Source organism: Colwellia sp. RSH04 (assembly GCF_003545765.1).
Taxonomy (GTDB): Bacteria; Pseudomonadota; Gammaproteobacteria; order Enterobacterales; family Alteromonadaceae; genus Colwellia.
This window is the reverse complement of record NZ_QXIO01000007.1, coordinates 57,672-173,014: the sequence shown is the minus strand read 5'-3', so window position 1 is coordinate 173,014 and position 115,343 is coordinate 57,672. Positions and strand designations below refer to the sequence as shown.

General features: G+C 37.0%; 106 protein-coding genes, 4 tRNA genes, 2 other RNA genes and 2 pseudogenes (2 of these 114 cut by a window edge). 34 read left to right on the top strand and 80 right to left on the bottom strand.

What is annotated here, in order from left to right; translation table 11 throughout:
* Window positions 1–3,143: the 3' portion of a phosphoribosylformylglycinamidine synthase gene (purL, locus tag D1094_RS13140; protein ID WP_404851483.1), read on the top strand. The gene continues 799 nt to the left of window position 1, outside the view; only the last 3,143 of its 3,942 coding nucleotides appear in the window; its start codon lies off the left edge, out of view; its stop codon occupies window positions 3,141–3,143.
* Here the strand turns inward: purL and D1094_RS18950 are convergent.
* Window positions 3,144–3,386, bottom strand: a pseudogene (locus tag D1094_RS18950) (hypothetical protein). It lies immediately after the preceding gene.
* A 154-nt stretch (window positions 3,387–3,540) separates the two neighbouring features.
* Here D1094_RS18950 and D1094_RS13130 point away from each other — a divergent pair.
* The gene (locus D1094_RS13130) at window positions 3,541–4,215 is read left to right on the top strand and encodes a nitroreductase family protein (protein WP_118960572.1); all 675 of its coding nucleotides are present in this window, start codon (window positions 3,541–3,543) and stop codon (window positions 4,213–4,215) included.
* A gap of 41 nt (window positions 4,216–4,256) precedes the next feature.
* Here the strand turns inward: D1094_RS13130 and D1094_RS13125 are convergent, their stop codons facing one another.
* Entirely contained in the window at window positions 4,257–4,472 is a 216-nt protein-coding gene (locus D1094_RS13125; RefSeq protein WP_118960571.1) for a hypothetical protein, read from the bottom strand.
* An 18-nt stretch (window positions 4,473–4,490) separates the two neighbouring features.
* A complete protein-coding gene (locus D1094_RS13120) occupies window positions 4,491–4,832 on the bottom strand; it encodes a ribonuclease E inhibitor RraB (RefSeq protein ID WP_118960570.1) in 342 nt (113 codons plus the stop codon).
* Window positions 4,833–4,931: 99 nt separating this feature from the next.
* Here D1094_RS13120 and D1094_RS13115 point away from each other — a divergent pair, with 99 nt between their 5' ends.
* Window positions 4,932–5,861, top strand: coding sequence for an RluA family pseudouridine synthase (locus D1094_RS13115; RefSeq protein ID WP_259337957.1), 930 nt, complete (start codon window positions 4,932–4,934; stop codon window positions 5,859–5,861).
* Between the two features lie 50 nt (window positions 5,862–5,911).
* On the opposite strand, the gene dapA is transcribed toward D1094_RS13115, so the two are convergent.
* The 3 genes from dapA to D1094_RS13100 form a co-directional block, all read right to left on the bottom strand.
* Window positions 5,912–6,820, bottom strand: a complete 909-nt coding sequence (gene dapA, locus D1094_RS13110; protein ID WP_118960569.1) for a 4-hydroxy-tetrahydrodipicolinate synthase — start codon at window positions 6,818–6,820, stop codon at window positions 5,912–5,914.
* A 59-nt stretch (window positions 6,821–6,879) separates the two neighbouring features.
* Window positions 6,880–7,263, bottom strand: a complete 384-nt coding sequence (locus D1094_RS13105) for a hypothetical protein (protein WP_118960568.1) — start codon at window positions 7,261–7,263, stop codon at window positions 6,880–6,882.
* A 144-nt stretch (window positions 7,264–7,407) separates the two neighbouring features.
* Complete coding sequence (locus D1094_RS13100) at window positions 7,408–8,172, bottom strand: DUF4097 family beta strand repeat-containing protein (protein ID WP_118960567.1); 765 nt, start codon at window positions 8,170–8,172, stop codon at window positions 7,408–7,410.
* Between the two features lie 120 nt (window positions 8,173–8,292).
* Here D1094_RS13100 and D1094_RS13095 point away from each other — a divergent pair, with 120 nt between their 5' ends.
* The 4 genes from D1094_RS13095 (at window position 8,293) to D1094_RS13080 (ending at window position 12,703) form a co-directional block, all read left to right on the top strand.
* Window positions 8,293–9,585, top strand: a complete 1,293-nt coding sequence (locus D1094_RS13095) for a CinA family nicotinamide mononucleotide deamidase-related protein (protein ID WP_118960566.1) — start codon at window positions 8,293–8,295, stop codon at window positions 9,583–9,585.
* A 182-nt stretch (window positions 9,586–9,767) separates the two neighbouring features.
* Window positions 9,768–10,094, top strand: coding sequence for a hypothetical protein (locus D1094_RS13090; RefSeq protein WP_118960565.1), 327 nt, complete (start codon window positions 9,768–9,770; stop codon window positions 10,092–10,094).
* Window positions 10,095–10,193: 99 nt separating this feature from the next.
* Window positions 10,194–11,885, top strand: a complete 1,692-nt coding sequence (locus D1094_RS13085; RefSeq protein ID WP_118960564.1) for a DUF342 domain-containing protein — start codon at window positions 10,194–10,196, stop codon at window positions 11,883–11,885.
* A gap of 62 nt (window positions 11,886–11,947) precedes the next feature.
* Window positions 11,948–12,703, top strand: a complete 756-nt coding sequence (locus D1094_RS13080; RefSeq protein ID WP_259337956.1) for a YggN family protein — start codon at window positions 11,948–11,950, stop codon at window positions 12,701–12,703.
* Window positions 12,704–12,839: 136 nt separating this feature from the next.
* Here D1094_RS13080 and D1094_RS13075 read toward each other — a convergent pair whose 3' ends face one another.
* A complete protein-coding gene (locus D1094_RS13075) occupies window positions 12,840–14,495 on the bottom strand; it encodes an electron transfer flavoprotein-ubiquinone oxidoreductase (RefSeq protein WP_118960562.1) in 1,656 nt (551 codons plus the stop codon).
* A gap of 271 nt (window positions 14,496–14,766) precedes the next feature.
* Here D1094_RS13075 and D1094_RS13070 point away from each other — a divergent pair, with 271 nt between their 5' ends.
* From D1094_RS13070 to D1094_RS13060, 3 genes are all read left to right on the top strand, one after another.
* Complete coding sequence (locus tag D1094_RS13070) at window positions 14,767–15,519, top strand: electron transfer flavoprotein subunit beta/FixA family protein (protein WP_118960561.1); 753 nt, start codon at window positions 14,767–14,769, stop codon at window positions 15,517–15,519.
* Complete coding sequence (locus D1094_RS13065; protein ID WP_118960560.1) at window positions 15,516–16,442, top strand: electron transfer flavoprotein subunit alpha/FixB family protein; 927 nt, start codon at window positions 15,516–15,518, stop codon at window positions 16,440–16,442. The genes D1094_RS13070 and D1094_RS13065 overlap by 4 nt, the downstream gene beginning before the upstream one ends.
* Window positions 16,443–16,603: 161 nt before the next feature.
* Window positions 16,604–16,954, top strand: a complete 351-nt coding sequence (locus D1094_RS13060; RefSeq protein WP_259337961.1) for a stress response translation initiation inhibitor YciH — start codon at window positions 16,604–16,606, stop codon at window positions 16,952–16,954.
* Between the two features lie 88 nt (window positions 16,955–17,042).
* Here the strand turns inward: D1094_RS13060 and recR are convergent, their stop codons facing one another.
* From recR to D1094_RS13035, 5 genes are all read right to left on the bottom strand, one after another.
* Entirely contained in the window at window positions 17,043–17,648 is a 606-nt protein-coding gene (gene recR / locus D1094_RS13055; RefSeq protein WP_118960558.1) for a recombination mediator RecR, read from the bottom strand.
* 109 nt (window positions 17,649–17,757) lie between these two features.
* Window positions 17,758–18,084 carry a YbaB/EbfC family nucleoid-associated protein gene (locus D1094_RS13050; protein ID WP_118960557.1) on the bottom strand — a complete coding sequence of 109 codons (327 nt, stop codon included), beginning with the start codon at window positions 18,082–18,084 and terminating at the stop codon, window positions 17,758–17,760.
* 115 nt (window positions 18,085–18,199) lie between these two features.
* Window positions 18,200–20,383, bottom strand: a complete 2,184-nt coding sequence (gene dnaX, locus D1094_RS13045; protein ID WP_118960556.1) for a DNA polymerase III subunit gamma/tau — start codon at window positions 20,381–20,383, stop codon at window positions 18,200–18,202.
* Window positions 20,384–20,621: 238 nt separating this feature from the next.
* On the bottom strand, window positions 20,622–21,020 hold the full coding sequence (locus tag D1094_RS13040; protein WP_118960555.1) for a response regulator: 399 nt from the start codon (window positions 21,018–21,020) through the stop codon (window positions 20,622–20,624).
* 309 nt (window positions 21,021–21,329) lie between these two features.
* Window positions 21,330–21,983, bottom strand: a complete 654-nt coding sequence (locus D1094_RS13035) for a DUF1456 family protein (RefSeq protein WP_118960554.1) — start codon at window positions 21,981–21,983, stop codon at window positions 21,330–21,332.
* 252 nt (window positions 21,984–22,235) lie between these two features.
* On the opposite strand from D1094_RS13035, the gene D1094_RS13030 reads away from it, so the two are divergent.
* Window positions 22,236–22,757 (top strand): hypothetical protein, encoded by a 522-nt coding sequence (locus D1094_RS13030; protein ID WP_118960553.1) that lies wholly within the window; start codon window positions 22,236–22,238, stop codon window positions 22,755–22,757.
* A 65-nt stretch (window positions 22,758–22,822) separates the two neighbouring features.
* Here D1094_RS13030 and D1094_RS13025 read toward each other — a convergent pair whose 3' ends face one another.
* From D1094_RS13025 to D1094_RS12980, 10 genes are all read right to left on the bottom strand, one after another.
* Complete coding sequence (locus D1094_RS13025) at window positions 22,823–23,431, bottom strand: hypothetical protein (protein WP_118960552.1); 609 nt, start codon at window positions 23,429–23,431, stop codon at window positions 22,823–22,825.
* 188 nt (window positions 23,432–23,619) lie between these two features.
* Window positions 23,620–24,882, bottom strand: coding sequence for a tetratricopeptide repeat protein (locus D1094_RS13020; protein WP_118960551.1), 1,263 nt, complete (start codon window positions 24,880–24,882; stop codon window positions 23,620–23,622).
* Window positions 24,882–25,496 (bottom strand): energy transducer TonB, encoded by a 615-nt coding sequence (locus D1094_RS13015; RefSeq protein ID WP_118960550.1) that lies wholly within the window; start codon window positions 25,494–25,496, stop codon window positions 24,882–24,884. The genes D1094_RS13020 and D1094_RS13015 overlap by 1 nt, the downstream gene beginning before the upstream one ends.
* 3 nt (window positions 25,497–25,499) lie before the next feature.
* Window positions 25,500–25,901 (bottom strand): biopolymer transporter ExbD, encoded by a 402-nt coding sequence (locus D1094_RS13010; protein WP_118960549.1) that lies wholly within the window; start codon window positions 25,899–25,901, stop codon window positions 25,500–25,502.
* A gap of 12 nt (window positions 25,902–25,913) precedes the next feature.
* Window positions 25,914–26,438: a MotA/TolQ/ExbB proton channel family protein gene (locus D1094_RS13005; RefSeq protein ID WP_118960548.1), complete on the bottom strand. Its 525-nt coding sequence runs from the start codon at window positions 26,436–26,438 to the stop codon at window positions 25,914–25,916.
* The gene (locus D1094_RS13000; protein WP_118960547.1) at window positions 26,438–27,787 is read right to left on the bottom strand and encodes a MotA/TolQ/ExbB proton channel family protein; all 1,350 of its coding nucleotides are present in this window, start codon (window positions 27,785–27,787) and stop codon (window positions 26,438–26,440) included. The genes D1094_RS13005 and D1094_RS13000 overlap by 1 nt, the downstream gene beginning before the upstream one ends.
* Window positions 27,787–28,566, bottom strand: a complete 780-nt coding sequence (locus tag D1094_RS12995) for a DUF3450 domain-containing protein (RefSeq protein WP_118960546.1) — start codon at window positions 28,564–28,566, stop codon at window positions 27,787–27,789. Before D1094_RS12995 ends, D1094_RS13000 begins: the two co-directional genes overlap by 1 nt.
* Before the next feature lie 469 nt (window positions 28,567–29,035).
* Window positions 29,036–29,500, bottom strand: coding sequence for a hypothetical protein (locus D1094_RS12990; protein ID WP_118960545.1), 465 nt, complete (start codon window positions 29,498–29,500; stop codon window positions 29,036–29,038).
* Between the two features lie 97 nt (window positions 29,501–29,597).
* Window positions 29,598–30,539: a class I SAM-dependent methyltransferase gene (locus D1094_RS12985; protein ID WP_118960544.1), complete on the bottom strand. Its 942-nt coding sequence runs from the start codon at window positions 30,537–30,539 to the stop codon at window positions 29,598–29,600.
* 105 nt (window positions 30,540–30,644) lie between these two features.
* Window positions 30,645–33,254, bottom strand: a complete 2,610-nt coding sequence (locus D1094_RS12980; RefSeq protein WP_118960543.1) for a TonB-dependent receptor — start codon at window positions 33,252–33,254, stop codon at window positions 30,645–30,647.
* A 652-nt stretch (window positions 33,255–33,906) separates the two neighbouring features.
* Between D1094_RS12980 and priC the strand changes: the two genes are divergently transcribed.
* Entirely contained in the window at window positions 33,907–34,575 is a 669-nt protein-coding gene (gene priC / locus D1094_RS12975; protein WP_118960542.1) for a primosomal replication protein PriC, read from the top strand.
* 100 nt (window positions 34,576–34,675) lie between these two features.
* Window positions 34,676–34,942: a late competence development ComFB family protein gene (locus D1094_RS12970; protein ID WP_118960541.1), complete on the top strand. Its 267-nt coding sequence runs from the start codon at window positions 34,676–34,678 to the stop codon at window positions 34,940–34,942.
* Window positions 34,943–34,998: 56 nt separating this feature from the next.
* On the opposite strand, the gene D1094_RS12965 is transcribed toward D1094_RS12970, so the two are convergent.
* From D1094_RS12965 to pspA, 13 genes are all read right to left on the bottom strand, one after another.
* Window positions 34,999–35,766 (bottom strand): hypothetical protein, encoded by a 768-nt coding sequence (locus D1094_RS12965; RefSeq protein WP_118960540.1) that lies wholly within the window; start codon window positions 35,764–35,766, stop codon window positions 34,999–35,001.
* A 127-nt stretch (window positions 35,767–35,893) separates the two neighbouring features.
* Window positions 35,894–35,990, bottom strand: an RNA gene (gene ffs, locus D1094_RS12960) — signal recognition particle sRNA small type.
* Between the two features lie 162 nt (window positions 35,991–36,152).
* Window positions 36,153–37,112, bottom strand: coding sequence for a DUF3014 domain-containing protein (locus tag D1094_RS12955; protein ID WP_118960539.1), 960 nt, complete (start codon window positions 37,110–37,112; stop codon window positions 36,153–36,155).
* 231 nt (window positions 37,113–37,343) lie between these two features.
* Window positions 37,344–37,982, bottom strand: a complete 639-nt coding sequence (gene maiA / locus D1094_RS12950) for a maleylacetoacetate isomerase (RefSeq protein ID WP_118960538.1) — start codon at window positions 37,980–37,982, stop codon at window positions 37,344–37,346.
* Between the two features lie 68 nt (window positions 37,983–38,050).
* The gene (locus tag D1094_RS12945) at window positions 38,051–39,037 is read right to left on the bottom strand and encodes a fumarylacetoacetate hydrolase family protein (RefSeq protein ID WP_118960537.1); all 987 of its coding nucleotides are present in this window, start codon (window positions 39,035–39,037) and stop codon (window positions 38,051–38,053) included.
* 309 nt (window positions 39,038–39,346) lie between these two features.
* Window positions 39,347–40,897: a transcriptional regulator TyrR gene (gene tyrR / locus D1094_RS12940; protein WP_118960536.1), complete on the bottom strand. Its 1,551-nt coding sequence runs from the start codon at window positions 40,895–40,897 to the stop codon at window positions 39,347–39,349.
* Between the two features lie 139 nt (window positions 40,898–41,036).
* The gene (locus D1094_RS12935; RefSeq protein WP_118960535.1) at window positions 41,037–41,390 is read right to left on the bottom strand and encodes a 4a-hydroxytetrahydrobiopterin dehydratase; all 354 of its coding nucleotides are present in this window, start codon (window positions 41,388–41,390) and stop codon (window positions 41,037–41,039) included.
* A 45-nt stretch (window positions 41,391–41,435) separates the two neighbouring features.
* Window positions 41,436–42,239 carry a phenylalanine 4-monooxygenase gene (gene phhA, locus D1094_RS12930; protein ID WP_118960534.1) on the bottom strand — a complete coding sequence of 268 codons (804 nt, stop codon included), beginning with the start codon at window positions 42,237–42,239 and terminating at the stop codon, window positions 41,436–41,438.
* Between the two features lie 532 nt (window positions 42,240–42,771).
* Complete coding sequence (locus D1094_RS12925) at window positions 42,772–43,839, bottom strand: YcjF family protein (protein ID WP_118960533.1); 1,068 nt, start codon at window positions 43,837–43,839, stop codon at window positions 42,772–42,774.
* A gap of 2 nt (window positions 43,840–43,841) precedes the next feature.
* Entirely contained in the window at window positions 43,842–45,299 is a 1,458-nt protein-coding gene (locus D1094_RS12920; RefSeq protein WP_118960532.1) for a YcjX family protein, read from the bottom strand.
* A 200-nt stretch (window positions 45,300–45,499) separates the two neighbouring features.
* A complete protein-coding gene (gene pspC, locus D1094_RS12915; protein WP_118960531.1) occupies window positions 45,500–45,943 on the bottom strand; it encodes an envelope stress response membrane protein PspC in 444 nt (147 codons plus the stop codon).
* Window positions 45,940–46,167, bottom strand: coding sequence for an envelope stress response membrane protein PspB (gene pspB, locus D1094_RS12910; protein WP_118960530.1), 228 nt, complete (start codon window positions 46,165–46,167; stop codon window positions 45,940–45,942). Before pspB ends, pspC begins: the two co-directional genes overlap by 4 nt.
* 88 nt (window positions 46,168–46,255) lie before the next feature.
* Entirely contained in the window at window positions 46,256–46,918 is a 663-nt protein-coding gene (gene pspA / locus D1094_RS12905; protein WP_118960529.1) for a phage shock protein PspA, read from the bottom strand.
* A 241-nt stretch (window positions 46,919–47,159) separates the two neighbouring features.
* Between pspA and pspF the strand changes: the two genes are divergently transcribed.
* Genes pspF through D1094_RS12875 form a run of 6 tightly spaced genes read left to right on the top strand, consistent with a single transcriptional unit; the run spans window position 47,160 to window position 53,682 of the window.
* A complete protein-coding gene (pspF, locus tag D1094_RS12900; RefSeq protein ID WP_118960528.1) occupies window positions 47,160–48,296 on the top strand; it encodes a phage shock protein operon transcriptional activator in 1,137 nt (378 codons plus the stop codon).
* Window positions 48,286–49,995: an ABC transporter substrate-binding protein gene (locus D1094_RS12895; RefSeq protein ID WP_118960527.1), complete on the top strand. Its 1,710-nt coding sequence runs from the start codon at window positions 48,286–48,288 to the stop codon at window positions 49,993–49,995. Before pspF ends, D1094_RS12895 begins: the two co-directional genes overlap by 11 nt.
* Before the next feature lies 1 nt (window position 49,996).
* Entirely contained in the window at window positions 49,997–51,025 is a 1,029-nt protein-coding gene (locus tag D1094_RS12890; RefSeq protein WP_118960526.1) for an ABC transporter permease subunit, read from the top strand.
* Window positions 51,015–51,908, top strand: coding sequence for an ABC transporter permease subunit (locus D1094_RS12885; protein ID WP_118960525.1), 894 nt, complete (start codon window positions 51,015–51,017; stop codon window positions 51,906–51,908). Before D1094_RS12890 ends, D1094_RS12885 begins: the two co-directional genes overlap by 11 nt.
* Window positions 51,908–52,897, top strand: coding sequence for an oligopeptide/dipeptide ABC transporter ATP-binding protein (locus D1094_RS12880; protein ID WP_118960524.1), 990 nt, complete (start codon window positions 51,908–51,910; stop codon window positions 52,895–52,897). Before D1094_RS12885 ends, D1094_RS12880 begins: the two co-directional genes overlap by 1 nt.
* Complete coding sequence (locus D1094_RS12875) at window positions 52,897–53,682, top strand: ATP-binding cassette domain-containing protein (protein WP_118960523.1); 786 nt, start codon at window positions 52,897–52,899, stop codon at window positions 53,680–53,682. The genes D1094_RS12880 and D1094_RS12875 overlap by 1 nt, the downstream gene beginning before the upstream one ends.
* Before the next feature lie 64 nt (window positions 53,683–53,746).
* Here D1094_RS12875 and D1094_RS12870 read toward each other — a convergent pair whose 3' ends face one another.
* The 10 genes from D1094_RS12870 to D1094_RS12825 form a co-directional block, all read right to left on the bottom strand.
* Window positions 53,747–55,654: a SurA N-terminal domain-containing protein gene (locus tag D1094_RS12870; protein WP_118960522.1), complete on the bottom strand. Its 1,908-nt coding sequence runs from the start codon at window positions 55,652–55,654 to the stop codon at window positions 53,747–53,749.
* A gap of 208 nt (window positions 55,655–55,862) precedes the next feature.
* A complete protein-coding gene (hupB, locus tag D1094_RS12865; protein WP_118960521.1) occupies window positions 55,863–56,135 on the bottom strand; it encodes a nucleoid-associated protein HU-beta in 273 nt (90 codons plus the stop codon).
* 297 nt (window positions 56,136–56,432) lie between these two features.
* Entirely contained in the window at window positions 56,433–58,784 is a 2,352-nt protein-coding gene (lon, locus tag D1094_RS12860; RefSeq protein WP_118960520.1) for an endopeptidase La, read from the bottom strand.
* 168 nt (window positions 58,785–58,952) lie between these two features.
* Window positions 58,953–60,227 carry an ATP-dependent protease ATP-binding subunit ClpX gene (gene clpX / locus D1094_RS12855; protein WP_118960519.1) on the bottom strand — a complete coding sequence of 425 codons (1,275 nt, stop codon included), beginning with the start codon at window positions 60,225–60,227 and terminating at the stop codon, window positions 58,953–58,955.
* Window positions 60,228–60,290: 63 nt separating this feature from the next.
* Window positions 60,291–60,962, bottom strand: a complete 672-nt coding sequence (gene clpP, locus D1094_RS12850; RefSeq protein ID WP_118960518.1) for an ATP-dependent Clp endopeptidase proteolytic subunit ClpP — start codon at window positions 60,960–60,962, stop codon at window positions 60,291–60,293.
* A 172-nt stretch (window positions 60,963–61,134) separates the two neighbouring features.
* Window positions 61,135–62,445 carry a trigger factor gene (tig, locus tag D1094_RS12845; protein WP_118960517.1) on the bottom strand — a complete coding sequence of 437 codons (1,311 nt, stop codon included), beginning with the start codon at window positions 62,443–62,445 and terminating at the stop codon, window positions 61,135–61,137.
* 367 nt (window positions 62,446–62,812) lie between these two features.
* Window positions 62,813–62,889, bottom strand: a tRNA-Pro gene (locus D1094_RS12840).
* Window positions 62,890–62,943: 54 nt separating this feature from the next.
* Window positions 62,944–63,019, bottom strand: a tRNA-His gene (locus tag D1094_RS12835).
* 20 nt (window positions 63,020–63,039) lie between these two features.
* Window positions 63,040–63,116, bottom strand: a tRNA-Arg gene (locus D1094_RS12830).
* 45 nt (window positions 63,117–63,161) lie between these two features.
* Window positions 63,162–63,238, bottom strand: a tRNA-Pro gene (locus D1094_RS12825).
* A 300-nt stretch (window positions 63,239–63,538) separates the two neighbouring features.
* Between D1094_RS12825 and folD the strand changes: the two genes are divergently transcribed.
* On the top strand, window positions 63,539–64,393 hold the full coding sequence (gene folD, locus D1094_RS12820; protein WP_118960516.1) for a bifunctional methylenetetrahydrofolate dehydrogenase/methenyltetrahydrofolate cyclohydrolase FolD: 855 nt from the start codon (window positions 63,539–63,541) through the stop codon (window positions 64,391–64,393).
* Between the two features lie 97 nt (window positions 64,394–64,490).
* On the opposite strand, the gene cysS is transcribed toward folD, so the two are convergent.
* Window positions 64,491–65,876: a cysteine--tRNA ligase gene (gene cysS, locus D1094_RS12815; RefSeq protein ID WP_118960515.1), complete on the bottom strand. Its 1,386-nt coding sequence runs from the start codon at window positions 65,874–65,876 to the stop codon at window positions 64,491–64,493.
* A gap of 157 nt (window positions 65,877–66,033) precedes the next feature.
* On the opposite strand from cysS, the gene D1094_RS12810 reads away from it, so the two are divergent.
* Both D1094_RS12810 and lpxH read left to right on the top strand, forming a co-directional pair.
* The gene (locus tag D1094_RS12810; RefSeq protein ID WP_118960514.1) at window positions 66,034–66,525 is read left to right on the top strand and encodes a peptidylprolyl isomerase; all 492 of its coding nucleotides are present in this window, start codon (window positions 66,034–66,036) and stop codon (window positions 66,523–66,525) included.
* Between the two features lie 9 nt (window positions 66,526–66,534).
* Entirely contained in the window at window positions 66,535–67,275 is a 741-nt protein-coding gene (gene lpxH, locus D1094_RS12805) for a UDP-2,3-diacylglucosamine diphosphatase (RefSeq protein WP_118960513.1), read from the top strand.
* A 42-nt stretch (window positions 67,276–67,317) separates the two neighbouring features.
* Here the strand turns inward: lpxH and miaE are convergent, their stop codons facing one another.
* The gene (gene miaE / locus D1094_RS12800; protein ID WP_118960512.1) at window positions 67,318–68,094 is read right to left on the bottom strand and encodes a tRNA isopentenyl-2-thiomethyl-A-37 hydroxylase MiaE; all 777 of its coding nucleotides are present in this window, start codon (window positions 68,092–68,094) and stop codon (window positions 67,318–67,320) included.
* 188 nt (window positions 68,095–68,282) lie between these two features.
* Here miaE and D1094_RS12795 point away from each other — a divergent pair, with 188 nt between their 5' ends.
* Entirely contained in the window at window positions 68,283–68,585 is a 303-nt protein-coding gene (locus D1094_RS12795) for a hypothetical protein (RefSeq protein ID WP_118960511.1), read from the top strand.
* Between the two features lie 237 nt (window positions 68,586–68,822).
* Window positions 68,823–69,422 carry a Yip1 family protein gene (locus D1094_RS12790; RefSeq protein ID WP_118960510.1) on the top strand — a complete coding sequence of 200 codons (600 nt, stop codon included), beginning with the start codon at window positions 68,823–68,825 and terminating at the stop codon, window positions 69,420–69,422.
* Between the two features lie 103 nt (window positions 69,423–69,525).
* Here D1094_RS12790 and purF read toward each other — a convergent pair whose 3' ends face one another.
* The 10 genes from purF to fabB form a co-directional block, all read right to left on the bottom strand.
* A complete protein-coding gene (gene purF, locus D1094_RS12785; protein WP_118960509.1) occupies window positions 69,526–71,043 on the bottom strand; it encodes an amidophosphoribosyltransferase in 1,518 nt (505 codons plus the stop codon).
* A gap of 148 nt (window positions 71,044–71,191) precedes the next feature.
* Window positions 71,192–71,680, bottom strand: a complete 489-nt coding sequence (locus D1094_RS12780) for a CvpA family protein (protein ID WP_118960508.1) — start codon at window positions 71,678–71,680, stop codon at window positions 71,192–71,194.
* 79 nt (window positions 71,681–71,759) lie between these two features.
* Window positions 71,760–72,431, bottom strand: a complete 672-nt coding sequence (locus D1094_RS12775; protein WP_118960507.1) for an SPOR domain-containing protein — start codon at window positions 72,429–72,431, stop codon at window positions 71,760–71,762.
* 47 nt (window positions 72,432–72,478) lie between these two features.
* Window positions 72,479–73,846: a bifunctional tetrahydrofolate synthase/dihydrofolate synthase gene (folC, locus tag D1094_RS12770; RefSeq protein ID WP_118960506.1), complete on the bottom strand. Its 1,368-nt coding sequence runs from the start codon at window positions 73,844–73,846 to the stop codon at window positions 72,479–72,481.
* A 21-nt stretch (window positions 73,847–73,867) separates the two neighbouring features.
* Complete coding sequence (gene accD / locus D1094_RS12765; RefSeq protein ID WP_118960505.1) at window positions 73,868–74,725, bottom strand: acetyl-CoA carboxylase, carboxyltransferase subunit beta; 858 nt, start codon at window positions 74,723–74,725, stop codon at window positions 73,868–73,870.
* Window positions 74,726–74,918: 193 nt separating this feature from the next.
* Complete coding sequence (gene truA, locus D1094_RS12760; RefSeq protein WP_118960504.1) at window positions 74,919–75,698, bottom strand: tRNA pseudouridine(38-40) synthase TruA; 780 nt, start codon at window positions 75,696–75,698, stop codon at window positions 74,919–74,921.
* Window positions 75,699–75,797: 99 nt separating this feature from the next.
* Complete coding sequence (locus D1094_RS12755) at window positions 75,798–79,031, bottom strand: FimV/HubP family polar landmark protein (protein ID WP_118960503.1); 3,234 nt, start codon at window positions 79,029–79,031, stop codon at window positions 75,798–75,800.
* Between the two features lie 354 nt (window positions 79,032–79,385).
* On the bottom strand, window positions 79,386–80,405 hold the full coding sequence (locus D1094_RS12750) for an aspartate-semialdehyde dehydrogenase (protein ID WP_118960502.1): 1,020 nt from the start codon (window positions 80,403–80,405) through the stop codon (window positions 79,386–79,388).
* A 14-nt stretch (window positions 80,406–80,419) separates the two neighbouring features.
* On the bottom strand, window positions 80,420–81,559 hold the full coding sequence (locus D1094_RS12745) for a 4-phosphoerythronate dehydrogenase (RefSeq protein ID WP_118960501.1): 1,140 nt from the start codon (window positions 81,557–81,559) through the stop codon (window positions 80,420–80,422).
* A 130-nt stretch (window positions 81,560–81,689) separates the two neighbouring features.
* Complete coding sequence (gene fabB, locus D1094_RS12740) at window positions 81,690–82,901, bottom strand: beta-ketoacyl-ACP synthase I (RefSeq protein ID WP_118960500.1); 1,212 nt, start codon at window positions 82,899–82,901, stop codon at window positions 81,690–81,692.
* 242 nt (window positions 82,902–83,143) lie between these two features.
* Here fabB and mnmC point away from each other — a divergent pair, with 242 nt between their 5' ends.
* The 3 genes and pseudogenes from mnmC to D1094_RS18945 all read left to right on the top strand — a co-directional run bounded on the left by mnmC (window position 83,144) and on the right by D1094_RS18945 (window position 86,612).
* A complete protein-coding gene (gene mnmC / locus D1094_RS12735; RefSeq protein WP_259337955.1) occupies window positions 83,144–85,225 on the top strand; it encodes a bifunctional tRNA (5-methylaminomethyl-2-thiouridine)(34)-methyltransferase MnmD/FAD-dependent 5-carboxymethylaminomethyl-2-thiouridine(34) oxidoreductase MnmC in 2,082 nt (693 codons plus the stop codon).
* 141 nt (window positions 85,226–85,366) lie between these two features.
* Window positions 85,367–86,185, top strand: coding sequence for a type IV pili methyl-accepting chemotaxis transducer N-terminal domain-containing protein (locus D1094_RS12730; RefSeq protein WP_182440184.1), 819 nt, complete (start codon window positions 85,367–85,369; stop codon window positions 86,183–86,185).
* Window positions 86,186–86,393: 208 nt separating this feature from the next.
* Window positions 86,394–86,612, top strand: a pseudogene (locus tag D1094_RS18945) (hypothetical protein).
* Here D1094_RS18945 and D1094_RS12720 read toward each other — a convergent pair.
* The 9 genes from D1094_RS12720 to D1094_RS12680 form a co-directional block, all read right to left on the bottom strand.
* Window positions 86,609–86,893: a YfcL family protein gene (locus D1094_RS12720; RefSeq protein WP_118960498.1), complete on the bottom strand. Its 285-nt coding sequence runs from the start codon at window positions 86,891–86,893 to the stop codon at window positions 86,609–86,611. The pseudogene D1094_RS18945 and the gene D1094_RS12720 overlap by 4 nt on opposite strands.
* Before the next feature lie 37 nt (window positions 86,894–86,930).
* Complete coding sequence (locus tag D1094_RS12715; protein WP_118960497.1) at window positions 86,931–88,097, bottom strand: ATP-NAD kinase family protein; 1,167 nt, start codon at window positions 88,095–88,097, stop codon at window positions 86,931–86,933.
* Window positions 88,084–88,644, bottom strand: a complete 561-nt coding sequence (locus D1094_RS12710) for an elongation factor P hydroxylase (RefSeq protein ID WP_118960496.1) — start codon at window positions 88,642–88,644, stop codon at window positions 88,084–88,086. Before D1094_RS12710 ends, D1094_RS12715 begins: the two co-directional genes overlap by 14 nt.
* A gap of 216 nt (window positions 88,645–88,860) precedes the next feature.
* Window positions 88,861–89,193 (bottom strand): Na+/H+ antiporter subunit G, encoded by a 333-nt coding sequence (locus D1094_RS12705; RefSeq protein WP_118960495.1) that lies wholly within the window; start codon window positions 89,191–89,193, stop codon window positions 88,861–88,863.
* Window positions 89,194–89,204: 11 nt separating this feature from the next.
* Window positions 89,205–89,474 carry a K+/H+ antiporter subunit F gene (locus tag D1094_RS12700; RefSeq protein ID WP_118960494.1) on the bottom strand — a complete coding sequence of 90 codons (270 nt, stop codon included), beginning with the start codon at window positions 89,472–89,474 and terminating at the stop codon, window positions 89,205–89,207.
* Window positions 89,468–90,004 (bottom strand): Na+/H+ antiporter subunit E, encoded by a 537-nt coding sequence (locus D1094_RS12695; RefSeq protein ID WP_118960493.1) that lies wholly within the window; start codon window positions 90,002–90,004, stop codon window positions 89,468–89,470. The genes D1094_RS12700 and D1094_RS12695 overlap by 7 nt, the downstream gene beginning before the upstream one ends.
* Complete coding sequence (locus tag D1094_RS12690) at window positions 90,004–91,533, bottom strand: monovalent cation/H+ antiporter subunit D (RefSeq protein ID WP_118960492.1); 1,530 nt, start codon at window positions 91,531–91,533, stop codon at window positions 90,004–90,006. The genes D1094_RS12695 and D1094_RS12690 overlap by 1 nt, the downstream gene beginning before the upstream one ends.
* The gene (locus tag D1094_RS12685) at window positions 91,530–91,898 is read right to left on the bottom strand and encodes a Na+/H+ antiporter subunit C (protein WP_118960491.1); all 369 of its coding nucleotides are present in this window, start codon (window positions 91,896–91,898) and stop codon (window positions 91,530–91,532) included. The genes D1094_RS12690 and D1094_RS12685 overlap by 4 nt, the downstream gene beginning before the upstream one ends.
* The gene (locus D1094_RS12680; protein WP_118960490.1) at window positions 91,898–94,690 is read right to left on the bottom strand and encodes a monovalent cation/H+ antiporter subunit A; all 2,793 of its coding nucleotides are present in this window, start codon (window positions 94,688–94,690) and stop codon (window positions 91,898–91,900) included. Before D1094_RS12680 ends, D1094_RS12685 begins: the two co-directional genes overlap by 1 nt.
* Window positions 94,691–94,956: 266 nt before the next feature.
* Between D1094_RS12680 and D1094_RS12675 the strand changes: the two genes are divergently transcribed.
* Entirely contained in the window at window positions 94,957–95,427 is a 471-nt protein-coding gene (locus D1094_RS12675; protein WP_118960489.1) for an Lrp/AsnC family transcriptional regulator, read from the top strand.
* A 23-nt stretch (window positions 95,428–95,450) separates the two neighbouring features.
* Here the strand turns inward: D1094_RS12675 and D1094_RS12670 are convergent, their stop codons facing one another.
* The 4 genes from D1094_RS12670 to grpE form a co-directional block, all read right to left on the bottom strand.
* A complete protein-coding gene (locus D1094_RS12670) occupies window positions 95,451–96,116 on the bottom strand; it encodes a hypothetical protein (protein ID WP_118960488.1) in 666 nt (221 codons plus the stop codon).
* Window positions 96,117–96,245: 129 nt separating this feature from the next.
* Window positions 96,246–97,376, bottom strand: a complete 1,131-nt coding sequence (dnaJ, locus tag D1094_RS12665) for a molecular chaperone DnaJ (RefSeq protein ID WP_118960487.1) — start codon at window positions 97,374–97,376, stop codon at window positions 96,246–96,248.
* A gap of 307 nt (window positions 97,377–97,683) precedes the next feature.
* Window positions 97,684–99,609: a molecular chaperone DnaK gene (gene dnaK, locus D1094_RS12660; protein ID WP_118960486.1), complete on the bottom strand. Its 1,926-nt coding sequence runs from the start codon at window positions 99,607–99,609 to the stop codon at window positions 97,684–97,686.
* Window positions 99,610–99,912: 303 nt separating this feature from the next.
* Window positions 99,913–100,551, bottom strand: a complete 639-nt coding sequence (grpE, locus tag D1094_RS12655) for a nucleotide exchange factor GrpE (RefSeq protein ID WP_118960485.1) — start codon at window positions 100,549–100,551, stop codon at window positions 99,913–99,915.
* Window positions 100,552–100,716: 165 nt separating this feature from the next.
* On the opposite strand from grpE, the gene nadK reads away from it, so the two are divergent.
* The 3 genes from nadK (at window position 100,717) to D1094_RS12640 (ending at window position 103,969) form a co-directional block, all read left to right on the top strand.
* Window positions 100,717–101,598 (top strand): NAD(+) kinase, encoded by an 882-nt coding sequence (gene nadK / locus D1094_RS12650; protein WP_118960484.1) that lies wholly within the window; start codon window positions 100,717–100,719, stop codon window positions 101,596–101,598.
* Between the two features lie 146 nt (window positions 101,599–101,744).
* Window positions 101,745–103,430 carry a DNA repair protein RecN gene (gene recN / locus D1094_RS12645; RefSeq protein WP_118960483.1) on the top strand — a complete coding sequence of 562 codons (1,686 nt, stop codon included), beginning with the start codon at window positions 101,745–101,747 and terminating at the stop codon, window positions 103,428–103,430.
* 152 nt (window positions 103,431–103,582) lie between these two features.
* Window positions 103,583–103,969 (top strand): outer membrane protein assembly factor BamE, encoded by a 387-nt coding sequence (locus D1094_RS12640; protein ID WP_118960482.1) that lies wholly within the window; start codon window positions 103,583–103,585, stop codon window positions 103,967–103,969.
* Window positions 103,970–104,036: 67 nt separating this feature from the next.
* Here the strand turns inward: D1094_RS12640 and D1094_RS12635 are convergent, their stop codons facing one another.
* On the bottom strand, window positions 104,037–104,417 hold the full coding sequence (locus tag D1094_RS12635) for an RnfH family protein (protein ID WP_118960481.1): 381 nt from the start codon (window positions 104,415–104,417) through the stop codon (window positions 104,037–104,039).
* Window positions 104,418–104,419: 2 nt separating this feature from the next.
* Window positions 104,420–104,860 (bottom strand): type II toxin-antitoxin system RatA family toxin, encoded by a 441-nt coding sequence (locus D1094_RS12630; RefSeq protein WP_118960480.1) that lies wholly within the window; start codon window positions 104,858–104,860, stop codon window positions 104,420–104,422.
* A gap of 148 nt (window positions 104,861–105,008) precedes the next feature.
* Here D1094_RS12630 and smpB point away from each other — a divergent pair, with 148 nt between their 5' ends.
* From smpB to ssrA, 3 genes are all read left to right on the top strand, one after another.
* Window positions 105,009–105,488: an SsrA-binding protein SmpB gene (gene smpB, locus D1094_RS12625; RefSeq protein WP_118960479.1), complete on the top strand. Its 480-nt coding sequence runs from the start codon at window positions 105,009–105,011 to the stop codon at window positions 105,486–105,488.
* A 175-nt stretch (window positions 105,489–105,663) separates the two neighbouring features.
* Window positions 105,664–106,137 carry a phosphate-starvation-inducible PsiE family protein gene (locus D1094_RS12620; RefSeq protein WP_118960478.1) on the top strand — a complete coding sequence of 158 codons (474 nt, stop codon included), beginning with the start codon at window positions 105,664–105,666 and terminating at the stop codon, window positions 106,135–106,137.
* Between the two features lie 198 nt (window positions 106,138–106,335).
* Window positions 106,336–106,686: a transfer-messenger RNA gene (gene ssrA / locus D1094_RS12615) on the top strand.
* 234 nt (window positions 106,687–106,920) lie between these two features.
* On the opposite strand, the gene D1094_RS12610 is transcribed toward ssrA, so the two are convergent.
* The 8 genes from D1094_RS12610 to fkpB all read right to left on the bottom strand — a co-directional run.
* On the bottom strand, window positions 106,921–107,265 hold the full coding sequence (locus D1094_RS12610; protein ID WP_118960477.1) for a TapY2 family type IVa secretion system protein: 345 nt from the start codon (window positions 107,263–107,265) through the stop codon (window positions 106,921–106,923).
* A gap of 1 nt (window position 107,266) precedes the next feature.
* The gene (locus D1094_RS12605; protein WP_118960476.1) at window positions 107,267–107,674 is read right to left on the bottom strand and encodes a type IV pilin protein; all 408 of its coding nucleotides are present in this window, start codon (window positions 107,672–107,674) and stop codon (window positions 107,267–107,269) included.
* Complete coding sequence (locus tag D1094_RS12600; RefSeq protein ID WP_118960475.1) at window positions 107,674–111,357, bottom strand: pilus assembly protein; 3,684 nt, start codon at window positions 111,355–111,357, stop codon at window positions 107,674–107,676. The genes D1094_RS12605 and D1094_RS12600 overlap by 1 nt, the downstream gene beginning before the upstream one ends.
* 39 nt (window positions 111,358–111,396) lie before the next feature.
* On the bottom strand, window positions 111,397–111,897 hold the full coding sequence (locus D1094_RS12595; RefSeq protein ID WP_118960474.1) for a hypothetical protein: 501 nt from the start codon (window positions 111,895–111,897) through the stop codon (window positions 111,397–111,399).
* Window positions 111,898–111,950: 53 nt separating this feature from the next.
* Window positions 111,951–112,925 carry a PilW family protein gene (locus D1094_RS12590; protein WP_118960473.1) on the bottom strand — a complete coding sequence of 325 codons (975 nt, stop codon included), beginning with the start codon at window positions 112,923–112,925 and terminating at the stop codon, window positions 111,951–111,953.
* Between the two features lie 33 nt (window positions 112,926–112,958).
* On the bottom strand, window positions 112,959–113,519 hold the full coding sequence (gene pilV, locus D1094_RS12585) for a type IV pilus modification protein PilV (RefSeq protein ID WP_118960472.1): 561 nt from the start codon (window positions 113,517–113,519) through the stop codon (window positions 112,959–112,961).
* A 449-nt stretch (window positions 113,520–113,968) separates the two neighbouring features.
* Window positions 113,969–114,898 carry a 4-hydroxy-3-methylbut-2-enyl diphosphate reductase gene (ispH, locus tag D1094_RS12575; protein WP_118960470.1) on the bottom strand — a complete coding sequence of 310 codons (930 nt, stop codon included), beginning with the start codon at window positions 114,896–114,898 and terminating at the stop codon, window positions 113,969–113,971.
* 69 nt (window positions 114,899–114,967) lie between these two features.
* A protein-coding gene (fkpB, locus tag D1094_RS12570; protein WP_118960469.1) for an FKBP-type peptidyl-prolyl cis-trans isomerase crosses the window boundary here: on the bottom strand, window positions 114,968–115,343 show its 3' portion. 53 nt of this gene lie beyond the right edge of the window; 376 of the gene's 429 nt are visible here — the last part of the coding sequence; its start codon lies beyond the right edge, outside the window; its stop codon occupies window positions 114,968–114,970.

The following is a 115,343-nucleotide window of genomic DNA, read 5'->3' as shown; positions in this document are numbered from 1 at the left end:
TGGTGGGTAATAAAGGCGGTCGTTTCTTTCCAAACCCTGAAACCAATGTTTATGATTACCATCATGAAGACATTCAAGTGTTAATGAAAGTTGAAACACACAACCACCCTACTGCCATTTCACCATACCCAGGCGCAGCAACAGGTAGCGGTGGTGAAATTCGCGATGAAGGCGCAACAGGTATTGGCTCAAAGCCTAAAGCAGGCCTTGTTGGTTTTAGTGTCTCTAACTTACGTATTCCAGACTATGTTCAGCCTTGGGAAAGTGACTTTGGCAAACCAGGTCGTATCGTTTCTGCCTTTGATATTATGATGGAAGGCCCATTAGGCGGCGCAGCCTTTAACAACGAATTTGGTCGTCCTGCTATTTTAGGTTATTTCAGAACATACGAAGAAGAAGTTAACTCATTCAATGGCAAAGAAGTCCGTGGTTACCATAAACCAATAATGATTGCCGGTGGTTTAGGTAACATTCGTGATGAACATGTTCAAAAAGGTGACATTGTTGTTGGTGCTAACCTCATTGCTTTAGGTGGACCAGCAATGAACATTGGCTTAGGTGGCGGCGCAGCTTCTTCTATGGCTTCTGGTCAATCAGCCGAAAATTTAGATTTTGCTTCTGTACAGCGTGAAAACCCTGAAATGGAACGTCGTTGTCAGGAAGTTATCGACAAATGTTGGCAATTGGGTGACAAAAATCCAATCTTATTTATTCATGATGTTGGCGCAGGTGGCTTATCAAACGCTTTCCCTGAGCTTGTTTCTGACGGCGGTCGTGGTGGCGTTTTTGAATTACGTAATGTACCAAATGACGAACGTAGTATGACACCTCATGAAATCTGGTGTAATGAATCACAAGAGCGTTATGTGCTTGCCGTGTCAGATGAGCAACTAGATCTTTTCACCGAAATTTGTCAACGTGAAAGAGCACCATTTGCTGTAGTAGGTAAAGCAATAGAAGAAGAACACTTAACGGTAACTGATTCACACTTTGCTGATAACGAAGAACTAAATACGCCAATTGATTTACCACTTGACGTATTGTTAGGTAAAACACCAAAAATCATCAAAAATGTTGAATCAACAACAGCTTCAGGTGATTCATTAGATTTAAGCCAAGCGTCGTTAAGTGATGCGGCTGATAGAATTTTAAGCTTACCTACCGTAGCAGAAAAAACTTTCTTGATTACTATTGGCGATCGCTCAGTAACGGGCATGGTTAATCGTGACCAAATGGTTGGTCCATGGCAGGTGCCTGTAGCTGATTGTGGTGTTACCGCGAATGCTCTTGATAGCTACCACGGTGAAGCAATGGCAATGGGTGAACGAACGCCAGTTGCGTTATTAAACTATGGCGCATCAGCACGATTAGCCGTGGCCGAGTCAATATTGAACATTGCAGGTGCCGATATTGGTACCCTAAATCGTATTAAACTCTCTGCTAACTGGATGTCTCCAGCGGGTCACCCAGGTGAAGATGCAGGTTTATATGAAGCCGTTAAAGCCATTGGTGAAGAGTTATGTCCTGAATTAGGCTTAACCATTCCAGTAGGTAAAGATTCAATGTCAATGAAAACGCAATGGCAAGAAAACGGGGAAGATAAGTGTGTTACTTCACCTATGTCATTAGTTATTACAGCGTTTGGTGCCGTTGACGATATTCGAAAAACAGTAACCCCAGAACTAAGAACTGATAAAGGTAATACTCGTCTTGTCGCTATCGATTTATCACAAGGTAAATACCGTTTAGGTGGCTCTTGTTTAGCACAAGTATATAAGCAGTTAGGTAGTGAAACACCTGACGTTGATGATGCACAAGCATTAAAAGGCTTCTTTAAAGCCATTCAAGAATTAGTTGATAAGAAAAAACTTATTGCTTATCACGATATTTCTGATGGTGGCCTATTTACAACGGTTGCTGAAATGGCCTTTGCCGGTCACACTGGCGTAGATATTGATCTTAGCAAGTTCACTTCTCATTTAGGCAATGACTTAGATGTGTTATTTAGCGAAGAGTTAGGTGCCGTTATTCAAATTCATGAAGATGATGTTGATAGCATTCATGAAGTTTTCACTGAACACGGTATTTTAGGCCTCTGTACTGACATTGGTCGTATTAATGATGAAGATGTTATTCGTTTTAGTCGAGATGGCAACGAAGTACTGGCTAATTCTCGTACTTATTTCCGTACCTTATGGGCACAAACAACATTCAAGATGCAATCACTTCGTGATAACCCTGAATGTGCGCAGCAAGAACATGATGTGAAATTTGATACTGAAGACCCTGGTTTAAACACTGAACTAACTTACGACATCAGCGAAGACATTGTAGCCGACCTTATTGCAAAAGATGCAAAAGAGAGCACCCACCCTAAAATCGCAATTCTTCGTGAGCAAGGTGTTAACTCGCATGTTGAAATGGCAGCTGCTTTTGACCGTGCAGGCTTTGTGGCAATGGATGTTCATATGTCAGATATCTTATCTGGTCGAACTGATCTTGCTGACTTCAATGGATTAGTTGCTTGTGGTGGCTTCTCTTACGGTGATGTTTTAGGTGCAGGTGAAGGTTGGGCAAAATCAATCTTGTTTAATGCCAATGCAAGAGCAATGTTTAAAGCTTTCTTTGAACGTGAAGACACATTTAGCTTAGGTGTTTGTAATGGTTGTCAAATGCTGTCTAATTTGAAAGAAATTATTCCTGGTTCTGACGCATGGCCTCGCTTTGTACAAAACAAATCTGAGCGCTTTGAAGCACGTTTCTCGCTAGTTGAAATACAAGAAAGCCCATCGGTATTATTTACTGACATGGCTGGTTCTCGTATGCCTATTGCTGTTTCTCACGGTGAAGGTCGCACAGAGTTTAGCTCGGAAGAGGCTATAGGTGCTGCCAACGATTCAGGTACCGTTTCAATGCGTTATGTTGACAACTACGGTCAAGTAACAGAGACCTACCCTGCTAATCCAAATGGTTCACCCGATGGTATTACGGCGTTAACTACAACAGATGGTCGTGTTACTATCATGATGCCTCACCCTGAACGTGTATTTAGAACAGTGGCAAACTCATGGCACCCAGATAACTGGGGTGAAGATTCTCCATGGGTACGCATGTTCCGTAATGCGCGTAAATTTATTGGTTAATCATTTATTTTTTATTAAAAAGTAAACACCTGTAAATACATTAGGGGCTGTTGATCTTTCAGGGTTATTTTTGCAGCTTTTTGTTGGATATTTGTACAAGGCAGAGCCTTTGTCATGTGGTTATTCCACATAAAAAGGCGATAACGCCGTAAAAATGACCAACAAACGCTGTCCGAAGGATTCGGCTAAAAGCATTTTACGCTTTGTTGAGTAGTATTTGCTTAGAATGACTAAGCTACACACTACTCGCCGCGAATAAAACGCTTTTAGCTCGAACAAAATTTAATCGCGAAAGATCAACAGACCCTAGAAACCGACATTCATATGTCGGTTTTTTTATTGTTAAAAAATTGTTAAGCTATTTTCTTTTCAGCACGAAATAATCAATAGGCTTACTATGCAAGAACACGACAGCTCACCATTAACTGACTATATAGAATACCCTGAAACAGAAATGCTTGAACGTTCAGAAAGTTTTTATAATGACATAAAACGCCGCCATTCAGTTCGTAAGTTTAGTAATCGTCCTGTTGATAAAACAATTATTGAAAACTGCTTAAAAGCGGCTGGTACTGCCCCAAGTGGTGCTAATCATCAACCATGGCATTTTGTTGCCGTAAGTAGTGCAGAAGTAAAGAAACAAATCCGAGAGCAAGCTGAGCATCATGAACGTGGGTTTTATGAAGGAAGAGCTGGTGAAGAGTGGTTAAATGCTTTAAAGGATTTAGGCACAGATGCCAATAAACCCTATTTAGAACATGCGCCTTGGTTAATTGCTATTTTTAGCCAAAAGAAAGGCGGAGTAAAAGAAGAAGATAAACAGACCAATTACTATGTTCATGAATCGGTAGGAATAGCGACGGGAATATTAATTACTGCACTGCATAATGCTGGTTTAGTAACCCTTACCCACACACCAAAACCTATGTCGTTTCTCAGTAAAGTCTGTAATCGAGGAGAAAACGAAAGGGCTTATATGTTACTTATTGCAGGTTACCCTGCAAATGACGCAACAGTGCCTAGCCATGCTCAAGTTAAAAAATCGTTAGACGACATTGCTACTTTTTTATAAGTCAACTATTCATGAAATCGCATAGTGTTTTTTGAAAAAATTTAACAAAAGTCTAACGCAACATCCGTACAACCTTTATCACAACGTATACCAGAATGTTCACTTTTTTCCGGTGTATATAGTGTTAAGGGTTGTCCACATAGTTCACAACGAACCACTTTCCCTACCATCATTTGTTTAACCATTTTTTTATGGTTATTAAACGACGCTTTGCTGTGCTTTTGTAGTTCAGAAAACTGACTTAGATCAATAGCCATTAATTAACCGCCTCCATTTTACGGTTTAACAAAATAAACACCATCAAATTTTCCATGTAAAGGAGCGGAACTCGTTTCTAGCAATTCTTGATAACCACTTATACTAAAATAGTTTGCTGGCATTTGAGGGTAAGCAGTTATCTCCCAAGGAAAATCTGGGTTTGCTTCAAAAGGACAAAACGATAACTTTTGATTATTTTCTAGCAAAAGCTGGCCAAACTTTAGCGCTAGCTCTTGTGAAGGGAAAATCACAGAGAATTCAATTTCACGTTCATGTGATAAGTCTTCACCTGCTTGTTGCATCTCCCACAGTACATTGCCTATTTCATCTTCTGGGAAAAGGTTAAGGTCACGAGACATAGTCTATTTACTCTTTTTTTAATCTATTGTTTATTTTAGCTTTGCTATCAAAATAAACCTAGTAAAATAGTAGAATCAAATTAATTAAGTGCGTCAGTTATGCAAAAAGTAGAACAATTAAATACTGAAAATGAAATCATGAACCCATTTGAATGCCACATAGACATCATTGACCTTGAGGCAATTAGTATTGTCGATTTACTCGTAAATCAATGTAACGAACAAGGCGTTAAGCTATCTAAAGCCCAAATTAAACAAGCTATTGCTAAAGGGGCATTGTGGTTAAGCCGAGGTAAGCATACCCAACGTCTTAGGCGGTTAAAGAAAAAGTTATTAGCACAAGATAAACTGCACTTCTACTTTAACCCTAAGGTACTTTCAACCGAGGTAGCGCCTGCAAAGCTTATCGCAGATTTAAAAGATTACAGTGTCTGGTTTAAGCCATATGGCATGCTTAGTCAGGGCTCAAAATGGAGCGATCACTGCACCATCACCCGATTCGCGCAGCAATACTTCCCTGATGAAAGAGCCGTTTTTATAGTACACCGTTTAGACAGAGCTGCGACAGGGTTAATTTTAGTCGCGCATAGTAAAAAAGCGGCTAAGCTATTTAGTGCATTATTTGAAAAGCATCAGCTAGAAAAACAATATCAAATCATTGTTCATGGCGACTTTAGTTCACAGACTACACCAAAGGTTATTGAGCTCCCTATTGATGAAAAGCCAGCAAGAAGCACTTTCACCTTTGCCCAATACCATCAAGCACTAAATCAATCGTTAGTGAATGTATTAATAGATACAGGTAGAAAACATCAAATAAGAAAACATGCTGCCAGTATTGGTTTTCCAGTAGTGGGTGATAGATTGCATGGCGATAAAAGTTTAGCTGAGGGTTCAGTTGAAAGTTACGCTGCAGACTTACAACTTTGCGCAGTAAGTTTATCTTTTACTTGCCCATTCACTGAGCAAGTAAAAGCATTTAAGGTGCTTGATGAAGATAAGCCCCATTTTGCCATTGTTGAAGCTTAGGCTCTTGTCACTTTAATTTTTTTGTTAATACCTTAAGTGCAATTAAGCTCCTAAGCGCAGTAATTAAAGTCACTATCAGATAACACTTCAACTGTATCACCAACTAAGTCTTGTTGAGCGGTTGCTCTTAAAAGAGTCGCCCCTTCTTCTCGTTGTGTTTGTGTTAACGCTTTATAAGGTAAACGAAAGTTTGGTTTTACAGCCCCTGTCATCATTAACGCAGTATTAATAGCAATAGGGTTAGGCTCACAAAACAACCATTTCATTAACGATTGTAGGCGTTCATTTACTTGTGGAACATCACTATCCATTAATTGACGCATCAAGCCTGGCACAATGTTTGAAGCCACGGAAATAACACCGTGTGAGCCAAACTTATGTTTACCAACAAAACATTCATCATCATTGCCAGACCAACAAGGAATACCTTGCTGTTCGTAGTGAGCGATTCGCTCATTACCAGCACACTCTTTTACACCAATAAAGTTTTTATGTTTAGCTAATGGTTCGATAATTTCAGGGGTTAAATCTTGACCTGTTCTACCTGGTACATTGTAGATAAAAGCAGGGCCAATCGCTAAAACACGTTGAAAATGCTCGGCAACACCCGCTAATGAGGTTCGCCCATAATAAGGATTAATTTGTAAAGAAGCATCCATACCAACAGCAAAACCATTCTCAGTAGCTTTAATGGCTTCTCTGGTGTTATTACTGCCAGTATTACCGACAATAATTAACTTGTCTGAGAATCGATGAACACAATGAGCAATCAGTATTATATGCTCTTCCCAGCTTAACAGCTGACCTTCTCCTGTTGTACCACCAACAATAATGCCATCAACACCCGCAGCAATTTGCTGTTCAATTAAGGCATCATAAGTGGTTAAACAAATATCACCGTTACTATCATAAGGTGTTTTAATTGCGGTGATTAAACTTGCGGCTTGTAATCTTTTCATTACGTTCTCTAACTTTTAAATAATTCAGACCTAAAGGTCAAACAGCTATAAATCAACTATTAACAATGACCAACATTATCAGTCACTCGGTGCATAGTAAAAATATCATTCGTCACTATGTGTTGATATTGGAAAGTTTGATGTGATAATTGCAACACTTTATACGCATGATAGTTATCAGCATTGTTTAAGTCGGTTGCATACACTTCTTGATCAATCACTTCATTTTTCGTGGTGGTAAAATGAATATCTCCAACGAGTCCCCAGTCACCTAGCTCAATAACTTGGCTGGTTATATCGCCTTGTTCGTTATAGAACACAAAGGTAAACTCAAAACTGCCATCAGCAGTCAACTCAGCATATTCAACCAATTGATGACCTTGTTCGTCTCTGTCTTTTCTATACCAACGACCAATAAGCAACTCTCTTGAATAATTCATCATAATATTCCAATAAAAAGTTGTACAACAAGTAGTCGCTTTCCTAAAAAAAATGCGACTTCGTTATACAAAGTCGCATCATTTTATAGGCTATTGACAACAAAGCCAATGTATAACCTTAAACTATCTTGGAAAAGACCATGAAAATTAATTTGATAATACTTTAATACTACCATTAACACTTTCAAGATTTATTTTTGCACCACCTTGGCCTATATTTCCTGTTAAACTCTTCCCGACAAAAGATTTTTTTTCTGCTTGTAAACCAAAATCTGTTTTAATGCTGCCATGCAATGTATCGATATCTAGTTTAGCATTAACATTTTCTGGTAAATACAGTTTTATACTGCCATTAACCGTTTCAATTTCAACATCATTAATATCACCATCAAACGATTGATAATAAGCTTTAATGCTGCCGTTTACAGAGCTTAATTCACTATCGCTTTTTAAACCTGTTGCCTTAATTGAACCATTCACTAATTCAGCCTCTACTTCACCATGAATATCTGCAATGGTTAAACTACCATTTACTAACTCAATATCTTCAAGGTTGGTGTTAGCAGGCATCCACACTTTATAACTCACCTCGCCTGAATTATTTCGGTTAAACGATGAGTTTTTTTCATATTCAGTAACGACAGTAACTTTCTGACCACTTTGATTCATTTTAACTTTAATGCGATCTCTATCTTCCTGATTATCGGCCTCAATAGTCGCGATGACTTTAATATTATTTTCATTCCAACTGACAATATCAACAGAGCCGTTAATATTAGAAAGACTAAAAGTACTGTTACTTGCTACGGTAAATGAGTTTTCTACCGTTTCATTAATATCTGCAAATACAGATAAACTAATTGAGCTAACCAAAACGCCAGCAGCAATACTTTTTTTAATTGAATAGTTCATGTTATTTCCTTTTGTTGTTATTGAGACAGCAAAGAGTCTTTTGCTTTATTTAAATTATTAGATGTAAGCGCGATTAAAAAGGTTTAAATTGACGTAATAAATTTTTAAAAGATAAGCGTTATGAACAAAACACTGAATATTCAATTACTCTTAACTGGTGATGAACTAATGTCAGGAGATATACTTGATAGTAATTCTGCCATGATAGCTCAAGAGCTAAAAAACTTAGGTTTAGATTTAGCCAAAAAAACAACGGTAGGTGATAACCTAGATACGCTAATCACTGAAATTAACAACATAACTCTAGATGCTGACATTCTTGTTATCAATGGCGGTCTTGGCCCTACCATCGATGATTTAACCGCGCTAGCATTAAGCAAAGCAACATCAACAGAGCTTGAGGAGCATCCGCAAGCTTTAGCGCAAATAAAAGCTTGGTGTGAAAGACGTAATAGCCCTCTTAATGCGCCAAATTTAAAGCAAGCACTGTTACCAAAGAGCTGCACTATCATACCTAATAAAAACGGTAGTGCGCCTGGGTTTATCGTTTCACACCAACAATGTGATATTTATTGTACACCAGGGGTGCCCCATGAATTACAAACCATGCTGCAAGAACAAATAATTCCATCTATTACTAATTTAGTACCGAAAAATGCTATATCAGAAACCACACGATTACAGGTGTTTGGCCTAGGTGAATCTTCTTTACAAAAGGAAATAGATAAGCAGTTACCCGATTGGCCAAGCGATATAGAAATAGGGTTTAGAGCAGGTAAGCCATTACTGGAAGTAAAAATAACTTGTCGAAATGAATCGGCCCTAGAACAAAAAGAAGTGTGGTTAGATAAACTCAAAACCGTTTTAGCGGGGCATTATTTAGGCACGGTAAAAAACTCACCTAAAACCTTAGCAGAGCATACACTCAACCTTTTACAACAGCATAATTATAAATTAACTTGTGCGGAATCATGTACTGGTGGCTTAATTTCGAGTTTATTGACTAACATTAGTGGCTCATCAGCAAGCTTTGAGGCTGGCTACGTTACCTATAGTAATAAGATGAAAACCGATATGCTTGCAGTTAACCCTGTATTATTCGAGCAACATGGTGCCGTAAGTAAAGAAGTCGTCCTTGAAATGGCAACAGGCGCGTTAAAAAAATCTAAAGCAGATCTAGCTATTGCTGTATCAGGTATAGCAGGACCAAATGGTGGAACGAAAGAAAAGCCTGTAGGCACAGTATGGGTTGCCTGGGGAAGTATTGATAATTTACAGAGTCAATGCTTTTTAATCCCTTTAGCTAGAAGATATTTTCAGCAATATGTTGCCAATATTAGTCTAGACTTAATAAGGCGAAAATTAATTCATTCAATAGAAACACCTAATTATGTTATTGAACGAGGTATTTAATAACCTTTATAACTTGATATCCAAGAAGCATAATTATTAAAAATTAAGGCGACTAAGAGCGACTACCTAAAAATTTTTTCTAATCGCGACACATAAGACTATGATAGTTATTGCGTAGTGCTTAAAAAATTTATATATTGAATTTAAATAAACAAAGATGTTCATCAAGTTAGGAGCATATTTTGATAGAGAAAAACTTTATCACCAGTGGGCGTAATACAATTATCCATAAGATTAAAAAGTTTGATTTAATCATTGTTAATGGCGACAAACCTGCGGTAATTATTAGTCACAGAGGCATTGGTATTTTTAAAGGTGAAATCCCAAGCAAGCGCTCTATTGCTAAAAAGGCCTATCAAGACATTGTCGATGTTACTGCTGTTGATGTTTTTGGCGAAGAGAAAACCTTGTTATTTGTTCAAGCCCTAGACGGTGTTGAATACAAGGTTGATTACAGTAAAGAAGGCACAGGCAACTTTATTAAAATTCATCAAACACATTACATTTAATGAGTACATGTAGTTAAAATCTATAACGATTTTATATTATTTATTAATACCTGACCGTTTTTCTTCGACTTATATACAGTTAGGTGGAGCACCCCCTTCATGACTAAAGCTAGTTTAATTACCAACGATAAAAATAATGTAGACTTGCTATTAGAGCCTATAAAAGGTGGAGAGTCTATCTCTGCTTTAACAATTAAAGAGCTGATTAGCGCATCAGAATTTAAAAGCTTGTATCTCAATGAGAACAATATAAAAAATGCAGTAGCTGAACTCAATGATGTTTTAAAGCCTCTACAAGAAAAGCAAGTGGGTAGAGACATACGTTATCAAGTGCTTGAAAGGATTGATGCTACAATCAAGATAACCATTGAAAGTGATGAAATGGAAGCCTCTGCTGAAATCACAACAGCACAAGGTGGGCAACACCTCACCGCGAAAGCAATTTTAACAGCAGCACAAGAAGCAGGCGTTAAAAAAGGTTTTAGTAAAGAACATTTAGTTAAGCTTGCTCAACTAGCTGCTAAAGAAGAACCAAACAGCCAAGTAGTAATGCAAATTGCTTCAGGTAAAGTCGCTATCAATGGTAAAGATGCGGTCATTAAACCATTAGTTGAAAGTGCACAAACACGTATTCTCAAACCTAAAAAAAGAGAAGATGGCAGTGTCGACATGCGAGATTTGGGCGACATTATTTGCGTAAAAGTAGGCGACCCACTCGCTAAAAAAATCCCCCTCACTCAAGGAAAAGAGGGATACACCGTTACCGCAACACCACTTACACCGGAGCCAGGCAATGATATCCAACTCATTTCTGGTGAAGGCACATGTATTAGTGCAAAAAATGAAAACGTCCTAGTATCAGAAAAAGTAGGCTTACCTAAATTAATTGATAACGGTATGGAAGTTGACGAAATTTATAAAATCAAAGATGTCACTGTTGCAACAGGTAATATAAATTTTACGGGTAGCGTCATTATTGAAGGTGATGTTACAGAAGGTATGAAAGTAATAGCCAGTGGGGATATTACTATAGGCGGTTTTGTTGAATCTGCCACTCTTGAAGCTGGTGGGGATATAACGATTTCAGGCGGTATAATTGGTCGTAAATATGATGTTGAGAAAACAGAAGTGACCGATGTTGTTATGAGCGTAAACGTCAGCGCAAAAGGCAGTATTTTTGCTAAATATGCACAGTATGCTCAAATTAATTCAGGTCAAGATGTAAGAATTGAAAATCAACTTTTACATAGTATTTTAAACATCAATGGTCGCCTTTGGGTAGGTAAAGAAGATAAGGCCGACGGTAAACTAATTGGCGGATACATCAAAGCAGGAACTTCTGTTCAAGCGGGAATGGTTGGTGCGACAGCTGGTAGCAATACCATTATTAATTATGAACATAAGATTATAAAATTCAAAGAACAGATTCACGATATTGATGAAAAATTAAAAGCGGCTTCAGAGAGTATGACTGAATTAAAAAATGCAGTTAACAAACTCAAGAACCTACCAAAAGATAAAGCAAAACCAGAATTATTAGCCAAAGTGATTTCAAGTTACCAAGCACAAGCAAAAGAAATGGGTATAATCCAAGAAGAAAAAGACTCTCTAGAAACCAACCTACAAGAGTATATGTGCAGCGTATTTATTCTCGCCAATGAAAAGTTATATCATGGTGTAGAGATGATTGTCGGAGACTTCCACGATAGAACACGTCGCGAATATGGTCCCAGTAAAATGCGTTATTTTGAACGAAAAGTTCATATTGAAGCTCTTGTCCATAGCGAATAATTTTAAGATTTATGAATTTATTATCCCACCTTGTCTCGAGCATTTGTTTTATCGCAATACTAATGACCCCTTCTGTTTCGATGGCATCTAGCCAACAATGTTCTATCAACCTCAATTATGGGGTAATTATTAATCCCACACATATTAGAATTGTTGATCGTGGTCAGACACAAGTTCAAATAAACAATGATGATCAGTTATTTATTCAAGGAAGAGAACAACAGCTTAATGAAGAGCAAAGGCTATTGTTCAAACAGTTTTCAACGGGTATTCGAGAGCAATTTCCTGAAATAGTATCAATAGCAATTGAAGGTGTAGACATTGGTTTAAAAGCTGTTAATGAAGTTATTGGTGGTTTAACTGGAGAGAACAGTGCTTCTCAGCAAAATGTTCAAGCCAAGTTTGAAGAATTAAAGTGGCGCATTCGAACTCGTTTTAATCAAAGTGCAAATAATTACTATATAGCTCCTCAAGATTTAAATGACTTTGAAGAGTTATTTGCAGGTGAATTCGAACAAGAAATAGAAGAAGTTATTCAAGAGTCTATTGGCACAATTTTAAAAGCGGTAGGACAATCACTTATTAAAGATGACAACCGCTATGAAGGCGGCAATGGTGAAGAGCGCATTGCCACCTACGACGATCGTATCGCTGGTATGAGTAAAGGGCTAGAATTAGCTGTCAGCGACCGTGCCAAAGCATTAGAGCACAAAGCAAAGGAATACTGTGAACAACTAGCGGAACTAGACAGCATTGAATCACAATTGCACCAAACAATTCCTGCATTACAGTCTTTTAACCTTATTGAAACTAATTAAGCTCTACTCAAGGTAAACAAGATTACACAGTAAGCTTTTTTCGTACAAATAAAAACGCTACATAAAAATGTAGCGTTTTTATATTAGCCTGAGGTTAACTTAAATAATTGACTGAAATATAATGACTAAGCATATACTACATGTTTGGATAATTTGGGCCACCCGTACCTTCAGGTGCAACCCAGGTAATATTTTGTGTTGGGTCTTTAATATCACAAGTTTTACAATGGATACAGTTTTGAGCATTAATGACTAATTCATCGCCCGACTCTGCTATTTCATAAACCCCAGCAGGACAATATCGCTGAGCTGGTTCATCATATTTTGCTAAGTTAACCGTAATAGGAATTTGAGTATCTTTCAATTTCAAATGACATGGCTGTTCTTCTTCGTGGTTCGTGTTTGATAAAAACACCGAAGAAAGCTTATCAAACGAAAGCGTGTTGTCAGGTTTAGGATAATTAATTGTTGGCGCTTCGCTTGCTAACTTTAATTGCTCATGATCTAAGCTGTCATCTTTAAAGTTGAAAGGAAGTTTTCCACCAAAAAAGTTTTGATCAATGGTGTTATAAGCCCCACCTAAAAAGGTACCAAACTTATGCATCGCAGGACCAAAATTACGGGTATTATATAACTCTTCATATAGCCAAGAGTTCTTATACTTATCAGTAAATACCGTTAAATCTTGTTTTCCTTCTTCAGCAATACCCTCTGAGGTCATTAATGTTTCTGCAATAGCTTCTGCTGCCAACATACCTGACTTCATTGCGGTATGGTTACCTTTAATCTTAGCAAAATTGATTGTTCCAGCATCGCAACCTACTAATAGCGCACCAGGCATCGTCATTTTAGGAAGTGAATTAAAACCACCTTTTGCCATTGCTCTTGCACCATATGAAACACGTTTTCCGCCTTTTAGGTACTGACTGATTTTTGGGTGATGTTTATAGCGTTGAAACTCATCAAATGGGCTCAAGTGCGGGTTACTGTAATTTAAATCAACAATTAAACCGACAAAAACTTGGTTGTTTTCTGCATGATATAGGTAACCACCGCCATTAGTGTCGTTTTCCAATGGCCAGCCGGCAGTATGGACAACTAAACCTTCTTGATGATTTTCAGGGTCTATATCCCAAATTTCTTTAAAGCCTATACCATAGTGTTGTGGTGAAGAGTTCGCATCTAAGTTAAATTTTTCTATTAATTCTTTACCCAAATGTCCGCGGCAACCTTCAGCAAAAACAGTATATTTTGCTCTTAATTCCATACCTGGCATAAAAGAATCTTTTTGATTACCGTCGGTATCTAAGCCCATATCGCCAGTAATAATACCGCCAACACTGCCGTCTTCATTATAAATAATTTCTTGAGCAGGAAATCCTGGGAAAATCTCAACACCAAGTTGCTCTGCTTGTTCAGCTAACCAACGACAAACATTCCCCATACTAACGATATAGTTACCATCATTATGCATCGTTTTTGGTACAGAAAAGTTTGGTAATTTTGTTCCTTTGCTTTCATTATTAAGCAAATAAATATCATCCCCTGTCACTTTCGTTGTAAGTGGGGCATTTTTTTCTTGCCAGTCAGGAAATAATTCATTTAAAGATTTAGGTTCAAACACCGCACCTGAAAGAATATGAGCACCGACTTCAGAGCCTTTCTCAACAACACAAACCATTAACTCTTGCTCTTTTTCTTGGGCTAATTGCATTAGGCGGCAAGCTGTAGATAGACCAGCAGGACCTGCACCAACAATTACTACGTCAAAATCCATCGATTCGCGTTCCATAAAATCTCCCACTATTATTCTATTTATCAAGTTTAATTCTTTAAAATTCAAACAGGCGTTTGATATTCAAACAGGTGTTTGATAGTATCTTATTACAGATAGCCAAGCAAGCAGTTAATAAGCTGCCTTAATAAGCTTTTCTCTTGATTGTATCTTAGTTTAAAAGTTTTCACCAAGATTACGTTGACGTTGACGTAAACCAAGAGTATCTTTTATCTATAATTTTTAGCAAAACGTATTTACTTATTTACAAACCTGATCAGAGGCAATAATGAAAGTATTAGTTCCGATAAAACGTGTGATTGACTATAACGTCAAAGTACGTGTGAAGCCCGACCATTCAAATGTCGATCTTGCCAATGTAAAAATGGCAATCAACCCTTTTTGTGAGATTGCAGTAGAAGAAGCTGTTCGTTTAAAAGAAGCAGGTAACGCCACAGAAGTTATTGCTGTTTCAATTGGTGATAAATCATGCCAAGAGCAACTACGCACAGCTCTCGCTTTAGGTGCAGATCGTGCAATCCAAATCGAAGCTGATGGTGACTTAGATTCACTTAACATTGCAAAGTTATTGCAAAAAGTTGTTGAAGAAGAGCAACCGCAATTGGTTATTTTAGGTAAACAATCAATTGATAGCGACAATAACCAAACAGGACAAATGCTTGCTGCGTTAACAGGTCTAGCTCAGGGCACGTTTGCTTCTGAAGTTAAGATTGATGGTGACAAAGTAAATGTTACTCGTGAAGTAGATGGCGGCCTACAAACGGTAGCACTTAATCTACCCGCGATTGTGACTACTGACTTACGTTTAAATGAACCACGCTATGCTTCATTACCAAATATTATGAAAGCTAAGCGTAAGCCATTAGATGTAAAATCAGCGGCTGATTTTGGCATTGATTTGTCTCTTCGTACAAAAGTATTAAAGGTAACTCCACCTGCTGAACGTGAAGCTGGCATAGTGGTAGAAACCATCGATGAATTAGTAGAAAAATTAAAGAACGAAGCTAAGGTGATCTCATGAGTATTTTAGTTATTGCTGAACATGATAACAGCACATTAAAAGCTGAAACATTAAAAACAGTTGCAGCAGCACAAGCAATGGGTAGTAATATCACAGTACTTGTTGCTGGTTTAAATTGTCAGGCAGTTGCCGATGCAGCAAGCAAGGTTAATGGCGTATCTAAAGTACTTCTTTGTGACAATGCTGTTTATGAACATCAACTTGCTGAAAATATGAGTTTATTGGTAACAGAACTTGCCGAAAATTATGAACACATTGTCGCAACAGCATTAACCACAGGTAAGAATTTCATGCCTCGCGTTGCTGCACTATTAGATGTTGCACAAATTTCAGATATCATTGGTGTAGAAAGTGCTGACACCTTCGTAAGACCAATATACGCAGGTAATGCAATAGCGACAGTACAAAGTTTAGATGCTAAGAAAGTTATTACAGTACGTGCTACAGGTTTTGACGCTGTTGCAACTGACGGTAACGCTAATGTAGAAACACTGGATACTGTTTGTGATGCAGGAACTTCAAGCCATGTAAGTGATGAACTTACTGAATCAGAGCGCCCAGATCTTGGCGCTGCAACTACCGTTATTTCTGGTGGTCGCGGTATGCAAAATGGTGACAACTTTAGTTTACTTGAAGGTATTGCTGACAAACTAGGTGCAGCAATTGGTGCTTCACGTGCTGCTGTTGATGCGGGTTTTGTACCCAATGATATGCAAGTAGGTCAAACAGGTAAAATTGTAGCCCCTGACTTATATATTGCTGTAGGTATCAGTGGTGCTATTCAACATCTTGCGGGTATGAAAGATTCGAAAGTTATTGTCGCTATTAATAAAGACCCAGAAGCTCCTATCTTCCAAGTAGCTGATTACGGTATTGTTGCTGACTTATTTGATGCATTACCAGAGCTAGAAAGTAAATTGTAATTTAAACTGCGTTAAGCATTTAAGTTTTGATATAATAAAACCACTCTTGTAGTGGTTTTATTTTGTCTTTAATAAAGTGATAACCAGATAACAGCGACAATAAAATGAAAGAAAAATTAACAAGTTTAAGTGATTTAGCCTCAGTATTTGGTAAAAACACGATCACAACGCCAACAAATGAAACAAGTTCTTCACATGATGAAAACTTAGTTTATTCAACTGACAGTGGCCGAATTAAGCCTAATAAGTCCAATGAAAACGTAACAAGTAGCGATGGTTACGCGAAAGTAAGAAGAGAAACAAAAGGTCGTAAAGGTAAAGGTGTTGTTACCATCACCGGTTTAGGCTTAGATAACAATGCACTTAAAACGTTAGCTAAAAAACTAAAGAAAACTTGTGGTACAGGCGGCACGGTTATAGAGGAAGTTATTGAGATTCAAGGCGATAAACGAGACGAGATTAAAGCGGTATTAGAAAAAGAAGGCTTTAAGGTAAAGTTTATTGGCGGCTAGCTAAAACCGCTAGCGCAAAGCTCCCCCCTTTAACATCGACTCATAAAGAGCTAAAAAGCCTAAACGCACATTTTCCCGATTTAAAAACTTATAATAAATACTTTTTGCGACCCGACAATGCGTGAGACAATGTATTGCCATCGACATACTCTAACTCACCACCGACAGGAACACCATGTGCAATACGTGACATGCTAATACCATATTCGTTTGCAAGTTCTGCAATATAATGCGCTGTAGCCTCTCCTTCAACGGTCGGGTTTGTCGCCAAAATAACTTCTTCAAAATGGCCACTAGCAAATTGTTTTGCAAGAATATCTAAGCCTAAATCATTTGGCCCAATACCATCTATGGGAGATAAGTGCCCCATCAAAACAAAATACTTTCCGGTAAATTCACCTGTTTGTTCAATAGCTATAACATCACCTGGGCTTTCAACAATACATAAATTTGTTGCAAGTTTACGCTTAGGGCTTTGGCAAATTTCACAGAGATCAAATTCAGTAAAATTACGGCACTCTTGACAATGGCCTATATCAGTCATCGCTTTTTCTAACGAGTGAGCGAGCTTGGTTCCCCCTCGCCTATTTCGTTCTAAAAGCTGAAAAGCCATACGTTGAGCAGATTTAGCACCAACGCCTGGCAGGCATTTTAAAGCGTCAATTAACTCTTGTACTACTGGGCTAAATTTCATCACTTTCCTTAAATGTTATTGAATAACGATATAAGTTTAACAATTCAATTAAAAAAACAGGTAGATGAAAATTTCAAATACCTGTTTTTGGCAAAGATAAGTTGTTTTACTAGAATGGCATTTTCATGCCAGGAGGTAATTGCATACCACCTGTTAATGCACCCATTTTTTCTTTATTTTGCTCTTCTACACGACGTACAGCGTCATTTACTGCTGCCGCTAGTAAGTCTTCAATCATATCTTTATCATCTTCCATTAAGCTTTCATCAAGCTCAACTCGACGAACACTATGGCTACCTGTCATGGTTACTTTAACCATGCCTGCGCCAGCTTCACCGACAACTTCCATATTAGCTAATTCTTCTTGTGCTTTAGCCATTTTTGCTTGCATTTGTTGGGCTTGCTTCATCAAGTTGCCCATACCGCCTTTCATCATCTATCTCTCCAAGATCTTAAAACTAAAAACTATGTGCTTATTATACCTTGATGCAGAATTAACAGCATCATTTAATCTTTGAACTTTATATTAAACTGTATCATATATTTTACCGTTAATGAGCCTGAATAGTCTCTTCATCCAGCTCAGCTTGAAATATTTGCTGTAGTGACTTCACCGTCGTATCCTCAAATAGCAAGGCTTTTGCATAATCATACCGTTTATCATTAATTTGCGATTGTATCTGGTAAGGATCTGCAACGGTTTTATCAACTAACTCTACCGTTACTGTGATTGGCTTTGCTAAAAACTGACAAATATAATCTTGTAACTGCTGTTGGGCTACTTCGGTATTTAAATGCTTTGTCGCTTGATCTAACTGTAGAATTAAATGATCGTCTGTGGAGTTTTCGCCAATGGTTGCGTGAATAGCTAATTGTCTAATTCTAGCAGTAAGCTCCATCGCATCAATCATATGAGCCCATTTATCAACCTGATTAGCTTTCTTAATAACAGCAGGATCTATCTGCTCTTCACTAAAAGGGACTGTTGGCTCTGGAGGTGTATGCTTAACAACATGTTCATTTGTTGCCTGTTCTTCTGTAGCTTGCGTCTGTAATTCAGTTGAACTTTTATTATGACGCTGATTAGCGCCATCAGACTTTTTTGTTTGCTGCTCCAGTTGCTTTTTTCGACTACGAAGCATATTTCTGGTTGCTAGAACGGCACTTACAGGGCTTTCAATAACTGGCGCTGTTGGCTCAGCTATTTGTTCAGTGTTCCTGTTAGCATCAATAATAGTCTGCTTACTTACAATTAAAGGAGCTTCCATGGCGCTACTTTGTTCATGCTGAACATCAGTTGGCATAGATGACAGCGCTTGAGCCTCTTGCTCAATTGCAACCATTTGTTCATCTAATGAGACGGGTGCTTGGTCAATTAGTTCGTTATTATTAATTTCTTCAGTGTTTTCTTCTGCTAACGAGTTTTCTTGTGATAGCTGCTGATCTTCTGTAGGGACTTCATTTATTGAAGTTATTGGCAATTCGCTGCTGATCTGTTCAGAGTTGCCTAAGCTTACTGTTTCACTATCATTGTCACTTGCATAAAGTATGGGCTTTGCCATGTTGGTATCAGGCAAAGAGTCACTAGTAAAATCGACAGGTGTAACTTGAGGATTCGTATTATCTATTACCTGCTGAGTTACACCAGTTTGCATTGGTTTGAAAGCATGTAAACGTAATAACGTCATATCAAACGCTGCTTGCTCATCAATAGCATAAGGTAAATCTTTACGTCCATTTAATGCTATTTGATAATAAAGTTGAATATCTTCAGCAGACATTGATTCAGCAAACTTTTTCAGTAAAGTAACTTGCTCTGCTGGTAAATCGAAATGTTGTTCTACAATTTGCATCAATGCAATTTGATGAAATAGTTGGATTAACTCTGCAAATAAACGGTTATAACTAGGTGCATAAGAGGCAATTTCTTGAGACAAAGTCATCAAACCTTTACCATCTTGTTTAAGTAAAGTAATGAGTATTTTATATACCCAGTTATGATCGATTCCGCCAAGCATTTGCTGAATATTTTCTAGCGAAATATGCCCCTGACCTTGCGCTATAGCCTGGTCAGTTAAGCTGAGTGAATCTCGCATACTACCACGAGCAGCTTTTGCGATTAATGTAAGGCAGCCTGGTTGATGAGATACTGATTCACTTTTCAAAATATCATCAAGTTTAGCTTCTATTTGTTTTACGGTTAATGCTTTTAAATGAAACTGTAAACAGCGTGATAACACGGTAACTGGAAGTTTTTGCGGATCTGTTGTCGCTAAAATAAATTTCACATGGGCTGGCGGCTCTTCTAGCGTTTTCAATAAAGCATTAAAACTATGCCTTGAAAGCATATGTACTTCATCTATTAGGTATACTTTATAGCGCCCACGTGTTGGTGCATATTGTACATTATCAAGTATCTCTCGCGTGTCATCCACTTTGGTTTTTGATGCCGCATCGACTTCAAGTAAATCAATAAAGTGCCCGCTATCGATATCTAAACAAGTTTGGCACTGACCACATGGTGACTCTGTGATGCCTTGCTCGCAATTTAAGCTTTTTGCAAAGATCCTTGCTATGGTCGTTTTACCTACACCTCGAGTGCCGGTAAACAAATAAGCATGATGAATACGCTGTTGAGATAGTGCATTAGTTAACACACTGACAACATGCTCTTGTCCCATAAGCTGTTGAAAGTTTTTAGGGCGCCACTTTCTTGCTAAAACTTGATAACTCATAAAGTTTTTTACTCAACTTCCATACGTAATTATGTAAATTAAAGACTTACTTTGAACGCTGATTATTTTAATGATTGCGTCTTAGCATGCCATTTTCATTAATGATATCGATAAATATCACTAGAGTGACACAAATGTAACTCTTGTATATAGCTAACTCTATATACTACTTTATCGTTACCCATAATGAAATTCTATAAGTAAGATAATCAGCTAAGAAATAAATATAATGTGGGTGTTATGCATTAGAGTGCATAGAGAATTGTGCTTGGGGGCGAAATATGCCTAATTTAACTAATTTTTCAATCAAGTTGTCGCTATCTACCGGTTTACATATCACATCAGAGAATTGAGAAAACTCTTCAAGTTTACTAACGGCATCAAGCCCTTGGGTAGTCATAAATAAAATAGGAATTGCTTTACACTGCGGTGTTTGCTTTAAGTTTTTTGTGAGCTGAACACCATTCATCAATGGCATAAGGTGATCGATAATATATAGATCAAAGTTTGCGTTTTGTGCTTTTTCAAATGCATTTAGCCCATTCGTAGCTGTTTCTACCTCATAGCCTAATTGAGATAGTAATGAAACTAAACTGTCTTGTACGGCTTGCTTGTCATCAACTAAAAGTATGCGCATTTTGAATTTATCAGCTCTAAATATAAAATTTTAACCAAATTTAATGGCGCGCATAATACCTTATTAGACCCTTTTACAACAGTATTTAGCCTTGGTTTCTATCAACTTTATTAGAGCATTTATTCTGATATTAGCAATAACTTACTAATATCAATAACTTTAGAATATCTTTACGCTAGGGAGTGTTTATCATTGTTTCATAATTCAGCTGAGAGATAAAATCTCTTTATTCAAGGCAAAAATAACGTAGTTTACTCGCTAAATAAGCACTCTTTAACGCAGAGTACAGAGGCTTTTAGCCTCATAGCCCTAAGGCTTTTTTAATGTTAATTTACTACGACTATTTTTTTGGGAAGATTCAGAGCTTGGTGAGTTTGCATATGGGTTGTGATATATATTACTGGCATTAGGTCGAGCACCCTCTACTGAATCACCTTTTTCTTTTTTATAGCTAGGCTTACTCTTATTTGATACTTTATTAGGTACTTTGGCTTTTTCTTTTCTCGCGACAAAGAAGCGCTTCTCTATTGCTTTAAGAAAGTTTCTAAGTACTTGATCTTTACATTCACGGTAATGCTTATGATCAACTTTCCTGGTAAAAGCACTTAATTCAGGTTTACTCAATGTAAAATCGACACTTGCTAACATACTTATTATGTCATCTGCTTTTAAACCTAATGCAATTTTTATTTTTGTAAGAATTATATTATTGTTGAGCCTAGCTTCTATTTCGGCTCTAGGCCCCTCTTTTTTACCACGTTTCTTTTCAATAAAGCCATTTAACAATGCTGCAAAATTATAATCTGTACATTCTTCGTAATTTTCATCGTTATCTTTTTTCAACCAATGATTAACTTGTCCGCTGGTAACCTTAACTCCCATTAAAGAGAGCATAGAAGCCATCTCGTTATCATTCCAGTTAAAGGTATAACGTAAACGGCGTAATATATCATTGTTAGTCAAATTGAATTCCTGATGGGCTTAAAAGAGCTATATTATAACCCATCAGTAAGATGCTGCAAAACGCTATAAAGAAATGGTGATGTGTTTTTTATAGTTTAAGAACTGTTTATTCCTTCATATACAACTAATTCATGTAGCGAAGCTTATTCCATGATAACAAACAAGTTCAGTCTACTATGAAAGACTTATGATATTTTGTACTATAGAATACTTTAATTACCTCCATGGATATGGAAGCCATTCAGATTGACTATGATAAATTCAACCAAAATTATATTACCTGTATTTACGACTCTCTTAGTTACCAGTTGCGCTAATCAAAATCACATTGCACAACAAAACTTAGCACCAGTATCTAACCCTTGTCAAAAGCTAGATTATTTAATTAAGGCCTATAACGAAGGTTTTGAGCAGTTAAAAGCTGGAGAAGTTAAAGCAAGAGCGAGTAAAATTTGGCAAGCTAAATATCACCTGATTGGTGAGAATTGTACTATTTGGACTTTGGGTGGCGATAAAACAACATACTCATGTAATACCGTTCAAGTCGACGAACAAGTTGCTAAGGATTATTACAACAAAGCAGTAAGTACCGTTAAACAATGCTTAGGTAGTGAGTGGCAAGCTAATAGCAGTAAAAGACGCCATGATGACGGCTCGAAAACGCTATTTTCTACTGACAAAAGTGAGGTAACTGTGTCAACACATTTAGTACCATCAAGTAGCGTTTATAGTAATACTTGGTCGGTTTATTATTATGTTGGTAAAAATCAATAATTCACTTTTTGCGTAAAAACTAAAAAACGGGCAAATGCCCGTTTTTTCTATTCAAATATAAGTCTTTATTTGGCTTTATTTTTACCTTCACCGCATTTGCCTTTGGCTTTCTTTTTACCTTCGCCACACTTGCCTTCGCCGCATTTACCTTTGGCTTTCTTTTTACCTTCGCCACACTTACCTTCACCGCATTTGCCTTTGGCTTTCATTTTACCTTCGCCACACTTACCTTCACCGCATTTGCCTTTGGCTTTCATTTTACCTTCGCCACACTTGCCTTCACCGCATTTACCTTTGGCTTTCTTTTTACCTTCGCCACACTTACCTTCACCGCATTTGCCTTTGGCTTTCATTTTACCTTCGCCACACTTACCTTCACCGCATTTGCCTTTGGCTTTCATTTTACCTTCGCCACACTTGCCTTCACCGCATTTACCTTTGGCTTTCTTTTTACCTTCGCCACACTTACCTTCACCGCATTTGCCTTTGGCTTTCATTTTACCTTCGCCGCACTTGCCTTCACCGCATTTGTTTGCATCTTTCTTTTCTGCATAACTTACGGTGTCTTGAGCAGTAAATGGATTTACTTCAGCTTGTGCAACCTTGCTCGTGAATACACTTAACGCCAGTACGCCCGACATTGCCAATATAAAAGACTTATTCAATAAACTCATAATGTTTCCCTTTTTTAATATAGTACAACTTATAATAAGCTGAATTTTTGGTATCTGCTAATGTAGACCAGCAACTAAATATAAAAATTTCATATTTTAATTTAATTACTGGTTATTTTATCGTTAAGTAAATTTTAGTCAAAAAAAAACCAGCATAACGCTGGTTTTTTATATTAAGTAAAAAAGTACTAAATATTGACGTTTTTACGTTTCGCAGTATCAACAATAAAGCTTTTCCAACTTTTAGCTGATTTACGTGTACCAGGCTCTTTCATCGCTTTTTGAATAGCAGCATAAGCTTCTTTATACTTTTCTAAATAAAAGTAAGATTCAGCAATACTCATTTGAATTCGACCTTGATTTTTAATGCCTAACTCAATTGCTTTGTTCAATGCAGGAATAGCCTTTGCAAACTGCTCATCTTGCTTCAATAACATGCCTTGCTTACGATAATGCTTAGCACTGTTTGTCATTTTAGCCAGTTCACCATAATAATTAGCTGCTTTACTTACATGTTGAGCAGAGTGCCAAGCATTAGCTAATGTCGCAATGTTTTTGTCATCACGTTTAACTAAACCAGAAGCAATATGCTTTTCTAGTAATCGAGCAGATTTATACGGCACACCTGACTGCGAATATAAACTCGCAAGCGTTTTAATTTGGCCTTCTTTATCTAGATGTCCAAGTTTATACGCCATGTCTAGTGTTTGAGTAGCCTTATCATAGTTCTCTACTAACAAGTAGAACATTGGTAGCTGTGTCCACCACTGTTTATTCTCAGGGAACAATTGAATGACCGTTTCTAAAACCTCGATAGCTTCTTTGTACTTCTTACGTTCATAGTAAGATGTTACTTTTAAAACATACGGGTTTTGATTTGGCTTATCACCAAAGGCTGCAATGGCTTTATCAGCTGGTACAATCACTTTATCTAACTGCTTAAGTGAATAGTATGCATTTGCAACCTTCACATAAGTTGGGCCATCTTCTTTGCCAGTAAACTCCATCCAAGCATAGTAGTTTTTAAGCGCAGACTTATAGTCTTTAGATTGCATTTGAATATCAGCAAGTAACTTCAACGACTCACCATGATCTACTTCATTAAGTAAATCAGGTTCAACCGCTTTTGTTAACCACTCTATTGTTTTTGCATCGTTATCACCTAAGGTGGCATACATAACACCAATAAATCGTGCTACATACGCTTTGTCATAGGCCTTAGACGGTTCAATTTCCAATAATATTGCTAATGCACCAGGTATGTCGTCAGCACTGTACGCTTCAAAAGCTTTTTGTACTTTTTTGCCGACACGTGGACCGACTAATTGTGTTGGACGTTTCTTCTTTTTCTCCGCTTTCGCTTCTGCAGCATTAACTACATCAGCAAAAGGTGCTTGAGCAATAAGAAGACTCGCCGCTATCACTAAAGAAGTTGATAACTTTTTAAGCATTATTCACCTCCCATTTTAAAGTCTAGTTGTACAGTTAAACCAGGTCGTCTTTGAGCTTTGCCATCAACAACTTTTGGCTTGTACTTCCACTTTCTAAGTGCTCGTTTCGCTTCTTTATCGAAAATACGCTTAGGTTTAGCCTCTATAACTTTAACATCTTCAACACCACCAACTTCGTTGATAGTAAAAGAAAGAATTACGTAACCTTCTTTACCATCACGAGCAGCTTGTATTGGATATTTTGGTTCAATACGCACTATTGGTGTTGCATCACCATCACGTCCAATACCTGCACCAGGAGCTGATAAGCCCGTTGACGCACCTGCCATTTGAACACCTGGCATGTTGAATTTCAACCCACCAGTGTCGTTACTAGCTTCAGGCTCAGGAGTCTGTTGCTTAGGTGGCGCTTTTGGCGGCGGCGGAGGCGGCGGCGGTACACGACGACGCTGTTCTGCAGCTGACTCTGGCGGAGTAGTATTTACTTCGACAATAATGTTCTCTTGTTGCTCTTCTTTATTTCGATCACCAGATGAAACAAGGAAAGCCATAAAAGCAAATAAGCCAAAGGTAACGCCAGCGCCTAGTAGTATTGATACTAAAAAGCGAACCATAATTTACCCCTTCGCAGCCGCGATAGAAATTCTATCTATGCCAGCCTCTTTAATTGCATCCATTACTTTAACAACAATACCGTGTTTAGCATCTTTGTCAGCTTGAATGATAACAACATCAGTCGGTTGTTCAGCAAGTAATTTTTCAATCCTCGCACCAACACGTTCAATGTCTACACGACCTTTATCTAACCAGATTTCACCGTTATCTTTAATTGCAACAAAGATGTTGGCATTTTTCTGTTTAGTTTGATTTGCCGCTTTTGGTTTATTTACTTCAATACCTGCTTCTTTAACGAAAGAAGTGGTAACGATGAAGAAGATAAGCATGATAAATACGATATCCAGCATTGGAGTCATATCAATTGCTGCTTCTTCTTCCTCACGGATTTTTTTACGTGCCATGAAAATATCTCTCTAGTGGTGAGGTAAACTGTCAACCAGTTTAGCCTTTGCTAGTTTAACTTTAGCGTCTAATCTTGAACTAAAGAACACGCCTGATAACGCTGCTACCATACCCGCCATTGTCGGAATAGTTGCTTGCGAAATACCTGCGGCCATTAAACGCGGATTACCTGTGCCTTGTTGAGCCATGACTTCAAATACGCCAATCATACCCGTTACTGTTCCCAGTAAGCCGATAAGAGGACACATTGCCACTAATGTTTTAATGGTTATCATGTTCTTTTCAAGTAACTCGTCTGCTTCGGAGATCCAAGTATCTCTAATACGATGTGCATACCAAGATGTAGTATCTTGTCTTGCATCCCAACGAGCGATGATATCATCTCTCATTTTTGGATAAACTGATCCTAAGAACCAATAACGTTCTATCATCAATATCCACATCAAGAAGAGAGCGAAGGCAACAACATAAAGTACGTTACCGCCAGTCGCAATAAAACCCCTGACAGATTCCCAAAGCTCTATCAGGAATAACATTATTTAGACCCCTTCTCAGCAATTGCAGCGATTAAACCGGCGCTTTGCTCGTCTAGTTTTTGTAAAACAGACTTACTCTTACCTGCTACAACAGAGTGGATTAAAATAAGTGGCAATGCACAGATTAAACCTAAGGCAGTTGTAACTAACGCAAGTGAGATATTACCCGCCATAATTTTCGGGTCACCTGTACCAAACAAAGTAATTGTTTGGAAAGTCATAATCATACCGATTACCGTACCTAATAGACCCATTAACGGGGCAATAGCAGCAAACATTTTGATTAAGTTAATACCACGGTCTACCTGTGGCGTTTCACGTAAAATAGCTTCATCAAGTTTCAATTCTAACGTTTCAGCATCAGCAGATTGGTTATCGTAGAAAACTTTTAATAAACGACCTAGTGGGTTGTTTTCATTTGGCTTATCAAGATTTTTCTCTTGAGCTTTAATTTTTGAGCTCATGCCACCTAGAACAATTAAACGCTCTAGTGCAATTAAACAACCTAAAATTAGTAGTACCGTAATTGCATAACCTACTTGTTTACCTTCATGGAAGAATTCTTCAAGGGTTTTCTTACGCGTTTCTAAAGAAAGGATACCGCCACGAGATGGATCCACATATACAGCGCCAAAACCAGAGCCTGTGTTAAAGAAACTTTTAGCTGTATCAGAAATATAGCCTGCAGGTTGCTTAGGTAATGGTTGAACTTGGCCAACTTCATCGTTGTACGTTAAGTAACCTTGAGCTGATACTAAGTTAAAGGTACCAATACGAGTAACGGTTTCAGTTGACTTAGTACCATCTAAGTTAGTTACATCAACACTAAACTTAGATACTTTACCTGATTCAGTCATTTCAGTTTGCAAAGCAAACCATAATTCTTCTAAATCTTCTAAAGCTGGAATTTCTTTAGCGTTAGCAATGCGATTTAATGCTTCACCGCGATTAGCAAATTCAGCACTTACAATTGACGTTGTAATTTGACCATACGCACTTGCTGCTGCTGCACGAGAAACACCAAACATTTCACCTAAAGTACCGGTAGCGTTATCTAACTCTACTTCTTTTTGCGCTAAAGTAATTTCATTAGCCGCATATTCTTTAGTTAAACGTTTATTACGCGCCTGCTGATTAGCTAATTCTTGCTTTGCTTTATTTAACAACGCTTGCTTGTCAGCACGTGCAGATAAAAACTCTGCTTCACGTTTTTTATCAAGCTTAGCTTCAGAAACACGATCAGCCTTTACTTGCTTTAATAAGTCATCAAGCGTGTTTGCTTGAGTTGTAGCAGCAAAACCTGCAGTCATTGATGCAGCTAGCATCACAAAATTAATAACTTTTTTCATTATTTTGCTCCTGCTGCAAATACTGGCAATTTAGTTAAGTCCATTGGAAGTTGTTTACGCGCCATACGGATGGCGTCTGTAACAGGTTTTAAGAACTCATCACCTAATTCATCCCAAGAACGTGTTTCGTTGTTCCATAACCAAGAATGTTTCGCATCTAGTGATTGTGCAACTAAGGCAATACGCCCCATGTGAACGAAATCAGCAGTTAATGTACGACCACCTAAGTCAATCTCACTTTGGTAAGCATCAAAAATTGTGCCGTAACCCGCTTCAATTTCATACGCTTCAAGTACTAAACGAAATTGCTCAGAAACAGTAACGTTTGAATCATCCATTACAGTACGAAGATTCGCTACACGTTCTTTACGACGTTCAATATTCATTGGAACATCAAGCTCAATGAACTTCTCTAAAGAGTCGATCATCTTGTACATTAACGGTACAACACCTTGCTTAACTTTATCGATACCATCAATTTGTTTTTGAAGAGATACGATATTTGCTTTTTGATCATCAACCATACGTTGAACATGGTCGTTATAACCACGTAATACGTCTGCTTCATCAATAGTATTACGATACTCAGCAATAAGTTCTTGCGACTGTTCGTAAATGTTATTGATTTTGTTTTGTGATTTAGCAGAAGCTTTAAAAATTTTAGCTTCTTCTTTTTGAAGGTTTGTTAGCGCATCTGCTGCAGCAAAATTGCTAGCAGTTAATGCTAATGCACCTACCATCGCGCTTGCGATAAGGCTTTTCTTACTTACTTTGGACATAGTTCCCAACCAATTGCTATTTAATTTTGATAACAAATATATTGTTACCGCAAATATAAAAGTCTGTCGTTTTTAAAATGTAACTTTTTATGAATACAACTAAGCAATAATCCCAAATGACGGTCTAGCTGTCAAGGTGAGACTTTAATTCAGGGTACATTGTTTTAATGTTGTTAATCAAAACAATGTACCTTGATCCTGACAAAATAACGTAAACTTAATTAAAAATCTAAGAGACATTAAATTTTGCAGTACACTGTTTTACTAATAACTTCGTAGTAAGTCAAATTTATTTACTAAAAATTGTATAAAAAATGCTTTAATTAGCTGTCAAATGAATAAATTTATAATCGATTTTAGCTATATTACTAATAATTTTAAACAGCTAATAAGAAGGAGGTAGATAGGTAATATGTTGAAACACTAGAAATACTTACTGCTATTTAGTATTTCTAGTTTGTTGAGTATTTTAAAGTTTACAGTCAACTTCAGACGTTTTCCAAACCACTGGAGTCCAGTATTCACCTGTTTTAAATTTATTACGATTTTTTCGATTATATTTTGCACCTAATGCGTATTTTTTACCTGCCTCTACTTGAAACTCAATAATATGATAATTCTTAGCTTCGCCTCGCCTGCGCGTTATAGAGTTTTCGCGGACATGCTCAATTACCCTTATAATATGCTTGCCTGGTGTCAGAGTAAAACTTCCACTTTCCAGACTCGTTGTTACACCATCTATTGAATTAATACTGGCAAAGTGAATATCTTTAGTTGCTGGTGGCTTATTATAAAGGGTTATTATTCCGCATTCGCTGGTATTTTTTACTTGCTCATTACCATCGACTTTGTTCACTGCAAGTACACTATTAGTTGCAAGCAGTCCTGCAAAAGAAAGGCCTATCAGGCATTTATTAACGAACTTTTTCTTCATGTTCTTCTCCTTGAATTATGTTATCCATTTTAATAGTAGCTATAAGTTAATTTTCATTCAATTTTTTGTTTGTAAACAAATATTAGCGATGAAACATTTAATATTTCTGTAAATCAAATTTAATAGCGATGATACCTTTTTCATCTGTAATTATTTTCTTATGCAATAACTTTAAATCGACAGTATTGAATAATTCAATAGTATCTTGTAGTCCCTCAATTTTTATTGCGGCGCTGCATAAAGCATATAACCTTGATTTATGAGAAACTGTTTCTTCCCTATAAGCAAAAAACTTATCACCTTTTTCTGATATGCTTTTATTCATAATATATTTCATAAAGTGGACAAAATCACTCTGATGAAAGCTAACACCAAATTCATTTAGTGCATCAGCTAGCTTACTGTTTAATGTATTTCTATAATGTTCAGCTTCATGACTTAAACGAAGTAAAGCCCCTTCATTTGAAGTCATTTTTTTTAACTCAAGCAATTCAATTAAAGCGCCTAAGACGTCAATTAAACCACCTTGTTTTAATAAAAATGTTAATAAAGTAAGTTCTGTTTGATTTTCTTTATATATACGAGAGCTATTACAGTGACAAATAAATACTGCCCTGCCTGACTTTTTCATTACCCTACTTACTTCTGGTATAGATTTATGTAGATTACTATACTCAACACCATAATTAGAGATAATGTAGTCCATTTCTCCATCTGCATAAGGTAAGCTTTCAATATTACAGTCAAATGTAAATTTAATATTATCTAACGCGATAAAGGGGTCTTCTTTCTTCATAACCGCATAATCAACGCCATAGAAGTTTATTTTTGAGAAGTTTTCTAAATTCCCTTGTGCAAGCCGAGGTAATGAACCATTACCAGTACAAAGATCCAATACATTGTCTCCATTATCAAGGTTAGAAAAAACGTCAAGCCATTCTTTTTTAAGTATCCCTTCATAGCAATCTTTAAAGCTATCGCCAAATGAGGTTTTATGACCTTGCGCCCAATAGTGACTCCAATTGTTTTTTTCGCTCATAGCTCTACCTAAAAGTGTTTCACCTAAAAAATATTCTTACTATTTACTACTTATAAAAAAAAAGACCCTTTCGGGTCTTTTTATATCAAACTAATTACTTAGTAATTAGAAAGAAATTGAGTAACGTAACGTGTATTCACGACCGTAGTTGTTGTAAAGATCAGCGTTTTCGTACTTACCAGTAGAAGTCAATACTGGATCTTCATCAGTTAAGTTGTTAACACCAACCATTACACGACCGTAGTTACCAATATCGTACGTGTAGTTAAGATTATGAATTAACCAAGAGTCCAACTTACCTTCATCTTGTCGTTCCGTAGTTGAATCAGTATAGTTCATGTTCCAACCTAAACGGTGATCGCCAATTGTGTAAGTTGTAGTAAATACCGACTTATACTCTGGTTGGCCATTCCAGCCAGCAGTATTTTGAGCTTCACCACCACCTTCAACTTCGATAATGTAGTCAAAGATAAAGCTGTTAGTCCAGTTTACGCCGAACTCACCAAAACCAGTTTCCCAGTTACCATTTACTGCTAAATCTAAACCAGTGATTTGCATCTTGTTACCGTTACCGTAACCAGTACCGATCTCTTTTGCTGGTCCAATGTTACCATTTACATCATTAGGAGCACGGTCAACGTAGAATGTCTCACTTGGTGCTAAAGTACCAGCGGCAATGCCTCGCATTACGTTAGTAATAGAGCGGCGAGAAATTACGTTATCGATGTTTAAGTCAAAGTAATCCACTTTAACACCAAAGTCATCAGTCGCATCCCAAGCAACACCTAAGTTGATGTACTCAGACGTTTCAGGACCTAAGTCCTTGTTAGCACGAATGTATGTATTATATTGCTTCTCACCACAATCAGTTTCTGAAACGCCTTGGCCTTCACAGTAAGGGTAATCAATACCGTCATCAGCACTGAAAGTAGTTGCTGCGTATAAATTATCAAGCGCAGGTGCACGGAAAGATTCTGAGTAAGATGCACGGAATACTAAGCTATCAAGTGCTTGCCAGCGAACATTTACTTTAGGTGATACGTTGCTACCAAAATCAGAGTAATCATCGTAACGAGCTGCGATATTAACCTCAACTGAATCAATGACTGGTAAAGCTGCTTCATAGAACATTGCGAATACTTGACGATCACCACCAGCAGAGTTACCTGCTGAGCCACCAATTAAGCCAGCTTCAGATTGACCATCGTAAACTTCAGAATAAACCGTATCGAAGTACTCAATACCGAAGTAGTGAGCTACATCACCACCTGGCAATTGAAATAAATCAAAACCAATACCAGCATTATACTGATGGAAGTCTGAGGTACCTTGAGTCAAGGTAGTCGCCTTCATGTTGTTTTGACCTTCTTCAGAACCTAAAGGGATATCGTTAGCTTCATTATAAGCTAAACCTGAGTAACTCAAGTAGTACTCACCCATTGATTTGTTATCAGCTTTGTTGTAGTGATAGTAAACTTCCCAGCTAGCGTTGTTCCAGTCTAACTCACCACGTAAACCTGTTAAGAAATCTTGGTTGTAATCATGTACGTTACCGTCACGAGTACCAACACCTACCCAACGGTATAAACCTAATGTTTCTTCACCGTAAGGGTTATCAGGATGATCTGCAGCCATGTTTTGCCACTGTGCAGCAGGTGGCGCATAACGACCAAAAGAGTTGTTTTGTGTAAACATTGCACGACCAAACCACTCTATATCATCAGTCAAGTCATAGTCTGCATCTACGTATAACGTGTTACGCTCAACAGAAGCTTTGTTGTATGAAACATTACCGTATGCATACATACAGTACTCAGAGCCTTGGCTCCAGTCATCATCAGCCGCAGTTCTTCTAAATACGTCACTACCATACTCTGCAATTAAGTCATCACAAGAGTTAGCCGCTTGCATTTCAGAGAAATCAGGTGCTACAACAGTTGCACCGTACCAGCTCCAACCATCAGTTTCAGTGTATGCTTGAATAACACCGTCACCATCCAAATCTTCTTGCCAAGGTGCAGTGAAATGACGATCAGCATCAGCTATACCGTCACGTTGTTGATGATCGATTGAGAATGTAACGCCACCTTTATCTGTTTGGAAACCACCGACAATTGAGAACTCTTTTGAGTTGATGCCATCATCACGGTCACGACTACCTGCACCGAAGTTAAACTCTAAACCTTCAAAGTTTTTCTTCATGATGATGTTAACAACACCAGCCATTGCATCAGAACCGTAAGTTGAAGAAGCACCATCAGTTAAAATTTCGATACGCTCAACAGCAGCCATTGGAATAGCGTTTAAGTTAGCAGAAGAACCACCAAGCGTTGGTGAACCTGGGAAACGCTTACCATCAATCAATACTAAAGTACGGTCAGAACCAGCACCACGTAAATCGATAGTTGCTTGAGATTGTGCAGAAGAGCCTGAACGTTCTGAGAAAGAACCAAAAGAGTTAAGGTTTGAGTTACGAAGAGCATCAGCAACTGTTAAGTTACCTTCAATTTTCATATCTTCAGTCGTAATTACTGTTACTGGAGAAGCACCTTCAAGGTCACTACGTTTAATACGTGAACCTGTTACTTCAATTTTTTCTACTTCTTCAGCACCTTCATCTGCAGCAAAAGCTGGAGCAGAAATGGCAGCAGCTGTACCTGCACCGAACATCATCGCTAAGCGAATGGCTTTAGCTACTTTACTATTGTTATACATGTTTACTCCCTGGATCACATAAGTGATTTGGTTGTTTATTTGTTTAATTGGGTATTTTTATACTTTAAAGAATCAAAGCTTATCTTGCTTTGTATACTCTTAAACAAGTCGTTAGACCTGATCTGTCGACTAAGATAGTAAACTCTATCTGAGCAGACCGTCAACACCATTTATAACCATTTAGTAACTTTTTTAACAAACTAACATATCTAGTTACATCAATAGGCGTTTACACCTCGTTAACAAACACCAAACTAAACCTTATAAAACAGTCTGTTAGCATCATAAAATTTTTAATCAGTTGACGTTTAAGTAAAGTAAAATAATTTATCTTTTTTTTTACTTTACTTAATTTTTATCTCATCACAAAAATAAACATCTTAAAATCAGTAGTTTATAAAAAAACCTAACTAACCTTATTCTAAAAGCATATTATCTTTATATCTACACATATTCAAAAACCTTTACTTTTCATATAGATAAATAAACCCTCCTTTATAAAATGTACTATATAGTTTACAAAAGAATAAAAAAACAGGTTTCACCGTTTAAATAATTTTTCTGAAGGTAGATTGAATTCTTTTAAGAAAGTGTGTGGAAACGAACTGTGTTACACTGATTTTTTATATATCTTCACCATTAATTCAACACCATGACCTTAAAGAACCAAGTAGATCGTTTGTCGCACTTATTCGAACACTTAACACTGCAAGCAAAACTGATAGATAAAGAAAACACTGCTAATAAATCACATTATTTAATTGAGAATAGCAATTTATTCACAAAGCATTTATTTCAAACTGATAGTGATATGTTTAGTGACTATGTTGATGAAGCTAAATCTAGACTTGATGTATTTATTAGGCTCTCCAATAAAAGATATAGTAAAGCAAAGATGAATGATGAACGCCTCCAACATCTGTTAAATCACCTAGAGCAACAAATAAGTGCCATTCATAATGCTTTTTCAGCAAATAATAGTTTGCACCAAGTGGCTAAATTAAGTTTTGATGCACATAAAAAAGCTCGTCATAAAAGAATTCAGCGTCATCAAGCTAATCAACCAAAATTAGAGCAGCTCGCCCAATCAGTAATGATGTCTAGCCATCAGTTGTATCAACAGCTTTCAGAGCATCATGAATTTGAACGTAGACTATTATTAATGGTTAATGAAAGAGAAGAACAGCGACGACAATGTAATAATCAAAAAATTAATACACTTTCCGCTGAGGTGCTTGCGTTGCATCAGCGCTTGGGCAGATGTCGTAAAGCTATCTCTGCAATAGAGAGAAAAATTGAGTTTAGTGAAAAAAGTCAGTAAAGCAACGTTAAAAAATAGCAATTTATCTTAGCAAGCGTTAATCTCTAAAATATTAATACTTATTCACGTTACGTTATTTAATTGTATAAAGAAGGTTTATATGAAAATTTCTGATGATATTCACAATTACTATGAAAAGCTCGTTATGCAACACTTTACTGCTGCAAAGTTTGAAGACAAATATGATATTGACTTTATTGCTGATTTAACATGCGTAGTATTAAACCAACTGCCAACCAGATATATAAGACATGAAGTAGATATGGCTTTTTACTTGCCTGCTTCAGAAAGATTTGAAATGGAAAGCAAAGTAAAACATGCAATCAGTCAGGCCCTTGAATTTATGAGTACACACCGTACAGATTAAATAACATGTAAATTCAGGGGGATATATATTCCCCTGAAAATTCTAAATTGTTTTAATCAATACCCAGTACCATTTCCTACCCTTGCTTGTAAAAGTTTAAATTTACTAAAACCTTTTGCTTTTAATAGAGCAAGATCAAAGTCTATCATCCCTTTCATTGGCCTATCTTTTGCGTTTTGAGAACATTTTAGTTCACCTACCCCCGTTTTATTGAATTTTGAGAACGACTTATAACAAATCTTAGCGGGGCATGTATAAGCACAACCTGCATTAGCAAACAACCTGATACGATATTTATCATCAATACTATTTAAAAAATCATTATCATCGTTCGCAGCCATAGGTAAAACAACGGTATCATAAAGTGTTAATGCTTCATTCACTTGCTCTAAATTAGTTATGTTTTTAATAACACTCGCTTCAACATCATAATCAGTAAATTCATCTTTAATCCACAGAGCCAAATCATCATTAGTACAAATAATCGAGTTTAGAGGGTTATAGTACTTTTTTAGTAGTGCTCGATTTTCAAGATATTCATCTCGAGAAGCAAAATGATTAGTGAAGGCTATTCTGACGCCTATTCCTATTTCATTTAGACTAGTAGCATCATAGTCTGATATCTGTCTCATTTGATAAAAACGACCACCATATAACGTAGACGGCTCTACGAAGCCAAAAATACTTTCAATTTGCGAAAGGGGCACTGAACCGAAACACCTTTCTAGAAAATCTAGTGCTGGCTCCTTATCGGTTTTTCCTCGACCAGACACAGTATAAGTACTTAATGGTATTTTGTTTTCTACTATGGTGTTATTTAACATGATGAACAATATAATGATAATAATATTGAAAACCATCATAGTTTGTTGGTATCAAGACGTATTGATTGATATCAAAACAGTTAGAAATTTTGAATATAAAGATAGAGTAAATAGGAAAGGGTGGCAACCCAAGCAGCCACACCTCGGCACATGAGTCGTCTGCTGCGGTTGCTTCCTTCCGGACCTGGCCGAGTTCACAGAGTATCATTGCGAGGGGACCGAAAGGGTCACCATAGATGTTTTCAGAAGTAATTTACTTAGAAAGTACGTTTACTTGAAAGCGCGCGAATTATCGCTAAACAAAAGGCTATATGCAACCATTAGTTTCTAATTAACATATTGTTTGATTGTTTTTTACTCACCTCAGATAAAAACCAAAAATAGGTCTACTCAACTCCGTTGTGGTGTTGTGCTATTTTTTCATTTATTTCTAACAAAATAGATTTAATAATAAGTAAGTTTTCTTTACCTAACCTTAATAATAGCTTATCACTATCGCTTAATTCTTCTAGCGATTGATCTTGATACTTGTACATTACACTGGGTTGGATCAATTTAACCTGCTCTTTAGGAAGCTCCATATCTAACACATGCATGATTGACTCTTGAAGCACAACAGTAAAGTCATCATCATAACCAAGCTCTTGATAAGCTTCATCTACGAGTGGTTTAACCTCAAAATACCATTCAACAAGACTTGCACTATCGATTGAGCGTAATAGGTCTACATATAAATTAAATCGCTCGCTAGATTTTTCATCCCAACCCCATACATTTTGATTGTTTTGAAAACTCACTGTTTCGTCATCAGGCGTAAATTTAACAGTAGGTAAAATAAAAGGGCTATGCTCATAGGCAAGTGTCCCTTGAGCAAAATTATCAGTAAAGACAACAAACCTTCTGATCATATCTTCATCGATAACGAGTTTTAATAACTCTTTTCGCCACGTTAATTCAGGTAACTTTACTTTTAACCAAGAGTCACTGTCATCTAAACTTGGTAATGGATTAATTTCTTCAACAACGGGGGGGGCTACTTGTTCAGTGTCCACTTCATCAATAACAATTTCAGGTAATACGACTGAACTATCATCAACAATCTCACTGGGCTCCTCATCAGGCTCAATAACACCTTGAGGCTCTTCTTTTATAACCACGTCTTCTTGCTTAACCAATTCATCTAATTCTAAAGTACGTTTTTCCACTTTCCCCTCAGGAAACTGCCAAATAGCAACGACAACTAAAATGAATGCGATGATAAACATCAACAATGGTCCAGTGTTTTTACTTTTAACACTTACCTCTTCATTATCAACTTGCTTTGATGAACTATCTGAATTTTCCATACACACCTTTAATACAGCTTGAAATATAAAATTGGAACAATAGCGATTGCTAATTAATTTCTAAGGGTTTATTCCACCGCTTTTTTACTTGAGATGCAACCTTGTAAAAGTGTTTTTTCTTCTTTTTTTGTGTATTAATTGTTTTGAAATGTAAAAAAGATAAAAAAGCCAAGTAAACACTTGGCTAATTATAGTTAAAAACTCACAGAGTAGTGTTATTACCTCAATTAATTAAACAGCATCGCCTTGATTTTCAGGCATTGCTTTTATAAACGCAGGCAATTGGTTACAGTTTTTGACTACCTTGTTTATCATAGGGTAATCATTCATGTTAACTTCAAAGCGATTAGCATTATATACTTGCGCTACCAAACAAATATCGGCAACAGTAACTTCATCGCCAAAACAGTACAAGCCTGATGTTTGGCTAATATTTTTCTCTATTGCGCTAAAACCTATTTTCATCCAATGCTCAACCCAAGCTGTTTTTGCTTCGGCATTGACTTCAAGTTCAGAAGATAAATATTGCTGAACTCTTAAATTATTAAGTGGATGAATTTCGCTAGCAATATCTAATGATAAAGCCTGCACTTTCGCTTTTTTCTTTAATTCATTCGGGTAAAGAGGTATGTCAGGGTATTGATTATCTAAATAATCAATAATAGCTAGCGATTGATTTAAAACAAAATCACCATCAACAATACAAGGCACTAACTCATTAGGATTAATTGCAGCATATTGTTCATTATGCTGTTCGCCACCATTCTTTATTAAATGGATAGCTTCAGATTCAAATGCAATCTGTTTTAGATACAGTGCAATACGTACACGGTATGCTGCAGTTGAACGCCAGTAACCATATAACTTCATCAATTATCTCCGTAATGTTTGGTAACAAAGGCAACCAGCTTTAGCATTTCACTAGCTGCGATTGATAGTTAAGCTTTGTATTCAACCACTGTTTGGTTAATAGCGCCAAAAATAGATTGGCCGGCATCATCAAACATTTCAATTCTTACTTGATCGCCAAAACTCATAAACGGAGTAGATGGTTTGCCATCGGCAATAATTTCTAACATACGCTTTTCAGCAAGACAACTTGATCCTGCTGAACGATCGTAATTTGAAATAGTTCCTGAACCAACAACACATCCCGCTGATAGTGGGCGTGTTTTAGCAGCATGAGCAACAATAGTTGGGAAATCAAAGGTCATATCAACACCGCAATTTGGCTGGCCAAATAACTCTTCATTTAAGTGAGTTGTTAACGGCAGGTGAAGTTTGCTTCCATCCCAAGACTCACCTAACTCATCTGGTGTAACTGCGACCGGTGAAAATGCACTTGATGGTTTAGAAGCAAAGAAACCAAACCCTTTTGCAAGTTCTCCAGGGATCAAGTTTCTTAGTGAAACATCATTAACTAGCATAATCAGTTTAATATGCTTTGACGTTTCTTCTGCTGAACATCCCATTGGCACATCATCAGTAATTACGGCAACTTCTGATTCAAAATCAATACCATATTCTTGTGAAGCTACCTTGATATCATCGCGAGGACCTATAAATGCATCTGAACCACCTTGATACATTAAAGGATCTGTCCAAAAAGTTTCTGGCATTTCAGCGTTTCTTGCTTTACGTACGAGTTCAACGTGGTTGACATACGCACTACCGTCGGCCCATTGGTATGCGCGCGGTAATGGTGATTCACACTCCGCTTGTTCGAAAACAATCGCGTCTGATACGTCGTTGTTATTCAATGCAAGGTAAACTTTCTCTAATTTTGGTGCTATTTCTGCCCAGTTATCCAGTGCAAACTGCAAAGTAGGGGCAATATCACCAACTACTACGGCTTTATCTAAATTACGGTTTACAATAACAAGTTGACCGTCGCGTGTGTTATTTTTTAGGGTTGCTAATTTCATTTTTTGACCTTCTAGTAATAGCAAACAAGCTGTATATGTTTAATAAGAAGCATAGTACGAATTTTTCTGATAACTACCAAGAAAACGCTAAAGCTAATCCCCCTTCGCTCGGAATATTTTCTTTACGCTGATAATTACACTAGATAAAACTAAGAGTTTAAGAAGCCCATAGATATTTTTGAAGAGAAGTGTTGTCTAGAACTATAACGATTTTATAGGTAGCTGTAATTGGCTATTTTATTGGCTACTCATGTAAAGTAACCAATAAAATCAGGGTTTTCTTCTAAAAATGCCAACTACCTTAATAAACTATATTTTTACAGTTTTTTTGTTGATATCGTATTCTCTTAGTTTATTTGCAATAGCGGTGTGACTCAAACCAAGCTTTTTAGCTAATTGACGTGTACTAGGGTATGCAGGGTAAAGTTTTCTTAATAAATCAGCTTCAAAGCTTTTAACAGCAGCGTCCAGCGTTCCTTCAAACTCTTGTTCTAAATAACCATGTTCTCTAGTATAAGCTGGCAGTTGCAAGTGACTCACTTCAATTTCTTCGCCTTCTAATAAAGAAGCCGCTCGCGTTAATACATTCTCTAACTGTCTTACATTTCCTGGCCAAGGATAGTGCTCTACAAAATCTCGACATTCATCAGACATCTTTAAATGTGTACGGCCAATGCGTTGAGCCGATTGAGTTATGAAAGTTTCAGCTAAAGGTAAAATATCACTTCTTCGTTCTCTCAGAGCGGGTAGCGATAATCCAAAAACATTTAATCGATAATATAAATCTTCTCTGAAATCACCTACTGAAACTAGGTTGAGTAAATCTTTATTGGTTGAACTAATAATGCGTACATTAACCGTGACTTCATTCTCTGAATCAACTCGCCTAAAGCTGCCATTTTGAATAACACGTAAAAGCTTGCTTTGTAATTTAGCTGACATTTCTCCAATTTCATCAAGAAATACTGTGCCACCATCTGCCAGCTCAAAAATTCCTCGTTTACTGTCTTGCTGATCTTTTTCGCCAGTACCAAAAAGCTCAGATTCAGCAACATCATCGGGTAAAGCTGCACAATTTAGTGTCATAAAAGGGTGCTCTGAACGTTCACTAGCCCCATGACACGCTCTAGCTAATAGTTCCTTACCTGTACCAGTTTCACCCATAATAAGTATTGATGCATCGAGTTGAGACATACGTTTTGCTTCGCGTAATACTTTACGCATACTACTAGAGTTAGCTTGAATACCATTAAAAGTACTATCATTGGGTTGTTTGAACGCATTAATCTGCTGCCCTAAACGCGCCTCAGATTTTAGAATAAGTACAGCGCCAGCTAGCACCTGATTGTCTTCTTCACCTTTAACATTTATCGGCATGATATCGGCAACATAATCGTCACCTTGAAATTTCAATCGACGAGTTTGTGCTAAAACATCTTTGCTATCGAGCCATTTAGAAAAGTTAAACCCTTTAAGCCACTGACTAATGTGTTGACCTACAAGACTTTCTTGATCACTGCCCATAATTGAAGAAGCCACCGTATTGGCTATCCTAATATTACCTTTGGCATCTATGGAAATAAATGGATCTGGAAAGGTTTTAATTAGCGTAGCTAATTCGTTTTTTTCACGCTCAGATGGCATGTAAGGGGCTGTTTTTACATCACCTACCCCTTCAATCAAACGCAACTGGGGCATAAAGCTTTGCAATTCAGAAAATTCACGATCAGGTATATTAATAAAAATACGACCTGTCTCTTTTAATTCGATACCACGAACATTTATACCGTGCTCAACGAACACACCTAAAACTTTTTGCCCAATCCCGACACGATCATGACAAGAAATTTCTAAACGCATTACATAGCCCTTCTTAATAGTGTTACCTGTCAAAATGACGAATTGATAACATAACCAACAAAGGCTTATTGTAAATTATATTTTACAACTTGAAAACATTAACTTTACCTTAAGGTTAAGTTAATGTTTAAATTATGATCTACGCTGTTAATTTGTCTGTTTTTGCGGCACAAATGAAATCATTCTTGTGCAAACCACCAATGGCATGTGTCCACCATGTCACTGTAACTTTTCCCCACTCAAGCAAAATTGAGGGATGATGAAATTCAGCCTCTGCTAATTCAGCGACCTCATTGGCAAAGGCTAAGGCAAGTTTAAAGTTTTTAAACTTATATTCTCGCTCTAACATCATCACATTATCACGAACTTGAGGTACCCAATCAGGAATCAGAGCAATAAGTTCTTTTAACTCTTCATCTGTTACTTTAGGAGCGTCAACATGACATGCTTCACATACTTGCTGTGCTAAATTTTCTGAGACTTGTTCTGACATAACTTTTTTCTACCTTGGTAATTAATTTTATTTAACGGTTGTTTTTTAACTGGCTTCTTTTGCGGGAAATAAAGGCTTATGCAAGCCTAATGCTTTCGCTTTTTCTACCAGCGCCATAATATCTTCTACTTCGAACTTTCTTATTTCATCTAAATAAGCGACTTCAGGTATCATGTAATAAACAGGTTGCATGATATCAATTCGATAAGGTGTTCTTAATACATCAAGAATATCAAACGGTGTGCGTTCGACCTCCTTATGATTTAGAGCGTATTCTGTTTCTCCTGGTGAAGATAAAATACCTCCTCCATAAATTCGTAATCCATCTGCTGTATTCAACAATCCAAACTCTATCGTAAACCAATAAAGCCTCGCTAAGAAAACACGTTGCTCATGTGTCGCATTTAAACCCATTTTCCCATAGGCTTGAGTATAGTCAGCAAAAGATTTATTGGTTAGTAAAGGGCAATGACCAAATATTTCATGGAAAATATCGGGCTCTTGTAAGTAATCCATTTCTTCTTTTGAGCGAATAAAGGTTGCTACAGGAAACTTTTTTTCAGAGAGAAGTTGAAAGAATTCACCAAAACCAATCAATGCCGGTACGGGGTAACATTGCCAGCCTGTTTCAGCCATTAAGATTTCACTAACCTCACCAAGTTGAGGTATTCTATCTTGCGGTAAGTTTAATTTTGTTAGGCCTGTCATATATTCATCACAAGCTTTACCTTCAATACAAGATAACTGACGAGTAATTAATGTTTGCCAGGTAGTATTTTCTTCTGCTGTCCATTCTATAACGCCCTGTTCATCAGGAGTTTTAGAAACATATTTTGTTGCCTTAGCCATCGCTATTAACCTTTCTTATAGTATTTTTACGCATTCAAATGCATTTCAAGGATGCATTAATCTTATGACATGGCATAAAAGAAAATAAAGCAATGTAAAACGGTCAAAAATACACCAACAATAGAAAGTGTACATTAAGAGTTACACAGAAGATTACAAAAAAAAGTAACCTATTGAAAAGATTGAATTTGATAGAGTGCATATAGCAGGAAAGTATAATTCCCCTGCTACTTAAAAAGGAGTTTTATTGTTAAGCTAGTTTAGGGTCTGTTGATCTTTCGCGATTAAATTTTGTTCGAGCTAAAAGCGTTTTATTCGCGGCGAGTAGTGTGTAGCTTAGTCATTCTAAGCAAATACTACTCAACAAAGCATAAAATGCTTTTAGCCGAATCCTTCGGACAGCGTTTGTTGGTGATTTTTACGGCGTTATCGCCTTTTTATGTGGAATAACCACATGACAAAGGCTCTGCCTTGTAAAAATATCCAACAAAAAGCTGCAAAAACAACCCCGAAAGATCTACAGCCCCTAGCTTTATGGCTTGATAAGCCCTTTTAATTGTTCAATGACCTTTTTACGTACATGGCCTAGTTTAGGTTTATCATCAAAAGGAATTGGTCGACAAAGCTGAATTGTTTTAACACCTAAACGCGCAGTAAGCATACCTGCACCTAATCCTTGTGCAAATTTAGTTGACAGTTTCCCCATTAATTCAGCACCAAGTACTTCACTTCCTAAGTCAGCAACTAGCTCGCTTGCACCAGCATATGCCATATTGACAAATACTTGTTTAATTAACTTAATTCGACTCCAGTAGCCTAGTTTTAATCCATACATGCCTGCAATTTTATTAATCATTCTTAAATTACGAGAAAGCATGATAAACATATCAATTAATGCAACGGGGCTTAAACCAACCAACACAACCGCTTCTGTAGAAAATTTTGCCACTTCATTTAAGGCTTTATCATCAACTTTGCTTAATACAATACGAGAATAGAGTTGTAATAATTCTGCTTGGTTGTGAGAGCCGTCCAGCGCACTTTGCCATGCACGTTGTTGTTCGGCATCTAAGTCACAAGATAAAGTTTGATTGATTTCAAGACAGTATGACTCTACGTCTTTTACTGAATTCGACTTATCAGCTAATAAACTCAATGCGGTTGTTTTATTTATTTGTCGGCGTTTAAACTGGGATAAACCGACGACTTCACGATACAAAGATGTTGAACCCGCTATCCCAATACAACCCAAAATCACAGCATAAAGGGAGGTAACTATTGGAGACTGCTCAAAACCGTTGATGAAGAAATTAACCGCTTCTACACCGACAAGCACCGTCAAAGAAAGTATAAAAATTCGCCACAACCAAGGAATTGAGTTTTTCTCAACAGCTTCAATATCTTGATTTAATAATTCGTTATTCAACTCATCCAACTCATTTTCTAAAATGGGTTGTGGTAAATAATCCGTATTATCAAACATCAATTGTTCTGCGTTATCTGAGCCAAATTCGAAATTAGGTGCCTTTGGCTCCTCTGTTTCTAACTCTGTTTCGGCAAACAATATTTGCTGTTGATGCTTTTCTTGTTCTTTTTCCATAGTTATAACATCTTATCCGCTAGTAAAAATTGTAATACTTGATCCATTCGTACATGTGGTAACGCTTGATTCTTGTTGAGCCTATCCGTAGGTGCAAAATTAATAAAGTTAAAGCCTTTGCTTTGCCAGTAAGTTTCATCGGGTAAGTTTTCAGGCACTGCTCCCGGAAATACTGTAATCATCTCATCAGCTTTATCTACAGCTGATTCGGTATCCGCTTTAAGTACCTTACCTTGAACAACGGGGATTTCTTTGCCTTGATGAACCGTTTTACCGGACTTTGTCGCTTTTACCGAAGCGATAGCTAAAGATTTCATTTCTATCGCTTCATAATTTAACTGATGTTTACTCTGATAAATTAACTGATTTAATAAAGCGGTAAGTGAGTTATGTTGCTCAGGGGTAACATGATCTGCTTTTGTCGCGGCAAAAAGTAATTTATCTATTTTAGGCGCAAATAAGCGGGATAATATCCCTGAACGTCCATAGCTATAACTTTCTAATATCATTGACATAGCCATTTCTAAATCAGCAAAACTGTGTGCGCCATTATTAAGTGGTGTTAAACAATCAGCCAAAACGATTTGTCTATCAAATCGCGAAAAATGCTTTTGATAAAATTGCCTAACCACACGTTCTTTATATTCAACATATCTAGCTCTTAGCATACCAATAAAGCTATCGTCTTTGGCATTTTGATAGTCATTACCATCAATGTTATTAAAGTTTACAAAGGGGAAAAACTCTAAAATAGGTGCGCCTGCAAGTTCTGCAGGTAAAATAAATCGCCCTGGTTGAATTACTGATAAGCCCAATTCATATCTAAATTTATGTAATAATTCAGTATACTCTGCTGCAAGCTCAGCAATTTCTTCTTCATTGGCAATTGAAAAAGGATCTATTTTAGAGACCTTATCAATAAATGTCTGACTATGACTTAATCTTGGCTCACTGGTTAACAGCTCCAGCATTTTAATCGACCACTGTTCAAAGGTTTGCTTAAGCATTGGTAAATCTAACAACCATTCACCAGGATAATCGGTAATATCAACAGTTAAGGTTGCCATGTCTGTTGCGTACTTTAATAAAGACTGTTTAGGTTGATAGCGGATAGCTAACCTTAACTCGCTAATGCCATGAGTTGGCTCAGGCCACTTAGGGTGTTCACTGGTTAACGCAGAGATAGCGCCTTCATAATCAAATCTTGGCACATGGTAATGCTTTTGAGGTATTCTTTTCGCAGCAATGAAGTTGCCTTGATGAACAGGATCAAAAAAGTTTAGCTGAGAACTAGCCCCTTCATTAACCAATTGATTTACTAAGGAAGTTATAAAAGCTGTTTTACCACTTCGGCTTAAGCCTGTCACAGCTAAGTTAATATGCTGATCGATTGTTCTACTGAACAAATCATTCGCTTTACCTTTTAATTTATCTAACTTCTGCTTCTTTATTAACGCCATGGTTTATTCTTTAAATACTGTCATTATTACATTGAAGAATAGAATTGATAATAAAGGCTTTTCCTCATAAATAATAGCCTTTAACTCTATTACTATTATTTATTGAAAACCCTTACTACTTTAGGTCTTATTACACATAAAAAGAGCTATTAACGATAGTAAATAGCTCTTTTGTATTACTTAGTTATTTGTAAAAGTCTTTATAACTTATTTATTTCTCTTGATACTGTAAATTCTGGTGACGTTACATATTTTTCTAAGCTTTGCAGCTTATGTTCTAAGGTTTTAAATTTACGTCTAATATCATGAAAAGCTTGTTTAGGTGGCTCACCTGATTGCCAAATTCGAGCTTTAACTTTTATAGACTCATTAGTTACTTCTTCATCAGTATCTATTGTCGATTTATGATGGCTTTGGCTTACTTTCCCTTTTAGGTTAGAAGAGCTATTAGGGTTTTTATCTAAAATAAACCAAGCAGCTACATAGCCGAAAATTAAAAAAGGCATTCCAAATAACACACCTGATACAACTAATATGCGTACTAACCAAGTTTCCCATCCAAAATAATCTGCTATGCCGGCACAAACCCCAGCTATTTTTCCACGACTGGGGTTACGATATAACTCTCCACGTCGCTTATTCATAGTTTACTTCTCCAGTTTGGGGTTTCAGCATCTAAAATAGCTTCCAATGTATGAATTCTTTCACTCATTTGATCTGCCATTTCTGATAATTCTGATAATTGTACATATTCCTCTTCACTAAGCCCTTGGCTTACTTGGCCTTTACTTCGATAATGTAAAACTAGCCATATGGGTGCAACAATAACCATAAAGATGATCACGGGTGCCATAATGATATCTTCCACAACATTTCTCCTTAAAACGAAACGGGAAACTTCAATTGATAACTAAAATATACGTTAACAGTTACAAATAAAACACTGCTTTTTAGTACTATTTTTTGGTATTCATTTTAGCTTTAAGTTCTGCTAATTCATCATCTACTTTTTCATTAGATTCTAAATCTGCAATCTCGTCTGCCAAAGACTTACTTCCTAAGTCATAAGACTCTACTTGAGCTTCAATATCATCAATCTTTCTTTCATAATGATCAAAACGGTTAAGCGCATCATTCACTCGCTCACTATTAATGTTTTGTTTAACTTTTAAGCGTGAACTGGCTGCTTTTTCTCGTATAATGATTGCTTTTTGACGTGCTTTAGCATCAGCGAGTTTTTCTTGTAACTGAGTAATTTCATCTTGCAGTTTAGCTAGGTGCTCGTCTGTATGCCCTAACTCATCGAGAAGTGACTGAGCACTCTCTGTACATTTTTTCTTTTCAATTAAAGCTGAGCGAGCTAAGTCTTCCCTGTCTTTACTTAACGCTAATTCCGCTTTTTGTTGCCATTGTTCCGCATCAGCTTCAAAACGTGAAACTTGTCTTGCTAAATCTTTTTTATCCGCTAACGTTTTCGCTGAGCTTGAGCGGACTTCAACTAAGGTATCTTCCATTTCTTGAATGATCAAACGAACCATTTTCGCTGGATCTTCAGCCTTGTCTAATAAATTGTTAATATTTGAATTAACTATATCTGTGAATCTTGAAAAAATACCCATAACATCTTCCTCTATATAAACAAGGTAAACTACATGTTTAACCTATAACTTGGTGCTTGTTTAAATTTATTTCAGCACCTTTACTAACAGTCATTGTTATTCACATTTTACGCCAACTTTAAAAACATCCATAACCACTTGTTTTTATATGGTTTATTTTATTTAATCAAAAACACTTTAATCCGAAGCATTAATGAAATACACTATTTGTTAGTGAAAAAAACCAATTTATAGGTTGAATATGGCTCGATTTAATCAACAAGACAATCTTCTCGGCCAATCTAATAGTTTTCTTGAAGTTTTAGAACAAATATCGCAAATAGCACCATTAAGTAAACCCGTTCTTATTATTGGCGAAAGAGGAACAGGTAAAGAGTTAGTTGCAGCGCGATTACATTATTTGTCAAAACGTTGGGAACAAAGCTATCTAAAGTTAAATTGTGCGGCATTAAATGAAAACCTACTAGAAACCGAATTATTTGGTTATGACAGCGGCGCATTCACCGGTGCAAGCAAAAGGCATGAAGGTCGTTTTGAGCGTGCCGATAAAGGCACTTTATTTCTAGATGAAATAGCTAACACCTCTGGCCTTATTCAAGAAAAACTACTTCGTGTTGTTGAATATGGTGAGTTCGAGCGCGTAGGTGGTTCACGAACCATCAACACTGACGTGCGCTTAGTTGCCGCTACAAATGAAGACTTACCGACCTTAGCCGCCACGGGTCAATTTAGAGCTGATCTATTAGACAGGTTAGCTTTTGATGTGATTACTCTTCCGCCTTTAAGAGAGCGTGTGGAAGATATTATTATGCTTGCAGAACATTTTGCCATAAATATGGCAAGAGAGTTAGAGTTTGAACTGTTCAGTGGTTTCACTGAAAAAGCAAGGTGTAGCATGCTTGATTATCATTGGCCTGGTAATATTCGTGAATTAAAAAATGTCGTAGAACGCAGTGTTTATCGATGTAACAACCCACACTTACCAGTACATGAGTTGGTTATAGATCCATTTGAATCACCTTATAGACCAAGTCAGCGCATTAAAACTCATGACAGAGTTAATGAGCTCGCACAAGATAGCAACGTATCGAAAAGTGAAAGTAGCGACATTCACCAAAAAAAAGGTAGTACTGAAGAAAACACACCTTCAGTGACAACTTCCCAATTAACGAACGTTTCAGTAAGTGAACAGTCATTCCCTCAATCATTAAAATCACTATCACAAAATTATGAAATTGACCTAATTCAAAGTGCATTAGCTCATTGTCAGTATAATCAGAAAAAAACCGCTGATGCGCTAGAGTTAACTTATCATCAGCTTCGAGGTTATTTGAAAAAATATAATTTACTTGATGGTAATGTCTCTGATGAAGCGTAATAAAATTGCTACCTTAATTATAGATGGTATGTTTAAACTTTCATCACTGGTAGCATTGTCTTTATTGTTAAGCGCATGCGGTGAGAGTAATAAATTATCTTTAACGCAACGGAGTATTATTTATTGCTCCGAAGGCTCCCCTGAATCGTTTAACCCTCAGTTAGTTACTTCAGGTACAACCATTGATGCAACATCTCAACAACTTTATGATCGACTCATTGCTTATAAAGGAAAAGAAAACACACTCACACCTGCAATAGCTAAGTCTTGGCACGTCACTAAAGATGGTAAAAAAATAACCTTCTATCTCAGACAAGACGTTTCATTTCATCACACAGATTACTTCACCCCAAGCAGAAACCTTAATGCTGATGATGTTATATTTAGCTTTAATCGTATCATTGACAAAGAACATCCTTACCATCAAGTATCAGGTGGAAATTACCCATTTTTTCAAAGTGTTGAATTCGAAAATCTTGTTGAAAAAATTGAGAAAATTAATGAATACACTGTTAGGTTTCAATTAAAATACGCTGACAGTTCTTTTCTTGCTAATTTAGCGACCGATTTTGCCATTATTCTTTCTCAAGAATATGCACAACAATTAAGCTTTAACAACAAAGAAAATGAAATAGATTTACTACCGATTGGCACAGGACCATTCAAATTAAAGGAATATCAAATTGGCTCTTTTATACGATATTACCGACATGATAACTATTGGCAACCTAAAGCAAAAATAGAACAACTCGTTTATGATATATCTCCTAGTAAAACAAGTCGTTTAACTAAGCTATTGGCAAAAGAATGTGATGTAAGTAGCTACCCTATCGCTCATGGCAAGATTAAAGAAAGAGCAGATCTTGAACTCGATTCAGTGACTGCGTTAAATATTGGCTATTTTGGTTTTAATACTAAAAAAGCACCGTTTGATAACAAGTTAGTTAGGCTAGCCGTAAGTTTAGCAATTAATAAACAAGCATTAATTAATACGGTATATCAAGGGCAAGCTGAAATAGCTAACTCTATCATTCCTAAATCGTCATGGGCGTATGATGATACTATTCAAGCGCAAGAATACAATCCTATTCAAGCTAAAGCTTTACTAGAAGTTGCGGGATTTGCACAAGGATTTACTATGGATATTTGGGCAATGCCTGTGCAACGCTCGTATAACCCTAATGCATTAACAATGGCGAAATTAATACAAGCCGATTTAAAAGAAATCGGTATTACTGTAAATATTATTAGTTATGAATGGACAACGTTTCTAAGAAAGTTAGCACAGGGCGAGCATCAATCTTTCTTGCTAGGTTGGTATGCAGACCACCCTGATCCTGATAATTTTTTTAGTCCAATGCTAAGTTGCTCAGCGACAGAAACAGGTAATAATAGAACCTTTTGGTGTAATAAAGACTACGACGAATTATTACAGCAAGCTTTGCATACGAAAAATATTTCAAAAAGAAAACAGTATTACGCTAAAGCCATGACAATTATTAATGATGAGTTACCTTTATTACCTATTGCTCACTCTAAACGTTTTCAAGCACGAGATAGCGGTGTAAAAGGTAAAATACTCGCAGACTTTGGTGGCGTGAGTTTTTATCAAGTCTATAAAGAAAGCATCGCACCGACTGACGATACCACTAAAGATAAAATACCTAGCGATAAGCTTGATGTCGAGGCAAAACACTAAGATGTTTATTTTTACCTTAAGACGACTTAACCTGTTCATTTTTACCATGTTGGTATTAACCCTTATATCATTTAGTTTAAGTTACCTATTTCCCGGTGATCCTGTTATTAATCTATCAGGACAATTAAACTCAAGCGAAGAACAGCTTGCATTACTGAATGAAAACTATCACATGCAAGATAATATTCTTTGGCAATACTGGGCGTATATTGAACATATCATTCAAGGTGACTTGGGCTTATCCATGTCTAGCCAATCTCCTGTTCTCAATGAAATTATGATTTTATTACCTGCCACTATAGAACTCAGTTTAGTGGCCTTGTTAATTGCTATGTTTATCGGTATACCACTAGGATTTATTGCCGCAATTAAACACAATAAAACTAGTGATAATATTATTTTATCGGTCGCAATGTTTGGTTATTCCATTCCAGTTTTTTGGCTTGGTTTATTAGCAATTCTATTCTTCTCTATTGGTCTTGGCTGGTTACCCTCTGCCGGTAGGATTAGTTTATTATTTGAAATAGATATCATCACGGGAGTTCTGTTTTTTGACATCTTATTAAGTGATAGTCCTGATAAGTGGCAAGCTTTTCAAGATGCTACCACTCATATTATTCTCCCAGCGTGTGTAGTGGCACTGGCACCAGCAACCATTTTCATACGCTTAGCCAGAGCATCGATGATAGAGGTGCTTGAAACTAGCTATATTAAGGCTGTAAAAGCAAAAGGTTTGAGTTTTAAGCAAATAATATTTAGGCATGCACTACGCAATGCACTGATTAAAATAATACGCCACGTAGGGTTACAGTTTGCCAATTTGGTAACTATAGCAATGGTTACCGAAGTTATCTTTAGTTGGCCTGGTATTGGACGATGGCTTATCGAAAGTATTTATCAAAGAGATTACACGGCAATACAAAGTGGCTTATTAGTTTTATCTTGTTTTATTTTTATCGTACATATATTGACTGATTTTATTTACGCTGCACTTAACCCACTTGCACGAGGAAATAAACATGGCTCGTGAAAAAATCTACCAAGAAGAAGTCTTTCCTTCCCCCTTCATGCAGCTATGGCTAATTTTTCGCAAAACCCCTACAGCGATGATAGGCTTTGTTTGTTTTATTTTCCTAATACTTCTAGCAGTATTTGCTCCTTTCCTAGCGCCTTATTCTCCAGTAGAAGGCCATTTAGATATGGTTTTACTTCCTCCTGCATGGCATGACAATGGTAATGTTAGTTTTTTACTTGGTACCGATGAACTTGGCAGAGACATGCTGTCAAGGTTAATGTACGGTGCATCTCTCACATTTGGTTTGAGTTTTGTTGTAGTAATAATCTCTTTAATTATTGGTGTAATTATCGGTTCACTTTCAGCACTAACTAAAGGTGTAAAGTCTAGCTTTTTGAATCACTTTCTTGATGTGATCTTATCTATTCCTTCACTTTTACTCGCGATAGTCATTGTTGCCATATTAGGTCCAGGTATTAGCAATACGGTTTGGGCCATTGTTATGGTATTGATTCCTCAGTTTATACATATTACTCGCTATGCAGTGAAAGAAGAATTTCGCAAAGATTATGTACTTGCATCGCGCTTAGATGGCGCAAGTTCTTTTAGGGTTTTATATTACTCTGTATTTCCAAATATCGTTGAACGTTTAATGAGTCAAGCGACTTTAGCACAATCAGCCGCTATTCTTGATATTGCCACCCTTGGTTTTCTGGGGTTGGGTGCACAAATCCCCTTACCCGAATGGGGGGCTATATTAGCGAATGGACTCGAGAGGTTCTATATTGCACCGTGGACGGTTTATTTACCCGGTTTAAGTATTCTTTTTGCTGTAGTTGCCACTAACTTAGTTGGTGAAGGTATACGACATGCTTTAAAACTTCGTAAGGAAAGCTAATGAATTTACTCGATATTCGTAATCTTTCTATAGAACTTAAAACAAAAAATCAAAACATCCTTGCCGTTGATCGCGTTAGTTTATCAATGAAAGAAGGTGAAGTAAGGGGACTTGTTGGTGAGTCAGGCTCAGGCAAGTCGCTACTTGCACAAGCAATTATTGGAGTACTCGATGACAAATGGCATGTCCATGCAGACAGGTTTCATTGGCGTGGAATAGATTTACTTAGATTAGATATCGAAGAGCGAAAAAGCATACTATGTCGTGATATTGCGATGATTTTCCAAGAGCCTATGGCTAGCTTAGATCCTACAACAACCATAGGAGAGCAGCTAGCTGAAGCTATTGATAGTAAACAACTGTCAGGTTTTTTTTGGCAAAAACAACAACAACGCAAAGAAGCTGTTATTCGTTTATTGCACAAAGTAGGAATTAAAAAGCATATTCAGTGTATTCGAAGTTACCCTCATCAATTAACTGAAGCAATATGCCAACGTGTAATGATAGCCATTGCCCTAGCAAGTCGGCCTGTTTTGCTTATTGCTGATGAGCCAACCGCAGCGATGGAGAGTACAAACCAAGGGCAAATCTTTAGGCTGCTTGCCAGTTTAAATCAACTTAAAAACATGTCTATTCTCTTGATAAGTCATGATCTTGAGAATATTACCCATTGGACTAATACCATTACGGTTATGTACAGTGGTCAATTTGTGGAAGCAGGCACTACCGAGCAAATTTTTAACAAGCCTTTACACCCTTACACTCGAGCACTCGTCGATAGTAGCCCAAAGGCTAACTTACAATTACCGAGCAAATCTCGTTTGATGACTCTACCTGGAAGCATCCCCATTCTACAGCACCTGCCCATAGGTTGTAGACTTGGTCCTAGATGTCCAAGAGCACAAAGAGCTTGTGTTGAAGCGCCTAAAGTACAAAATTATCATGGTCATAAAGTGAGTTGTCACTTTTCATTAAAGGACACCTATTAATGAGTGAATTATTGGCCGTAGAAGGTATTACAAAAAGCTTTAAGCTAAAAAGAAATTGGTTTCAAAAAAAAGAGTTTATCGCCCTCGCACCACTATCGTTTTCAATTGAATCTAAGAAAACTTTAGCTATTGTAGGTGAAACAGGCTCTGGAAAATCTACCTTAGCAAAAATCCTTGTCGGCGCAGAGTCACCTAGTAATGGTAAGATTTTTCTAAATGGGCAACTATTGCATAAGCAACAATTAAAGCAGCGTTGTCAGCATATACGAATGATTTTTCAAGATTCTGGAACAACACTAAACCCTAGTTTAACCATATTACAATTACTTGATGAGCCTCTTAAACTAAACACTAATTTAAATGAGAGCCAGAGAAGGCAATTAATTCGCCAGACCTTACAAAAAGTAGGTTTGCTTGGTGATCATATGAACTTTTATCCTCATATGTTCTCAGGCGGTCAAAAACAGCGAATCTCGCTAGCACGAGCAATTATATTACAACCACAAGTTATCATCCTAGATGAGGCTCTAGCAGCTTTAGATCCCTCGCTTCGATCACAAATGATTAATTTATTACTCGATTTACAACAACAGATGGGGTTGGCTTATATCTTAATTTCGCATAATTTAGGTATAGTTAGACATTTTAGTGATCAAGTCATGGTGATGTCACAAGGTGAAGTGGTCGAGCGTGGAGAAACGTTATCGGTTATGAAAAATCCAAAGCATAAAGTAACCAAGAAGCTAATGATGAGCCAAAACTTTCAACTTAAACATCATAAATAATACTCAAGTATCAAAGACAAAAAAAGCTGCCGAAGCAGCTTTTTTTGTCTATAAAAATTAACTATTAAAAAGCATTTACCGGCTCAGAAACTGCTCTGCGAGTAATTTTCGCACCCACTTTTAATGAATCAACAAAACTTTTGTAAGCAGATTGTGCCAACTGTGATACTTGTTGCTTACTTAAGTTTGGTTCAGCTGGCTTATCAGCAACTTGCACCGCTTGAACTTGCACTAAAGCTAAATCACCATTACTTAACGCCGCCGATGAAGCAGAAACTTCACCCGTTTGAGGATGTGGTAAAACAAATGCTGCACGGCTAATGCTTTGATCAATATCAGCACTATAACGAGCAACCTGCTCTTTTGTTTCAAACTTACTATTTAACGCAGTTAATTGCTCAGATATATCACCGCCGTTCTTAAATTGAGCAAGTAACTCATCAATGGTTTCTTGAGCTAATTCCGTTGCTTTTTGTGATGTTAATGTTGTTGCAATCTGTGCTTTCACTTCTTCTAATGGTTTAACATTTGCTTCTTGGAAAGTGTTGAGTCTCAATACAACAGCAATATCGTCATTTACTTCAATAACATCTGAATTCATATTATCTTGCAAAACAAGGTCGGAAAAAGCGGCTTCAATAACTTTAGGGTTATTGAAAGGTGCAGTGTTTCCTTGTCTAGTTAACCAAGGAGACGTTTGTACTTTTGCCCCAACTTCGCTAGCAGCATCGTCTAAGCTATCAGGAAATTCAAAGCTAATGCGAGCAAGTTCTTGTTGTAAAGCAAAAAACTGATCTTGTGCTCTATCATTACTCACTTTTGAACGTAACTCATCTTTTACTTGAGCTAACGTTTGGATTTTTTCAGCCTGAAGTTCAGTTAGCTTGATGATATGAAAACCGAAACTTGTTTTAATTAGCTCAGTCGTATCACCAATATTAGTTAATGCAATTGCCGCTTCATCAAAGTTTTCTTCCATTACACCTGGCTCTAACCATTCTAGATCACCACCATTTTCACCGCTGAAAGTGTCGTGAGAAAGCTCTTTAGCTAATTCAGCAAAATCTTCACCTTGCTTCACGCGTACTAAAATTGATTCTGCTATTTCTTTAGCAGCAGCTTCATCTTCATTAAACTCAATTAAGATATGAGAAATACGACGTTTCTCTTCTTCAGTAAAGTCACTGATATTTTCTTGATAGTATTGTGCGAGTTCTTCATCTGTAACGGTAATATTTTTAGCGATCTCTGAAACATCTAAGCTAACATAATCTACTTTAACTTGTTCTTTGTTTTCAAAACGAACTTGGTTAGCCACATAGTAATTATTAATTTCTTCATCCGTCACTTCAACATTCGCTTTAAATTGCTCACTAGCGATGGTGGCAAATCGAATATCACGTGTTTGGTTTTGTAAGTTCGACTGTAACTTTTCTTGGTAAGGCAAGTTGAACTCACTTGAAACGAGTGCTTGGCTTAATTGACGACGTACCATTTCCGTACGTAAGTAATCGCGAAAGTCTGAAGATTGAAAAAAGCCAGCTTGATTTATTATGGCAAGGTAACGGTTATTATCAAAACTGCCATCAACTTGAAACTCTGGCATTTGGCGAATCGTTTCCTTTAGGCGTTCATCTGAAACTCGAATAGCCAAGTCACTACTTGCCTGGTCAATTAATTTTTCATTAATAAGGTTGTCTAAAACGCCTTGGCGGAAGTTTGCCATATAGTTAGCATCGTTTGAAAGTGTTTCAAACATTTCACCAAACTGTTGAGCCATACGATTTCGTTGCGCCTGATAAGCTTTATTAAAATCTTGTTGACTAATGCTTTCGCCATTCACGGTGGCAACTGATGTGTCGACAGAGTTTGTATAACTACCAACACCCGCCACAGCAAAGGTAAGAATTATCAAACCAAGTATAATTTTGGCTGTTAACCCTTGTGATTTTTCTCGAATATCTTCTAACATTTTAATCTCTTTTGTGCGCCTAAATATTCTAGACTGAATTTCTGTTGCTCGCGATTCTAGCAGATGCAAGCTTTTCCTTGAAGCATAAGATAAGTAAAATTCAAATTATTTTTTATTTATCTCGATATACGCTATTTTATGCCCATAAAGCAAAAGACCACCATTAAGGTGGTCTTTTAAATGACTTGGTAAAAAGTCAGAAGTCAGCTTAGTTACAAGCGTCTTTTAATGCTTTACCCGCTTTGAAAGCTGGAATTTTTGCAGCAGCGATTTGGATAGTAGCACCTGTTTGAGGATTACGGCCTGTGCGAGCAGCACGGTCACGTACAGAGAAAGTACCAAAACCAACTAGAGCAACTTGCTCACCATTTTTTAATTCTTCAGTTACAGCGCCAATAAATGAATCTAACGCACGGCCAGCAGCAGCTTTAGAAATGTCTGCACCCGCAGCAATCTTTTCGATTAGTTGAGATTTATTCACAGTGGTATACCCCTTCAATTGTTATTATGCAACGCTATCCTTTTCTCTGTGGTTTACTTAGAAAACATAGATTGATTTCCAGTTAAACCTCAAGCGTTGAGTTTAAAATAATATTTCGCTTAGTTTACCTTACGTATCTTTGCCCATTGGCATGAGGAATAAGGGGTCTAGCGATATAAGCGTAGTTAACTTATCACAGTTTCAGCGTTTGAAAAGCGAAAATTTCACTTTTTTATAAAAAAAACTAATTTTTTGGCTTTTTTTGATACAAATCATCAAAAAAAGCCATCAACAATACTATTTTTTCTCTGATTGCCACTGTTCTACTGGGTGTTCAAGGGCAATAGCTAATACATCATCAATCCACTTAACTGGGTGAATTGATAACTCTGCTTTGACATTTTCTGGTATTTCTTTTAAGTCTCGAGCATTGTCGTGAGGAATAACCACGGTTTTAATGCCACCTCGATGTGCTGCCAGTAACTTCTCTTTTAAACCACCGATAGCTAAAACTTCACCTCGAAGCGTGATTTCACCTGTCATGGCAACATCCGCTTTAACAGGATTACCCGTAAGACTTGAAACTAATGCGGTACACATACCAATACCTGCACTTGGTCCATCTTTAGGTGTTGCTCCTTCAGGTACATGCACATGAATATCTTTCTTTTCATAAAAATCTTCATTTATACGAAGCTTTGTTGCCCTACTACGAACTACTGTCATTGCTGCTTGAATAGACTCTTGCATAACATCGCCTAAAGAGCCGGTATAGCTTAGTTTTCCTTTACCTGGCACTGAAGCCGTTTCAATGGTTAATAATTCACCGCCAACTTGAGTCCAAGCTAAACCTGTTACTAGCCCAACTCTATTCTCTTCGTCTGCTTTACCATAATCAAAACGTTGAACACCTAAGTATTCATCCAAATTATCTTGGTTAATAACAACTTTTTTCAACTTTTTATCGAGCAAAATTGCTTTTACTGCTTTTCGACAAAGCTTTGAAATTTCACGCTCTAAACTACGAACACCAGCTTCACGGGTATAATAACGAATGATGCCAACAATCGCGCTATCATCAATGTCTATTTCTTTTGCCTTTAAACCATTACGCAGAATTTGTTTTTCTAGTAAATGGTTTCTCGCAATATTTAATTTTTCATCTTCGGTATAACCTGACAACCGAATAACTTCCATACGATCAAGTAGTGGCCCTGGAATATCCATACTGTTTGATGTAGCAACAAACATAACGTCAGATAAATCATAATCAACTTCTAAATAATGATCATTAAAGCTAGTGTTTTGCTCGGGATCTAAAACTTCTAACAATGCAGACGCTGGATCGCCACGCATATCAGATGCCATCTTATCTATTTCATCTAGCAAAAATAATGGATTCTTCACACCAACTTTTGACATTTTTTGAATAAGCTTGCCAGGAAGAGAGCCAATGTAAGTTCGTCTATGCCCTCTAATTTCAGCTTCATCTCGTACGCCACCTAATGCCATTCGAACATATTTACGGCCAGTAGATTTAGCGATAGATTGCCCAAGGGAGGTTTTACCAACGCCCGGAGGACCTACTAAACAAAGAATTGGTCCTTTTAGCTGGCTAACACGTTGTTGAACGGCTAAATACTCAAGAATACGCTCTTTAACTTTGTCTAAACCGAAATGATCTTTATCTAAAACTTCCTGCGCTAGAGCAAGATTACGTTTTAGTTTACTGCGTTTCTTCCATGGAACATTAAGCATACAATCAATATAGCTTCTTACGACTGTCGCTTCCGCTGACATTGGCGACATCATTTTTAATTTTTGTAGTTCTGCCAGTGTTTTTTCTTTTGCTTCAGCAGGCATTTGCGCATCATCAATACGCTTAGTCATTTGTTCTAATTCATCGACCGCTTCTTCACCATCGTTTAATTCTTTTTGAATAGCCTTCATTTGCTCATTCAAATAATACTCACGTTGGCTTTTTTCCATTTGTTTTTTAACGCGTGTTCTAATTTTCTTCTCAACTTGCAATAAGTCTATCTCACCTTCCATCAATGCCATTAAATGCTCTAATCGTACATTGACATCAATGATTTCTAGAATCTTTTGCTTATCTACAAGTTTAAGTGGCATATGTGCTGCCATGGTATCCGCTAATTGTTCAGCATCATCAATACCCGAAACCGAGGTAAGTACTTCTGGTGGTATTTTCTTATTTAGTTTCACATAACCTTCAAATTGCGAGGTTGCAGAGCGAACTAATACCTCAGTATCTTCACTCGTTGAAACGTCTGTAGGTACGTATTCTATTTCTGCACTGAAATACTCTTGGGTTTCGATAAACTGAGTTAAAGTGGCACGTTGCTCACCTTCAACTAAAACTTTTACTGTTCCATCAGGTAGCTTTAACATTTGAAGAATAGTCGCGACTGTTCCTGTACCGTAAACATCATCAGCTTGAGGATCATCAATTGCTGCATCTTTTTGTGCAACTAAAAATACTTTTTTATCATTCTCCATTGCCAAATCTAAGCAACGTATCGACTTTTCTCTTCCGACAAATAGCGGAATAACCATTTGTGGGTAAACAACTACATCTCGTAAAGCTAAGACAGGGATTTCAACTACAGCAGATAATTCTTTGCTCATTGGCTACTCTTTGAATAATTTTATATTGATAAAAATAGTGTTTAATTTTCGTTTATAAAAACTATATGGGGCTAGACATGAAGCTTTCAACAAGTTTAAACAAAAAAAGAACCCTAAGGTTCTTTTTTTAATATATTTTACCAACTAGATTGCTAATCTGAATAAATATTATTCAGAAACCGCTTGCTCTTGTTGAGCATCGTAAATAACAATCGGCTTGCTTTCACCTTTTATTGCTTTTTCATCAACGACCACTTTGCTGACATTTTCCATAGAAGGTAATTCATACATTGTTTCAAGTAGAACACCTTCAACAATTGAACGTAAACCTCGAGCACCAGTCTTCCTATCCATCGCTTTTCTTGCAATAGCAAGCAATGCGTCTTTTCTGAATTCTAATTCAACACTTTCCATGTCAAACAGTGCAGTAAATTGTTTAGTAAGTGCATTCTTAGGTTCTTGCAATATTTGAATTAGCGCATCTTCATCTAATTCTCTTAGCGTAGCTACAACCGGTAAACGACCAATAAACTCAGGAATCAAACCATACTTCACCAGATCTTCGGGCTCTACATCCAAAAATCTTTCAGTCAGGGTTTTTTCATGGGCTTTACCACGAACTTCTGCACCAAAGCCAATACCAGTACCCGTATGACAACGTTGTTCAATGACTTTATCTAAGCCAGCAAACGCACCACCACAGATAAATAAGATTTTTGATGTATCTACTTGTAAAAATTCTTGTTGAGGATGTTTACGTCCACCTTGTGGCGGCACTGAAGCAACGGTACCTTCAATAAGTTTCAACAATGCTTGTTGAACACCTTCACCTGAGACATCTCGCGTAATTGATGGGTTATCTGATTTACGTGATATTTTATCTATCTCATCAATGTAAACAATGCCACGTTGCGCTTTTTCCACATCGTAATCACATTTTTGCAATAACTTTTGAATGATGTTTTCAACATCTTCACCAACATATCCCGCTTCAGTTAACGTGGTAGCATCGGCCATTGTAAATGGCACATCTAGTAATCTCGCTAACGTTTGCGCTAATAAGGTTTTACCACTACCAGTAGGGCCAATAAGTAAGATATTACTTTTTCCCAACTCGACGCCGTTGTGAGAGTCACCGTTTCTTAAACGCTTATAATGGTTATAAACAGCAACCGCTAAAACTTTTTTAGCGTGTTCTTGGCCTATAACGTAGTCATCTAAACTTTCACGTATTTCTATCGGTGAAGGTAACGCTTCTTTCTCTTCTTTTGGCGAAATTTCAGTGATTTCTTCTCGAATAATGTCATTACATAGTTCAACACATTCATCACAAATAAAAACTGAAGGACCAGCAATTAACTTTCGAACCTCATGTTGGCTTTTGCCACAAAAGGAACAATAAAGTAATTTACCATTATCGCTACCCTTATTAATCTCGGTCATGCCCTACCTCTAATTTTTCAAGAAACTAGTAATCCATCACTAGTTATTATATACGGAAATTTATTAATCGTTACGTTGTTCTAATATGGAGTCAACTAATCCATATTCAACCGCACTTTCTGCACTTAAGAAGTTATCACGGTCTGTATCTTGTGAAACTTTTTCTAGGTCTTGGCCAGTATGTTCAGCCATTAAACGGTTTAGTTTATCTTTTATATATAAAATTTCTTTTGCATGTATCTCAAAATCAGATGCCTGACCTTGGAACCCACCTAACGGTTGGTGAATCATGACACGTGCATTAGGTAAACAAAAACGCTTACCTTTTTCACCACCAGATAACAAAAACGCCCCCATGCTAGCAGCCTGACCAATACACACAGTGCTAATTTTAGGCTTTATAAACTTCATTGTATCGTAAATAGCCATTCCTGCCGTAACAGAGCCACCCGGAGAGTTGATATATAAGAAAATATCTTTATCTGGGCTTTCAGACTCTAAAAACAATAATTGCGCAATAATCAAATTAGCCATGTGATCTTCAACTTGACCACATAAAAAGATAATACGCTCTTTTAATAAACGAGAGTAAATGTCGTACGAACGTTCACCTTTAGATGTTTGTTCTACAACCATTGGCACTAAAGCACTTTCTGTAATACTTGCGCTACCTTGAGGAGATTGCCCTAATTCAGACTGAGCAGTGTTTTGTGAAGTAAATTGAGAGTTAAACAAGTGTGAACCTTCCCTATAATCTATTTTATTATGCTTTAACAATTACTGAATACCGATTTACTAAGATAAAGTCGGCTTAATTATTAAAAAAATGGCCTGTATGAATACATACAAGCCATTTAATCGATTGCTTAAGCTATTGTCAATGGAAAACTACCATTGTACGAAGTTATTACTTCTTAGCTTCAGGATTCATTATATCGTTGAAGTTAGCTTTCTTCTCTTTAACCTTTGCTTTTTCAACTAGAAGCTCAACAGCTTGCTCTTCTAAAGCAACGTTTTGCATTTGTTGCATTAGCTCTTGGTTGTTTGCGTAGTAATCAACAACTTCTTGAGGATCTTCATACGCAGAAGCAGCTGTAGCAATTAACTCGTTAACTTTCTCGTCGTTAACTTTAAGCTCGTTAACTTTAATTACTTCACCTAATAACAAACCAATTTTCACACGCTTTTCAGCTTGCTCTGTGAACATTTCACTTGGTAATTCTGGTAAGTTTTTAGGGTCCATTTGACCTTGGAAACGTTGCATAGCTTGCTGACGTAAAACATCAACTTCTTGTGCAACTAATGCCGCTGGCAAATCAACTTCATGGCTTGCTAATAAACCATCAATGACTTGCTCTTTAACTTTAGCTTTTACCGCATTCGTTAATTCACGTGCCATATTTTTGCTAACTTCAGCACGTAACGCTTCTACGCCACCTTCTTCAACACCAAATAATTTAGCGAATTCGTCATCAATTTCCGGAAGTACTGGACCTTCAGTTTTGTGAACAACGATATCAAACTCTGCTTCTTTACCTTTAAGGTTTTCAGCATGGTAATCTTCCGGGAAAGTAACTTTGATAGTTTGTTCTTCACCAGCTTTCATGCCTGTAATTTCTTTTTCGAAACCAGGAATCATCCGACCAGCACCTAATTCAAGTTCAAAACCTTCAGCTTTTCCGCCTTCAAATTCTTCACCATCAACACGACCAGTGAAATCAAGAGTTAGCTTATCGCCTTTCTTGGACTTACGTTTGTTTTCTTTCCACGTTTGGTGTTGTTTTTGTAACGTAACAAACATTTCATCAATGTCTTTTTCAGTGACTTCAACAGCAGGACGCTCAACGGCAATTTTTTCTAAATCTTTTAATTCAACTTCAGGGTAAACCTCAAAAGTTGCTTCAAATTCTAATTCTTTACCTTCTTCGTTACTTTTAGCAACAAAAGATGGACGGCCCGCTGGGTTAATTTTTTCGGCAACAATTGCTTCAACAAAGTTGCGTTGCATTAATTCACCTGCAACTTCTTGACGTACAGATTTACCATAGCGTTTTTGAAGAACTGATGGTGGAACTTTACCAGGACGAAAGCCATTAATACGTTGTGTTTTACCGATTTGGCGAAGACGATTCTTTACTTCTACATCTACTGTGTCGGCAGGAACAGAAATAGTCAAACGACGTTCCAAACCTTGTGTAGTCTCAACTGAAACTTGCATTTAAATACCTCAAAACTTAGCGTGCTACGCTTTTTTAATACACATCATTAAACGCTTTGCTTTGATAATCATTTATCAAATTTGCAATAATAAAGATGTACAATAATAAAAACTATAAAAATTATGACGCGGAATTATAGCTAGGGTTTACGCAAGAGTCGAGTACAACGATAAAAAAAATTAAAATATCGCTTAAAGCAAGTAAAAACGAAGGCTAAAAGGGCTTTAAAGCACAAAAAAGACAGGCAATTTGGAAAAACTTTAGAAAGATAATAACAAAAGACAACTGTCAAAAATAATAAAGGACTATTAGAAAGATAATTATTAATAGATTAATAAGGTAAGTAATTTTATTAATTATAAGAAGTGGTCGGTGATGCAAGATTCGAACTTGCGACCCCTTGGACCCAAACCAAGTGCGCTACCAAGCTGCGCTAATCACCGATATTCTTATAACTTATAATTTAAGTACTCTTTTAACTATGGGCAGTAAAAAGATGGGGTGGCTAATGGGACTTGAACCCACGACAACCGGAATCACAATCCGGGGCTCTACCAACTGAGCTATAGCCACCATAGTACTTAATGTAAGTATGGCACGCCCTGTAGGATTCGAACCTACGACCCACGCCTTAGAAGGGCGTTGCTCTATCCAGCTGAGCTAAGGGCGCACATTACCTACAGGTACTTTCTATATACGAAGTGTAAATAAAAAGTGGTCGGTGATGCAAGATTCGAACTTGCGACCCCTTGGACCCAAACCAAGTGCGCTACCAAGCTGCGCTAATCACCGACATTTGTTAAAAACGCTGTCGCTTTCAACGGGTGCGGATATTACCGACTTGGCGTGGTGCAGTCAAACCTTTTTTATAAAAATATTTCTGTTCGCTCACTTTTAACACAAGTTAGTTAATATGTAGTGATAATGCGTATATTTCTGATTGAATTATGCACGATATCTTCATTTGAAACTATCATCAGATAAAGATCAAGGTTTTAACACTAATATGAAATAATGCCTACAACTGAGCATGCCTTTGTGGCAGAATAGCCCCGTGTTCAACTATATCACTTTCAGGGCCCGTTAAGACTCATGACTGCAGCATTGATTGATGGCAAAGCCATTGCCAAACAGCTTAGAAATTCCGTAAAAGATAAAGTAAGCCAACGTATTGAAGATGGATTAAGGGCTCCTGGTTTAGCCGTTATTCTTGTTGGTAGTGATCCTGCTTCGCAGGTATATGTAGGTAGTAAGCGAAAAGCTTGTGAAGAAGTAGGCTTTATTTCAAGGTCTTATGACTTACCTGCAACGACCTCTGAAGATGAACTCCTCACTTTAGTGAGTGACCTTAATGATGATGACACTATTGATGGCATACTTGTGCAGCTACCTTTACCTGAAGGATTAAACGCTGATTTAATTATTGAACACATAAATCCTCAAAAAGATGTGGATGGTTTTCATCCCTCTAATGTTGGTAAGCTATTACTAAGACAGCCTGGTTTAAGACCATGCACGCCTAAAGGTATCATTACTTTAATTGAGTCGACTGGTGTTGACGTTAGAGGATTAAATGCAGTCGTCATTGGCGTTTCTAATATTGTTGGTCGACCAATGATTTTAGAGTTACTACTAACAGGTTGTACAGTAACCGCTTGCCATCGCTTTACAAAAGACTTGGAAGGTATCGTCAAAAATGCCGATCTTCTCGTTGTTGCTGTCGGCAAACCTGGTTTTATACCTGGCGAGTGGATTAAAGAAGGTGCCTTAGTGATTGATGTAGGTATTAACCGTTTAGATAATGGCAAATTAGTCGGTGATGTAGATTTTGAAAACGCAAAAGAACGCGCTGCATTTATCAGCCCTGTTCCTGGTGGTGTTGGCCCAATGACTGTAGCAAGTTTAATTGAAAACACTTTACTAGGCTGCGAGCAATTTGGTAAGTAACTTACTAACAATATTAATTGAGTAGGTAAGAATAACGTAAAAAAGAGCTGTTTATCAGCTCTTTTTTATTGATAAAACATAAACCTCTTACTTCTCGTTATGCTTTACGCCACGTTGTTTTGCCAGCACTGTCTTCTAAAACAATATTAAGTTCATTTAACTTATCTCTTGCTTCATCTGCTAAAACCCAGTTCTTATCAGCTCTAGCTTGATTACGTTGTGCTATTAACGCTTCAATCATTTCCACTTCACTATCGTCGTTTTGACCTTGTAAAAATTCTGCAGGTGACAATTGCAACAGGCCTAACAAACCACCTAAATGCACTAAAGTTGCTGCTAAGTGCTGTGCTAGTTGTGTATCTTTCGTTTTTGCAACATTTAATTCTTTAGCTAATTCGAACAACACAGCTAACGCTTGCGGTGTATTAAAATCATCATCCATTGCTTGGCAAAACTGCTTCACTAACGCATTGCTCATATCTATATCAAAATGGCTTGGCTGCTCTACATCTCTTAACGCAGTATAAATCCTTTCAACTGATGCCCTTGCTTGCTCTAAATTTTCAGTAGAATAGTTCAGTTGACTCCGATAATGGCCTGTTGTTAAAAAGAACCTCACCGTTTCAGCATCATATTGCGCCAATACATCACGAATAGTGAAAAAATTACCTAGCGATTTAGACATTTTCTCTTGATCAACTTGAACCATGCCGGTGTGCATCCAGTAGTTAACGTACTGTGTATCAAGCGCGCAACAGCTTTGTGCCACTTCGTTTTCATGGTGTGGAAATTGTAAGTCTGAACCACCACCATGAATGTCAAAATGATCGCCTAAAACTTTTGCATTCATTGCTGAACATTCAATATGCCAGCCAGGTCGTCCTGCGCCCCAGGGAGAATCCCAACTTGGCTCTTCAGGCTTGGCTGATTTCCATAAAACAAAATCTAAAGGGCTTTTCTTAGTGTCGTCAACTTCAACACGTGAACCTGCTTGAAGTTGCTCTAGATTCTGACCACTTAACTTTCCGTAATCTTTATAACTAGAAACATCAAATAATACATCACCAGATGAAGCAATATAGGCATGCTTTTTAGCAACTAAAGTCTCAATCATCTCGATAATTTCTACCATATGAGTAGTTACTCTTGGCTCAAGATCAGGCCTTGCCATATTTAATGCATCAAAATCTTCATGCATCGCTGCAATGGTACGTTCTGTCAGCTGCTCTGTTGTTTCATTATTTTCAATAGCACGATTAATAATTTTATCTTCAACATCAGTTATATTACGGATGTAATTAACCTCATATCCTGAAAAACGTAAATATCGGGCTATATTATCGAAGCTAATATAAGTACGAGCATGGCCAATATGGCATAAGTCATAAACGGTACATCCACAAACATATAACCCGACTTTACCTGGCGTGATTGGCGTAAAGGCTTCTTTTTTACGAGTTAACGTGTTGTATACTTGCAACATGAGGATTTATGACTCCTAGTAAATAAAATAAAAATGCATTGTACCTTATACATTGATAAGGGTCATTACAGAGAAAGACTATTTTAACAAGAAATTAGCACAAAGTTAGGCTACAATTCTCGCCAATAAAATTTCTAACCTTATTAATGGAACAACTATGATTATATTACAAACAAACCTTGGCGATATTAAAATTGAACTCAACTTCGATAAAGCGCCAATTACTGCCGAAAACTTTAAACAATACGTTGAAGAAGGCTTTTATAACGGTACGATTTTCCACCGAGTTATCAAAGGCTTTATGGCTCAAGGTGGTGGTTTCGCGCCGGGTTTAGAAGAGAAATCGACACGTGCAAGCATCAAAAATGAAGCCAACAATGGTTTGAGCAATAAACGTGGCACATTAGCCATGGCAAGAACACAAGAGCCGCACTCTGCATCTGCACAGTTTTTTATTAATTTAACTGACAACGATTTCTTAGATTTTAAAAATGAATCTATTCAAGGCTGGGGTTACTGTGTTTTTGGTGAGGTTGTTGAAGGCATGGACATTGTCGATAAAATGACTTTAGTTGAAACAGGAAACATGTTTGGTCATGGCGATGTGCCAAAAGAAGAAATCATCATTAATTCAGCTACTGTAGCGTAATTTAATACGATGAGTTCGAGTGTTCAGGCAATAACCTATTTTATTGCCGATTTACATTTAAGTGAAGACAGGCCCGATATTACGGCCTGTTTTTTAGACTTTCTAAAAAATGAAGCAATCAAGGCTGAATACCTCTATATCTTAGGTGATTTATTTGAAGCTTGGTTAGGCGACGATGATGATAGTGGCTTTGTTAACAGTATTGCACAAGGCCTATCATCACTAACTCAACAAGGCACTAAAATATACTACATTCATGGCAATCGAGATTTTCTTATAGGTAAAAAGTACGCTAAAAAATCGGGTATGATACTTTTACCTGAAGTGACTTCCATAGACTTATATGGTGAAAAAACGATTATCATGCATGGTGATACACTTTGCACTAAAGATGTTGAGTATCAAAAGTTTAGAAAAAAATCTCGTTCGTGGTGGTGGAAAACCCTAATGACGAGTTTACCTTTATCGTTTCGTAAAAAGAAAGCCGCTGATTATCGAAAAAGAAGTAGTGCTGCAACGGCCATGAAACCTCAAAACATTATGGATGTCACGGAAAGTGAAGTCATAAAATGTTTAGAGAACCATAGCAGTCAGCTACTAATTCATGGCCATACCCATAGACCCGCCGTTCATGAGTTGAAAGTGAATAACCTTAAAGCACAACGAATCGTGTTAGGAGATTGGTATCAGCAAGGTGCTTGGCTTAAGGTAAGTTCAACCCATAAAGAATTACTCACAAAAAACTTTTAAACATATTAGGTCTATTGTTCTTCAATAGTCTATTTTTCTAACCTATATTGAGCATAGAGTTGTTGGCACGCCACTATGAAACTTGAAATCTTCATCATCTGAAGAAATCAGCTCTTGCTCTACTTGTGCAAAATAATCGATTCTTTCTTTAATGCAAGATTGTGCAACCTCTTCAGCTAACACTAAATAATCTTGATAATGTCTTGCTTCTGAACGAAGTAGAGATACATAGAACTTATTCAGTTCGTCATCTAAATGTGGGGCTAATTTAGCAAAACGCTCACATGATCTCGCTTCTATAAACGCGCCTATAATTAGCTTATCAATCAATGCTTCGGGCTCATAAGTTCTAACATGCTTCATCATTCCTTTAGCATAGCGACCTGCACGTATATTTTCATAGGGTATGTTACGTTGTTGCATAATTTGCAGAACTTGATAAAAGTGATGCAACTCTTCTTTAATTAACAACACCATCTTATCAATAAGGCTTTGTCCATAACGACTTCCCTCTTTAGCCTTGATAGTTTTCTTTAAGTCATTTTTATTGCTATTTAAACTTGTCAAATCACCTTGCTTCTTATAAATGAAACTTTCATACGGCTTAACCCACTCAAGTAACGCATCACCACTGGCTTTATCAACAGCATACTTGCGAATTAACCACATTGCTGTTTGCCCGGCTTTTAGCTCACAAATCATATGGTCAATTAATAGCAAAGGTAAGCGTTCAGCTTTTTTGGCTTCATTGATCCATTCATTTGGTGTTTCACATAATAAGAATGATTTTATTGGTGCAAGTAGCTCGCTATAAGGCATTTTAACAATGTTCTCTGTGTATCGAAGTGTAATGTGTTTATTTTATCATAAACTAACCATATTTTTTCACCCTGAACTTTGATTGATACAGTATTTATTCAACAAAGTATTTTTCTATAAAACATAATGGCTCTAGAACTATTTACTGGCATAATAAGCTACTGGGTACACGGTAAGTTGAGACAGCGATGACAGTAATAAAACAAAAAACACATGAAAAAAATGCCAGTAAAAAACTATTAGCAAAACATAAACAATTAATACAAACAGATAACATCAAAGTTGTTTCTCATGTTCAAAGAGAAGTGGATGAGTGGTTTTTAAATACAATAATGATTGAAAATACCAATGTTCCTTTTAAATATAAACGCAAAAAATTATATAAAACTTTACAGGGCCAAAGAGTGAATATGACCTATTACCCTGATTCAGAAAATGTGGCTGGATTTGATATTGAAATAATGTCCGTTGTAAGAATTAAAATCGCTTAAGCAGTTTGACTAAACTTACCTTATAACAAACACAAATGACCTTTTCTAAGAACTAGATTATAAAGTTATAAACATTAACAAATCTTTATTGTTTTCGTTTGTTTTTACAACAATTCTTGACGAAAGCTTAACTTTCTCCCATAACTAGAGTATCAGCAAAAAAAATTAATATATGCTGACTAACTAGCGAGTGGTATTTAGACGTTTCCACTAATAAAATATCAAGGGGAAGTTATTATGATTTTAAATCATATTTGGGGCCTATATGCTCATCCGAAAGATGAGTGGCATACCATAGAAAAGCGCCATGAAAGTTTAATGTATAGTTTAATGCATATCTTAACTATATCTCTCATTCCCGCAATTTGCGGTTACTACGCTGCTGCTCATATAGGCTGGACAATTGGTGTTGGCGATCCTATCACCATTAGTTCAACCAGTGCTAAAATTATGGCTGCATCAATGTATTTTGCTTTAATTTTTGGCGTTTTTGCTCTAGCTTATTTAATCCAATGGATGGCTAAAACGTTTGATTCGACACCTACTTATGTCCAATCACTTGAGCTTGCTGCTTATACTGCTACCCCTGTACTTATGGTAGGTGTTGCAGCTTTATACCCTGTACTTTGGTTCGTTGCCTTAGCTGGGTTATGTGCTGTAACGTATTCAGTTTACTTATTATATTCAGGTGTACCTATTATGATGAATATCCCTGAAGAGAAAGGTTTTATTTATTCAAGTTCAGTTGTTACCTGCGGGCTAGTACTACTAGTAGGCATTCTTGCCTTTACCGTTATTATGTGGGGAATGGGTTTTGGCCCAGAATTTATTGCTTAGCAATTGATTCTGTTAAAAATATAAAAAAACACAGCTCCTTCAAGGGCTGTGTTTTTTCTTTTATACAGTATAAAGAATAGCTAGCTTTTAGCTTTATATAAGCTTATTCTGCGCCTTCATTATGCATATCAATGATTGAATCTGCATTTTTATCAGACTCTTCTTTCGTAGTGTTATTTCTCAATGCATCTAATTTTTCAAGATAATCTTGGTCAATATCATTAGTAATATAATTGCCATCGAAAACAGAGGTATCAAAAGCTTTAATATCAGGGTTACCCAAACTAACAGCTGCCACTAAGTCTTCAATTGATTGGTAAATAAGTTTATCAGCACCAATCAAATCACAAATATCATCTAATTCTCGGCCATGAGCTACAAGTTCATTTGCGCTTGGCATATCAATGCCGTATACGTTAGGGAACCTAACTTCTGGTGCTGCAGAAGCGAAATAGACTTTATTAGCACCTGCTGAACGTGCCATTTCAATGATCTGCTCTGATGTTGTACCTCGAACAATTGAATCATCAACTAAAAGAACGTTCTTGCCTTTAAACTCGGTTTTAATCGCATTTAACTTTTGACGAACTGACTTTTTACGCTGTTCTTGCCCTGGCATAATAAAAGTTCGACCAATATAACGGTTCTTTACAAAGCCTTGACGGTAAGGAATATCTAAATGATGTGCAATTTGTAATGCGATATCACAAGATGTTTCAGGAATAGGTATTACTACATCAATATCCACGTCATCCCATTCAACAGCGATCTTCTTGCCCAAGTTTGTTCCCATTTCAACACGAGAACCATACACAGACATTTTATCCATAGTCGAATCAGGGCGTGCAAAGTATACAAACTCAAAAATACAAGGCGAATATACTGGGTTTTCAGCACATTGCTTACTATGAATTTGGCCGTCTTCAGAAAAGAATATCGCTTCACCAGGTGCGACATCACGAACAAATTCGAATGAGCAAGCATCAAGAGCAACGGATTCTGATGCAACCATGTACTCAATACCTTTAGCGGTCTCGCGCTTACCAAACACTAATGGACGAATGCCATTAGGATCTCGAAAAGCCACCATGCCATGACCAATAATAAGTGCTACTGTCGCATATGCACCTCGTACACGCTTATGAACATTGCCTACAGCAGAAAAAATATCATCAGGTGTTAATGACAAATTTTCACTTTGCTGTAATTCATGACCTAAAATATTAAGTAACAACTCAGAATCTGAAGTGGTATTAACATGTCTACGCGCTTCTGTTTGTAACCAAAGCTTTAATTCTTCTGCATTCGTTAAGTTACCATTATGCGCCAATGAAATCCCATAAGGAGAGTTAGCATAAAATGGTTGAGCTTCAGACGAACTAGAAGTACCCGCAGTAGGATAACGTATATGACCAATACCAATATTACCTTGCAACCTCAACATATGACGAGTATGAAAGACATCTTTCACTAAGCCATTTGCTTTACGTAGCCTAAAAGTATTATCACTAATTGTTACAATACCTGCTGCATCTTGACCTCGATGCTGTAAAACAGTTAGACCATCATATAAATATTGACTAACAGGGGTTTTACCAACTATGCCAACGACACCACACATGAAATTTTCTCCACAAAAAAATAATCACAGCACTTAACCATTTAATAACAATATAAACGTTAAGTTATTATATAAATTCTGTTTAGTCTGCACATTGCTGACTAGCCTGCTCTCTCATCAATCTAAAAAAATGAGTAGAATGTTTTTATTAGGTCTTATTTAAGAAACTGGATGATTGCTCTATATAATCAAAGAACCATTCAATAATTAAAGTAAACTCAGGGATCAGTTGCGAACTAGTCCACCAACGGGTTGATGAAGCACTGGTAAATGCATCCATAAAAAATAGAACGGCGCTAACAATCAAAACTCCACGAAGTGCGCCAAAAACGAGACCAAGTACCCTATCAGTACCTGATAGCCCCGTTTTACTCACTAACTGACCAATTATGTAATTGACTAAAGCACCTAAAATAAGTGTCGTGATAAATAAGATGGCGATAGCCGCCGCATTTCGAAGAACTTGATCGGAAATATTGGTTAATAGGTTAGCTAAATTTGCGTAGAAAGTACTAGCGATGAAGAAGGCACTGATCCAGATAACTAAAGAGACAGCCTCTTTAACAAATCCACGTACTAAGCTAATTAGTGTTGAAACACCAATAATGACCAAAATGGCGTAATCTATCCAAACCATAATTTTAGTTTCTCATTGATTAGAGGCGCGCATTCTAACAGAAGCATAAATAAATCCCTACTTTTTTTATCGTTTAGGATTAATTTATCGGTTCAAATAATGCAACCTTACCTTGGGTATTTGTTAATTTTTTCAATGCAGGCAACTTTTTATCAAGAGAAGACTTAATTAATTCAGGGCCAATAAAAACTTTAGTGAGTGTGCCTTGCTTAGTCTTGATAGGACGCGTAAAAGTTGTATAGCCATTATCTTTTAGCTTCTGTAAAAGTTGAGCTACGTTTTGCTTATGTTTAAAACTGCCTAAATGAATTACCCAAGCTTGCTTACTAACAGCACGTTCGGGCATGTTTGTTTTTTGTTTTGCATTATCAGTGCTTTTACTTGTGTTACTAGTCGTGTTAACTGATTCAGACTGACGAGCCGTTGCCGGCGTAACTTTAACCTTGTCTGTATTATTTACTTCATCTAATTTGGCGCTTTCATTTGGTGAGGAAGACGCATTATCTTTAACAGGCGCTAAGACATCAACAGCCTGTTCATCACTCAGCTGTTTTTCTTCTTTCTCAATAAGTTTATCTTCGGGAAACTTTTTAGTTGAAATTTTACCAGTGAAAACAGGTGTTTCAGGAATTTTTTCAAAGTGTGCTTGATTAGTGTTTTTCTCGCCATCTAAAATATCGGGCAAAAATATAATAACGATTGCTGCAACAATAACAGTACCAACAAGGCGATTTTGAAACGGTGTAGACAAACGATACTCCCAATTTAAAGCAATCAATACGTTGCGTGACAACTACGCTAAACCAATAAATCTCTTACTTCTGCGACAGTAAAGAACGAGCCAAACACTAAAATTAAGTCATCAGCGCTCGCTTGGTGGTTTGCTATTTTAAATGCCTGACTGACATTGTCAAAACAATTGATAGCATTAGCAAACTTTGACACTGTATTTGCCATATCTTTTGAAGAAGATGCACGGGGTAAATACAATTGCCCAAGATACCAAGTATCAATTTCACTGGCGATTGATTTTAAGCTATTTTCAATATCTTTATCAGCCAGCATTGCGACAACAGCATGAATTCTCTTATAACCCTTATCACGTTTATATTGAGTAATTTTCTCTCTTAAATAGCGTGTTGCTTGCGGGTTGTGGCCTACATCAAGAACCACATCACAAGCTAGAGGGTATTTCTGAGTCACTTGAGTCGTAAATAATTCTGTTCTTCCTGATACTTTAGTTTGCTCAATTAACGCATTGACTGATTTTGTGGTTAACGAAACCCCTAGCTTATGCAAAACCATTAAAGCTGTTGCAGCATTATCTTGTGGAATATGGCATTGAACTAACTCTTTAAGTTGCAATGCTTCGCAAGTCAATGCCCAATTTGATGATGACTGCTGTTCAAGATGAAAATCTCGCTCACGAATAAACATATTCTCATGTTGTAATTGTTTACTTTTATCAATATCAACTACAAGAGAGTTTCCATAATCAACCACCGATCTAGGGACACATGTATCCCCTACGATAATCAATTGATTAGCACGCATAATACCTGCTTTTTCAAAGCCAATAGATTCTCTATCATTACCCAAAAATGCTTGATGATCTAAATCGATAGTTGTTATAACACTGACATCTGCATCGATAATGTTGGTTGCATCTAATCGACCACCAAGACCAACCTCAAGAATAATGATAGAAGGTTTAACCTTCATCATAACAAGAAATGCAGCTAATGTTGTGAATTCATAATAACTTAACGAAATATCACCGCGCGCAATTTCTATTTTTTCAAATGCTTCAATTAACAGCGCATCTGAAACATCAACCTTGTTGATTCTTAGTCGTTCATTAAAACGTTTAATATGAGGTGAAGAATAAACCGCAATCCCAGAGCTGTCTTTAAGACCAAGCTTTTCATTAATTTGTTGTAAATTATTTGGCTGCAAACAGGCGTTTTCAATAAAAGCACACGTCGTACCTTTACCGTTAGTGCCTGCGACAGTAATTACTGTTGCGAAACTCAAATCAACGTTTAGACGATTAGCGACCTGTGCTATACGACTTAAGCCCAAATCTATTTCTGTACTATGAATTGTTTCTAAATAAGAAAGCCACTCGTTTAAATTACGCGAGTGGCTTTTAATAATGTCAGACATAAAAATATTTTTACTATTGGTTTATGCTGCTGGTGAGGCATGGCCCATAAATTTACCTAAAAGACGCGCAAGAGTGTTTCGCATTTCGCGACGGTCTACGATCATATCTATAGCACCTTTCTCTAAAAGAAACTCACTACGCTGAAAACCTTCAGGTAGTTTTTCTCTTACAGTTTGCTCAATAACACGAGGACCAGCAAAACCAATCAATGCTTTGGGCTCAGCAACATTAACATCACCTAACATTGCTAAACTTGCTGAAACACCACCCATTGTAGGGTCTGTTAATACCGAGATATAAGGTAAACCTTTCTCACTCATTTTTGCTAATGCAGCACTTGTTTTCGCCATTTGCATTAATGAGAACAGCGCCTCTTGCATTCTGGCACCGCCACTTGCAGAGAAACAAATAAACGGTAAGTCGTGCTCTAAGCAATACTCAACGCCTTTTACAAATCTTGCACCAACAACAGAAGCCATCGAACCGCCTAAGAAAGAAAATTCAAAAGCAGCAACCACTACAGGAGCGCCTTGTAACTCACCTTTCATCACGACTAATGCATCTTTTTCACCAGAATTTTTCTGGGCAGCACTTAATCGATCTTTGTAGCGTTTAGAGTCTTTAAACTTCAACACATCTTGTGCTTCAAATTCTTCACCTAACTCAAGTCTATTATTTTGGTCAAGAAAACTATCAATGCGTTTTCGAGCACCTATTCTCATATGGTGATCACATTTAGGACAAACAGAAATTTGTCTGTCTAACTCAACCTTATATAGTACTGCATTACAAGACGTACACTTACTCCATACACCTTCAGGGATATTTCGTTTTTGTGTTGATTTTGCTTTTGGGAGAATCTTTTCTATCCAGCTCATAATTTTACTTTTGCCTATTGCAACGAATATAAATCGACTATTTGATGAAAACTTGTTCATCAAACATCATTTTAAAAGAATGCTAATCTAAACCGCGTATTAGAGCATAGTTTAGCCTATATTTAATATAAAAAACTGGTCAGCTGTGTATCTTTTTGTTGCTTTAACATGTTTTTACACAGATGCTGGCCGTTTATAAAAACAATGGCCCTAAAGGATGCTTGGGAATATTAAAGTGTTCAGGGTAATCGACATCAACAAAATATAGCCCTTCAGGTGGAGCCGTAACACCCGCCATGCATCGGTTTTTTTGTTCTAACACTTCTCCAATCCATTTAGTTGGCTCAATAGATTGACCAACACGCATTAAACTACCAACAATATTTCTAACCATGTGGTGTAAAAAAGCATTCGCTTTTATATCTACAATAATATATTTACCTTGTCGACTTACTTGACAATGTTCAATGGTTCTTACCGGAGAGTGCGATTGGCAATGTACGGTTCTATATGAAGTGAAGTCATGGCGACCTATTAAATACTGAGCGCCTTCCTGCATAAGGTTTTCATCTAACTCAAAATGACAATGACTAATACCATGATTTAATATTGCACTGCGAATTGGACTATTAAAAATTATATATCGATAACGTCTAGCCGTGGCACTAAAGCGAGCATGAAAGTCATCTTCTACTTGCTTAACCCACTTAACTGCAACATCTTTAGGTAAGTGTGTATTCACACCCAATGTCCAAGCCACCTCTTTTCTTACTTTATCTGTATCAAAATGAATAACTTGGTTAGTTGCATTAACACCTGTGTCAGTTCGACCCGCGCAAACCACTTCTATAGGTTCATCCGCTATTTTTGATAACGCTTGTTCTAGGGTTTGTTGAACACTGATAACGGTCTTTTGACGTTGCCAACCACAATAATTCTTACCGTCATATTCAATACCTAATGCATAACGCATGTTAATTATTCACTTAAACGTTTAGATTGAAAAAATTACTGCGCATTATCCATTATTTTTTAATACCTCGCCATGCTTTGATATAAAATATTGATGTAATTAACTCATAAGCTTAGCTAACAAGTCTTCAGCTTGAGATTTCTGCTGTTCATCACCTTTTACCAAAACTTCATCGAGTACGGCTTTTGCATTATCTTTATCACCAATTTCAACGTATACCTTAGCTAAATCAAGCTTTCCAGCTACGTCACTATTATCATCTACATCAATAGCTTTACTATCTTTTGCAAACTCTGCATACTCATTTAAACCTACATCTATATTAGTCTTTTCATAGGGCTCGTTATCAGACTCTTCTATTTGACTGTCTGATAGCAAGTCATCAACTGAGACAAAATCTTGTTCTTTTTCTTGCTGTTGAGTGGCTGAGCTATTGTCTTGAGGAGTAACGTCAGCAATTAACGAATCTCCAATATCCTCTAACACATCTTCTTCTAAAGTATTACTATCAGCTGATACAGACTCTTCTTTAATATTGGCAAGTAACTCATCAAAATCGGTATTGTCTAACTCCTCAATATCTTCAATTTCACTAGCTGTCTCTTGTGTCAGTGCAACCTCGTTTTCATCTTGGTTAGGTAACTCTTCACTGACGGAGTTTTCATCTATATTTTCAGCAAGTAAATCTGCTAATACATTTTCATCTGTAAAGTCGAGGTTATCGAGAGCTTCAGAGGCTTGCTGTTCTACTTGCTCGTTTGCAGCAATTGACTCACTTTTCTCTTCATTCACTTCTGAGATTAATGCATCGATATCTAGTTCATCATCAATAATATCTTTTGATTCAGTTGTGTTTTCTTCATTAACACCTTCATCATTTCGAACATCATTAAAATCAGCATTTAAGAATGGAGCAACATATTCTTCAGTAAATTGGTTAATTTTATTAGCATTCTCTGAGGCCTCTTCCTCTAATGTTTCTGAGGTATCGATAACTTCTGGTATAGTCGTATTTGAAGGCTTATCACTCATATCTGGAGTAATGCCATTCATTGAATCAAGAAGAGCATCGATATCATCAGGATCGGTGACATCATCAGGTAGTTCATCAGCAAGATTATTTGCTGGTGAGCTTGCTGACTCTTCAGGCATTGCATCAGCCATTGAATCAAGTAAAGCATCGATATCATCAGGGTCTGTGACTTCGGCTGGTAATTCATCAGCAACGCTACTTTCTTGGACATCAACCTCTTCAGGAGTAATCTCCTCAGGCACAATTTCTTCTAGGGCAATTTCTTCAGCAGAAGCCTGCTCTGCTGGTTCATCAGTTAAATCACTTTGCGAATCATTCATTGAGCCATTCATTGAGTCAAGTAAGGCATCAATATCATCAGGATCGGTGACTTCGACAGGTAATTTATCAGCAACGCTACTTTCTTGGACATCGATCTCTTCTGGAGTAATCTCCTCAGGCACAATTTCTTCTAGGGCAATTTCTTCAGCAGAAACCTGCTCTGTTAGCTCATCAATTGAATCACTTTGCGAGCCAGCCTTTGAATCATTCATTGAATCAAGTAAGGCATCGATATCATCAGGATCAGTAACTTCGGCTGGTAACTCATCAGCAACATTATTTTCTTGAGCATCAACGTCTTCAGTTGAATCACTCTGCGAGTCATTCATTGAGTCAAGTAAGGCATCGATATCATCAGGATCAGTAACTTCGGCTGGTAACTCATCAACAACATTATTTTCTTGAGCATCAACGTCTTCAGTTGAATCACTCTGCGAGTCATTCATTGAGTCAAGTAAGGCATCAATATCATCAGGATCAGTAACTTCGGCTGGTAACTCATCAGCAACATCTTTAGATTCAGCACCAGCTAATGCTTCATCAATATCAATCTCTTCTATACCAGCACTTTCCTCTGCTTCAGGCTCAGTAATGGTATCGATATCATCTTCTTCATCAACGCTACTTAAATCACCTAATAAATCATTTAAATCATCTTGATTCAGTTCACCGCCAGCTAGCACTTCACTTTCATCAGCGTCTTCTTTGGGTGAATCTTCTTCTTCAAGTCCAGAGAGCAGTGAATCTAAATCGTCTTGGTCTAACTCGCCATTCTCTAATGGTTCTAGTTCGCTTTCATCATCAAGCAATATATCTTCAAGATCATCCAAATCATCTAAAGCATCATCATCGTCTAAATGAATGTCATCGTCGGAATCATCACCATCTAATAAGTCAATGGATAGATCATCATCTAACTCTAACTCATCATCAAGGGATAAATCATCATCTAAACCAAGCTCATCATCTAATGACAATTCATCATCAAGCGATAAATCTTCATCAAGACCTAACTCATCATTTAAACTTGCTTCTTTTTCTGGTTTTTCTTCCGTTTTCTCAGCATCAAACAACTCTTCAACAAAACTGTCATCATCTTTGGTTTCGCGCTTTCTTTTCAAATATAAAATAAAGAAACCCACTAAAATAGAAGCAGGGATGGTAGACATTGCCACTAAAAACAATGGGTTATTTATAAAGTCACTTTTATCCATTTCAGCTTGCTGTTTTGCCAACAACAGTTCTTGTTCTCGCGCTTCAGCCTTAGCAAGTAAAGCTTGTTGAAGCTTTATCATGTCATCCATCTGTAACTTTATTTCTTTGCCTTTCGCTACTTCATCTTGCATCACTTCAAGCTGTTGGTTAAAACTTGACAGTCTATCCCTCAGCGATTCATTTTCTTTCAATATAGCCTGCAAGCCATCAATTGAGTCCAGAACATCTTGTTGAATATTTTCGAGACGTTGTTGTTGTGCGGTGTCAATGGTTTGAAGCTTTTCATTAATTTCAACTTTAACTGTATCTAGATCTTCTTTTTTTACAGTTGGTTGAGTAGGTATCTTTTGTTTTTTAACAGATTGAGGTTGTTTCTTTTGCCATGCTTTTTCATCTTGCTCAGTTTTAGAGCGTGCATTATTGGTATCAATGGCCATCATTTGTTCAAATGACGGTATTTTAATGTATTGTCCCTCGACTAGGTGATTACGATTATTTTCAACGAATGCTTGAGGGTTTTCTTGAAATAAAGCCTGCATAACTTGATAGACAGTTAAACGATTATCAGGCCTAACTCTTAAAGCAATATTCCACAAGGTGTCTTTAGCACTGATAGGGCCATATTTTTCATAAGGAAAAACATCAGTACTTTTAGGGCCACGCATACGAATGCCACGTTCTTCTTCAGCATGTGCTGGTATTTGAGCGAACAATATGCTGACAATAACTACCTGCCAAAGGCAAAGGCGCAGTAAACTTTGCATGAAGACTTCCTAGTAAAATCGCTTTCTATCAAAAATTATTATGTGAATTAGATTTAGATTATTCGTGCTCTATCGCCAAATATTTGGCAATAACCGCTACGCAGCTGAAATCTATAACAGCTTATCAAACTTAAGCAAAGATTATTCCAAATCACTTACTTATGAATAAGATAATACCAAATTCAAGTCAGATGTCTTGCATTATTATGACAATAAAAACTTTATTGCTCAAAACAAAAAAACTCGCCGCCAACTATGTATTATAGTTAACGACGAGTTTTACTTTTTCTTTAATTTACTTAAGGTTGCATCAGTTGCTAAAGCAGTGCAGCAAATTAAGTTGTTAGTTAAAACTTAAATCAAATGATCTTTTATTAACAGTTCGGCAATTTGAACACTGTTTGTTGCCGCACCTTTGCGGACATTATCAGCCACAATCCACATATTAATGCCATTATTATGGCTAATATCTTCACGGATGCGACCGACATAAGTTTCATCTTTACCACTAGCGTCGCCAATTTGTGTTGGGAAATCTTCATCATTAGGACATACAACAAGTCCTGGCGACTGTGCTAAAAGCTCTTTCACTTCTTCGGCGGATATTGGTGCATTCGTTTCAATGTGTAATGCTTCACCGTGCCCATAAAACACAGGAACACGCACTGCTGTGGGGTTAACAAGTACATTGTCATCGCCTAGAATCTTTTTAGTTTCCCACACCATTTTCATTTCTTCTTTAGTGTAGCCATTATCTAAAAAGACATCAATTTGTGGAATAACATTAAAGGCAATTTGTCGGCTGAAATTCTTGCTTTCAACCGGCTTGCCACTTAATAAATCAGCGGTTTGCTTTGCTAACTCATCCATTGCTTCTTTACCACCACCAGAAACTGACTGATAGGTACTTACATTAACTCGACTAACACCTACTGCATCATGAATTGGCTTCAACGCAACGAGCATTTGAATGGTAGAACAGTTAGGGTTAGCAATAATATTACGATTTCGATATTCAGCTAATGCATGTGGGTTTACTTCAGGTACAATTAAAGGAATATCGGCTTCATATCTAAACTCCGATGTATTATCAATAACAATACAACCTGCCTCACCCGCCATTGGAGCATATTTAGCTGATGTCGCGCCACCTGCAGAGAAGAATCCAATTTGTGCTTGGCTCCAATCAAAGTGATCAGCGTCAAGTACTTCAATGCTTTCACCATTAAATTCAATAAACTCACCAGCTGAACGAGCGCTGGCTAACGGGTATAATTTATTAATTGGGAAATCTCTTTCTTCTAAAATTTCCATAATGGTTTTGCCAACTAGCCCTGTTGCGCCAAGTATGCATACATCAAATTTTTGTGCCATGATCCTCTCTCTTCTTAGTTGGACGTTTTTGTAAAGCCTAAACGATGTGGCACATCGCTGTAGGCATTTTTAGATAAAGATACACTGACTGAAGAAAACTCCCTGCGAACTGGGTATGTTTTTCTAATGGTATCGAATCCTTGTTCAGATAATTGTTGACGAAAAATAGCATCATCTCGTCTGACATCGTAAACCATTTTGACTATCTGGTTTAGTACTATTTGATCAAATTGCTGCGTTATTTCTATAGAGGAAATATTTGCTGCTGGTAAAAAGTCAGTTAAGTGATGTTTTGCTGCTATTTTCAGCTCATTACATAATGCCTGATAGAGCATTTCACTACCACGAGCTTTTCCTTCTAAGCTATAACCAGCAATGTGTGCTGTCGCTATTTCAGTAAATGGTACTAATGGCTCTAGAACATTAGGCTCTCCTTGCCAAACATCAAGCACAAGTTTTACACCATGCCCTTGTTCTTTTAAGCGAAGTAAAGCGTCATTATCTATTACTTCACCACGACAAGCACTAATAAGAATTTGCTCATTTTGCAGAGCAGATAACCTTTGTTCATTAAGCAACTTAAATGTACGGTGTTCACCTTCCATCGTTTTTGGTACATGCAATGAAATAACATCGCATTTTAATACTTCATCTAAAGGGTAATATTTACGCGTATCATTGTTGGCGTTACCCTGCTTCGCTTCGAGCAGCGGATCACACAATTTATACGTAATATCTAATGCTGATAGCTTTTCAGCAAGTCGACTGCCAGTATTTCCTGCACCAACAATACCAACCGTTAACGTTGATAAGTTAATTAAATAGCGTTCTGCTAAAACGACCAAAGCACTCAATACATATTCAGCAACCGAAATAGCGTTACAACCAGGAGCAGAATAAAATGCTATACCTTGCTGTTTCAAATAGGCTTGATCAATATGATCGGTACCAATAGTCGCAGTACCAACAAACTTTAACTGTTGCGCTTGCGCTAAAAGCGCTGCATTCACTTGAGTAATAGAACGCACTAATAATACATCGGCGTCTTTAATATCTTCAGCTTGCAATTCTCGTCCAGAAAAAGAGTGAAGATTACCTAAATCAGTAAAAAACTCTTGCGCAAACGGCATATTTTCATCGTAAAAAATATTCATTATGGATAATTAATGTCTTGTTTGATTCGATTATACCGAAATAGTTTAAAAGGTCTGTTTTTATGACAAAAAAAATCCTGATGATTAGTAAATACTAACCATCAGGATTTACTATACGATTTGATGAATTTTATTTATATTTCTTCATCACTAGGGTAGCGTTTGTACCACCAAAGCCGAAACTGTTGGACATGATAAGATCAAGTTTAGCATCACGTTTTTCAGTAACAATATCTAGACCTTGAGCTTGCTCATCTAATGTATCGATATTAATAGACGGAGCAACAAAGTCATTTTCCATCATTAAAATAGAGTAAATTGCTTCATGAACACCAGCAGCACCTAATGCATGTCCAGACATTGCTTTTGTTGCACTAATCGCTGGTGAATCATTACCAAATAACTCTTGAATAGCACCAAGCTCTTTTACATCACCAACCGGTGTAGATGTACCATGAGTATTTAAGTAATCAATCTTACCTTCAACGCCTTCCATTGCTTGTTGCATACAACGCACCGCACCTTCACCACTTGGAGCAACCATATCATAACCGTCTGAAGTAGCGCCATAGCCAACAATTTCAGCATAAATATGTGCGCCACGTGCTAAAGCATGCTCTAATTCTTCTACAACAACCATACCGCCACCGCCAGAAATAACAAAACCATCTCTGTCAGCATCATACGTACGTGAAGCTGTTTCAGGGTTATCGTTATATTTAGAAGATAACGCACCCATGCCATCAAACATCATAGCCAATGACCAATCAACTTCTTCACCACCACCAGCAAATACAACATCTTGTTTGCCTAATTGAATAAGCTCCATCGCATGACCAATACAATGTGCGCTAGTGGCACAAGCAGAGCTAATTGAATAGTTAACACCTTTAATTTCAAATGGCGTTGCTAAACAGGCAGAACAAGTGCTCCCCATTGTTTTGGGTACAGCATAAGGACCAACACGGCGAATGCCTTTATTTCTTAAAGTATCTGATGAGGCAACAATATTTGCTGAAGATGCACCGCCAGAGCCAGCAACAATACCTGTACGAAAGTTAGATACTTGCTCTTTGGTTAATTTAGAGTCTGCAATGGCTTGATCCATCGCGATGTATGCATAACCAGCAGCATCGCCCATGAAACGTAATGCTTTACGATCGATATGATCTTTAGTTTCTAAAGCGGGTTTTCCCCAAACTTGGCTACGAAGACCTTGTTCAGCGAAGCTTTCTGAACGAGTTATACCAGACTTTCCTGCTTTTAATGAGGCTAAAACCTCATCGGCATTGTTACCAATACTTGATACAATACCAATACCTGTAATCACTACACGTTTCATTTAATCAACCATCTATCATTTAAAAATCTGCTGCATTATACAAGCATTATTCCATCAACTGGTATTACAAGTATAATTTCCAGCGTACACATGTACACAATGTTAAGCTATAACAGAAAATATATCTATGCTCTTTTGACTAATATCAAACAGCTAAAGCAAAATATCCCTGATCACGATCAATATATAGCGTAAAATAACTCACTATAAATCATTAAGTGATATTTTTATTGGTACCTATTTTGTCTATAGAAAATTCTAAAAGCGCTGATATAACAGCAAATTCAAAAAGTACACTGTCCTTTAAAGAAGATGGCGCTCCCTATTGCACTCGCTTTAATGATATTTATTTTGATAGTGAGTCAGGTTATCAACAAAGTGATGATATTTTTATTTGTAGCAATAATATAAAACAGCGCTTTATTGAAGCGAAATCCACAATAACTATCGCAGAAACAGGTTTTGGTACTGGTCTTAATTTTTTATTGACCTTACAGGCGTACCAAAATGCTCAAAGTGAAAGTTCGCAAGACATAGCCCCTTTACATTTTATCAGTGTCGAAAAATATCCCTTAAATAAAAAGCAATTACAGCAATCACTTACCGTCTTACCCGAATTATCAAAATACGCAGAAATGCTTCTTGAACAATATCCCAGTTCACATACTTTAACTGAACAAGTCTTTGAAGCATCCTTTCTAAATAATAAAGTGCACTTAACCATTATTTTTGATGATGCCAGTAATGGATTAAAGCAATTATCTATTAGAAACGAGCGTAATACTCAGACTGATTTATTATGTAACTTGGTTGATATTTGGTATTTAGACGGTTTTTCTCCTGCTAAAAACCCCGACATGTGGAGTGCAGGTTTATTTCAACAAATTGCTAGATTAAGTCAAGAGCAAGCCTCTTTAACCACTTTTACGGTGGCAGGCTTTGTCAAAAGAGCTCTCCAAGACGTTGGATTTAGGATAGAAAAACTGCCATCAAAGGGAAAAAAGAAAGAAATATTAAGAGGTACGTTTCATCGTATTAACCCTCATAAAGGTTATCAACACAGACCTATAATAACAAAGCCTCAGCACGTGAGTATTATTGGCGGTGGTATTGCCTCTGCTTGTATTGCTTATAAACTAGCGAAACAAGGGGTTAAAATCACACTTTATTGTAAGGATGAGACTATTGCACAAGGTGGTTCAAGTAATGCAATTGGTGCTTTATACCCCTTATTACATCAATCTCACGATGATATTAGCTTATTTTATCAAGCAGCATTTTGGCGTGCTAGGCACTTTTACGATGACATTTTTCAACAAGGTTTTCACTTTGATCATCAATGGTGTGGCTTACTTGAATTGTCTTACAAAGAGGCCCTGCAAAACCGACAAGATAAATTTGATCAGTTAGCCGCTTGGCCTAAAGATCTTATTCAAAGTGTTGATAGCTCACAAGCCTCAAGAATAGCAGGTATCCCTTTGCAACATGGCGGGCTATTTATGCCAAATGCTGGATGGGCTGCCCCTCAACAACTTGTTCAAAAAATTATTCAAGCAGCTGAAAAAACAGGGCGTTTGAAAGTTAAAACAAATACACATATTCGTAAAATCACCCCGCTTGAACACTCTTCATTAGATAATAAAGAAACACAGTGGAAATTAACGACAAACAAAGGTGAATTTAACGCAAGTGTATTAATTGTATGTGGTGGTGCAGAAGTTATCGATATGGAGTATATAAAATCCTTACCGCTATCAGCAACACGTGGCCAAGTAACAAGTATGCAAAGTAATGAAAACATTTCACCTTTAAATACGGTGATTTGTCATAAAGGATATTTAACGCCAAAAAATAAGGGCATTCATTGTATTGGGGCGACTTTTCAAAAAAACGACACTAATACAAAGACATCTGCTGAAGATGATAAATACAATTTAACTATGCTTGAACAGTGCTTACCTGAAGTTTCAAAAAATATTCATTGGCGTGACAATGATATTAGTACGAGCAAAGCAAGGCTTCGTTGTATGTCGCAAGACCATATGCCAGTAGTCGGTGCTATGCCTGATATATCGGCGCATAAAGCCATATACTCTCATTTAGCAAAAGATAAAAACTGGCGTTATAGTGAGCCAGCCCCTGTTGTGCATAATTTATATGTGGCTTTAGGCTTAGGTGCGCGCGGACTTTGCTCTGCACCACTAGCAGCAGACATCATCACAGCAGACATCTGCAATACCCCTTACCCTGTTGATAGTGAAATGCTATTTAATTTAAGCCCCAACCGATTTATTATCAGAGATATTATCAAAAGAAAATGCTAACAACACACCGCTAAAAAACCACCGGTAATAGTCAATGCAAATATAATCTAATATAGTTGCATTTACTTGTTCTACATCAAGAAGTTACTAGCCATTATTATTTATTGTTCGCCTAGAATTTAAGACAGGATGATATTCAAAATGAACACTAAACTACTACAGTTATTAATACTTCTTTTTGTTTCAGCAATAGGGAATGCTCAAGGACAACAACTCAACTTATCTGAGTCAATCAATAAAGCTGGGTTACAACGAATGCTTTCGCAACGAATGGCAAAAAATTATATTCTTGTTAGCCAAAACATTGGCACTGAAGCAGCAAGGAATGAGCTTGATGAAAGTGCAGCTATATTCGAGGAGAATATTTTTCATTTAAACGCCTCAATACAAGACAGCAAATCCAAAGAATCACTTAAACAATTAAAAAACAATTGGTATGTCTTTCGTACTTTTGTTTTATCAGAAGCCAATAAAGATAAGACTGAACAAATTGTAAAACAAAGTACTGCTCTGTTGAAATCGGCACATGACTTGGTATTAAGTATTGAGTATACCTCTCGTGCCAATAGCGATCATTTAGTGAACTTATCAGGTAGGCAACGCATGCTTTCTCAACGATTAGCCATGCTTTATTACGCCAGCAATTCAGGCTACAAAGAAAAGATTTTCAAACAAGACATGCACAAAACAGCAAGACAGTTTACACAAGCGCTTGATAAACTATTAACGGCTAGAGAAAACACACCGCAAATCAATGAAGCGTTAGTAGAAGTAGCTAATCAATGGCGCTTTTATCAAACCAAGTTTGATGGTACCAACGAAGGAAACTTTTCGCCTAAAACCATTAAAGTGGTAACAGAATCCCTTTTAAAAGAAATGAACAGCATAACCAAGTTATATGAAATACAAAGCACTAAAGAAAATAATTATGCATCTTGGATAAAACCAGCAAACCATTAATACTTAATGTGATGTTGCCTAACTGGTAACGTAATTTATTGATTGCTTCATTTAAGCTATTGCCTATTCAAGGTAATTGTTCTGCCAAAAACAATTACGCTTTGTAAGAAGCAAATAATGCTAGCTTAACCATAAAAAACTAGGCTCTGTTGATCTTTCGCTATTAAATTTTGTTCGAGCTAAAAGCGTTTTATTCGCCCCGAGTAGTATTTGCTTAGTCATTCTAAGCAAATACTACTCAACAAAGCGTAAAATGCTTTTAGCCGAATCCTTTGGACAGCGTTTGTTGGTTATTTTTACGGCGTTATCGCCTTTTTATGTGGAATAACCACATGACAAAGGCTCTGCCTTGTACAAATATCCAACAAAAAGCTGCAAAAACAACCCCGGAAGATCAACAGCCCCTAAATTTACACGATATATTTAATAACTCAACTTGCTTTGTAACTGCTGCCAAAAATTTTGCACTATCACGCTATCTTGAGGAGTCAGTTCTTTTTTTGCTTGCTGTAAACCTAGTCCTATAGCGTTAACTAAGGCTTCACTAATCACTTGCTGCTCATCGCCGTAATCACTCGCGGCTAATGAAATAAAACCCCTAATATATCCACTAGCAAACAAACTATCATCATCTATATTCTGCTCAAATAAGCCATCTAGGTAGTTATAAAGGTTTTCCACTGTGGTAATATCTAACGTGGTGTTCATATATTTCCTATGTTTAAATAATATTGAAAGTAGTTAATTATTCAGGGCTTGCCACAGGATACAGTACCTGGTCTTTATAGCCTGTCATTATTGACATATATCCTGATAATGTTTGATCAAGCTCACTATCACCTGTATCGCTAACTAATGCTCTATTATTTAATGCACTCAATTTAGCTTTTGTGGCAATAATAGCAATGTTATCTCTACCGTTTCTCTGCGCTAATACCGCTTTAATCACACGAGGACTAAGTTGTTGATTTCCCCTACCAAAAATATGTCCTTGTCCACCAATAAGCGTAATAACAAGCTTACAAGGGCCATCATGTTGCTCGATAGTTTGCCACAGCTGTGCTTCGGTGACATCGCTACCTTTGAGCTCATGCTGATAGACCAAATCGACACCAAGCAAAGTGTTTTCTAGTCCAAGTTCCGCCATTAAAAATGCCGTTGTAGAGCCCGAGCCAATAATAAATAAGGTCTCTTCTTCGTCAGCCATTTCTTCAATAATATTGGCAGAGATATCTTGCAAAACGAGCTCATCACTTTCTTTACCACCGGATTTAACAGCTTGAACATAGCGAAGCTCACTGGGAATTTGCATCTCACCATATCGTTTTGCCTTAACAACACCTTGACGAAATAAGCTTTCGTCAATATCCATAACATCGCCTTCAGCTAAACTAACAAGCTCTTTATTAACCATCATTTCAACGACTCGGCCAGCGGCTTTAGGCGTAATAGCATAAACACCTGAATGAATCTTACACCCTGCCGGAATACCTAAAACAGGTACTTGGTTTAAACCTTTATCGTTATTTGAAACAATATTAGCAATGTTTCTAGCTGTGCCATCACCACCCGCAAACAAAATAATGTCTACTTTTTTGTCAAGTAACGCTTTAACCGCATGTTCTGTATCATTTGCCGTTGTTTGTTTAGTTTTCACTTCATGAACTAGTTCAGTGTTAAAACCAAGTGACTTCGCGCAATATTGCCCCATCTGATCATTAACGGTATATACGGTTAGTTTATCTTTATACGGTTCAAGAATTTCCAAGGCTTGATGAGCTCGCTCATTTGCCTTAGGTTTAGCCCCTAAAGCTAGTGCATGCATGGTCATTCCGTCGCTCCCTTTAAGTGCGACACTTCCGCCAATACCCGCAATAGGGTTGATAATAAATCCTAATTTAAATTGGCTCACAAAAACTTTCCTTATGATGTTGTTGTATAAAATCGGTTTTAGTTAAAGGCAAACGAGTATCGTAAAAAGCCGCTAAGGAGTTAATAAAGGCTTGTGCTCTTGCTGGGAACCCTTGCTCTAAAAAAACAATCACTTGTTGAAAAACCTTCTCTTGAAAAGCGAGACGATCGCTTTGATAACCATTCAAGTTGTCTGAAGATACATTAAACTTCTTCTTGGCAGCCACATTAAACGCCCATTCAAGTGCTTGAGGATAGACTTCGGCTGCTTCAAACGTTTTTTGCTGTTGCTCATTTCTACCATCTGGTACATACCAATAGCCGTAATCTTCAAGCAAGCGTCTTTTCTCTCCCGCTTGGCACCAATGAGCTATTTCATGAAGAGCACTAGAAAAGTATCCGTGCGCAAAAATAACTTGATGAAAAGAACATTCGTTATTCGCTGGGATATATATCGGTTCATCACCCCCTTTAACCAGCACGGTATTGTACGTTTTGGTAAAGGAGGCATTAAAAAGCTGAATTAAATCCTGATAATTATACTGCATGATAGTGTGATGTAAGGCATCTAGAGCTATGAACTAACAAATAATTAAGCTAGGCTCTATTTGATAGAGTCAACTTAAAGCTAGGTCTGTTATTCTACCGAAAACTATAAAATATACATACCCCTTTTCACTTCACAGCGAAAAATACAAACCTACAGTGATACGTAAACTTATAGGTGTATACGATTTTTACCTGTTCTATATAAAATGTAAGAGTTAAACATCATCTTCAATATTATCTTTACCTTGGGTACGCTCTATACTTTCAACCTTATGATGAATAGCCGACTTAATCATCATATAGCCACTAATAGGAGCCGTTAATAATAAAAATAATGAGATGAGTATTTCTTTCATACTCAGATCAGCTTGTGTATTACTAAAAAAAACCATTGAAGCGGTTAATAAACAGGCCATACCTAATGTAGTTGCCTTTGTAGGCCCATGAAGACGCATAAAAAAGTCAGGCATTTTAACTAAACCAATAGAACCCACAAGTACAAAAGCACCGCCGATTAATAGTAAAATAGAAACAATCCATTCAAACATTACTTAAAACCTTATTCTATAATATCGCCACGCAACAAGTACTTACATACTGCTACCGTACTAACAAAACCAAGCATTGCAATAAGCAGCGCGGCCTCAAAATATAATGAAGTGCCTGAACTCATGCCGTATAAAATAATTAAAGCAATACTATTAATATACATAGTATCAAGAGCGAGAATCCTATCAGGAGTCGATGGTCCAACTAATAAACGCCATAAGTTCAAAATTAACGATATCCCTATCATAGCAAAAACAATTAATATCACAGTTTCTAGCATTGAAATATCTCCATAAGAGGCGCCTCATAACGCTGTTTAATGGTATTTATTAACGCTTGTTCATCTTCTAAATTAAGCACATGAATTAATAAATATCGTTGCTCTGGCTCTTCACTCTCTTCAAGGCTTTCTTCCCAAGGGTACACTTCTGCACTAACAGTACCAGGGGTTAATGACACCGTACTAGCTAGAATGGTAATAGGAGTGCTATGAGTTAAATCTAGCGGTACTTTTACAAAGCCAGGCGTTAGCTTTCTAGTTGGGCCCAAAATCAATATAGCTACCTGAACATTTGCGGTAATAATGTCGTAAAGCACTAACATTAAGTGTCGAAATGCTAAACCTGGCTTAGCAACTATTGGCTGATTCGTTCTAAATGGGCTAATCGCTATTGGGATAATAATAGCCAGAACTACCGCTAAAATAATATGCCCTGCTGACAAACTATTATTCAACAACAACCAAACTACAAAGAGTAAAAAACTTAGGAATGGCGAGGGAAGCCATTTTGATGGTGAATCTGTGCGCATTACTTACCTCCCGAAAGAATAACGTTAACATTATTATTAAAATCATGAAGTTGAGTTGCAGCACTTTGCGAATACTCACTTAATGAGCCCGCAAAAAGAGTCATTAACGGCGCACTAGAAATAAGAATAATAATTGCGACTAACTGCATAGAGTTAACTATTCTAGGCCTTACTGATTCAGCTTTGATATCTTTTTGCGTGTTTGAGTGATTCCAAAACACTGTACTTCCCGCTTTAGTTACCGCAACTAACACAGCAAGACTTGCAAGTAAGTATATTGTCCAGAATATCTCGCTATTATTTATATTAACCGTTTCTTTAAGCAGCCAAACCTTAGCGATAAAACCTGATAATGGTGGCATACCAATGACACTGATGCCGGCAATGAGGAAACAAACTCCCAATAACTTCGGCTGTAACATTGGCGGACCAGCTTCAATGCGATCAAAAACATGTCCTCGTTGTCTGCCAATAATATCAGCAATCAAAAATAATGCTGCTGTTACTAAGGTTGAATGAACCAAATAATAGATAGCTGCTGCACTTGAGCCCACAGTCTGCACAGAGATGAGTACAACTAGGGTGCCAACGGAAACAATAACCAAATTGGCCGTCAATTTACTTAAACTTTTACTCGCTAAAACACCTATAGATCCCATCATTATTGTGATAAGTGCTAACCACCATAACCAATTCTGTGCAACATGACTTAACTCTCCAGCGTGTTCACCGAATATAAGCGTATAAAAGCGCATCATCGAGTAAATGCCAACTTTTGTCATAATCGCAAAGAGTGCTGCGACAACAGGCATTGCACTAGCATAAGTATTTGGCAACCATAAATGCAGTGGTAATAACGCCCCTTTCAAAGCAAAAACAACCAATAGCAACAAGCCACCTATTTTTGCTAAATAAACATCATCCCCTTGTAATAAAGAGACTTTTTGTGCCATATCAGCCATATTTAGCGTACCTAAAACGCCATATAAAATACCAAGGGCAATCAAAAAAACAGCTGAGCCAACTAGATTCAAAATAACATAGTGCAAAGCAGCACGTGTACTGCGCTTTTGGCCACCATGCATTAACAAAGAATAAGAAGCGATCAATAACACTTCAAAAAACACAAATAAATTAAAAGCATCGCCCGTTAAAAACGCACCATTCACCCCTAACACCAGAAAATGTAATAAAGGATGAAAAAAATTGCCTTTATCATCATCACCGCTACTAGCATATAAAGTACAAACAAAACCAAGTAAAGTGGTTAAACAAACAAGAATAGTTGATAAAGGATCTGCGACTAAAACAATACCAAAAGGGGCACTCCAATCACCTATTGCATAAACCTGTGTACCATTCCCGTTAACGGTCAACAATAGTATGATTGACACTAATAATGTTAGCGCGCCTAAACTTAACGAGGTAATTCGTCTGTTCATTTTTGTTTTACCAAATGGCGACATTAAAAGCATAACGCCAGCAAGCATTGGTATTAGAATAGGTAAAAAAATTAAATGCTGACTCATGGTTTAACCTTTCTCTTTTTTATAATCTTTTTCACTGGTACTTCAACTTCATAACCATCCACATGATCAGTCCCTAAATCGGCTCGGCCTCTGATAGCTAAAATCACCACAAAGGCAGTCATTGCAAAACCAATCACTATGGCTGTGAGAACAAGTGCCTGAGGTAAAGGATCAGCATATTCAGAGCTATAACCTAATACCGCCGCTTTATTTAAACTAAGTCGCCCTGCTGAGAATAAAAATAAATTAACCGCGTAAGAAAACATCGTTAACCCTAAAACAACCGGAAAAGTTCTAGCGCGTAAAATCAAAAAGACACCACAGGAGACTAGAACCCCGATGCAGGAAGCGTAGAGAAGCTCCATTAAATATTTACCTCTTTTTTAGATTCGTTCATGGTTAATTGACCAAGACTTGCCAAAATCATCAATGTAGAACCAACAACCGTTATATACACACCTAAATCAAACACTAAAGCACTTGCTAGCTCTATCTCACCAACCAATGGCAGATTAAAATAATCAAACCACGTTTTCATAAATGGCCTTCCAAAGAACCAACTGCCCACCCCAGTAAAGAGTGCAATGGCTACACCCACGGCAATTATTTTACGATAGTTAATCGTCAATCGTTGACCAATCCAATGGGAACCATGAGCAATATATTGCAATATAAACGCAACTGCAGTCACTAAACCGGCAATGAAACCTCCGCCAGGTAAATTGTGACCTCGAAGGAAGATATAAAAAGAGACTAATAATGCTAACGGCAATAACGACTGCGAAATACTCGCTAATAAAATAGGGTAACGTTCTTTTGCCCAAGGTCTACCTTTACTATCACTCGTTGGCATAATAAGCGGAAGGTTAATTAATAACTTATAAATACCTAAGGCGGCAATACCTAAGACACAGATTTCACCTAAAGTATCAAAGCCTCGAAAATCAACCAGAATAACATTAACTACATTGGTGCCGCCGCCGCCAGTTTTTGCATTAGCTAAAAAGAAGGCTGAAATAGAATCAAGTGGGCGTGTAATTAATGCATAACAAATACTTGCAACTACAATACCTAACGCACCCGAAATACCAATATCGCGCAAAATGCGCATCGAACTTGATTCTCTTGGTGAGTGTTGTGGCAAGAAAAACAATGCCAACATAAGTAAAATAATAGTCACAACTTCAACGGTTAATTGTGTCAAAGCTAAATCTGGCGCTGAAAAGCGAGTAAAAGCAATTGAAGCCATCAAGCCAACAACAGAGAGCATGATTAACGAGACTACCCTGTTGCTATACCAAATAACGGTACTAATAGCGCCAACAATTAATAAGCCAGCCCCCATAGCGTTAAATACATCAATAGGTGTTAGTGCTTTTTGCCCACCTAATTGGTTCATTTCAAACAACGGCCATCCAGCAAAAAGTAAAACAATCAAAAACATCAGCGTTAAATAACGTTGTAAAGAACCATTTTCGATTTTACTCACCTTAGCTTGACACCAGTTTGTGATGCTTAGCATGGCTTTATCAAACATTTTCTTAGCATTTAAAGACGGTAAAGAGTCTTGAAATTTGAATAGATATCGTCGCTGGCTATACAAAAACAAGCCACCACAAACGGCAATAGCACTCATTAATAACGGTAAGTTAAATCCATGCCATAGTGCGACTTCATAATCAGGCACATGACCACCAATGGTCGCTAATGAAGCTGCTGATAAAATATCATCAACAACAAAATTTGGAATGATTCCTACCACCAAACATAATGCAACTAAAACTTCTATAGGAAGACGCATAGACCGAGGAGCTTCTTTGGGTTGTTTCGGTAAATTAACAGGTTCACCATTAAAGAAAACATCGTGAATAAATCGAGCAGAATAAGCAACAGCAAACGCCCCTGCTACGGTAGCAAGAACAGGGATTAACCAAGACATTGAGCCTAATAATTGCTGATGTAAGGTTTCAGCAAAAAACATTTCTTTAGATAAAAAACCATTTAACAGTGGCACACCTGCCATTGCCGCAGCAGCAACCATTGCTAATGTAGCGGTATAAGGCATATAACGCCACATACCATTAATTTTTCGCATATCACGGGTACCGGTTTCATGATCAATGATCCCCGTCGCCATAAATAAAGACGCTTTAAAAGTTGCATGGTTAATAATATGAAAGATTGCAGCAACAGCAGCAAGCTCAGTATTTAAACCAAACAGCATCGTAATCAAGCCTAAATGACTAATCGTAGAATAGGCTAACAACCCTTTTAAATCATGTTTAAATAACGCGACATACGCTGCAAATAACAAGGTGGTAAGCCCAGTAAAACTCACTAGAATAAACCATATATCAGAACCTGCTAATGCGGGATAAAAACGGGCTAAAAGGAAAACTCCTGCTTTAACCATCGTTGCCGAGTGCAAATATGCGCTAACAGGTGTTGGTGCAGCCATCGCATGAGGTAACCAAAAATGAAAGGGAAACTGAGCTGATTTAGTAAATGCCCCTAAAAGAATCAACACTAACGTAACTTCATACAACGCATGATTTTGGATAATTTCTTTACTTGCTAAAATTACATCTAAACTATAGCTGCCAACCATATCTCCAAGTAACAGTAAACCTGCTAATAGAGCCAAGCCCCCAGCACCGGTTATGGCTAATGCCATAATAGCACCTTCGCGCGCTTCTGATTTTTGCCACCAATAACTAATCAACAGAAAAGAGCTAATACTGGTTAACTCCCAAAAAAACCATAATTGTATGACATTATTCGACATGACAATGCCAAGCATTGCTGTCATAAATAACATTAAATAGGTATAAAGTTTTGGTAAGGAGTCGTTATTACTCACATAGTAGCGGGCATAAAATATCACTAATATCCCAATGACTAATATCATAAAAACGAATAGCAGCGCTAAGCCATCTAAGCGAAAAGCAATTTCAATACCCAATAAGGGTATCCAAGAGAAACTTTCTCGAATTACTTCGCCTGAGAAAACAGTTGGTGCAAGACTTATAGTCATGAGTAATGCAATTATAGGCATCAACAACGTTAATCTCGTCGATTGGTTACGAGTCAATGTATTGGTCATTGAAGAGATAATACTGCCAAGTAAGGATAACAGGGGTATCCAAAGCAAAGTCATAGCGTACCTTTTTAATTGTTCTAATTGGAAATAAGCAAGGTCATAATATGTCAAATCACCTTACACTAGCAAATATTATCACTGTGAAAATTTGTAACAACTGTAACACCACAAGCCCCTATTTTCATTTAAAGCGTAAAAGTCATTGGGGTTTTTCTATCATTTAGGCTAATAGTTCAAACAATATGCTTTTTTGACTAGTTTATCGACCCGTAATAAGTGTAGAATTTATCTTATTAAAGTGGTAATTGACTTACAGGTGAATAATGAAAAAACTAGACAGTATCGATTTGAAAGTATTAACCATTTTATATAACGATGCTGATATTACCAACAAAGAATTGGCCGCTAAAATAGGTATTGCCCCTTCTACTTGTTTAGAACGTGTAAAAAGGTTAAAACAAAGCGGAGTTATTAAAGGCGCCTTCATCGATGTAAACTTAAAAACCATTGGTGGTAATATTGAAGCTATTGCCGCGATTCGACTTCAGCCTTACTCAGAACAGATTGTAAATAAATTCCGTGACGATTTATTAAACTACCCTGAAATACTTAATCTTTACCATATGGGTGGAAGTTACGATTACTATATTCATATGTCAGTTAAAGATAGTGAACATTTACGCCAGTTTGTTTTCAAAAACATTACCTCTCGTGATGAAGTCACAACGGTAGAAACATCACTTGTTTTTGAACATAGCCGCAGTGGAATATTACCTAATTTTGGTGATGAATAATCCCACTGAAGCTCTTATTTTAATTAATGTTTTTTGAAGTCTTCCGTTTCAAAATATAATGGCGTCATACTACCGCAATTTATAAATTTAAATTGCGTTTCTTGCTCTGTTGGCACAGCTGACGATGTTTTAAAGCGTGATAAACAACCAGCTTCAACATCAATATGTATTAGTTGGTCATAACTTGGCGCTTGTTGTATGCGGTGTACATATATTTTATAGTTTTTACTTAACGATATTGCATCATACTCCTGCTGAGTGCTAGATTCAGCAATATCTGTTAGTTTTCTCACATACAGTTGTTTACTAAAGTTTAGTGTCATATTTTCGTAAACCAGCATGCCTCCTCTTTCAAAATGTCCTGCGTATACATCAGCAGTGATTACCAGTTTATCTCCACGAATAAGCTGATCTAAATTAAATGGTTGCGGTTTGATGGTTGTTAACCGCCCATCTCTTACCGTTTGTAATAAAGCTAAATCCTTAGACTCTAATTTGTAAATTAATTGAACATCATGTGGTTTGTGGTACAGAGGTAAGTGTGATGCATAGATAGTTGAGCTATGGCTAACTAATACCATACCGTGTACCCCCATATAACTTGGGTCTAACGGTCTAAGTGGCTTATCTTCAGCAAGGGCAAAGCAACTCTGAACAAGTAATAATAAAACAGAAAATATCAACTTCATAAGTGCATTCTCAATAACTTAACAGTGAGTTTAATGAACTTTAGTATAATTTAAATAAGCAAAAAAAAATCCTACCGAAGTAGGATTTTTATAATTTAACGATTTTTCACAAGATTTTTAACTGTTTTACTACGACTTAAGGTCATCAAAAAACTTTTTCACATCGTCAAAAAATCCTTTCTCTTTAGGGCTATGCTTTTTGCTACTTTTACCCATTTTCTCTTCAAGGCTTCTTAGTAACTCAGCTTGATCACCAGATAAATTAACAGGTGTTTCAATAACCACCTTGCACATTAAATCTCCAGTAGAAGAGCTTCGTACAGACTTCACACCTTTACCGCGTAAGCGGAACATTTTCCCTGTTTGTGTCTCTTTAGGTACTTTCAGCTTCACTTTTCCGCCCAAGGTAGGAACTTCAATTTCGCCACCTAAAGCTGCCGTAGTGAAGCTAATAGGCACTTCACAATATAAATGATTTTCATCACGAACAAACACAGGGTGATCATTTACATTGACTTGAACGTATAAGTCACCTGCTGGCGCACCACTTTCACCGGCTTCACCTTCACCTGACAAGCGAATTCTATCGCCAGTATCAACACCTGCAGGTATTTTAACAGATAATGTTTTTGTTTTTTCAACACGGCCTTGTCCTCGACATGAAGTACAAGGATCAGTAATTACTTTACCTTTACCGCTACACGTTGGACACGTTTGTTGTACCGCGAACAAACCTTGACGCATCTGAACTTGACCATGACCATGACAAGTAGAACAGGTTTTAGCACTAGTACCTTTTTTAGCACCTGAGCCATCACACGGTTCACACGACACGTATGTTGGTACTTTAATTTCTAAGCTTTTACCCTTAACCGCATCTTCAAGACTTAATTCAACGTTGTATCGTAAATCAGAGCCACGTTGTTGACGCTGACGTCCACGGCCACCACCGCCAAATATGTCACCAAATATATCGCCGAAATCTTGACCAAAGCCACCACCTCCGCCAAAACCGCCGCCACCATGACCGCCTTGTTCAAACGCTGCATGGCCATACTGATCATATGCCGCACGTTTTTGATCATCATTAAGTACTTCGTAAGCTTCTTTAACTTCTTTAAAAGTTTCTTCCATTGATTTATCGCCCTTAGTTCTATCAGGGTGATATTTCATCGCCATTTTCTTATAAGCTTTTTTAATTTCGCGTTCAGAGGCGTCTTTAGCGACACCTAGCACTTCATAATAATCACGTTTTGACATAAATTTATTCTTTACTTCATGTTGATTGATACTAATTTTATTAGTTTCTTCACAACTCTTTGAGATATAGAGTAAAAAAAACCAAGAAAATAAAAACCAAATTAATAATTAAATACGACTTTTTAACATACAAAAAGCGCCGAGAAATATCGACGCTTTAAAAAGAGGACGTAGTCTAACTCTTTTACTCACTAAGATTAAGTTATATTGCTTTAGTTCAAGAAGAAGGCATAGAGCGTATAATTATACGTGAGTACCTTCGACGCCGAAATGAAGCAATATAACGACAGCTTAGTTATGTAAAAAACTACTTATCGTCTTTTACCTCTTCAAATTCAGCGTCTACTACATCGTCAGCAGGAGCTCCATTTGCATCGCCTTCAGGCGCTGCGCCTTCTGGTGCACCTTGAGCTTGTGCTTTTGCTTGTGCAATTTCCATTAATTTCGCAGATGCTTCCATTAATGCTTGTTGCTTCGCTTCAATTGCTTCTTTGTTGTCGCCTTTAAGAGCGTCTTCAAGTTCAGTAATAGCTGTTTCAATTTTTTCTTTATCTTCACTAGGTAGTTCGTCACCCGCTTCTTCAATTTGTTTACGTGTTGCGTGAACAATACCATCAGCTTGGTTACGAGCTTGAATTAACTCTTCAAACTTAGCGTCTGCATCAGCGTTCGCTTCAGCATCACGTACCATTTGTTCTACTTCATCATCTGATAAACCTGAAGAAGCTTTAATGGTAATCTTCTGCTCTTTACCTGTGTTCTTATCTTTAGCTGTAACATGCAAGATACCATCAGCATCAATATCAAAGGTTACTTCGATTTGTGGCGTACCACGTGGCGCTGCATCGATACCTTCTAGGTTAAATTGACCTAAAGATTTATTCGCAGAAGCTTGCTTACGCTCACCTTGCACTACATGAACAGTTACAGCAGATTGATTATCTTCAGCAGTTGAGAATGTTTGCGACTGCTTAGTAGGAATCGTTGTATTTTTATCAATAACCTTAGTCATTACACCACCCATTGTCTCAATACCTAGAGATAATGGCGTAACATCTAATAATAATACGTCAGTTACATCACCTGAAAGTACACCAGCTTGTACCGCAGCACCTGAAGCTACTGCTTCATCAGGGTTAACATCTTTACGAGGCTCTTTGCCAAAGAAGTCAGTCACTGTCTTTTGTACTAATGGCATACGTGTTTGACCACCAACCAAGATAACGTCATTAACGTCACTTACTGATAAGTCAGCATCTTTAAGTGCTTGTTTCAATGGCTCTAATGTTGCTTTAACCATATCTTCAACTAATGACTCTAATTTCGCACGGCTGATTTTAATGTTTAAATGCTTAGGACCAGAAGCATCAGCAGTAATGTAAGGTAAATTTACATCAGTCGATTGCGCAGAAGACAGTTCACATTTTGCTTTTTCGGCACCTTCTTTCAGACGTTGCATTGCTAACGGATCTTTTGTTAAATCCATGCCTGAATCTTTCTTGAATTCAGCTACTAAGTAATCAATTAAGCGGTTATCGAAATCTTCACCACCTAAATGAGTATCACCATTTGTCGCTAATACTTCAAAAGTATGCTCGCCTTCAACTTCATCAATTTCAATAATTGAAATATCAAAAGTACCACCACCTAAATCGTATACAGCAACAACTTTGTCACCTTCTTGCTTGTCCATACCGTAAGCAAGCGCTGCGGCAGTTGGCTCGTTGATGATACGTTTAACATCAAGACCCGCAATACGGCCAGCATCTTTTGTTGCTTGGCGTTGTGAATCGTTGAAATAAGCAGGAACTGTAATTACCGCTTCTGAAATTGTTTCACCTAAATAATCTTCAGCTGTTTTCTTCATTTTCTTAAGAACTTCAGCTGATACTTGTGGTGGAGCAACGTTTTTATCACGTGCTGTAACCCAAGCATCACCGTTTTCGGCTTTAACAATACCAAATGGCATGATATCAATATCACGTTGTACTTCTTTGTCTTCAAAACGACGACCAATTAAACGTTTAATCGCGAACAAGGTGTTCTTTGGATTTGTTACTGCTTGGCGTTTAGCAGGTTGACCTACTAATGTTTCGCCGTCATCAGTGTAACCAATGATTGAAGGGGTTGTACGATCACCTTCTGCATTCTCAATAACACGTACTTTCTCGCCGTCAAGAACAGCTACACATGAGTTAGTTGTTCCTAGGTCAATACCGATAATTTTGCCCATCTTTGGAGCTCCTATTCATAAAATATAAGTTAATTCTGTTGTTGAAATAGTAAGTGGGGTCAGCAAAATGCTTTTCAATAGAAAAATTAAAAAAACTTTCTTTTTTATTGATAAATAGTAGAAAATATTTTGTAGTGATTTAACTATTTAGGAGGAAGGTAAGGACAATAAAAACAAAAAAGAACATTTGCTTCACGATTCTCATTAAATAGAAAGCTTTGCCCAGCTAAAATATTACAATTAAATAACAGGCATAAAAAAAGCAAAGGCAGTTACCTTTGCTTTTTAAGATAAATTTTTTAGTTATGCACTTGCATCAACACTTGGCGCTTTTGAAACCATTACCATTGCTGGTCTAATTAAACGTCCGTTTAATTCATAACCTTTTTGCATTACCGCTATAACAGTATTTGGAGCAACGCCTGGTACTTCTTGCATAGACATCGCTTGATGCTGATCAGGGTTGAAAGGTTGGTCTTGAGGATTTATTGCTTTAATGGCAAATTTTTCTAACGAAGATATTAATCCTTGCAATGTTAATTCAATACCTTCAACAACACTCTTATTGCTTTCATCGTCTTTATCGATATTTTCTAGAGCACGCTCTAAATTATCAACCGTTGTTAACATTTCACCGGCAAACTTCTCCAATGCAAACTTACGGGCCTTTTCAACATCTTGAGCAGAACGACGACGAACGTTGTCAACTTCAGCCTTAGCTCGAATAACAGAATCTTTTTGATCAGAAACTGTCGCTTTTGCTGCAGCTAGTGCAAGTTCCAATTCATTAATTCTTTCTTGCTCTTCACTGATAACTTCATGAGCATGTTCATGCTGCTCTTCAACTTGTTCTTCAGCCTGTTTAACAATCTCATCTGCTAATTGTTCAGGTGTCAATTCTGCGTTTTGTGCATCTTTATTCTCTGTTGACTCATTTGTCATGAAAAACTCCAAAATAAAACTATAATGCTGACATTATGGGGGCTAGCTAGATTGATTCAAGTATCAATTTAAAAAATTTATAAAAAGTGAACTTTACAATGACGTAAAATCCAGCGAAACTGCAAGTATAGCAAGGTATTAACTAACAAAAGAGCAAAATAAATTATGGCTCAAAAGTACAAAACTATTGGTCTTATTGGTAAACCAAATCATGACGGTGCTAGTGCCACAATAGAAACGTTACATACATACTTATTAAAAAATAAGTATGACGTTATTGTAGAACAAGCCGTTGCAAATTCAATGTCATTACATTCTATGAAAACAGGTACACTCACAGAAATCGGCGAAGCCGCAGATGTAGCTATTGTTGTAGGTGGTGATGGCTACATGCTTGGTGCAGCAAGAGTTTTAGCATGCTTTGATATAGGTGTTATTGGTGTTAACCGTGGCAATTTAGGCTTTTTAACGGATCTTTCTCCACAAGATTTACTAGAGCCTTTAAGCGAAATTTTAGCAGGTAACTCTCGCTCAGAGCAACGTTTCATCGTTGAAGCTGAAGTATACCGACATGGCCGACTTAAAAGCTCAAACAGTGCAGTAAATGAAGCAGTACTTCATGCAGGTAAAGTTGCCAGTATGATAGAGTTTGAAGTCTATATTGACGGTTCATTCATGTTTAGCCAACGTTCAGATGGTTTAATTATTTCAACACCAACAGGTTCTACAGCTTATTCGATGTCAGCTGGTGGGCCAATTTTAACACCAAACTTAAATGCACTGTCTCTCGTACCAATGTTTCCACACACGTTAACTAGCCGACCCATAGTTGTTGATGGTGATAGCGAGATAAAGTTAGTACTTGCTAACGACAATCACGAAAATTTACAGGTTAGTTGTGATGGTCATGTCATTCTAGCTGTAATGCCGGGCGATGAAGTTATCATAAAGAAAAGTCCATACACTATTCGATTAATTCACCCACTTGATCATAACTACTTCAACGTACTACGTAATAAGTTGAGTTGGGGTAATAAGCTCTACTAAGCAATTAATACAGCCTTGAAAAACAAAAAATTATAGAAGCATACCGACATTATTTGAGCAAATAGCTTGCATAAAAACCAGTAACTGTATAAATTAACAGTTACTGGTTTTTTATTCATGTACTTAAACATCAAATAGGTTGACTTATGTTATTGCAACTCAACATACAAAACTTCGCAATTGTTCGCTCGTTAGATATCGACTGGCAATCGGGTATGACAACAATTACAGGTGAAACTGGTGCAGGTAAATCTATCGCAATAGATGCTTTAGGGTTGTGTTTAGGGGATCGAGCGACGACAAATGTTGTCCGCCCTAATAGTAAAAAGGCCGAATTAGCAGCAACCTTTGATACGACAAAGAATAAAGCAGCTCAGACGTGGCTGAAAAAAAGCGACCTGAATTTGGATGACGAAGACACGAGTCATGAATGCATTTTAAGACGTGTTATATCTGCAGAAGGACGCTCAAAAGCCTATATAAATGGTATCCAAGTACCATTGACTCAATTAAAAGAAATTGGCCAATTACTGATAAACATTCACGGGCAGCATGATCATCAATTAATTGTCAAAGCAAGTGAGCAATGTCGATTACTCGATAGTTATGCTAATCATCAAACACTACTTGATGATGTAAAGCACTACCATTATCAATGGAAAAAATTATCTAAAGAACTCGATTTATTACAAAAAACCAAACAAGAAAATGAAGCAAAAAAACAACTTTTACAATATCAAGTAGATGAACTGAATGAATTTTCGTTACAAACCGATGAGTTTTCATCGTTAGAGTCTGATTATAAACGTCACAGTAATGCCCAAGATCTACTCGACTCAACCTTGGCCTCATTGCAGCTTCTTTCAGAAAATGAAAACACAAACATCATTGATTCATTAAGAAGGTGTAGCGATAACATAGGTGACTTATCACGCGTTGATCCAGAATTAAAAAATGTAGCCAACTTACTTAATGAAGCCTTAATTCAGCTTGATGAAGCAAATAGCGATCTTCAGCATTATTACCAGCAATTAGAACTAGACCCACAATATTTCTCTTTGATAGAAGAACGTTACTCTACTGCAGTACAACTAGCGAAAAAACACCAAGTGTCTCCTGAAAACCTTGTCAATTTTCATCAATCATTAATCAATGAACTGAGTGCAATCTCAGATGACGAATCAAGGTTAGCTTTAATTGTTGATGAAATTGATACGAATAAACAACACTACATAGATTCTGCGATAACATTATCAAACTCACGCAAAAAAGCTGCTAAGAATTTAAGCGCTTTGATAACTAGCAGTATGCAAGAACTTAATATGCCTCATGGACAATTCTATATAGAGGTAAGCAGAGCAAAATGCGATGCACTTTCAATTAATAGTAAAGGAATTGATACCATTAGCTTTCAGGTAAGTATAAATCCAGGGCAAGCATTAGAGGCTATGCATAAGGTTGCCTCAGGTGGTGAATTATCACGAATTAGTTTAGCTATGCAAGTAATACTCGCGGATAAAGTTATCACACCTACATTAATATTTGATGAAGTAGACGTTGGTATTAGTGGCCCTACAGCAGCGATGGTAGGGAGTAAACTTCAACAATTAGCAAGGAATACACAAGTTATTTGTGTTACACACCTACCGCAAGTGGCTTGTAAAGGGCATCAACAATTATTTGTTAGTAAATTAACTGATGGTGAACACACAGAAACACAGGTTACGGAACTTAATGATCAAAAGAGAATCAAAGAGATAGCTCGTCTACTCGCTGGAGATAAAATATCTCAACATAGCTTAGCAAATGCGGAAGAACTTTTAGCTGGCTAATACTGACTAATAGATATGAGCTACTAGTAATAGATAAGGATAAATACTGTGTTCATATATAATATTTACCTATTTTAAGTAAAAAATATTTTGTAACTCATGCCTAGCTTAGTTATTATGCCAGCTCACACTTTTTAGGATATTTAAATTTAATGTTGTTTCGTGTTGCCGCTATTGCCATCGCTTTATCACTTTCTGCCTGCTCAAGCTGGGTTTATCGTATCGATATTCCTCAAGGAAACTATCTTGAACAAAAGAGTATCGACAAACTCCAAGTGGGTATGACCAAAGAACAAGTAAAATTTATACTTGGCAGCCCCGTGGTAGTTGACGCCTTTAATAAAGATGCATGGCATTATGTATATAAATTTAAATCAGGCAGAAATAAGAAATATAATAGTAAAAAAGCTTTTATATTAACCTTTAAAGAAGATAAATTAATTGATGCAAATGGTGACTTCACGTTACCTGAGAACTTTTATACGCCATTTAATGAAGTAACTGAGACTGAAAAGCGAAAAGAAAAATTCAAACAATAGTTCACTATTGAACATGCATAATAAAAACCTAAAAGGCTTATTTATGCATGTTCTAAGCAATCGATTGTTACGCCTTTGTGTCTGCTCTTAACGGATTAACGCGACCACCTGTCGTTTTATCAGCCCGCCCTTCTTCTTTTGCTTTTTCAGCACGTCTTTTACGTACTTCTTTAGGGTCAGCAATCAAAGGTCGATATATTTCAATTCTATCAAGATCATGCAAAGCATCAGATAGCTTTACCGCACGATTCCAGATGCCTACTTTATTCAAATTGAGGTCTATTTCAGTAAATAAATCCATCATCCCTGACTCTAAAATAGCTTGTTCCACAGTACAACCTTGAGGCACAGGTAAAGACATAAGTTTCTGCTTATGCGGTAAACCATACACAACTTCTACCTGAATCATGTCGTTAACTTCAATTACTTTATCGTTAGAAATAGTCATTACTAATTACCTGTTCCATAAACATGCTTCGCTCTTTGAGTGAATACTTGTACTAAGCTATTACTAAAATGATTGAAAACTTTACCAAAAGCAAATGAGACAACTTTATTAGAAAATTCATATTCTAGCTCTAAGCACACTTTACAAGAGTCTTCAGACAAGGGAGTAAAAGTCCAGTTTCCCTGTAGTTTTCTAAATGGTCCATTAACCAAATCCAAATGTATTTGTTCATTGGATATTAATGTGTTTTTAGTAGTAAACCACTTACTCAAACCACCTTTAGATACCAGCAACGCAGCTGTAACAGTGTTCCCATCGCAAGCAATAACTTTGCTATCATTACAGTCAGGTAAAAACTCTGGATATTTAGCAATATCATTTATCAAATCAAACATCTGATCTACACTGTGCATCACTAGTGCACTACGACTTATGGTTGGCATTGAACCCCCTGGAAAATGAACGGGGCTATAATAGCAAAATGACAGAAAAAGCACATTACTCAATAAATCTTTCCATGAAATAAAATATTTATGTAAAAAGGATATTTTGTCAGTATAATCATCGGCGAAACATACGGTAAAGAATGACATGACCAAGAAAAAATCAAAAAAATCTAACAGTAATACAATTGCTTTAAATAAAAAGGCGAGACACAACTATACACTTTCTGACAAATTTGAAGCAGGTATGAGTCTTCAAGGTTGGGAAATTAAAAGTATACGCAGTGGTAAAGTAAATATCTCAGACTGCTATGTACATCTTAAAGATAGAGAAGCTTATTTAGTTGGTGCTGAAATACAGCCTTTAACAGCGGCTTCTAGTCACGTTGTTTGTGAACCAACCAGGCCAAGAAAGTTACTTTTAAATCGACGTGAATTAGATAAACTGGTTGGCGCAGTAGAGCGAAATGGCTATTCATTGATTGCAACAGCGATGTATTGGAAACAATGCTGGGTGAAATTAGAGTTTCACTTAGGTAAGGGTAAAAAAGATCATGATAAACGTGCTGATATTAAAGATAGAGAATGGAAGGTCGAACAAGGCCGTATGATGAAACACAAGCAATAAGTAAGCACATAAAGAAGCTTTCTTACTTTTTAATATCCACGCTAAAGTACTCACTTTAAACACTTCATTAATGCTATAAGGTACTTATATTTTATAGCGATTTTACTTTACTGATCGAGTAATATGATATGAGCTTTTAATGAATTTAGATCATCGGCAATATTAAGGTTACGTAATGGATAATCAGCAATCAAGTAATGTACATCACGAAGAGCTTTCTCAGGAACACCCTATTCCCTTAATAAGGCATTTGCACTCTGTTATCAGAGGCTCTGTAAAGGTATTAGCTGTACTGATGGTTGCGGTAATTTTGTGGGGGGTAGTAGACGTATTATATGTTATATATCAAAAGCTGATGACTCCACCAATGTTTTTACTTGATGTAAATGACATCTTCCAAGCCTTTGGCGCCTTCATGGTTGTACTTATCGCAATTGAAATATTTATTAATATTCGACTTTATCTAGGCACCAATGAATTTCCAGTCAAATTAGTTGTTGCTACCGCCTTAATGGCGATTGCACGAAAAGTCATTGTTATGGATTTAGAAAAAATCACATCTGACTATATATTTGCAATAGCAGCAGTCGTTTTATCACTTGGTATTACATACTGGCTACTGTCTCGAGATATAGAATCATCAAAATAGAAATACAATTGTGTTCTATTTACTCTCAAAAGCATAACTCAACACATATTACACTAAATATAATTTTCCTATTATTAAATAACACGCCTGTTCAACCATTACACCTTGATGTAACTTGATATAAAGGTTAAAATTGCCAGCAGTAATTAATAATAAAGTTATTAATTACTGCTTAACTCCAAGGGTAAAAGAGTAATCGGGGCGGATTCAGGATTCGACAAGATTCACGAAACCCAAGGTGCATGTCCAGGGGCGGTTGGCCTGGTAAAAAGCCGCAAAACTATAATTGCAAACGACGATACGTTCGCACTAGCAGCTTAATGCTAGCCATCACCTTATAGACTTGTCTATTGTCTCGAGGATTGATGGTCACCCTAAGTAGACTAGCGAGGGAAGCACGCTTGAGGCCGAACCGCGAAATAGTATCAAGCTCACCATGACGAAGCCTGTCGATTGGCGTCTAATTGGCTAAATAAATGATCGACTAAACATGTAGGACCGAGGATGTAGGTTTTTTGGACGGGGGTTCAACTCCCCCCCGCTCCACCACCTTCAATATTAAAGACGCCCAAGGGCGTCTTTTTTTTCGTCTGTAACTAACAAGCATAGTCAAAAACCGTTGAATTGAAACGAAGTAGCGAAAGTTGAAGCCGATTTAACTACTTCAAAGACAATATAATGAACAAAGTAAGAAAGGAAATAAAAAAGGCCTGTAACTATAGTTACAGGCCTTTTATTGAAAACCATCAACAGTTATCTGCACGAGACATAGACTCTAGCTATCTATCTTGGTAAGTTTTTATCAAAATTATTAGCTTTTAAGTTTTTAAAGCGCTCATTTTCTTTTACACACTCAAAAACCTTATGAATAGGTTTGTTCGCCTTATCTACACCATTTTTATGAGAGTAATGATATAAAGATTGACTTGCTTGTTTAGCTTTGTGGAAATTACCTGTTACTTGTCTAATATCATATCCAATTCCTCCACTATATTCCACAAAGCATTTGTACGTAACGCGCTCTTTTTTTTGCCCTTTTGAAAGACTATAATCTTGCGCAATCAAAGGTGTCGCGATTAAACTGCCAATCATAAGAGCAACAAGCCCTAGTTTTTTTAGATTAAACATCCTATTTCTCCCAACAGTCTGCACTTGTACCGCCTTTGGTACCTGTTTCATCAATAGTTAAAGTTTTGCATTCCGTATCTTTTGCTTGAGCATCTTTAGCCGTTGCAGTTAAAACAAATGTTACTCCATTCACTGTTGCGTCAATATCATAATTTCCATGCTCTGTTTCATGGGGATCAGCTTTCATCCCTAGTGCTTTCATATCCTCAGTATAATTTCTCGTATCAACAAATACTTGCTCCTGTAAGTTTGCTAAGCGAACTAACTCCCTCTGTGCTTCTACTCTATTACTTCTAGTAATAAATTCTGTATAAGATGGATATGCTACCGATGCTAAAATGCCCATAATAGCCACAGCGATAAGCATTTCAATTAATGTAAATCCTATTGATTTCTTTCTATTAGTCATTATTGAGCCTCTTCAACAAAGATATATGTTCTAGATGCATCTAAAGTAAAGTCTACTTCAATAATTTCGTCACCAACAATAATATCGCCTACAGATTTATCCTTGGTCTTATCATCACCATCATCTTCAGGTAGCACAATAAGTGTTGGCTTTCCTAAAAAGTCATTATTGATATCAATAAACCGATTATCGCCTTCTCTTATGTCTGTAAAATTCTTATGTTTTTTAATTCCTAAAGCTAGATCGACGGCAAACAGTGAACCTACACCTGCAGGTGGCTTACAGCTCACTAATTCATCAGCATCTTGTGGCGGAGTATAGGTTGTGTAATAAGCAATCCCTTTAATCGCTAGCGCTTCAGCCGAGCTTTTTTCACCGTTAGCTAAGTTTACATACCAGCCCGATTTATTACTAACTTGTTTTTGTAATGTTTCTAAATCAGTTGTAGACATTTCTTTATAATCTTTAAACGGATTATCAGTATAGTTAAATAAATCTGTACCCGTTATCAAAGATGGCGTTGGGTCAACATTAAAGTCTTGAGCTAATATATTGCTATCTTTAATCATAAATAACTGATCGGTAGTGTCAGCTCCTAATGGATTAGATCTATCACCACTACCAATAAGTAGAGCATCGTATGGAATTTCTTGATGTACTGTTATTTTATCAGTTTTGCCGTCTTTATCTGTTATTGTCGTCTCAATTGTCTCTGATATAAATGTACGAACTATACTTGGAGCATAAAAGAATCGACGATCAGTAGCATTAGTTGTTCCACCTAAGGAGGCGAGTTTAAAGACTGAAAACTCATCTATATCTGTTCCTAGCATATCAACTCGCCAAATGTTACCTCCAGTATCGGCTACATATAATCTATCGGTTAAGCCATCACCCGAACTGTCAAGTAATGAAACACCGGCAGGGATACTGTCATTTCCAGGAAATGTTGTAACTTTATCACCTCCATCTGGCGTCATACTCCACAATAAAGCGCCTGTTTTAGCATCTAACATATACGTAGAGGTTCCCATACTATCGGCTGTACCTGGGCCACTAGCATCTTTATTTACATCATAGCCACCACCAATAAACACAACTGGGCTCGCTGAATCACCACTTGCATTGAGTGCTGAATATCCTATTTTTGGTTTTGACCAAGATTGTCCTAAATGCGAAAAGCCTGAAGAGTTCTTATCTTTATGCCACATTAATTTAGGCACACCATTTGGATTAGAAATATCTAACGCATAGTATGAGTTACCTCCACGCCTTAACCCAAAAAATATCCATGCTGTATCGGTGCCATCTATTTGACCATTGCCATCTTTATCATTAAGGTGAACTGTTATTTCTCCATCAATGCCATAGACTTTATCTCCTGATGAATAATTATCACGTAATGTACTTATATTTGGTAAAAATTCTTTTGGCATAAAAGCCCATGTTTCTGATACTGAATCACCATCATCATCAAACATGTGTAAAGCACCTGCATTTGTGCCAACAATAATCCGGATAGTATCATTACCATAGTTAACCACTAAAGGTTTAGAGTGAAGCGGATCACCAAAAATATCGTTACGGATATCATCAGTTTCCGTATCTTCATCTTCATCATCAACATCCATTCCCATAGACCAATTCAGCATATCATTGATAGCTTCACTTTCAATATCATCACCATTTATATCTGTAGCACCTGAAACATTTAATGCTTCAGCTAGCAAAGCTTGGCTTGTATATGCTGTTTCAAGAGTTGTACGATTATAGGTTATTAAGCTACCAACACCTGCATCAGTATATATAGTTCGATCATCAATACTAGAAAGGCTTGAAAACCATGATGCTACTCCCCCTTCATCAACTTTATCGCCATCGGCAGTTGGTGACCAAAAACTTTTTGAATTAGCACAAAATGATCTAATACCGTCGTTAGTAGTACAAATGGCATTGTTACCATGAACGTCTGTTATTTCACCGTCTACTGCTTTGTATTTTTTCAAGTTACCTTGCCAGCGGGGAGAGTTTTGCGGGTTAAACATAGCAAAGTAAACAGAATCAAGAGTTTGCGTTCTATCAAAGTTATTAGCAGCAACAGAAGCTGATGTTAAGCTATCATTAGCTGGTGCTATGTTATTCACTATCCTCTCTATCGCTTCTTTGAGCTCTTGAGAATTACCCGCATGCGTGTAGGTTCCCTTACCTCTTTTTGCTGTTTCATCTAATAAAGCTTCTGCAGAACTTGCACCATCACTAAAGCCAATCGTATGGGTGAATACTAATTGTTCGCCATCTGTTTCAGTACTAACATCATAATTACTCATCCAACTTGCTAACGCAGGCATATAACTACTAGAATATACTGAGTTGTTAAATACGTCGTAAGGTCCTTGTCCATCACCTGGTGTTGGTGGAGTATCAGTAAAGTTTATTGTTTCCATTACTAACTCACCATCCGCATTTTCTGTCTTTATTGACGTTGTTAGTCCCTGAATTTTAGTATTAGCATGAGCATCATTCTGCGGCTTACCATCAGTAATTAAAATCACATGTGCGATACTATTAGCACAACTACCAAAAGGGGTTTGATATTTAGAACTATCTGAATCAGATATTGCATCGGCACTCATTGGCGGTCTATTTTTTATATAACTGTAACTTGGCACATTAATATCATCATCACCATACTCTATCTCCTCTCCTGCGAAATACTGTCTTGATTCATAAAGAGATTCACATAATGGTGTTGAACCTTTAGCATCCAATTTCTCGTTGATTAAATCAATAAGATCTGTTCTCGCTGATGTGGTCATTGATTCAATAGGCATAACTATTCGCCCACCGTTACCACTATCATCAGAATCCCCGTAATTAAAGTTAAAAACCTCTAAACCAAAATCAACAGAAGGAGTTGTTTGAATCACTTCAGTTACAGCATTTTTTGCTTGTTGCAACCTAGATAAGTCGCCGTAAGTAACACTTTGATTATAGTGCCAACGCAAATACTTTGCCGTATAAAGCGTGACTAACTTGCCCGAAGACCAATCTATATTTGTACTAGTTTTACTACTATCATGATATACAGGGTTTTTCTTAGTGTATTGATCGTTTACAGGATAGCCGTTAGGTAAACCATTTGAATTTATAACATTACCTTCATTTATTACCGTCCCGGCGCTATCGACAATATAGGCATCATCTTCACAATCTATTACCTGTATGTCCGCACCATTATTTTTAGGAACTTCAGTCCAGGTACCGCTATTTCCTTTTGATGTAAATTCACGAACACGTCCAGTGTAGGTACCGTACTTAGCAAGAATAGCTTTTGACGATTCACAACTATTAATTAATGCTAAAAAACGTCTAGCATCATTAGGGCCTGTAGGGATAATCGATTCACCGTCTGCACCAGCAATATTAAAATATAACATGTTGTCAGCAAAGGCATGAGTTGGCCCTATGGCCTCATAAGTCTCTAAAGGGTCGAAAGCATTTTTGATGTCTGTATCCACATGTGTCATGCTGCCGGAAGTATCAAAAATAATTAATATTTTCATCCCCTTCCCTGCTTGTCTTACAACATCACTTACATACAACTCAGTATCATCACTAAAACTAAGTTTGGTAATAGTTAGCAATATCAACACTAAAAAACTTTTTAGTAAAAGCTTTCTCATTATCTCGTCCTCTTGGTCAGTATTGGGCTATACAGTTAGCTATAGTATCGGCTGAGCAATTCCAGCTTCCACTGCCACTATACTGGTATTTTTTCTTCCGTAAGTTTTATTTAACTTTACTCGTAACACGTTACAATTTATGGTTCCCACAGATGATCCTTGCATTGAGTGCGGGCAAGGTATCGCTATAGTATATTTATTATTTACCAATCCTAAATCAGCTTTAGTAATATGCTTTTTTGTGGTGATAACAGAGCCAAGCAAACTTAACTCTTTACCTTTTAACTTAACAATAGGAACGGTAAATGAGTTAGCCCCTCCCGCAGCGGGGTTTATTTGTCTAAATATCACTTCATCCATGGCGCTTAATGCTTCTTCTGTAGCAACAACTTTGTCTTCACTAGCACCTGACATTTTTATATCGGTTGTAGAATTCAACATAAGTGTCGATGCAACAGCAGTTAATGCGACTAGAAATACTAGAGAAACAACTAGCACTACACCTTGCTGGCTTTCAATTTTTTTAAAAGAATTATTCATAATGCCTCAGCTTTTAATAAGCCCTCGTTGTCATTGTATTAACTTAGATATACCTAATTTGCATTAGGTAACGCAATTGTTGATGTAAATAATAATCGCCTATAATTGTCATTAACGTTAACAATAGTTCCAGCCATCTGATAACTACTTGTATTTGTATATTTAAGATCCTTCGTTGTGCTTCTAGCAAGGACAAATATCTTAACCGCTAATATACGGCTACCATTCGCATTGTCCCATAATGCTTCGGTCATATTATCTGCTGAAACAAACGCATTAACTTCTCCGTTACCGGTAGAGTCAATGCCATAGCTAAAACGAATAATTTCAATACCATCAATAATAGGATCAAAACTCATACTTTGGTTAACTAACCGGCCTTGCATTAATACGGGGACAACGTCGTTACCCATTGCTTCTTCCCGCACATAATATACATGATGTTGATATTGCCAAGTCCGACTATTATCTAACACGGGAATATTCCCATTACCATTATAAACAGAGCCATTACTGTTGGTCGTTGTTAAATAGTACCTTCCAGCTGGTGCTGCTGCCAGCTCATTTCCAATAACCTTTTTAACTTGTAGTAATTCTGAACGTAGATTTGCATTGGCATTTACTTTTGCATCTTCAAAACATCCCATAGGGTTTGCTTGAGTAATTGTTTGTCCCCATAACGTTCTAAAATGACCAACACCTAAAGGAAATGTTGCATTATTGACTCCCCCACCTATACAATCGTTTGCAGGAGCAGCCGGTACAGCTGATAAATTACTAAGACCAAATGAACCTGTATAATCGCCCCAAAAGTTTTGTCTTAATAAATCAGCACTCAATACACTAATAGCAAACCTTCCATTTTCTTGAAGTTCACCATAACTTGACGTTTCCTTTGCCGTACTATTTAAGCCGACAAAAATGCTCAAAACACCTGCAAATAATACTAAACCAATACTAAGGGCTATGAATATCTCTACGATAGTAAAACCTTTTTGATATTTTTTGTTTTGCTTAAAAGTTTTCATATTTATCTTGAATACACCTTAAATTTTCATTAGCTAGTAAAAAATAAAACCATCAATTCTTACTTGTCGTCTCTTATTGCTAGCAGCACCGCAAGCATCAGCTTGACCGCCGTCAACAGTTCCCGTTCTACCTTGCCAGGTGACAACCACTGTTACGGCATTACCTACTGTTGTAATACAACCCCTTGCTTCTAATAACCCACCATTATTTTTACCTGCTGTTTGCACATTGGCACCACGCAATAATTGTGTCCACTCAATCAAATCAATCGTTCTAATCTGACTAGCGCTACATTGACTTCCTGCACCAGAGCAATCAGGTGCAGCACCTGGTGCATCAGCTCCATAAACACCAAGATAATTAGCTAATTCATTTACATTATTAGCTCTCATTCGCGCAAATATATCTTGAGCTAGACTTGAAGCTAAAGATCGTTGCATAGCATCGAAGCTACCTTGTTTAGCTGTCGCTTGCATTGCTACAGCGCCTAATATACCCGTGACAATAATAACTAAAGCAATTAACACCTCAATAAACGTCATACCTTGGGTATGTTTATATGTATTTGTGAATGATTTAAAAGCACTTTTCATCAGGTATTCCTTTGCTGCTTATAGCAAATTATAAACAAGTGTATTGGCAATAATTTATAGTAATTTATGGTTAGATTATTAAAATTTTTGGAAAGTAAATAAGAATAAATAAAATTGAAGGTATTTTGAAGAAAGTTTAGACGTAATAACTTGTTAACATAAATTAATACTAGATATTTGTTAATAAAGTTAATCATATTTACCTCCCATTTGATGCCGCTTAGTGGCATTAGTGCTTTTATCGCACCAAAAACTGCTTCCATAAACTGTTCATGGGTAGTAAACATAATTATTTTTTATTAATACAGTTACTACCAACGGTGATTTTGTAAATTTTTGTACAAAATATCAGCCGAAAAACTGTACGTCAACTTTCACAATAAACTACAATCCAACTAAAGAATGAGTAATTGTAGTAATACTAAGTAAAATTTAGCGTATCTTTAAGCCTAGCGCAATTCTGCTGGTACTGCAAACACAATACTTTCTTCTCTGCCTGGATGCTCGATAACCTCATGACCACCAAAGGATTTTAATGCCTCTACTACTTGCTTTATCAATATAGCTGGGGCAGATGCGCCCGCGGTCACCCCGACTTTTCCAATATCGGTAAGCCAAGAAGGCTCTATATCTGACGCAGTATCAATTAGATAAGCTGTTATGCCCATCTTTGTAGCTAACTCACGTAAACGATTTGAGTTTGAACTATTTCTTGCCCCAACCACTAATAATAAGTCAACTTGGCTTACAATAGACCTTACTGCATCTTGGCGGTTTTGTGTTGCATAACAAATATCATCTTTTCTAGGGCCTTCTATCATTGGAAACTTTTCTCTCAATGCGTCAATGACTTCTGAGGTATCGTCTACTGATAATGTTGTCTGGCTACAATAATAAAGCTTTTCTGGGTTTTTAACGACTAGCTTATCCACATCCTCTGTTGATTCAACAAGGTATATTCCAGCTTCGTCGCTATCATATTGCCCCATAGTGCCTTCAACTTCTGGGTGTCCTTGATGGCCAATGAGAATACATTCAATATTTTTTCGACTAACGCGAGAAACTTCCATATGTACTTTAGTCACTAAAGGACAAGTGGCATCGAATACTTTAAGTTCTCGATTCTTAGCTTCTTGGCGAACAGCCTTAGAAACGCCATGGGCACTAAAAATAACCGTACTATCATCTGGTACTTCGTGTAGTTCATCGACAAAAACAGCACCACGCTCTTTTAAGCCATCGACAACAAATTTATTATGAACAACTTCATGTCTAACATAAATTGGCGCGCCAAAAATATCTAGTGCTCTATCCACTATGCTTATGGCTCTATCTACACCGGCACAAAAGCCTCTTGGGTTTGCTAAAATAATTTCCATAAATTTACCATCTAAATCTGCTGTATTGCTGTTGAATTTTTCACTGTTAAAGAAGTTGCTTTAACGTTTTTACAGAACTTCTATTAAATCGATAACAAAAGTAACTTCTTGACCAGCTAACGGGTGGTTAAAGTCAACCGTTACTGAATTACCTGAAACAGCGGTTATCATTCCGGGGATCTCTCCCCCAGGCTGAGTAAAGGTGACTATATTGCCTATTTCAGCTGGTACTTCTTTAGAGAATTTATCCAAATCCATGTAATGAACATTGTCAGGGTTAGATTCACCAAATGCATCAACCGCAGCTAAAGTAAACTCTTTTGACTCACCTTGCATCATACCTAATAGCTGTGCTTCAAAAGCAGGTGATATACTATTATCACCCATAATAATTTTAGCGGGTTTATTGTTTACTTTCGTACTATCAGCGGCAGAGCCATCACTA

Coding starts and splice junctions, on each gene's coding strand:
- D1094_RS13130 (WP_118960572.1), top strand. CDS start 3,541: ATGCAAGAACACGACAGCTCACCATTAACTGACTATATAGAATACCCT.
- D1094_RS13125 (WP_118960571.1), bottom strand. CDS start 4,472: ATGGCTATTGATCTAAGTCAGTTTTCTGAACTACAAAAGCACAGCAAA.
- D1094_RS13120 (WP_118960570.1), bottom strand. CDS start 4,832: ATGTCTCGTGACCTTAACCTTTTCCCAGAAGATGAAATAGGCAATGTA.
- D1094_RS13115 (WP_259337957.1), top strand. CDS start 4,932: ATGCAAAAAGTAGAACAATTAAATACTGAAAATGAAATCATGAACCCA.
- dapA (WP_118960569.1), bottom strand. CDS start 6,820: ATGAAAAGATTACAAGCCGCAAGTTTAATCACCGCAATTAAAACACCT.
- D1094_RS13105 (WP_118960568.1), bottom strand. CDS start 7,263: ATGATGAATTATTCAAGAGAGTTGCTTATTGGTCGTTGGTATAGAAAA.
- D1094_RS13100 (WP_118960567.1), bottom strand. CDS start 8,172: ATGAACTATTCAATTAAAAAAAGTATTGCTGCTGGCGTTTTGGTTAGC.
- D1094_RS13095 (WP_118960566.1), top strand. CDS start 8,293: ATGAACAAAACACTGAATATTCAATTACTCTTAACTGGTGATGAACTA.
- D1094_RS13085 (WP_118960564.1), top strand. CDS start 10,194: ATGACTAAAGCTAGTTTAATTACCAACGATAAAAATAATGTAGACTTG.
- D1094_RS13080 (WP_259337956.1), top strand. CDS start 11,948: ATGACCCCTTCTGTTTCGATGGCATCTAGCCAACAATGTTCTATCAAC.
- D1094_RS13075 (WP_118960562.1), bottom strand. CDS start 14,495: ATGGAACGCGAATCGATGGATTTTGACGTAGTAATTGTTGGTGCAGGT.
- D1094_RS13070 (WP_118960561.1), top strand. CDS start 14,767: ATGAAAGTATTAGTTCCGATAAAACGTGTGATTGACTATAACGTCAAA.
- D1094_RS13065 (WP_118960560.1), top strand. CDS start 15,516: ATGAGTATTTTAGTTATTGCTGAACATGATAACAGCACATTAAAAGCT.
- recR (WP_118960558.1), bottom strand. CDS start 17,648: ATGAAATTTAGCCCAGTAGTACAAGAGTTAATTGACGCTTTAAAATGC.
- D1094_RS13050 (WP_118960557.1), bottom strand. CDS start 18,084: ATGATGAAAGGCGGTATGGGCAACTTGATGAAGCAAGCCCAACAAATG.
- dnaX (WP_118960556.1), bottom strand. CDS start 20,383: ATGAGTTATCAAGTTTTAGCAAGAAAGTGGCGCCCTAAAAACTTTCAA.
- D1094_RS13040 (WP_118960555.1), bottom strand. CDS start 21,020: ATGCGCATACTTTTAGTTGATGACAAGCAAGCCGTACAAGACAGTTTA.
- D1094_RS13030 (WP_118960553.1), top strand. CDS start 22,236: ATGATAAATTCAACCAAAATTATATTACCTGTATTTACGACTCTCTTA.
- D1094_RS13025 (WP_118960552.1), bottom strand. CDS start 23,431: ATGAGTTTATTGAATAAGTCTTTTATATTGGCAATGTCGGGCGTACTG.
- D1094_RS13020 (WP_118960551.1), bottom strand. CDS start 24,882: ATGCTTAAAAAGTTATCAACTTCTTTAGTGATAGCGGCGAGTCTTCTT.
- D1094_RS13015 (WP_118960550.1), bottom strand. CDS start 25,496: ATGGTTCGCTTTTTAGTATCAATACTACTAGGCGCTGGCGTTACCTTT.
- D1094_RS13010 (WP_118960549.1), bottom strand. CDS start 25,901: ATGGCACGTAAAAAAATCCGTGAGGAAGAAGAAGCAGCAATTGATATG.
- D1094_RS13005 (WP_118960548.1), bottom strand. CDS start 26,438: ATGTTATTCCTGATAGAGCTTTGGGAATCTGTCAGGGGTTTTATTGCG.
- D1094_RS13000 (WP_118960547.1), bottom strand. CDS start 27,787: ATGAAAAAAGTTATTAATTTTGTGATGCTAGCTGCATCAATGACTGCA.
- D1094_RS12995 (WP_118960546.1), bottom strand. CDS start 28,566: ATGTCCAAAGTAAGTAAGAAAAGCCTTATCGCAAGCGCGATGGTAGGT.
- D1094_RS12990 (WP_118960545.1), bottom strand. CDS start 29,500: ATGAAGAAAAAGTTCGTTAATAAATGCCTGATAGGCCTTTCTTTTGCA.
- D1094_RS12985 (WP_118960544.1), bottom strand. CDS start 30,539: ATGAGCGAAAAAAACAATTGGAGTCACTATTGGGCGCAAGGTCATAAA.
- D1094_RS12980 (WP_118960543.1), bottom strand. CDS start 33,254: ATGTATAACAATAGTAAAGTAGCTAAAGCCATTCGCTTAGCGATGATG.
- priC (WP_118960542.1), top strand. CDS start 33,907: ATGACCTTAAAGAACCAAGTAGATCGTTTGTCGCACTTATTCGAACAC.
- D1094_RS12970 (WP_118960541.1), top strand. CDS start 34,676: ATGAAAATTTCTGATGATATTCACAATTACTATGAAAAGCTCGTTATG.
- D1094_RS12965 (WP_118960540.1), bottom strand. CDS start 35,766: ATGTTAAATAACACCATAGTAGAAAACAAAATACCATTAAGTACTTAT.
- D1094_RS12955 (WP_118960539.1), bottom strand. CDS start 37,112: ATGGAAAATTCAGATAGTTCATCAAAGCAAGTTGATAATGAAGAGGTA.
- maiA (WP_118960538.1), bottom strand. CDS start 37,982: ATGAAGTTATATGGTTACTGGCGTTCAACTGCAGCATACCGTGTACGT.
- D1094_RS12945 (WP_118960537.1), bottom strand. CDS start 39,037: ATGAAATTAGCAACCCTAAAAAATAACACACGCGACGGTCAACTTGTT.
- tyrR (WP_118960536.1), bottom strand. CDS start 40,897: ATGCGTTTAGAAATTTCTTGTCATGATCGTGTCGGGATTGGGCAAAAA.
- D1094_RS12935 (WP_118960535.1), bottom strand. CDS start 41,390: ATGTCAGAACAAGTCTCAGAAAATTTAGCACAGCAAGTATGTGAAGCA.
- phhA (WP_118960534.1), bottom strand. CDS start 42,239: ATGGCTAAGGCAACAAAATATGTTTCTAAAACTCCTGATGAACAGGGC.
- D1094_RS12925 (WP_118960533.1), bottom strand. CDS start 43,839: ATGGAAAAAGAACAAGAAAAGCATCAACAGCAAATATTGTTTGCCGAA.
- D1094_RS12920 (WP_118960532.1), bottom strand. CDS start 45,299: ATGGCGTTAATAAAGAAGCAGAAGTTAGATAAATTAAAAGGTAAAGCG.
- pspC (WP_118960531.1), bottom strand. CDS start 45,943: ATGAATAAGCGACGTGGAGAGTTATATCGTAACCCCAGTCGTGGAAAA.
- pspA (WP_118960529.1), bottom strand. CDS start 46,918: ATGGGTATTTTTTCAAGATTCACAGATATAGTTAATTCAAATATTAAC.
- pspF (WP_118960528.1), top strand. CDS start 47,160: ATGGCTCGATTTAATCAACAAGACAATCTTCTCGGCCAATCTAATAGT.
- D1094_RS12895 (WP_118960527.1), top strand. CDS start 48,286: ATGAAGCGTAATAAAATTGCTACCTTAATTATAGATGGTATGTTTAAA.
- D1094_RS12890 (WP_118960526.1), top strand. CDS start 49,997: ATGTTTATTTTTACCTTAAGACGACTTAACCTGTTCATTTTTACCATG.
- D1094_RS12885 (WP_118960525.1), top strand. CDS start 51,015: ATGGCTCGTGAAAAAATCTACCAAGAAGAAGTCTTTCCTTCCCCCTTC.
- D1094_RS12880 (WP_118960524.1), top strand. CDS start 51,908: ATGAATTTACTCGATATTCGTAATCTTTCTATAGAACTTAAAACAAAA.
- D1094_RS12875 (WP_118960523.1), top strand. CDS start 52,897: ATGAGTGAATTATTGGCCGTAGAAGGTATTACAAAAAGCTTTAAGCTA.
- D1094_RS12870 (WP_118960522.1), bottom strand. CDS start 55,654: ATGTTAGAAGATATTCGAGAAAAATCACAAGGGTTAACAGCCAAAATT.
- lon (WP_118960520.1), bottom strand. CDS start 58,784: ATGAGCAAAGAATTATCTGCTGTAGTTGAAATCCCTGTCTTAGCTTTA.
- clpX (WP_118960519.1), bottom strand. CDS start 60,227: ATGACCGAGATTAATAAGGGTAGCGATAATGGTAAATTACTTTATTGT.
- tig (WP_118960517.1), bottom strand. CDS start 62,445: ATGCAAGTTTCAGTTGAGACTACACAAGGTTTGGAACGTCGTTTGACT.
- folD (WP_118960516.1), top strand. CDS start 63,539: ATGACTGCAGCATTGATTGATGGCAAAGCCATTGCCAAACAGCTTAGA.
- cysS (WP_118960515.1), bottom strand. CDS start 65,876: ATGTTGCAAGTATACAACACGTTAACTCGTAAAAAAGAAGCCTTTACG.
- D1094_RS12810 (WP_118960514.1), top strand. CDS start 66,034: ATGATTATATTACAAACAAACCTTGGCGATATTAAAATTGAACTCAAC.
- lpxH (WP_118960513.1), top strand. CDS start 66,535: ATGAGTTCGAGTGTTCAGGCAATAACCTATTTTATTGCCGATTTACAT.
- miaE (WP_118960512.1), bottom strand. CDS start 68,094: ATGCCTTATAGCGAGCTACTTGCACCAATAAAATCATTCTTATTATGT.
- D1094_RS12795 (WP_118960511.1), top strand. CDS start 68,283: ATGACAGTAATAAAACAAAAAACACATGAAAAAAATGCCAGTAAAAAA.
- D1094_RS12790 (WP_118960510.1), top strand. CDS start 68,823: ATGATTTTAAATCATATTTGGGGCCTATATGCTCATCCGAAAGATGAG.
- purF (WP_118960509.1), bottom strand. CDS start 71,043: ATGTGTGGTGTCGTTGGCATAGTTGGTAAAACCCCTGTTAGTCAATAT.
- D1094_RS12780 (WP_118960508.1), bottom strand. CDS start 71,680: ATGGTTTGGATAGATTACGCCATTTTGGTCATTATTGGTGTTTCAACA.
- folC (WP_118960506.1), bottom strand. CDS start 73,846: ATGTCTGACATTATTAAAAGCCACTCGCGTAATTTAAACGAGTGGCTT.
- accD (WP_118960505.1), bottom strand. CDS start 74,725: ATGAGCTGGATAGAAAAGATTCTCCCAAAAGCAAAATCAACACAAAAA.
- truA (WP_118960504.1), bottom strand. CDS start 75,698: ATGCGTTATGCATTAGGTATTGAATATGACGGTAAGAATTATTGTGGT.
- D1094_RS12755 (WP_118960503.1), bottom strand. CDS start 79,031: ATGCAAAGTTTACTGCGCCTTTGCCTTTGGCAGGTAGTTATTGTCAGC.
- D1094_RS12750 (WP_118960502.1), bottom strand. CDS start 80,405: ATGGCACAAAAATTTGATGTATGCATACTTGGCGCAACAGGGCTAGTT.
- D1094_RS12745 (WP_118960501.1), bottom strand. CDS start 81,559: ATGAATATTTTTTACGATGAAAATATGCCGTTTGCGCAAGAGTTTTTT.
- fabB (WP_118960500.1), bottom strand. CDS start 82,901: ATGAAACGTGTAGTGATTACAGGTATTGGTATTGTATCAAGTATTGGT.
- D1094_RS12730 (WP_182440184.1), top strand. CDS start 85,367: ATGAACACTAAACTACTACAGTTATTAATACTTCTTTTTGTTTCAGCA.
- D1094_RS12720 (WP_118960498.1), bottom strand. CDS start 86,893: ATGAACACCACGTTAGATATTACCACAGTGGAAAACCTTTATAACTAC.
- D1094_RS12710 (WP_118960496.1), bottom strand. CDS start 88,644: ATGCAGTATAATTATCAGGATTTAATTCAGCTTTTTAATGCCTCCTTT.
- D1094_RS12705 (WP_118960495.1), bottom strand. CDS start 89,193: ATGTTTGAATGGATTGTTTCTATTTTACTATTAATCGGCGGTGCTTTT.
- D1094_RS12700 (WP_118960494.1), bottom strand. CDS start 89,474: ATGCTAGAAACTGTGATATTAATTGTTTTTGCTATGATAGGGATATCG.
- D1094_RS12695 (WP_118960493.1), bottom strand. CDS start 90,004: ATGCGCACAGATTCACCATCAAAATGGCTTCCCTCGCCATTCCTAAGT.
- D1094_RS12690 (WP_118960492.1), bottom strand. CDS start 91,533: ATGAGTCAGCATTTAATTTTTTTACCTATTCTAATACCAATGCTTGCT.
- D1094_RS12685 (WP_118960491.1), bottom strand. CDS start 91,898: ATGGAGCTTCTCTACGCTTCCTGCATCGGGGTTCTAGTCTCCTGTGGT.
- D1094_RS12680 (WP_118960490.1), bottom strand. CDS start 94,690: ATGACTTTGCTTTGGATACCCCTGTTATCCTTACTTGGCAGTATTATC.
- D1094_RS12675 (WP_118960489.1), top strand. CDS start 94,957: ATGAAAAAACTAGACAGTATCGATTTGAAAGTATTAACCATTTTATAT.
- D1094_RS12670 (WP_118960488.1), bottom strand. CDS start 96,116: ATGAAGTTGATATTTTCTGTTTTATTATTACTTGTTCAGAGTTGCTTT.
- dnaJ (WP_118960487.1), bottom strand. CDS start 97,376: ATGTCAAAACGTGATTATTATGAAGTGCTAGGTGTCGCTAAAGACGCC.
- dnaK (WP_118960486.1), bottom strand. CDS start 99,609: ATGGGCAAAATTATCGGTATTGACCTAGGAACAACTAACTCATGTGTA.
- grpE (WP_118960485.1), bottom strand. CDS start 100,551: ATGACAAATGAGTCAACAGAGAATAAAGATGCACAAAACGCAGAATTG.
- nadK (WP_118960484.1), top strand. CDS start 100,717: ATGGCTCAAAAGTACAAAACTATTGGTCTTATTGGTAAACCAAATCAT.
- recN (WP_118960483.1), top strand. CDS start 101,745: ATGTTATTGCAACTCAACATACAAAACTTCGCAATTGTTCGCTCGTTA.
- D1094_RS12640 (WP_118960482.1), top strand. CDS start 103,583: ATGTTGTTTCGTGTTGCCGCTATTGCCATCGCTTTATCACTTTCTGCC.
- D1094_RS12635 (WP_118960481.1), bottom strand. CDS start 104,417: ATGACTATTTCTAACGATAAAGTAATTGAAGTTAACGACATGATTCAG.
- D1094_RS12630 (WP_118960480.1), bottom strand. CDS start 104,860: ATGCCAACCATAAGTCGTAGTGCACTAGTGATGCACAGTGTAGATCAG.
- smpB (WP_118960479.1), top strand. CDS start 105,009: ATGACCAAGAAAAAATCAAAAAAATCTAACAGTAATACAATTGCTTTA.
- D1094_RS12620 (WP_118960478.1), top strand. CDS start 105,664: ATGGATAATCAGCAATCAAGTAATGTACATCACGAAGAGCTTTCTCAG.
- D1094_RS12610 (WP_118960477.1), bottom strand. CDS start 107,265: ATGTTTAATCTAAAAAAACTAGGGCTTGTTGCTCTTATGATTGGCAGT.
- D1094_RS12605 (WP_118960476.1), bottom strand. CDS start 107,674: ATGACTAATAGAAAGAAATCAATAGGATTTACATTAATTGAAATGCTT.
- D1094_RS12600 (WP_118960475.1), bottom strand. CDS start 111,357: ATGAGAAAGCTTTTACTAAAAAGTTTTTTAGTGTTGATATTGCTAACT.
- D1094_RS12595 (WP_118960474.1), bottom strand. CDS start 111,897: ATGAATAATTCTTTTAAAAAAATTGAAAGCCAGCAAGGTGTAGTGCTA.
- D1094_RS12590 (WP_118960473.1), bottom strand. CDS start 112,925: ATGAAAACTTTTAAGCAAAACAAAAAATATCAAAAAGGTTTTACTATC.
- pilV (WP_118960472.1), bottom strand. CDS start 113,519: ATGAAAAGTGCTTTTAAATCATTCACAAATACATATAAACATACCCAA.
- ispH (WP_118960470.1), bottom strand. CDS start 114,898: ATGGAAATTATTTTAGCAAACCCAAGAGGCTTTTGTGCCGGTGTAGAT.